100 protein-coding genes, 1 other RNA gene and 2 pseudogenes (2 of these 103 only partly in view) are annotated in these 113,315 nt (G+C 65.0%); 37 read left to right on the top strand and 66 right to left on the bottom strand.

Features of this window, described 5'->3' with window-relative positions; genetic code table 11:
* On the top strand, positions 1–1,304 hold the 3' portion of the coding sequence (locus VUG52_RS21945) for an inorganic phosphate transporter (RefSeq protein WP_028690222.1). 169 nt of this gene lie to the left of the window's left edge; the window shows 1,304 of its 1,473 coding nt (coding positions 170–1,473); its start codon lies beyond the left edge, outside the window; the stop codon is at positions 1,302–1,304.
* A 123-nt stretch (positions 1,305–1,427) separates the two neighbouring features.
* Here the strand turns inward: VUG52_RS21945 and VUG52_RS21950 are convergent, their stop codons facing one another.
* Positions 1,428–2,903, bottom strand: coding sequence for a helicase HerA-like domain-containing protein (locus VUG52_RS21950; RefSeq protein ID WP_050703905.1), 1,476 nt, complete (start codon positions 2,901–2,903; stop codon positions 1,428–1,430).
* Between the two features lie 172 nt (positions 2,904–3,075).
* On the opposite strand from VUG52_RS21950, the pseudogene VUG52_RS27330 reads away from it, so the two are divergent.
* The 5 genes and pseudogenes from VUG52_RS27330 to VUG52_RS21970 all read left to right on the top strand — a co-directional run.
* Positions 3,076–4,092: pseudogene (locus VUG52_RS27330) on the top strand (HAMP domain-containing protein); the annotation flags it as partial.
* Between the two features lie 261 nt (positions 4,093–4,353).
* A pseudogene (locus VUG52_RS27335) lies at positions 4,354–4,950 on the top strand (methyl-accepting chemotaxis protein); the annotation flags it as partial.
* 157 nt (positions 4,951–5,107) lie between these two features.
* Complete coding sequence (locus VUG52_RS21960) at positions 5,108–6,229, top strand: glycosyltransferase family 4 protein (protein WP_050703903.1); 1,122 nt, start codon at positions 5,108–5,110, stop codon at positions 6,227–6,229.
* The gene (locus tag VUG52_RS21965; protein ID WP_050703902.1) at positions 6,222–6,986 is read left to right on the top strand and encodes a DUF2334 domain-containing protein; all 765 of its coding nucleotides are present in this window, start codon (positions 6,222–6,224) and stop codon (positions 6,984–6,986) included. Before VUG52_RS21960 ends, VUG52_RS21965 begins: the two co-directional genes overlap by 8 nt.
* On the top strand, positions 6,983–7,972 hold the full coding sequence (locus tag VUG52_RS21970; protein WP_050703901.1) for a lysylphosphatidylglycerol synthase transmembrane domain-containing protein: 990 nt from the start codon (positions 6,983–6,985) through the stop codon (positions 7,970–7,972). Before VUG52_RS21965 ends, VUG52_RS21970 begins: the two co-directional genes overlap by 4 nt.
* 154 nt (positions 7,973–8,126) lie before the next feature.
* Here VUG52_RS21970 and purU read toward each other — a convergent pair whose 3' ends face one another.
* Positions 8,127–8,978: a formyltetrahydrofolate deformylase gene (gene purU / locus VUG52_RS21975; RefSeq protein WP_050703900.1), complete on the bottom strand. Its 852-nt coding sequence runs from the start codon at positions 8,976–8,978 to the stop codon at positions 8,127–8,129.
* 300 nt (positions 8,979–9,278) lie between these two features.
* Between purU and mvaT the strand changes: the two genes are divergently transcribed.
* Positions 9,279–9,656 (top strand): histone-like nucleoid-structuring protein MvaT, encoded by a 378-nt coding sequence (gene mvaT / locus VUG52_RS21980; RefSeq protein WP_050703899.1) that lies wholly within the window; start codon positions 9,279–9,281, stop codon positions 9,654–9,656.
* Between the two features lie 75 nt (positions 9,657–9,731).
* Here mvaT and sbcB read toward each other — a convergent pair whose 3' ends face one another.
* From sbcB to VUG52_RS21995, 3 genes are all read right to left on the bottom strand, one after another.
* Positions 9,732–11,162: an exodeoxyribonuclease I gene (gene sbcB / locus VUG52_RS21985; RefSeq protein WP_262950129.1), complete on the bottom strand. Its 1,431-nt coding sequence runs from the start codon at positions 11,160–11,162 to the stop codon at positions 9,732–9,734.
* 61 nt (positions 11,163–11,223) lie between these two features.
* Entirely contained in the window at positions 11,224–11,583 is a 360-nt protein-coding gene (locus tag VUG52_RS21990; RefSeq protein ID WP_023631126.1) for a PilZ domain-containing protein, read from the bottom strand.
* 123 nt (positions 11,584–11,706) lie between these two features.
* Entirely contained in the window at positions 11,707–12,093 is a 387-nt protein-coding gene (locus VUG52_RS21995) for a tetratricopeptide repeat protein (RefSeq protein WP_050703897.1), read from the bottom strand.
* 181 nt (positions 12,094–12,274) lie between these two features.
* Between VUG52_RS21995 and pyk the strand changes: the two genes are divergently transcribed.
* Positions 12,275–13,729: a pyruvate kinase gene (gene pyk / locus VUG52_RS22000; RefSeq protein WP_050703896.1), complete on the top strand. Its 1,455-nt coding sequence runs from the start codon at positions 12,275–12,277 to the stop codon at positions 13,727–13,729.
* A gap of 91 nt (positions 13,730–13,820) precedes the next feature.
* On the opposite strand, the gene VUG52_RS22005 is transcribed toward pyk, so the two are convergent.
* Entirely contained in the window at positions 13,821–14,741 is a 921-nt protein-coding gene (locus VUG52_RS22005) for an iron-sulfur-binding ferredoxin reductase (protein ID WP_331832073.1), read from the bottom strand.
* Between the two features lie 332 nt (positions 14,742–15,073).
* On the opposite strand from VUG52_RS22005, the gene VUG52_RS22010 reads away from it, so the two are divergent.
* Entirely contained in the window at positions 15,074–16,597 is a 1,524-nt protein-coding gene (locus tag VUG52_RS22010) for a fumarate hydratase (protein ID WP_011532463.1), read from the top strand.
* 113 nt (positions 16,598–16,710) lie between these two features.
* Here VUG52_RS22010 and VUG52_RS22015 read toward each other — a convergent pair whose 3' ends face one another.
* The 7 genes from VUG52_RS22015 to VUG52_RS22045 form a co-directional block, all read right to left on the bottom strand.
* Positions 16,711–17,301 (bottom strand): hypothetical protein, encoded by a 591-nt coding sequence (locus VUG52_RS22015; RefSeq protein ID WP_050703894.1) that lies wholly within the window; start codon positions 17,299–17,301, stop codon positions 16,711–16,713.
* A gap of 249 nt (positions 17,302–17,550) precedes the next feature.
* The gene (locus VUG52_RS22020) at positions 17,551–18,129 is read right to left on the bottom strand and encodes a DJ-1/PfpI family protein (RefSeq protein WP_028689706.1); all 579 of its coding nucleotides are present in this window, start codon (positions 18,127–18,129) and stop codon (positions 17,551–17,553) included.
* A 74-nt stretch (positions 18,130–18,203) separates the two neighbouring features.
* Positions 18,204–19,361, bottom strand: coding sequence for a phospholipase D-like domain-containing protein (locus VUG52_RS22025; RefSeq protein WP_050703893.1), 1,158 nt, complete (start codon positions 19,359–19,361; stop codon positions 18,204–18,206).
* Position 19,362: 1 nt separating this feature from the next.
* Complete coding sequence (locus VUG52_RS22030; RefSeq protein ID WP_050703892.1) at positions 19,363–19,944, bottom strand: YceI family protein; 582 nt, start codon at positions 19,942–19,944, stop codon at positions 19,363–19,365.
* A gap of 44 nt (positions 19,945–19,988) precedes the next feature.
* Complete coding sequence (locus VUG52_RS22035) at positions 19,989–20,285, bottom strand: amidase (protein WP_262950115.1); 297 nt, start codon at positions 20,283–20,285, stop codon at positions 19,989–19,991.
* Positions 20,282–21,358, bottom strand: a complete 1,077-nt coding sequence (locus VUG52_RS22040; protein WP_331832074.1) for a serine hydrolase domain-containing protein — start codon at positions 21,356–21,358, stop codon at positions 20,282–20,284. Before VUG52_RS22040 ends, VUG52_RS22035 begins: the two co-directional genes overlap by 4 nt.
* Before the next feature lie 118 nt (positions 21,359–21,476).
* Positions 21,477–22,364, bottom strand: coding sequence for an acyl-CoA dehydrogenase (locus VUG52_RS22045; protein WP_331832075.1), 888 nt, complete (start codon positions 22,362–22,364; stop codon positions 21,477–21,479).
* A 133-nt stretch (positions 22,365–22,497) separates the two neighbouring features.
* Here VUG52_RS22045 and olsB point away from each other — a divergent pair, with 133 nt between their 5' ends.
* Both olsB and VUG52_RS22055 read left to right on the top strand, forming a co-directional pair.
* A complete protein-coding gene (gene olsB / locus VUG52_RS22050) occupies positions 22,498–23,253 on the top strand; it encodes an L-ornithine N(alpha)-acyltransferase (protein ID WP_028689712.1) in 756 nt (251 codons plus the stop codon).
* The gene (locus tag VUG52_RS22055; protein WP_262950110.1) at positions 23,253–24,035 is read left to right on the top strand and encodes a lysophospholipid acyltransferase family protein; all 783 of its coding nucleotides are present in this window, start codon (positions 23,253–23,255) and stop codon (positions 24,033–24,035) included. The genes olsB and VUG52_RS22055 overlap by 1 nt, the downstream gene beginning before the upstream one ends.
* Positions 24,036–24,168: 133 nt before the next feature.
* Here the strand turns inward: VUG52_RS22055 and VUG52_RS22060 are convergent, their stop codons facing one another.
* Complete coding sequence (locus VUG52_RS22060) at positions 24,169–24,753, bottom strand: acyl carrier protein phosphodiesterase (RefSeq protein ID WP_050703887.1); 585 nt, start codon at positions 24,751–24,753, stop codon at positions 24,169–24,171.
* Between the two features lie 151 nt (positions 24,754–24,904).
* Here VUG52_RS22060 and VUG52_RS22065 point away from each other — a divergent pair, with 151 nt between their 5' ends.
* Together VUG52_RS22065 and VUG52_RS22070 are read left to right on the top strand one after the other, a co-directional pair.
* Positions 24,905–25,207 (top strand): ArsR/SmtB family transcription factor, encoded by a 303-nt coding sequence (locus VUG52_RS22065; protein WP_023628827.1) that lies wholly within the window; start codon positions 24,905–24,907, stop codon positions 25,205–25,207.
* A gap of 24 nt (positions 25,208–25,231) precedes the next feature.
* The gene (locus tag VUG52_RS22070) at positions 25,232–26,281 is read left to right on the top strand and encodes an alkene reductase (RefSeq protein ID WP_262950107.1); all 1,050 of its coding nucleotides are present in this window, start codon (positions 25,232–25,234) and stop codon (positions 26,279–26,281) included.
* 65 nt (positions 26,282–26,346) lie between these two features.
* Here VUG52_RS22070 and VUG52_RS22075 read toward each other — a convergent pair whose 3' ends face one another.
* The 3 genes from VUG52_RS22075 to VUG52_RS22085 form a co-directional block, all read right to left on the bottom strand.
* Entirely contained in the window at positions 26,347–27,171 is an 825-nt protein-coding gene (locus VUG52_RS22075; RefSeq protein ID WP_050703885.1) for an ATPase, read from the bottom strand.
* An 87-nt stretch (positions 27,172–27,258) separates the two neighbouring features.
* Positions 27,259–28,254: an NAD-dependent epimerase/dehydratase family protein gene (locus tag VUG52_RS22080; RefSeq protein ID WP_050703884.1), complete on the bottom strand. Its 996-nt coding sequence runs from the start codon at positions 28,252–28,254 to the stop codon at positions 27,259–27,261.
* Positions 28,255–28,303: 49 nt separating this feature from the next.
* Positions 28,304–29,194 carry a LysR family transcriptional regulator ArgP gene (locus VUG52_RS22085; protein WP_186713153.1) on the bottom strand — a complete coding sequence of 297 codons (891 nt, stop codon included), beginning with the start codon at positions 29,192–29,194 and terminating at the stop codon, positions 28,304–28,306.
* Between the two features lie 125 nt (positions 29,195–29,319).
* Here VUG52_RS22085 and VUG52_RS22090 point away from each other — a divergent pair, with 125 nt between their 5' ends.
* The 9 genes from VUG52_RS22090 to VUG52_RS22130 all read left to right on the top strand — a co-directional run bounded on the left by VUG52_RS22090 (position 29,320) and on the right by VUG52_RS22130 (position 43,047).
* Complete coding sequence (locus tag VUG52_RS22090; RefSeq protein ID WP_262950104.1) at positions 29,320–29,919, top strand: LysE/ArgO family amino acid transporter; 600 nt, start codon at positions 29,320–29,322, stop codon at positions 29,917–29,919.
* Between the two features lie 364 nt (positions 29,920–30,283).
* Positions 30,284–30,880, top strand: a complete 597-nt coding sequence (locus VUG52_RS22095) for a superoxide dismutase (protein ID WP_050703881.1) — start codon at positions 30,284–30,286, stop codon at positions 30,878–30,880.
* 321 nt (positions 30,881–31,201) lie between these two features.
* Positions 31,202–33,253, top strand: a complete 2,052-nt coding sequence (locus VUG52_RS22100; protein ID WP_050703880.1) for a putative bifunctional diguanylate cyclase/phosphodiesterase — start codon at positions 31,202–31,204, stop codon at positions 33,251–33,253.
* Positions 33,254–33,413: 160 nt separating this feature from the next.
* Positions 33,414–34,751 (top strand): imelysin family protein, encoded by a 1,338-nt coding sequence (locus VUG52_RS22105; protein WP_050703879.1) that lies wholly within the window; start codon positions 33,414–33,416, stop codon positions 34,749–34,751.
* A 302-nt stretch (positions 34,752–35,053) separates the two neighbouring features.
* Positions 35,054–36,475, top strand: coding sequence for a di-heme oxidoreductase family protein (locus VUG52_RS22110; protein WP_262950101.1), 1,422 nt, complete (start codon positions 35,054–35,056; stop codon positions 36,473–36,475).
* Positions 36,476–36,494: 19 nt separating this feature from the next.
* Positions 36,495–37,559, top strand: a complete 1,065-nt coding sequence (locus VUG52_RS22115) for an imelysin family protein (RefSeq protein WP_262950100.1) — start codon at positions 36,495–36,497, stop codon at positions 37,557–37,559.
* 2 nt (positions 37,560–37,561) lie between these two features.
* Positions 37,562–38,659: a DUF1513 domain-containing protein gene (locus VUG52_RS22120; protein ID WP_050703876.1), complete on the top strand. Its 1,098-nt coding sequence runs from the start codon at positions 37,562–37,564 to the stop codon at positions 38,657–38,659.
* Positions 38,660–38,852: 193 nt separating this feature from the next.
* Positions 38,853–39,995 carry an efflux RND transporter periplasmic adaptor subunit gene (locus VUG52_RS22125; RefSeq protein WP_050703875.1) on the top strand — a complete coding sequence of 381 codons (1,143 nt, stop codon included), beginning with the start codon at positions 38,853–38,855 and terminating at the stop codon, positions 39,993–39,995.
* A gap of 13 nt (positions 39,996–40,008) precedes the next feature.
* Positions 40,009–43,047: a multidrug efflux RND transporter permease subunit gene (locus VUG52_RS22130; protein ID WP_262974223.1), complete on the top strand. Its 3,039-nt coding sequence runs from the start codon at positions 40,009–40,011 to the stop codon at positions 43,045–43,047.
* 917 nt (positions 43,048–43,964) lie between these two features.
* Here the strand turns inward: VUG52_RS22130 and VUG52_RS22135 are convergent.
* The 5 genes from VUG52_RS22135 to colR form a co-directional block, all read right to left on the bottom strand.
* Positions 43,965–44,195, bottom strand: a complete 231-nt coding sequence (locus VUG52_RS22135; protein WP_050703873.1) for a hypothetical protein — start codon at positions 44,193–44,195, stop codon at positions 43,965–43,967.
* Positions 44,192–44,893, bottom strand: coding sequence for a lipopolysaccharide kinase InaA family protein (locus tag VUG52_RS22140; protein WP_186714041.1), 702 nt, complete (start codon positions 44,891–44,893; stop codon positions 44,192–44,194). The genes VUG52_RS22135 and VUG52_RS22140 overlap by 4 nt, the downstream gene beginning before the upstream one ends.
* 6 nt (positions 44,894–44,899) lie before the next feature.
* Positions 44,900–45,580 carry a class I SAM-dependent methyltransferase gene (locus tag VUG52_RS22145; protein WP_050703871.1) on the bottom strand — a complete coding sequence of 227 codons (681 nt, stop codon included), beginning with the start codon at positions 45,578–45,580 and terminating at the stop codon, positions 44,900–44,902.
* Between the two features lie 107 nt (positions 45,581–45,687).
* Positions 45,688–47,016, bottom strand: coding sequence for a sensor histidine kinase (locus VUG52_RS22150; RefSeq protein ID WP_186731955.1), 1,329 nt, complete (start codon positions 47,014–47,016; stop codon positions 45,688–45,690).
* Entirely contained in the window at positions 47,006–47,689 is a 684-nt protein-coding gene (colR, locus tag VUG52_RS22155) for a two-component system response regulator ColR (RefSeq protein WP_028689695.1), read from the bottom strand. Before colR ends, VUG52_RS22150 begins: the two co-directional genes overlap by 11 nt.
* Positions 47,690–47,868: 179 nt before the next feature.
* On the opposite strand from colR, the gene VUG52_RS22160 reads away from it, so the two are divergent.
* A complete protein-coding gene (locus VUG52_RS22160) occupies positions 47,869–48,597 on the top strand; it encodes a phosphatase PAP2 family protein (RefSeq protein WP_050703869.1) in 729 nt (242 codons plus the stop codon).
* Between the two features lie 112 nt (positions 48,598–48,709).
* Here the strand turns inward: VUG52_RS22160 and groL are convergent, their stop codons facing one another.
* From groL to VUG52_RS22185, 5 genes are all read right to left on the bottom strand, one after another.
* Positions 48,710–50,350: a chaperonin GroEL gene (gene groL / locus VUG52_RS22165; protein ID WP_050703868.1), complete on the bottom strand. Its 1,641-nt coding sequence runs from the start codon at positions 50,348–50,350 to the stop codon at positions 48,710–48,712.
* A 48-nt stretch (positions 50,351–50,398) separates the two neighbouring features.
* Positions 50,399–50,692, bottom strand: a complete 294-nt coding sequence (locus VUG52_RS22170; RefSeq protein WP_028689692.1) for a co-chaperone GroES — start codon at positions 50,690–50,692, stop codon at positions 50,399–50,401.
* 302 nt (positions 50,693–50,994) lie between these two features.
* Complete coding sequence (locus VUG52_RS22175) at positions 50,995–51,456, bottom strand: FxsA family protein (RefSeq protein ID WP_050703867.1); 462 nt, start codon at positions 51,454–51,456, stop codon at positions 50,995–50,997.
* Positions 51,457–51,522: 66 nt separating this feature from the next.
* Positions 51,523–52,248, bottom strand: a complete 726-nt coding sequence (locus VUG52_RS22180) for a HugZ family pyridoxamine 5'-phosphate oxidase (RefSeq protein WP_050703866.1) — start codon at positions 52,246–52,248, stop codon at positions 51,523–51,525.
* Positions 52,249–52,495: 247 nt separating this feature from the next.
* Positions 52,496–53,503 carry a DUF481 domain-containing protein gene (locus tag VUG52_RS22185; protein ID WP_050703865.1) on the bottom strand — a complete coding sequence of 336 codons (1,008 nt, stop codon included), beginning with the start codon at positions 53,501–53,503 and terminating at the stop codon, positions 52,496–52,498.
* 200 nt (positions 53,504–53,703) lie between these two features.
* Here VUG52_RS22185 and VUG52_RS22190 point away from each other — a divergent pair, with 200 nt between their 5' ends.
* Both VUG52_RS22190 and VUG52_RS22195 read left to right on the top strand, forming a co-directional pair.
* Positions 53,704–54,009, top strand: coding sequence for an MGMT family protein (locus VUG52_RS22190; protein WP_050703864.1), 306 nt, complete (start codon positions 53,704–53,706; stop codon positions 54,007–54,009).
* 44 nt (positions 54,010–54,053) lie between these two features.
* A complete protein-coding gene (locus VUG52_RS22195) occupies positions 54,054–55,601 on the top strand; it encodes an AmpG family muropeptide MFS transporter (RefSeq protein ID WP_050703863.1) in 1,548 nt (515 codons plus the stop codon).
* Positions 55,602–55,689: 88 nt separating this feature from the next.
* Here VUG52_RS22195 and VUG52_RS22200 read toward each other — a convergent pair whose 3' ends face one another.
* From VUG52_RS22200 to VUG52_RS22210, 3 genes are all read right to left on the bottom strand, one after another.
* Positions 55,690–56,934, bottom strand: coding sequence for an MFS transporter (locus VUG52_RS22200; protein WP_050703862.1), 1,245 nt, complete (start codon positions 56,932–56,934; stop codon positions 55,690–55,692).
* A 170-nt stretch (positions 56,935–57,104) separates the two neighbouring features.
* Positions 57,105–57,944: a mechanosensitive ion channel family protein gene (locus VUG52_RS22205; protein ID WP_050703861.1), complete on the bottom strand. Its 840-nt coding sequence runs from the start codon at positions 57,942–57,944 to the stop codon at positions 57,105–57,107.
* Between the two features lie 112 nt (positions 57,945–58,056).
* Positions 58,057–58,542 carry a YajQ family cyclic di-GMP-binding protein gene (locus VUG52_RS22210; protein ID WP_011535522.1) on the bottom strand — a complete coding sequence of 162 codons (486 nt, stop codon included), beginning with the start codon at positions 58,540–58,542 and terminating at the stop codon, positions 58,057–58,059.
* Between the two features lie 100 nt (positions 58,543–58,642).
* On the opposite strand from VUG52_RS22210, the gene VUG52_RS22215 reads away from it, so the two are divergent.
* From VUG52_RS22215 to VUG52_RS22225, 3 genes are read left to right on the top strand one after another with little or no spacing between them, the layout of a single operon-like run.
* A complete protein-coding gene (locus VUG52_RS22215) occupies positions 58,643–59,560 on the top strand; it encodes a putative 2-dehydropantoate 2-reductase (protein ID WP_050703860.1) in 918 nt (305 codons plus the stop codon).
* 36 nt (positions 59,561–59,596) lie between these two features.
* On the top strand, positions 59,597–61,624 hold the full coding sequence (locus tag VUG52_RS22220) for a sensor histidine kinase (RefSeq protein ID WP_050703859.1): 2,028 nt from the start codon (positions 59,597–59,599) through the stop codon (positions 61,622–61,624).
* 1 nt (position 61,625) lies between these two features.
* Positions 61,626–62,189: a cob(I)yrinic acid a,c-diamide adenosyltransferase gene (locus VUG52_RS22225; RefSeq protein WP_050703858.1), complete on the top strand. Its 564-nt coding sequence runs from the start codon at positions 61,626–61,628 to the stop codon at positions 62,187–62,189.
* A gap of 81 nt (positions 62,190–62,270) precedes the next feature.
* Here VUG52_RS22225 and VUG52_RS22230 read toward each other — a convergent pair whose 3' ends face one another.
* The 4 genes from VUG52_RS22230 to secA form a co-directional block, all read right to left on the bottom strand.
* Positions 62,271–63,215, bottom strand: coding sequence for a Nudix family hydrolase (locus VUG52_RS22230; protein ID WP_050703857.1), 945 nt, complete (start codon positions 63,213–63,215; stop codon positions 62,271–62,273).
* Positions 63,212–63,844 (bottom strand): glutathione S-transferase family protein, encoded by a 633-nt coding sequence (locus tag VUG52_RS22235; RefSeq protein WP_050703856.1) that lies wholly within the window; start codon positions 63,842–63,844, stop codon positions 63,212–63,214. Before VUG52_RS22235 ends, VUG52_RS22230 begins: the two co-directional genes overlap by 4 nt.
* A gap of 139 nt (positions 63,845–63,983) precedes the next feature.
* Entirely contained in the window at positions 63,984–65,201 is a 1,218-nt protein-coding gene (argJ, locus tag VUG52_RS22240) for a bifunctional glutamate N-acetyltransferase/amino-acid acetyltransferase ArgJ (RefSeq protein WP_262974260.1), read from the bottom strand.
* A gap of 162 nt (positions 65,202–65,363) precedes the next feature.
* Positions 65,364–68,099: a preprotein translocase subunit SecA gene (secA, locus tag VUG52_RS22245; protein WP_028689731.1), complete on the bottom strand. Its 2,736-nt coding sequence runs from the start codon at positions 68,097–68,099 to the stop codon at positions 65,364–65,366.
* A gap of 329 nt (positions 68,100–68,428) precedes the next feature.
* Here secA and VUG52_RS22250 point away from each other — a divergent pair, with 329 nt between their 5' ends.
* Positions 68,429–68,884 carry a DUF721 domain-containing protein gene (locus tag VUG52_RS22250; protein WP_050703854.1) on the top strand — a complete coding sequence of 152 codons (456 nt, stop codon included), beginning with the start codon at positions 68,429–68,431 and terminating at the stop codon, positions 68,882–68,884.
* Between the two features lie 229 nt (positions 68,885–69,113).
* On the opposite strand, the gene lpxC is transcribed toward VUG52_RS22250, so the two are convergent.
* The 18 genes from lpxC to rsmI form a co-directional block, all read right to left on the bottom strand.
* Positions 69,114–70,025: a UDP-3-O-acyl-N-acetylglucosamine deacetylase gene (lpxC, locus tag VUG52_RS22255; protein WP_028689733.1), complete on the bottom strand. Its 912-nt coding sequence runs from the start codon at positions 70,023–70,025 to the stop codon at positions 69,114–69,116.
* A gap of 112 nt (positions 70,026–70,137) precedes the next feature.
* Entirely contained in the window at positions 70,138–71,334 is a 1,197-nt protein-coding gene (ftsZ, locus tag VUG52_RS22260) for a cell division protein FtsZ (protein WP_028689734.1), read from the bottom strand.
* A gap of 55 nt (positions 71,335–71,389) precedes the next feature.
* Positions 71,390–72,658 (bottom strand): cell division protein FtsA, encoded by a 1,269-nt coding sequence (ftsA, locus tag VUG52_RS22265; RefSeq protein WP_028689735.1) that lies wholly within the window; start codon positions 72,656–72,658, stop codon positions 71,390–71,392.
* Between the two features lie 14 nt (positions 72,659–72,672).
* Positions 72,673–73,542 (bottom strand): cell division protein FtsQ/DivIB, encoded by an 870-nt coding sequence (locus tag VUG52_RS22270; RefSeq protein WP_062364074.1) that lies wholly within the window; start codon positions 73,540–73,542, stop codon positions 72,673–72,675.
* A gap of 6 nt (positions 73,543–73,548) precedes the next feature.
* Positions 73,549–74,505 carry a D-alanine--D-alanine ligase gene (locus VUG52_RS22275; RefSeq protein ID WP_050703852.1) on the bottom strand — a complete coding sequence of 319 codons (957 nt, stop codon included), beginning with the start codon at positions 74,503–74,505 and terminating at the stop codon, positions 73,549–73,551.
* Entirely contained in the window at positions 74,502–75,950 is a 1,449-nt protein-coding gene (murC, locus tag VUG52_RS22280) for a UDP-N-acetylmuramate--L-alanine ligase (RefSeq protein WP_331832084.1), read from the bottom strand. The genes VUG52_RS22275 and murC overlap by 4 nt, the downstream gene beginning before the upstream one ends.
* Positions 75,943–77,022 carry an undecaprenyldiphospho-muramoylpentapeptide beta-N-acetylglucosaminyltransferase gene (gene murG / locus VUG52_RS22285; protein WP_050703850.1) on the bottom strand — a complete coding sequence of 360 codons (1,080 nt, stop codon included), beginning with the start codon at positions 77,020–77,022 and terminating at the stop codon, positions 75,943–75,945. The genes murC and murG overlap by 8 nt, the downstream gene beginning before the upstream one ends.
* A complete protein-coding gene (gene ftsW / locus VUG52_RS22290) occupies positions 77,012–78,226 on the bottom strand; it encodes a putative lipid II flippase FtsW (protein ID WP_442964597.1) in 1,215 nt (404 codons plus the stop codon). The genes murG and ftsW overlap by 11 nt, the downstream gene beginning before the upstream one ends.
* Positions 78,223–79,569 (bottom strand): UDP-N-acetylmuramoyl-L-alanine--D-glutamate ligase, encoded by a 1,347-nt coding sequence (murD, locus tag VUG52_RS22295; protein WP_050703848.1) that lies wholly within the window; start codon positions 79,567–79,569, stop codon positions 78,223–78,225. Before murD ends, ftsW begins: the two co-directional genes overlap by 4 nt.
* Before the next feature lie 6 nt (positions 79,570–79,575).
* Positions 79,576–80,658: a phospho-N-acetylmuramoyl-pentapeptide-transferase gene (gene mraY / locus VUG52_RS22300; protein ID WP_028689742.1), complete on the bottom strand. Its 1,083-nt coding sequence runs from the start codon at positions 80,656–80,658 to the stop codon at positions 79,576–79,578.
* A complete protein-coding gene (locus VUG52_RS22305; RefSeq protein ID WP_050703847.1) occupies positions 80,658–82,025 on the bottom strand; it encodes a UDP-N-acetylmuramoyl-tripeptide--D-alanyl-D-alanine ligase in 1,368 nt (455 codons plus the stop codon). Before VUG52_RS22305 ends, mraY begins: the two co-directional genes overlap by 1 nt.
* A complete protein-coding gene (locus VUG52_RS22310) occupies positions 82,018–83,481 on the bottom strand; it encodes a UDP-N-acetylmuramoyl-L-alanyl-D-glutamate--2,6-diaminopimelate ligase (protein ID WP_331832085.1) in 1,464 nt (487 codons plus the stop codon). Before VUG52_RS22310 ends, VUG52_RS22305 begins: the two co-directional genes overlap by 8 nt.
* Complete coding sequence (locus VUG52_RS22315) at positions 83,481–85,208, bottom strand: peptidoglycan D,D-transpeptidase FtsI family protein (protein ID WP_162232950.1); 1,728 nt, start codon at positions 85,206–85,208, stop codon at positions 83,481–83,483. Before VUG52_RS22315 ends, VUG52_RS22310 begins: the two co-directional genes overlap by 1 nt.
* The gene (ftsL, locus tag VUG52_RS22320) at positions 85,208–85,501 is read right to left on the bottom strand and encodes a cell division protein FtsL (RefSeq protein WP_028689746.1); all 294 of its coding nucleotides are present in this window, start codon (positions 85,499–85,501) and stop codon (positions 85,208–85,210) included. The genes VUG52_RS22315 and ftsL overlap by 1 nt, the downstream gene beginning before the upstream one ends.
* Positions 85,498–86,445 carry a 16S rRNA (cytosine(1402)-N(4))-methyltransferase RsmH gene (gene rsmH, locus VUG52_RS22325; protein ID WP_050703844.1) on the bottom strand — a complete coding sequence of 316 codons (948 nt, stop codon included), beginning with the start codon at positions 86,443–86,445 and terminating at the stop codon, positions 85,498–85,500. The genes ftsL and rsmH overlap by 4 nt, the downstream gene beginning before the upstream one ends.
* A complete protein-coding gene (gene mraZ, locus VUG52_RS22330; RefSeq protein ID WP_011535546.1) occupies positions 86,442–86,897 on the bottom strand; it encodes a division/cell wall cluster transcriptional repressor MraZ in 456 nt (151 codons plus the stop codon). The genes rsmH and mraZ overlap by 4 nt, the downstream gene beginning before the upstream one ends.
* Before the next feature lie 309 nt (positions 86,898–87,206).
* Positions 87,207–87,566, bottom strand: an RNA gene (gene rnpB, locus VUG52_RS22335) — RNase P RNA component class A.
* 67 nt (positions 87,567–87,633) lie between these two features.
* Positions 87,634–88,509, bottom strand: a complete 876-nt coding sequence (gene rsmI, locus VUG52_RS22340; RefSeq protein ID WP_050703843.1) for a 16S rRNA (cytidine(1402)-2'-O)-methyltransferase — start codon at positions 88,507–88,509, stop codon at positions 87,634–87,636.
* Positions 88,510–88,697: 188 nt separating this feature from the next.
* On the opposite strand from rsmI, the gene VUG52_RS22345 reads away from it, so the two are divergent.
* From VUG52_RS22345 to VUG52_RS22365, 5 genes are all read left to right on the top strand, one after another.
* Positions 88,698–90,515, top strand: coding sequence for a penicillin-binding protein activator (locus tag VUG52_RS22345; RefSeq protein WP_050703842.1), 1,818 nt, complete (start codon positions 88,698–88,700; stop codon positions 90,513–90,515).
* Positions 90,515–90,886, top strand: a complete 372-nt coding sequence (locus tag VUG52_RS22350; RefSeq protein ID WP_050703841.1) for a YraN family protein — start codon at positions 90,515–90,517, stop codon at positions 90,884–90,886. Before VUG52_RS22345 ends, VUG52_RS22350 begins: the two co-directional genes overlap by 1 nt.
* A gap of 87 nt (positions 90,887–90,973) precedes the next feature.
* On the top strand, positions 90,974–91,567 hold the full coding sequence (locus VUG52_RS22355; RefSeq protein WP_050703840.1) for a phosphoheptose isomerase: 594 nt from the start codon (positions 90,974–90,976) through the stop codon (positions 91,565–91,567).
* Positions 91,564–92,142: a BON domain-containing protein gene (locus VUG52_RS22360; RefSeq protein ID WP_050703839.1), complete on the top strand. Its 579-nt coding sequence runs from the start codon at positions 91,564–91,566 to the stop codon at positions 92,140–92,142. Before VUG52_RS22355 ends, VUG52_RS22360 begins: the two co-directional genes overlap by 4 nt.
* Before the next feature lie 58 nt (positions 92,143–92,200).
* Complete coding sequence (locus VUG52_RS22365; protein ID WP_050703838.1) at positions 92,201–92,419, top strand: YgdI/YgdR family lipoprotein; 219 nt, start codon at positions 92,201–92,203, stop codon at positions 92,417–92,419.
* Positions 92,420–92,483: 64 nt separating this feature from the next.
* On the opposite strand, the gene VUG52_RS22370 is transcribed toward VUG52_RS22365, so the two are convergent.
* The 9 genes from VUG52_RS22370 to rplM all read right to left on the bottom strand — a co-directional run bounded on the left by VUG52_RS22370 (position 92,484) and on the right by rplM (position 103,801).
* Positions 92,484–95,498 carry an autotransporter domain-containing protein gene (locus VUG52_RS22370; protein ID WP_156329580.1) on the bottom strand — a complete coding sequence of 1,005 codons (3,015 nt, stop codon included), beginning with the start codon at positions 95,496–95,498 and terminating at the stop codon, positions 92,484–92,486.
* Between the two features lie 160 nt (positions 95,499–95,658).
* Complete coding sequence (eprS, locus tag VUG52_RS22375) at positions 95,659–98,658, bottom strand: autotransporter serine peptidase EprS (protein ID WP_331832088.1); 3,000 nt, start codon at positions 98,656–98,658, stop codon at positions 95,659–95,661.
* A 286-nt stretch (positions 98,659–98,944) separates the two neighbouring features.
* Positions 98,945–99,364, bottom strand: coding sequence for a ClpXP protease specificity-enhancing factor (locus VUG52_RS22380; protein ID WP_050703835.1), 420 nt, complete (start codon positions 99,362–99,364; stop codon positions 98,945–98,947).
* A 12-nt stretch (positions 99,365–99,376) separates the two neighbouring features.
* On the bottom strand, positions 99,377–100,000 hold the full coding sequence (locus tag VUG52_RS22385) for a glutathione S-transferase N-terminal domain-containing protein (protein WP_050703834.1): 624 nt from the start codon (positions 99,998–100,000) through the stop codon (positions 99,377–99,379).
* A 116-nt stretch (positions 100,001–100,116) separates the two neighbouring features.
* Positions 100,117–100,896 carry a cytochrome c1 gene (locus tag VUG52_RS22390; protein WP_050703833.1) on the bottom strand — a complete coding sequence of 260 codons (780 nt, stop codon included), beginning with the start codon at positions 100,894–100,896 and terminating at the stop codon, positions 100,117–100,119.
* Positions 100,896–102,107: a cytochrome b gene (locus VUG52_RS22395; RefSeq protein WP_046857021.1), complete on the bottom strand. Its 1,212-nt coding sequence runs from the start codon at positions 102,105–102,107 to the stop codon at positions 100,896–100,898. Before VUG52_RS22395 ends, VUG52_RS22390 begins: the two co-directional genes overlap by 1 nt.
* The gene (gene petA / locus VUG52_RS22400) at positions 102,107–102,700 is read right to left on the bottom strand and encodes a ubiquinol-cytochrome c reductase iron-sulfur subunit (protein WP_023628711.1); all 594 of its coding nucleotides are present in this window, start codon (positions 102,698–102,700) and stop codon (positions 102,107–102,109) included. Before petA ends, VUG52_RS22395 begins: the two co-directional genes overlap by 1 nt.
* A gap of 265 nt (positions 102,701–102,965) precedes the next feature.
* On the bottom strand, positions 102,966–103,358 hold the full coding sequence (rpsI, locus tag VUG52_RS22405; protein WP_003260797.1) for a 30S ribosomal protein S9: 393 nt from the start codon (positions 103,356–103,358) through the stop codon (positions 102,966–102,968).
* 14 nt (positions 103,359–103,372) lie between these two features.
* Entirely contained in the window at positions 103,373–103,801 is a 429-nt protein-coding gene (rplM, locus tag VUG52_RS22410) for a 50S ribosomal protein L13 (RefSeq protein ID WP_008097538.1), read from the bottom strand.
* A 257-nt stretch (positions 103,802–104,058) separates the two neighbouring features.
* Between rplM and VUG52_RS22415 the strand changes: the two genes are divergently transcribed.
* Both VUG52_RS22415 and VUG52_RS22420 read left to right on the top strand, forming a co-directional pair.
* On the top strand, positions 104,059–105,099 hold the full coding sequence (locus VUG52_RS22415) for an NADP(H)-dependent aldo-keto reductase (RefSeq protein WP_331832095.1): 1,041 nt from the start codon (positions 104,059–104,061) through the stop codon (positions 105,097–105,099).
* 243 nt (positions 105,100–105,342) lie between these two features.
* Positions 105,343–106,239: a GlxA family transcriptional regulator gene (locus tag VUG52_RS22420; protein WP_167388431.1), complete on the top strand. Its 897-nt coding sequence runs from the start codon at positions 105,343–105,345 to the stop codon at positions 106,237–106,239.
* A gap of 118 nt (positions 106,240–106,357) precedes the next feature.
* On the opposite strand, the gene zapE is transcribed toward VUG52_RS22420, so the two are convergent.
* The 3 genes from zapE to VUG52_RS22435 form a co-directional block, all read right to left on the bottom strand.
* The gene (gene zapE / locus VUG52_RS22425) at positions 106,358–107,452 is read right to left on the bottom strand and encodes a cell division protein ZapE (protein ID WP_050703831.1); all 1,095 of its coding nucleotides are present in this window, start codon (positions 107,450–107,452) and stop codon (positions 106,358–106,360) included.
* A gap of 224 nt (positions 107,453–107,676) precedes the next feature.
* Positions 107,677–109,026 carry a tryptophan--tRNA ligase gene (locus VUG52_RS22430; RefSeq protein WP_262951550.1) on the bottom strand — a complete coding sequence of 450 codons (1,350 nt, stop codon included), beginning with the start codon at positions 109,024–109,026 and terminating at the stop codon, positions 107,677–107,679.
* A gap of 25 nt (positions 109,027–109,051) precedes the next feature.
* On the bottom strand, positions 109,052–109,687 hold the full coding sequence (locus tag VUG52_RS22435; RefSeq protein ID WP_331832096.1) for an alpha/beta hydrolase: 636 nt from the start codon (positions 109,685–109,687) through the stop codon (positions 109,052–109,054).
* A gap of 135 nt (positions 109,688–109,822) precedes the next feature.
* On the opposite strand from VUG52_RS22435, the gene VUG52_RS22440 reads away from it, so the two are divergent.
* The gene (locus VUG52_RS22440; protein ID WP_028689766.1) at positions 109,823–110,260 is read left to right on the top strand and encodes a YhcB family protein; all 438 of its coding nucleotides are present in this window, start codon (positions 109,823–109,825) and stop codon (positions 110,258–110,260) included.
* A gap of 277 nt (positions 110,261–110,537) precedes the next feature.
* Here VUG52_RS22440 and mdeB read toward each other — a convergent pair whose 3' ends face one another.
* Complete coding sequence (gene mdeB / locus VUG52_RS22445; protein WP_331832098.1) at positions 110,538–113,228, bottom strand: alpha-ketoglutarate dehydrogenase; 2,691 nt, start codon at positions 113,226–113,228, stop codon at positions 110,538–110,540.
* Positions 113,229–113,252: 24 nt separating this feature from the next.
* Positions 113,253–113,315, bottom strand: partial view of a methionine gamma-lyase gene (locus VUG52_RS22450; protein WP_050703827.1) — the end only. 1,134 nt of this gene lie beyond the right edge of the window; only the last 63 of its 1,197 coding nucleotides appear in the window; its start codon lies off the right edge, out of view — the gene reads right to left on this strand; the stop codon is at positions 113,253–113,255.

Raw genomic sequence — 113,315 nt, forward strand, 5'->3', positions numbered from 1 at the left:
CCGGTGTGTTCAACTTCCTCGGGGTTCTGCTCGGTGGTGTCGGGGTGGCCTACGCCATCGTCCACTTGCTGCCGGTCGAACTGCTGATCAATGTGAACACCGGTCACGGCCTGGCCATGGTCTTCTCGCTGCTGGCCGCGGCCATCACCTGGAACCTCGGCACCTGGTACTTCGGTATCCCGGCCTCCAGCTCGCACACCCTGATCGGTTCGATCCTCGGCGTCGGCCTGGCCAATGCCCTGCTCAGCGACATTCCGCTGGGCGACGGCGTCAACTGGCAGAAGGCGATCGACATCGGCATGTCCCTGGTGCTCTCGCCCATGGCCGGCTTCGCTGTCGCCGCCCTGCTGCTGATCGGCCTGAAATGGTGGCGTCCGCTGTCGAAGATGCACAAGACCCCGGACCAGCGCCGCAAGCTCGACGACAAGAAGCACCCACCGTTCTGGAACCGCTTGGTGCTGGTGATCTCGGCCATGGGCGTAAGCTTCGTGCACGGCTCCAACGATGGCCAGAAAGGCATCGGCCTGATCATGCTGGTGCTGATCGGCATCGTCCCGGCCAAGTTCGTCCTCGACCTGAACAGCACCACCTACCAGATCGAACGCACCCGCGACGCCACCCTGCACCTGAGCCAGTTCTACCAGCGCAACGCCGCCACCCTGGGCGAGTTCCTGGCGCTGGGCAAGGCGCAGGCGAGCGACCTGCCGGAACAGTTCAGCTGCAACCCGCAGCAGACCGAGCCGACCATCGCCGCACTGCAATCGTCGCTGGCCGGGGTGACCGACTACCGCGCCCTGAGCGCCGAGAAGCGCGTCGAAGTGCGTCGCTACCTGCTGTGCCTGGACGACACGGCGAAGAAGGTCGGCAAGCTGCCGGGTCTGCAGGCCCGTGAAAAGGCTGACCTGGAGAAACTGCGCAAGGACCTGACCGCCACCACCGAGTACGCACCGTTCTGGGTGATCGTCGCCGTCGCCCTGGCCCTGGGCCTGGGCACCATGGTCGGCTGGAAGCGCGTGGTGCTGACCGTCGGCGAGAAGATCGGCAAGCAGGGCATGACCTACGCCCAGGGCATGTCGGCACAGATCACCGCGGCCTGCGCCATCGGCATGGCCAACGTGTTCAGCCTGCCGGTGTCCACCACCCACGTGCTGTCGTCGGGCGTCGCCGGTACCATGGTCGCCAACAAGAGCGGCCTGCAGGGCGGCACCGTGAAGACCATCCTGCTGGCCTGGGTGCTCACCCTGCCGGCAACGATGGGCCTGGCCGCCGGCCTGTTCTGGCTGGCCACCAAGGCCATCGGCTGAGTGCTGATGCAGTAACTGAAAAAGGCGCCCCTTGCGGGGCGCCTTTTTTGTATCCGTTGTCCCGTCCTGAATAAGGTTTACACGTGGGAGCGGGCTTGCCCCGCGACAGGGGCCAGGACGGGCCTAGCGTTTCTTTCCTCCCAACAACGACCCCATCAACCCACGCACCAACTGCCGCCCCAATTGATTGGCCGCCTGGCGCACCGCCGACTTGATGGCCTGCCCCGCCGCGCTCTGCAGGAACTCACCGGCCTTGTCGGCGAAGCTGTCCTCATCGGCCTTGGCCTGGGGCGCCGGCTCCACCGGTTCGCCCTTGCGCTGGGTAAGCATTTCATAGGCCGACTCACGGTCGACCGGCTTGTCATAGCGCCCGGCCAGCGGCGATGCCGCGATCAGGGCCTGCCGCTCGACTGCGCTCAACGGCCCGATCCGCGACTGCGGTGGCGCGATCAGCACCCGCTGGACCATGGCAGGCGTGCCTTTCTCTTCCAACGTCCCGACCAGAGCCTCACCAATGCCCAGCTCAGTCAGCACCGCCAGGCTGTCGAACGTCGGGTTGGGTCGGAAACCATCGGCCACCGCGCGCAGCGACTTCTGCTCCTTGGCGGTGAATGCCCGCAGGCCGTGCTGGATACGCAGCCCCAACTGAGCCAGTACCGCATCCGGCAGGTCGCCCGGCGACTGGGTGACGAAATACACCCCAACGCCCTTGGAGCGGATCAGCCGCACCACCTGCTCCAGACGATCCTGCAACGCCTTGGGCGTACCGTTGAACAGCAGGTGCGCCTCATCGAAGAACAGCGCCAGCACCGGCTTGTCGGCATCGCCGCGCTCCGGCAGCTGCTCGAACAGTTCAGCCAGCAGCCACAGCAGGAAGGTCGCATAGACCTTGGGCGCGTCATGTACAAGGCGGCTGGCGTCGAGCAGGTGGATACGCCCGCGACCGTCGCCTTGCGGGCGCAGCAGATCCTCCAGCTGCAGCGCCGGCTCGCCGAACAGCGCTTCAGCGCCCTGCTGTTCCAGGGTCGCCAGTCGGCGCAGCAAGGCCTGCGTGGAAGCGCTGGTCATCAAGGCGCTGTCTTCGCCCAGCAGCTGGGGGTTGTCCTTCAGGTGCGCGAGCAGGGCCTTGAGGTCCTTCAGGTCGAGCAGCAGCAGACCTTCGCGATCGGCCACCTTGAACGCCGCATACAAGGCAGCCTGCTGGCTGTCGGTGAGTTCCAGCAGGTTGCCCAGCAGCAACGGTCCCATTTCGCTCAGGGTGGTGCGCAACGGATGCCCCGATTGCCCGGCGATATCCCAAAGACTCACCGGATAAGCCTGGGGCTTGTGGTTCAGCCAGGGCATGCCGGCAATCCGCTCGGCCACCTTGCCCTGGGGCGCCCCGGCCGCGCCCAGGCCGCACAGGTCGCCCTTCACATCCGCGGCGAATACCGCGACCCCGGCATCGCTGAACAGCTCGGCCAGGTGTTGCAGGGTGACCGTCTTGCCAGTGCCGGTGGCGCCGGCCACCAGGCCGTGCCGGTTGGCCAGGCGCATGGACTGGGATACCGGCTGACCATCAGGACCTGCTCCTACTACCATTCGTAAGGAATCTGACATCTTCTTTCATCCCCTGCTCAAGTTCCGTCGCGTGACAGCCGATATTTCAAAATGATTCTACCCAGAAAGACAGTAACAACCCGAAAAGGACCCACGGGAATTGTTGCACTGTTTTCCAACCGTGCTTTGTGCGAACGACCCGATAAAAAACCTTAGCGGACACGATCACGTTATGAATAAAAGCCTTCGTTTCAGCCACAAGATTCTTCTGGCGGCATCACTGATCGTGATACTCGCCTTCAGCCTCTTCACCCTCTACAACGACTACCTCCAGCGTAACGCCATTCGCGAAGACCTGGAGAACTACCTGGCTGAGATGGGCGAGTCCACCTCCACCAATATCCGCAACCTGTTCGAAGGGCGTATCAAGCTGGTCGAAAACGTCGCCCAGAACATTGCCCAGTACCCACAGAACACCGGCACCCTGCTGGGCCAGAACGCGCTGACTTCGAGCTTCCAGACCATCTACCTGGGCCAGCCCGACGGCACCTTCACCGTGCGCCCGGACACCAAGATGCCCGACGGCTACGACCCGCGCGTGCGCCCCTGGTACAAGGACGGCCTCAACGCCAACGGCCCGATCCTCACCGAGCCCTATATCGACATGGCCACCAACGAGCTGGTCATCTCGATCATCAGCACCGCCTCGCGCTCGGTCGGCGTGGTCGGCGGCGACCTGGCCCTCGACGGCCTGGTGCAGATCATCAACTCGCTGGATTTCGGCGGCATGGGCTACGCCTTCCTGGTCAACGACCAGGGCAAGATCCTGGTGCACCCGGACAAGAACCTGGTAATGAAATCGCTGTCGGACCTGTTCCCGCAGAACACGCCCAGGCTGTCCGGCAACCTGACCGAAGTGACGCTCAACGGCGAAACCCGCCTGCTGACCTTCACTCCGGTCAAGGGCCTGCCTTCGGCCAACTGGTACATCGGCCTGTCGGTGGACAAGGACAAGGCCTTCTCGATGCTCAGCACCTTCCGCACTTCGGCGGTGATCGCCACGCTGGTGGCGGTGGTGATCATCATCGCCCTGCTCGGCCTGCTGATCCGCGTGCTGATGCAGCCGCTGCACACCATGACCCGCGCCATGTCGAACATCGCCGAGGGTGAAGGCGACCTGACCCGCCGCCTGGAAATCCACAACCACGACGAGTTCGGCATCCTCGGTACCGCCTTCAACCGCTTCGTCGAGCGCATCCACGGTTCGATCCGCGAAGTGTCCTCGGCCACCGAGCAGGTCAACGAAGTGGCTCTGCGGGTGATCAGCGCCTCGAACTCGTCGATGAGCAACTCCGACGAGCAGTCCAACCGCACCAACAGCGTCGCCGCCGCCATCAACCAGCTCGGCGCCGCCGCCCAGGAGATCGCCGGCAACGCCGCCCAGGCCTCGCAGCATGCCAGCTCGGCGCGGCTGCTGGCCGAGGAAGGCCAGCAGGTGGTGCAGCGCAACATCGATGCGATGAACCGCCTGTCGGACCTGATCGTCACCTCCAGCGAGCATATCGAGACGCTGAACAACAAGACCGTCAACATCGGCCAGATCCTCGAAGTGATCACCAGCATTTCCCAGCAGACCAACCTGCTCGCCCTCAACGCCGCCATCGAGGCTGCCCGCGCCGGCGAGGCCGGACGTGGTTTTGCCGTGGTCGCCGACGAAGTGCGCAACCTGGCGCACCGCACCCAGGAGTCGGCGCAGCAGGTTCAGACCATGATCGAGGAGCTGCAGGTCGGCGCCCGCGAGTCGGTCGACACCATGGGCCAGAGCCAGCGTCACAGCCAGGACAGCATGGACATCGCCAACCAGGCCGGCGAACGCCTGGGCAGCGTCACCCAGCGTATCGGCGAGATCGACGGCATGAACCAGTCGGTGGCCACCGCCACCGAAGAGCAGACCGCCGTGGTCGACTCGATCAACATGGACATCAACGAGATCAACATGCTCAACCAGGAAGGCGTCGAGAACCTGCAGGCCACCCTGCGCGCCTGCTCGGACCTCGAGCAACAGGCCGGCCGCCTCAAGCAGCTGGTCGGCAGCTTCCGCATCTGACCCGCCGCCCGCTCCCTTCATGGGAGCGGGCTTGCCCGGCACCGGCCCCCCGCCCAACCTCGATCGAACAAACTATCCTTCAAGTAGGTCAACCCTCAGGCGCGTCATCACCGGTTCATTACCGCCGGATGACACACCCGAGGACGATCCCGGAGGGATGCTGATCGTGCACATCGCCGACATCACCATGTTCTACGCCCCGGCCAGCGGCGGCGTGCGAACCTATCTTGATGCCAAACACCGCCACCTCGACGCCATGCCCGGCGTTCGCCACAGTCTGCTGATCCCCGGAGCCAATGCCAGCCAGGTCGATGGTGTCTACCACGTACCTGCTCCACCCCTGCCCTTCGGCAACGGCTACCGCTTCCCGGTGCGCCTGGCACCCTGGTGCAAGGAACTGCGCCGCCTGCGGCCCGACCTGATCGAGGTCGGCGACCCCTACCTCACCGCCTGGGCGGCCCTGGAGGCGCGGCGCAAGCTCGATGTGCCGGTGATCGGTTTCTATCACTCCGACCTGCCCCTGCTGGTGAGCAACCGCATGGGCAACTGGTTCACCCCCAATGTCGAGGCCTATGTCAGCAAGCTCTATGGGCATTTCGACCGGGTCCTGGCACCCAGCCAGGTGATGGCCGACAAGCTGCGCCGGCTGGGCGTGGAGAACGTGCACGTGCAGCGCCTGGGCGTGGACCTGGCGCTGTTCAACCCAGACCGGCACGACCCTGGCCTGCGCGCCGAGCTGGGCATCGCCGATACCAGCCGCCTGCTGGTGTTCGCCGGCCGCGGCTCGCGGGAAAAGAACCTGCCGGTGCTGCTCGACTGCATGCACGCGCTCGGCCAGCCCTACCACCTGCTGCTGGTGGGCTCGAACATGCCGGCCAGCGTGCCGGGCAATGTCAGCGTGATCGATCACTTCTGCCCGCCCACGCAGGTCGCCCGGCTGCTGGCCAGCGCAGACCTGCTGGTGCATGCCGGCGACCAGGAAACCTTCGGCCTGGTGATCCTCGAGGCCATGGCCAGCGCGACGCCCGTGGTGGCCGTGCGTGCCGGCGCCTTCAGCGAAATCATCGACGAACGCTGCGGCCGGCTGTGCCCACCCAACGATGGCCAAGCCATGGCCGCAGCCGTGCGCGAAGCGTTCGACAGCGGTGTGGACCAACTGGGCCGTCAGGCACGCCAACACGTGGAGCGCCATTACAGCTGGGACACCGTGGTCAACGGCCTGCTCCAGCATTACCAGGCGGTGCTCGGCCACCCGCTGCCGGTGCGCGCCCATGGCTGAGGGCCACGCCGACACGCGCAGCCTGATGCTGGTGCTGCACGATATCGCGCCGGAAACCTGGCCGGACTACCAACCCTTCGTCCAGGCCATCGACGCCCTGGGCGGGGTGCCCATGACCTGGCTGGTGGTGCCGGACTTCCACCACCGCAACCCGCTGATGCGCTCACCCACCTTCTGCCGCCTGCTCGAGCGTCGCCTGGCCCAGGGCGACGAGCTGGCCCTGCATGGCTACTACCACGCCGACGATGGCCCGCCACCGCGCGGACCGGGCGAATATTTCATGCGCCGGATCTATACCCACGAAGGCGAGTTCCATGGGCTGGACCAGGCAGATGCCCTGCAACGCCTGCAGGCCGGGTTGGCACTGTTCGAGAAACAGGGCTGGCCGGTGGCAGGCTTCGTCGCCCCCGCCTGGCTGATGAGCGAAGGCACGCGCCAGGCGTTGCGACAATTGCCACTGCGCTATACCAGTTCGCCGCGCCACCTGTACCGGCTGCCGGATTTCACTGCTTTCGATGCCCCGGGACTGGTGTGGAGTGCCCGCAGCGCCTGGCGCCGCGGCCTGTCGAGGGTGGTCAGCGACTGGCAATGCCGCCGCTGGCGCGAAGCCGACACCCTGCGCCTGGGCCTGCACCCGGTCGACATGCGCCACGCCAGCGCACGCAATTACTGGCTCGATACCCTGCACCAGCTGCTGGCCCAAGGCCGTGAGCCACTGACCAAGTCTGCCTGGCTGGCGCGCCAGGCCGACTCATGAAGCGCCTGGGCTGGCTGGCCCTGGCACTGCTGCTGGCAGTGCTGGTACCCGCCCTGCTCGGCGGCAGCGACCTGCTCCCGCGCCTGCGCGCCTTCGACCCCGGGTTGCTGCTGCTGTTGCTGGCGATGATCCTGCTGTGCTGGACCCTCAATGCCGCCCGGCTACGCCTGCTGCTGGGTGACCAGGGCGCGCAGGTGGGACGGATGCACAGCCTGGGCGTGGTGATGGCCACCGAGTTCGCCATCTGCACCACGCCCGGCGGCAGCGGTGGCCCGTTGACCCTGATGACACTGCTGGCGCGCAAGCACATCACGCCATCACGCAGTGGCGCGGTGTTCGCCATGGACCAGTTGAATGACCTGCTGTTCTTCTTCTGCGCAATGCTGGCGATTTCCGCCTATGCCCTGTTCCACCACCTCGGCCACAGCCAGGCACAGATGCTGCTGGGCAGCGCCCTGCTGCTGTGTGCGGTACTTGCGGGGATCTTCCTGCTGCTGCGCTATCGACGCGCGCTGATGCGTGGCAACGGCCGGTTGTTGCGTCGCCTGGGCATGGCGCCGGCACGCCGAAGGCGATGGGCGCGCAAGCTGCTGCGCTTTTTCCATGCCCTGGCCAAGACCTGGCGCATGCCTCGGCGCACGTTGGCGCTGGTGTTCACCCTCACCTGCGCGCACTGGTGCCTGCGCTACAGCGTGCTATATCTGGCATTGCGGGGTTTGGGGGTGGACCTGGCGTGGATTGCCAGTTTCCTGGTGCAGATGCTCTCGCTCAGTGCCGGGCAGTTCAGCCTGTTGCCGGGCGGCGCCGGCGCGGCGGAGCTGACCTCGGCGACCTTGCTGTCACCGCTGGTGGGCAGCTCGACGGCAGCCGCGGCGATCCTGATCTGGCGCGCGGTTACCTATTACTTCTATCTGCTGGCGGGTGGGCCGGTGTTCCTGTACCTGCTGGCGCGTCCACGACTGGAGCGTCGTCGCCAGACGGGTTGAGTCGCCCCCAGAGTTCGGCGGCACCGGGAAACTCGGTGCCGTCCTCATCGCTCAACGCCTCGGGGTCGAAGCGGGCCAGGCAGCCTTCGCCCAAGGTCGGTGGCGCCGAGGCGCCGGCCTTGTCACGCGGGTCTGCCATGCCATGGCCCTCGACTCAGTTGAACACCACGGTCTTGTTGCCATGCACCAGCACGCGGTCTTCCAGGTGGTAGCGCAGGCCACGGGCCAGGACCATCTTCTCCACGTCACGGCCGAAGCGCACCATGTCCTCGATGCTGTCGGCGTGGCTGACACGCACCACGTCCTGCTCGATGATCGGGCCGGCGTCCAGCTCTTCGGTCACGTAGTGGCAGGTCGCGCCGATCAACTTCACGCCGCGCAGTGCCGCCTGGTGGTACGGCTTGGCACCGACGAACGAGGGCAGGAAGCTGTGGTGGATGTTGATGACCTTTTCCGCGTATGCCTGGCACAGCTGCGGCGGCAGGATCTGCATGTAGCGCGCCAGCACCACGGCGTCGGCGTCGTATTCGGCGACCAGGCGCGAGACCTCGGCGAACGCCGGCTGCTTGTCCTTGGGATCGACCGGTACATGGTGGAATGGAATGCCGTGCCACTCGACCATGCTGCGCAGGTCATTGTGGTTGGAGATCACGCAAGGGATCTCGCAGTCCAGCTCGTCGGTGTGCCAGCGGTGCAGCAGGTCGGCCAGGCAGTGCGACTCACGGCTGGCCATCAGCACCACGCGCTTCTTCTGCGCCGAGTCGGTGATCCGCCAGGTCATGGAGAACTCTTCGGCGATCGGGGCGAACGCCTCGCGGAAAGCCTCGATACCGAACGGCAGGGACTCGGCGCGAATCTCATGGCGCATGAAGAACCAACCGCTCTGCTCGTCGGAGTGGTGGCTGGCTTCGTTGATCCAGCCATTGTAGAGGGCCAGGAAATTACTGACTTTTGCCACGATGCCGACGCGGTCGGGGCAGGCAATCACCAGTCGATAGGTGCGCATGAGGGAGACTCCAGAACTTCGCAAAGGCGCATATTCTAGCGGCCTGCCGGGAAAAACGCAGTAAGCATCTACACCCTCGCACCAGCAAGCTCAAGGACACAGTCGCACAGGCCTATTCCCTTCTTCCCAAGGGGAAATGGCCAGTGGCCCAGACAAATTGTAAATTTTTCTTAACCTAATGACTGCGCAGTCAGTGCCTACTATTAAATCAGTGATCAATATTAAATTGTTTACTTGAGAGTTTCGCCTGTCTATTATTGCCCCACTGTCTCTCTCTGAACATGCATTAAGGAACACACCATGTCCCTGATCAACGAATACCGCGCCACCGAAGAAGCCATCAAGGAACTTCAAGCCCGCCTGGCCAACCTGTCGCAAGACGGCAAGCTGCAAAAAGAGCTGGAGTTCGAAAAGAAACTGCGCGAGCTGATGGCCGAAAACGGCAAGTCGCTGCGTGACGTGATCGCCCTGCTCGATCCGGAAAGCAAACTGAGCAAAGCCCCGCGCGGCGCAGTCAAGGCCACCGGCACCAAGCGTGCGCGCAAGGTCAAGCAATACAAGAACCCGCACAACGGCGAGGTTATTGAAACCAAGGGTGGCAACCACAAGACCCTGAAAGAGTGGAAAGCCAAGTGGGGCGGCGACGTCGTCGAAAGCTGGGCTACCCTGCTGGACTGATTCGCCTGAAAGGCGCGTTGGTTTCAACATGAAAAACGCCGGCACTTGCCGGCGTTTTTTGTTTATCTGCACATTTCAAAGCTGGTACTGCACTTTCAGTTGCCGGACATGGGTTTGCCAGGCCTCCAGCACCTGCCGTCCCGCTTCGCTGGCGTCGCTCCAACTGCTCTGGCATGCCTGCTCGAAGTCCGCCAGGGTATTAGGCGCACCGTAAGAAGGATCAGTAAGCCGCTGCTGACAGAACGCATGCCAACGCGCGCGCTCTTGTTCATCAAGGGTGTCGGAAAAGTTTCGCGCGCGATAGCGGAACAACAGTTCCGGCAGTCGCGGGTCATCGAACATCCATTGTCCATGTGCCAATTGCGCCGGATCCACACGCCGCACTTGTTCGCTCAGGCGCTTGTCCCGGTCACCGAAAAAACCGTCATACAACTGTTGCTCCGGGTCTTCGCTGGGGGCAAAGCCTTCTTCCTGATAAATGATGTCCAGCTTGTCTGCCCAAATGGCCTGCTGATTGGCCAATTGCTCCGCCCGGCCCTGCAATGCCGACAACTCGAGCCCTAGGCGTTGTTGGTCGGCCGGGCGCAATACCGATAGTGGCGCCAATACCGGGCAGCGGTTGATATGCACCAACTTCAGCGGTACCGGTAGTTCGCCCTGGGCCATGTCTTCGTGCCGCGTATACAGGCGCTGGCGCAATGCTTCTGCACTTTCCTGGAGCAGCGGCGAAGCATCTTGTTGCAAGTCGCAGACAATCAGCGCGTTGCGGTTGCGCGGATGCCAGGCCAAAGGCAGTACCACGCCGATATAGTTGCGCTGGGCCGAGAAACGTCCGGATACATGTACCAGTGGCTGCAATAGCCGAACCTGTTCCATGACCTTGTGCTTGCTGCGCAACTGGAACAGCCAGTCATATAACCGCGGCTGCTTCTCGCGAATCAAGCGGGCCAGGGCAATGGTCGCCCGCACGTCGGAAAGCGCCTCGTGGGCATGGCCGTGGTCGATGCCATTAGCCTTGCTCAGCAGTTCAAGGCGCAGACTGGTGCGCCCATCCTGCTGTGGCCAGACGATCCCCTCGGGGCGCAGCGCATAGGCGGTGCGGACCACATCGATCAGGTCCCAGCGGCTGTTGCCGCCCTGCCATTCCCGGGCGTAGGGGTCGAAGAAGTTGCGGTAGAGGCTGTAGCGGGTGACCTCATCGTCGAAACGCAGGGTGTTGTAGCCCGCAGCGCAGGTGCCGGGACGGGCCAACTGATCGTGCACCCGGGTCATGAATTCGGCTTCGCACAGGCCCTGGTCGGCCAGTTGCCGGGGGGTAATGCCAGTCACCAGGCAGGCCGCCGGATGCGGCAGGATATCGTCGGAGGGGCGGCAGTAGAGGCTGATTGGCGCCTCGATCTCGTTGAGGTCGAGGTCGGTGCGCACACCGGCCACCTGCAGCGGGCGGTCGCTGCGCGGATTGATGCCGGTGGTTTCGTAGTCATGCCAGAAAATGCTGGAGCTCACGGGGTCTTCCTGTATCGAGGTCGACCAGAGTCTAACGGCACGTGGGAGGACTGGGCCAGCCTCAGGCGGAGGCGTTCATGGGGCGGAAGCTGAAGAAGTCACGCAGGGAGCGGACGAACTCATCGTATTCCTGCGGTGCCTGCAGCAGCATGAAGCCGGCATCGAAATGCCCCGGCGTCTCATCCTCGCGGCACCACAGGCAACTGGCCGTCAGGTTGATAAATTGCAGGCCGCCGCCGGCGAGGGGCACCCGTAGCTGCAGTTCGAAGTCCGGCCCCACCAGCACAGGCAACTGGCTGATCAGCATCAGGCCGTCTTCCGAGGCGTTGCCCAGATAGCCGATCTGCTGGTCGGTGCAGCGGTTGAACACCTTGAGCACGCAAGGCAGTTGATGACGTTGTATGTGTCGCTCGATAAACATGATCGCAGTGAAATCCTGTACCTGGGGCCAGGAAGACAAGGTACTGGCGATGATCGTGACAACTCTCTAACAGATTAGCCCAGTCCGACGGACGGACTACATGAAATCATCGACACATTAGGATTAACGCCAAGGTGTAGTGTTCACGGGACTCGCCACCGTCGCCTCGCTGCCGCGCAGGTGCCCGAGCTTTTCCAGCGTCTGCAGACGGGCCTGGGCACGGTAGGCGTACTCGTTGCGCGGGTACTGCTGGATCAGGTACTGGTAGGTCTGCGCCGCGTCGACGAAGAGCTTCTGCCGCTCCAGGCACTGGCCACGCAGCAGCGACACCTCCGGGTGGATGAACGGACGGGCGCGGCTGGTGCGGTCGACCTGCGACAGTTCCAGCATGACTTTCGCGCAATCGCCACGGTCGTAGGCGCGGTAGGCGTTGTTCAGGTGGTGGTCCATGGACCAGCGGGTGCAGCCGACGACACTGGCCGCCATGGTCAAAACGATCAGGGTGCGCATGGGAATTCTCCTTTGATGGGCAGTGTATCGGCCTTTCACGACAAATCTTCACCGCCATTTGCAAGCATACCCGTACCGTTCAAACGCAACCCTCCTTCGTGTGCGGGTAGTGCAACGGAACAATGACTACAGCGCAATTGAGGAGTAGCCTTTCGCTGCGCTTCACTATAGGAGTCTGTGCATGACCATCCGCCGTACCAAAATCGTCGCCACCCTTGGCCCCGCCAGCAATTCGCCGGAAGTGATCGAACAGCTGATCCTTGCCGGCCTGGACGTGGCACGCCTGAACTTCTCCCACGGCACCCCGGACGAGCACAAGGCCCGCGCCCGCCTGATCCGTGACATCGCCGCCAAGAACGGCCGCCATGTCGCGCTGCTGGGCGATCTGCAGGGTCCGAAGATCCGCATCGCCAAATTCGCCAACAAGCGCATCGAACTGAAAGTCGGTGACAAGTTCACCTTCTCCACCGCCCACCCGCTGACCGAAGGCAACCAGGATATCGTCGGCATCGACTACCCCGACCTGGTCAAGGACTGCGGCGTCGGTGACGAACTGCTGCTCGACGACGGCCGCGTGGTCATGCGTGTCGAAACCGCCACCGCCGATGCCCTGCACTGCGTGGTGATCATCGGTGGCCCGCTGTCCGACCACAAAGGCATCAACCGCAAAGGTGGCGGCCTGACCGCACCGGCCCTGACCGAAAAAGACAAGGCCGACATCAAGCTGGCTGCGGAAATGGACCTGGACTACCTGGCGGTGTCGTTCCCGCGTGACGCCAGCGACATGGAATACGCGCGCAAGCTGCGTGACGAAGCCGGCGGCAGCGCCTGGCTGGTGGCCAAGATCGAACGCGCCGAAGCGGTCGCCGACGACGAGACCCTCGACCAGCTGATCCTCGCTTCCGACGCCGTCATGGTTGCCCGTGGCGACCTGGGCGTGGAAATCGGCGACGCCGAGCTGATCGCCATCCAGAAGAAGATCATCCAGCACGCCCGCCGCAACAACAAGGCGGTGATCGTGGCGACCCAGATGATGGAGTCGATGATCCAGAACCCGATGCCGACCCGCGCCGAAGTGTCCGACGTGGCCAACGCCGTGCTCGACAACACCGACGCGGTGATGCTGTCGGCCGAAAGCGCCGCCGGTGCCTACCCGATCGAAGCCGTACAGGCCATGGCCCGTATCTGCTCGGGCGCCGAGAAGCACCCGACCAGCCAGAAGTCCAGCCACCGCCTGCACACCACCTTCGAGCGCTGCGACGAGTCCATCGCCCTGGCGGCCATGTACACCGCCAACCACTTCCCGGGCGTCAAGGCGATCATCGCCCTCACCGAAAGTGGCTACACCCCGCTGATCATGTCGCGCCTGCGTTCGCACGTGCCGATCTTCGCCCTGTCGCCGCACCGTGCCACCCAGGCCCGTGCCAACATGTTCCGCGGCGTCTACCCGATCGCCTTCGACCCGGCCTCGCTGCCGGCCGACAAGGTGAGCCAGGCGGCGGTCGACGAGCTGCTCAAGCGTGGCCTGGTCGAGCAGGGTGACTGGGTGATCCTGACCAAGGGCGACAGCTACCACACCATCGGTGGCACCAACGGCATGAAGATCCTGCATGTCGGTGATCCGCTGGTCGGCTGATCCCTCGGCAGTCCCTATCGCGGGGCAAGCCCGCTCCCACACCGGTGTCGGCATTGTGGGAGCGGGCTTGCCCCGCGATGCTTTTCAGCCCTCAAACATGCTCGGTAAATACGTCCGCAAATATCTGATTACGTGGCACCCCGGCAATGAACAGCCGTCGGGCAAAGCGCTCCACGCTCCCGGGCGACCCGCACACCAGCGCCATGGTCTGACGCGACATCAGCTTCAATCCAGCCAGCGCTTCATCCAGCTGCGCCGCCAACACCCATTCGACCGTCACTCCGTCCAGCGCCTGTAACGACTGCGCCAGATAGTGCCCCTCAGCGGTGTGTGCCACGTGCAGCACCCAGATTTCCCCCTGATGCCCCTGTCGCAACGCCTCGCGCAGGATGCCCCACAACGGCGCCAGCCCGGTGCCCGCCGCCAGCAGCCAGAGCGGCCGCGCCTGCCAGTCCGGGTCGTAGTGCAGCGCACCGCCTCGCAGTTCGCCGAGCCTTAGCACATCCCCCAGGCGAAGCTGCCTTGCCTGGTCGCAGAACGCGCCGGGACGGTGGCAATCCAGGTGAAATTCGAGGAAGTCGTCCTCGCCCGGCAGGCTCGCCAGCGAATAGGGCCGCGCAACGCCGCCGCTCCACAATACCAGGTGCTGCCCGGCCTGGTAGCGCAATGGCCGCTCCGTTCGCAGCCTCAGGCGCAGCACATCGGCGAACCAGTCCAGGCCGATCACCGTGGCCGGCAGGCCATCGCTTCGGGGGTCGAACAGCGCCACCCGCAAGTCACTGGCGACCGAGCACTGGCAAGCCAGGCGCCAGCCCTGCTCGCGCTTGTCCGCCGCCAGCACCTCGGGTTTCGCGTCGAGAGGGATACCGTCCAGGCAACGCACCAGGCAGGCGTGGCAGCTCCCGGCGCGGCAGCTGTAGGGCACACTAAGGCCTGCCTCGTTGAGGGCATCCAGTAGGTTGCTGCCGCCTGGCACTGTCCATTGGCGTTCGCCCACGCAAAGTTCGGGCATCCTCGATTTTTCTCCGCACGCATTGTGGACTCCGGGGGCGCTTCGCACCCCTTTCGCGGCACAAGGCCGCTCCTACAAGGGTACGCGATCTCATGCAGGAATGGCCTTGCGCCGTGAAAACGGCGAAGGCTTTGCAGCAAAAAGGATGCCCTTCCCCTGCCGACCTTGGTCCAGACCACGTGCAGGTGTTTCCAAAGGCCCGGCACGGTATACTGCCGCGCCTTTTTGTGCCGGCCCGACCAGCCGGCGCCTTGCCAGGCGTTCCTGACATACAGGTGTGCACTGTCGGAATGCCTTTTCGAATGTTCCCGTCTTTAAGAGGAGCGCGCTGCATGACCGTGATCAAGCAAGACGACCTGATTCAGAGCGTCGCCGACGCCCTGCAATTCATCTCGTACTACCACCCCGTCGACTTCATCCAGGCGATGCACGAAGCCTACCTGCGTGAAGAGTCGCCAGCCGCGCGTGACTCGATCGCCCAGATCCTGATCAACTCGCGCATGTGCGCCACCGGCCACCGCCCGATCTGCCAGGACACCGGTATCGTCACCGTGTTCATCCGCGTCGGCATGGACGTACGCTGGGACGGCGCCACCCTGAGCGTCGACGACATGATCAACGAAGGTGTGCGCCGCGCCTACAACCTGCCCGAGAACGTCCTGCGCGCCTCGATCCTGGCCGACCCGGCCGGTGCCCGCAAGAACACCAAGGACAACACCCCGGCCGTCATCCACTACTCCATCGTCCCCGGCGACAAGGTCGAGGTCGATGTCGCGGCCAAGGGCGGCGGCTCGGAGAACAAGTCGAAGATGGCCATGCTCAACCCGTCCGACTCGATCGTCGACTGGGTGCTGAAGACCGTCCCGACCATGGGCGCCGGCTGGTGCCCGCCTGGCATGCTCGGCATCGGCATCGGCGGCACCGCCGAGAAAGCCGCGGTGATGGCCAAGGAAGTGTTGATGGAATCCATCGACATCCATGAGCTGAAGGCCCGTGGCCCGCAGAACCGCCTCGAGGAAATCCGCCTGGAGCTGTTCGACAAGGTCAACCAGCTGGGTATCGGCGCCCAGGGCCTGGGCGGCCTGACCACCGTGCTCGACGTCAAGATCATGGACTACCCGACCCACGCCGCCTCGCTGCCGGTGTGCATGATCCCCAACTGCGCCGCCACCCGCCACGCCCACTTCGTGCTGGACGGTTCCGGCCCGGCCGAGCTGGAAGCGCCATCGCTGGACGCCTACCCGGAAATCGTCTGGGAAGCCGGCCCGAGCGCCCGTCGCGTCAACCTCGACGACATCACCCCTGAAGAAGTCGCCAGCTGGAAGCCGGGCGAGACCATCCTGCTCAACGGCAAGATGCTCACCGGCCGCGACGCCGCGCACAAGCGCATGGTCGAGATGCTCAATCGTGGCGAAGAACTGCCGGTCGACCTCAAGGGCCGCTTCATCTACTACGTCGGCCCGGTCGACCCGGTCGGTGACGAAGTGGTGGGCCCGGCCGGTCCGACCACCGCAACCCGCATGGACAAGTTCACCCGCCAGATCCTCGAGCAGACCGGTCTGCTGGGCATGATCGGCAAGTCCGAACGCGGCCCGACCGCCATCGAGGCGATCAAGGACAACAAGGCCGTGTACCTGATGGCCGTCGGCGGCGCCGCCTACCTGGTAGCCCAGGCCATCCGCAAGTCGAAGGTCCTGGCCTTCGCCGAGCTGGGCATGGAAGCGATCTACGAGTTCGAAGTGAAGGACATGCCGGTCACCGTCGCGGTGGACAGCAAGGGCGAGTCGGTGCACATCACCGGTCCCGCGCTGTGGCAAAGCAAGATCGCCGAGAGCCTGGCAGTGGAAGTGAAGTAAGCCTCCGCTGTAGCTGCGACGGCCCCATCGCGGGGCAAGCCCGCTCCCACGCTGAAGTCTGGGAGCGGGCTTGACCCGCGATGGGGCCGTCGTCGTTTCAAAGCCCTAGATTTCTAGACAGGCAGCGCCTTGAGCCAGAACGACATGATCTTCGCCGACTGCGCCTGCTCGTCGAGGTCCCGCCAACGGTAGGCGGTACGCAGCGACGGCTCGTGCAGAAAACCGCGATTGCGCCAGAAGCCCTGCAATGGCTTGTAGTCCGCCGGACGACGTGGGTGTCCGGAGGGACGCTCCACCGCACAGAACGCACAGCAATCGAACTCGGCCAGCTTGTGCGCATAGGACTCGCGCTCGATGAAAAAGCGCACGCCGAGTCCCTGTCCACGGTAAGCCGGCAGCAGCACCGACTCGCCGAAGTAGTAGACCGAGGCCGGATCACGCCCCTGGGCGAGGAACGGTTGCTGCAGCTCGGGATCGACATCCACCAGCGGCAGGCCGGTGGCGGCGCCCACCACCTGGCTGCCGTCCAGCGCCAGCACTACCAGGCTGCGTCCGGACTCGGCGTAGCTGGACAGGTAATCGGCCTGGTGGCTCAGGGAGCTGTCCAGGAGATAGGGAAACTCGCGAAACAGCGTCAGACGCAGATGTGCGAGGTCATCGATGTAAGGCGCGATGGCGGCGCCATGGAGCAGACGTATTTCCATGCGGGGCGGTCGTCCTGTCGATGGGCATGACTGAGACCCACCCTAGCATCCCCCCTGCCCCACGGCCTTTCCCCTGCGCGACAGGTATTTCTCCATGACCGCTACCAATGCTCGATCCCTGTAGGAGCGGCCTCGCGCCGCGAATGGGCCGCAACGCGGCCCCGGCGATCTTGCATGAATGCTGAAATCCTGGGGCCGCATTGCGGCCCATTCGCGGCACGAGGCCGCTCCTACAGTTCAGCGTATCAGTCAGGAGATCCGGGTGCCCAGCACTTTCAGGAACGCCGCCAGCCAAGCCGGATGCGCAGGCCAGGCCGGCGCGGTAACCAAGTTGCCATCCACATGAGCCTGGTCCACCGCGATATCGATGAACCGCCCGCCCGCCAGCCGCACCTCGGGCGCACAGGCGGGATAGGCGCTGCACTCACGCCCTTCGAGCACGCCTGCCGCCGCCAGCAACTGGGCCCCATGGCACACCGCCGCGATAGGCTTGCCAGCCTGGTCGAAAGCCTTGACCAGTTCCAGCACCCTCTCGTTCAGGCGCAGGTATTCCGGGGCGCGGCCACCGGGGATCAGCAACGCGTCATAGCTTTCGGCGCGCACCTGGACGAAGTCGTAGTTCAGGGCGAAGTTGTGCCCCGGCTTCTCGCTGTAGGTCTGCTCGCCCTCGAAATCGTGGATCGCCGTGCGCACCGTCTGCCCGGCAATCTTCTCCGGGCAGACGGCATGGACGGTATGGCCGACCATGGCCAGGGCCTGGAATGGCACCATGACCTCGTAGTCCTCGACGTAGTCGCCCACCAGCATGAGAATTTTCTTCGCCGTCATCGCATCCACTCCTTCGGTTGTCTGGGAACAATCCCTGCACGATAGTCCGCTTTGCCCGAGCGCGATATACGCGACTAGTCGCGTCGATCCAACAGGTTGGCCACCACCCGGTCGAGCCAGCCCCACAGGCGCTGCTGCACCCGCCGCCACAACGGCCGCGCATGCCAGCGCGCCAGATCGACTTCCAGGCTCTGGGCGAAATCACGTTCGAAACTGGCGGCCACCGCAGCGGTCAGCGGCGGGTCGAGGGCCTCGACGTTGGCTTCGAGGTTGAAGCGCAGGTTCCAGTGATCGAAGTTGCACGACCCCACGCTGACCCAGTCATCCACCAGCACCATCTTCAGGTGCAGGAAGCACGGCTGGTACTCGAAGATCCGCACCCCGGCACGCAGCAGTCGCGGATAGTAGCGGTGCCCGGCATAGCGCACCGCCGGGTGGTCGGTGCGCGGCCCGGTCAGCAGCAGGCGCACATCGATGCCCTTCTGCGCGGCGCGGCGCAGCGAGCGGCGCACGCTGAAGGTCGGCAGGAAGTACGGCGTGGCCAGCCAGATACGGCGCTGGCCGCTGTTCAGGGCGCGGACCAGCGCATGCAGGATGTCCTTGTGCTGGCGGGCGTCGGCGTAGGCCACCCGGCCCATGCCCTGGCCCTGGGCCGGGACCTGGGGCAGACGCGGCAGGCCGAAGCCCTCGGGTGGACGCCAGGCAGTGCGGCGCTGGTTGGCGTGCCACTGGCGATCGAACAACAGCTGCCAGTCGGTGACGATCGGCCCGTGCATGCGCACCATCACCTCGTGCCATTCGCTGGCCTCCTCGCCCGGCATCCAGAACTCATCGGTCACCCCGGTGCCGCCGACCACCGCCAACCGTTCATCCACCAGCAGCAGCTTGCGATGATCGCGATAGAGGTTGCGCAGGCCCCGGCGCCAGCGCAGGCGGTTGTACCAGCGCAGGTAGACACCCGCCGCCAGCAGACGCTCGCGCAGGGCCGCGGGGAAGGCCAGCGAACCGTAGTCGTCGAACAGGCAGCGCACCCGCACGCCGCGTCGCGCCGCCTGCTCCAGGGCCTCGACCACCGCCTCGGCGCAGGCGCCGCCCTCGACCAGATAAAGCTCCAGGTCGACCTGGAACTCGGCGCGCACGATCGCCAGCAGCATGCGCGGAAAGAACTCGGGGCCGTCGATCAGCAGTTCGAACTGGTTACCATCCCGCCAGGGGAAGACCGGCCCCGGCATGTCAGCGGGCGGTGAAGATCAGCACCGCGCTCACCGGCACCGAGGGGTTGATCGACTTGAGCCCGGCCAGCTTGCGCAGGTTTTCCAGGCCCGGCAGCAGGCCGAAGTCCGAGGCGCGCAGGATCAGCGGCTCGAGGGTCACCACCTGGAAACGTCGCTCGTCCAGGCGCGTGGCCAGCAGCAGTGTGTTGTAGCTGCGGGTCTGGCCGTGCAGGGTGACGCTGACCGGCAGGCGCAGCTCCAGCTGCGCGCCGTTGGCCAGGTCGTTGATCGGACGCAGGTCGATCTGCGCCTGTACCGTGGCCTCGGGGAACTGCTCGAAGGCGAACAGGTTGTCGCGCATGCGCTCGTCGCGCAGCGGGATACCGCTGCTGATCGAGTCCATCTCGATGCTCACCTCGGCCGCGCCCTTGCGGTCGACCTTGCCGTGCAGCACCAGGAATCGGTTGACCTCGGCGATATTGCCGTTCTTGCCGGTGACGAAGGACAGGCGCGAGGATTCACCGTCCAGGTGCCAGTTGGCGTGAGCGGGCAGGCACAGGGCGAGCAGGAGGGCGGGCAGCAGACGGGACGGCTTGAACATGTGAAATCCTGTAAATCAAGGCCGTCAACCTTACCCGCACGGTTTCACGGCAGCAAGCGGCAGCCCTCGCGCACGCCCTGCCAGGCGGCCTGGTTGCGCCGGCCCAGGCCCTCGGCGGTGACCAGGCGCCGGGTGCCGTCCTCCTCCAGCAGGCCCAGGGGCAGGTACTGTTGCACATAGCCTCGGCAGTAGGTTTCAGCGAAGCCCATGACGAAGCGGCACGAGCAGTACTCCTTCGCCGAATAGGCCGAGAGAATGCCCGGGAAGTCCGCCAGCGCCTGGCGCTCATGCCAGGCCCAGACCAACCCGGCCAGCAACAGCACGAGCACGACCCGCTTCATGCGCCCTCCCCGGCCACGGCGGCCAGCACCCGCCTGAGCAGTTCGTTGTGGCTGAAGCTGGCGTCGCGGTCATCGGCGTAGCGCACGATCACCAGCTTGCGCGAGGGCAGCACATAGAGCGCCTGGCCCCAATGGCCGAGCGCGGCGAAGGTGTCCGTTGGCGCATCCGGCCACGGCGCCGGCTGCCCGGGCAGCGGCTGGTTGAGCCACCAGTGACCACCGGGGTTGGCTTCGCCCGGCACCGGCTGGGCGGCGCTGATCAGGGTGCGGTTGAACGCCACCCACTCGGCCGGCAGCAATCGCCCCTCGCGCCAGCGACCGTCGCGCTGCATCAGCAGGCCGATGCGCGCCAGGTCGCGGGCGTCGAGATAGAGGTAGGAAGAGCCGACATAGGTACCCGCGCCATCCCGCTCCCAGACCGCGCTTTCTATACCCAGCGGAGTGAACAGGGCCTGCCAGGGGTAGTCGGCATAGCGCGCGGGGTCGAGCATGCCGCGCAGGCTGGCGGCGAGCAGGTTGCTGTCGCCGCTGGAATAGGCGAATTGCGTGCCGGGCGCACTGACGGCAGGCATTGCCGCCGTGTAGGCCGCCATGTCGGCGCGGCCGCGGGTATAGAGCATGGCCACCACCGACGACTTCAAGGGCGCGTATTCGTAGTCTTCCTGCCAGGCCAGGCCGCTGGCCCAGTGCAGCAGGTCAGCCAGCCGCAACCCGGGATATCGCTGCAGGGCCGGGTAGTAGCGGGCCGCCGGGTCATCGAGCTTGAAGCGCCCCTCGCCGTAGGCCACGCCCATGACCGTGGCCAGCACGCTCTTGCTCACCGACCAGGTCAGGTGCGGTGTGTCGGCGCGGGTTGGTTCGGTATAGCGCTCATGCACAATGCGACCATCGCGGATGATCAACAGCGCGTCGGTGCGAATGCCTCCGCGTTCGGCAGCGCGCGGCGCGAAGGCGTAGGTGTCGACGGCCTGCCAATCGATGACGGCGTTATCGACTGGCCACTGCGCCGAGGGCCAGTCTTCGGCCCAGGCGGGGCCTGCGGTCATGGCCAGGGCAAGCAATAGTGCCTTCATGGGGAGCAACCTGCAAAGGGCTGCTGTGCGCCCATCGCGGGGCAAGCCCGCTCCCACAGGTCCCGCGATGGGGCGCACAGCGGCCCAGGTTCAAAGGTGCCCCCAGTCTCTCAGGCTTTCATGACAGTCCGGCGGCACTCCAGGCCTTGGCCAGGCGTTTATCACGGGCCACGCCGGCCAGCGCCAGCAGGCCCTGATCGCGCTGCCACAATTGCGCCCAGTGCTCCGGCCCGGCGGCCAACGCCTGGTCGATCTCCCCTCGCAAACCCTGGAACTGGGCAAACAGGCCACCCAGCAACAAGTGGCAGGCCACGCTGTCCGGGCATTGCCGGCTGCCCTCGGCACAACCGGCCAGCAGCCCGATCAACCGCAGCCGCAAGTCCTGCGGCCAGGCGCATTCCTGGGCTACGCCGTGCAGCCAGGCCACCAGCGCGGCGAGCACATAAAGGTCTTCAAGGGAGCGGAACGGTTTGACGTAGGCGTCCCAGCCATCGCCGGCAAGCAACTCGCACGCAGCCTCCTTGAGCAGCAGCCGGCCATGGCCGACTTCGGGCATCAACGGCAGGGTCGGCAAGGCCTCGAGGCTGACACCGGGCTCCCCCGGATAGACCACCGCCAGTTGCAACCGCGGCGCCTCGCCCGGCCCTTCATGGCGCGCCGCCACCAACAGCCATTCAGCGTCCAGCCCGGCAGTGACGAAGTCCTTGCTGCCGCTCAGGCGCAAGCCCTCGAGGCGGGTGTGCATGTCCGCCGGGCGCACGCTGCGCCGCTCGGTGGCGCACAACGCCCCCAGGCTGGCGGGCGCGCTGGGCCAGAGCACGCGCAGCGCCGCCTGGTAACCGAGCAGGAAGGCCAGGCCCGGCGTGGCCATGGCGCGCCCGCCCAGTACCGCCAGCTCGAACGGCGCGACAGCGCCCAGGCGCTCGAGCACTGCCGCGTAGGTTTCCCCGAGGGTCGCCGCCAGCGGGTGGCGCAAGGGGTCGTTGAGTCGTTGCAACCAGGCCATCGCAAGCTCCTTGTAGGGGTGTCACGCAAGCATCACCAAAGATTCACAGGGGTGACACCGGGCGTACCTAGGCTGACTTTGCACAACAAAGCCGACCGGCCGCAACCCTTTGGCTGGCTTATGGAGACTCGCAATGACTCGGATCGCTCGCTCTGGCGACAACAGCACTGAACGCCGTCTGCAAGCCGAACGCCTGGTCGGCGCCGCGGCCCTGCAGGAAGCACAGGCCCTGCGTTTCAAGGTGTTCAGCGCCGAATTCAAGGCCAAGCTCAAGGGCGCCGAACACGGCCTGGACATGGACGACTACGACATCCACTGCCGCCACATCGGCGTGCGCGACCTGGCCACCGGCCAACTGGTTGCCACCACCCGCCTGCTCGACCACCAGGCCGCCAGCAGCCTGGGCCGCTTCTACAGTGAAGAAGAATTCAGCCTGCACGGGCTGTTGCAACTGCAGGGCCCGATCCTCGAACTGGGCCGTACCTGCGTCGACCCGGCCTACCGCAACGGCGGCACCATCGCCGTGCTCTGGAGCGAGCTGGCCGAAGTGCTCAACGAAGGCCGCTACAGCTACCTGATGGGTTGCGCCAGCATCCCCATGCAGGACGGCGGCGTGCAGGCCCACGCGATCATGCAACGCCTGCGCGAACGCTACCTGTGCACCGAGCACCTGCGCGCCGAACCGAAGAACCCACTACCGAGCCTGCCGCTGCCGAACAATGTCATTGCCGAGATGCCTCCACTGCTCAAGGCCTACATGCGCCTGGGCGCGAAGATCTGCGGCGAGCCTTGCTGGGACGAAGATTTCCAGGTCGCCGACGTGTTCATCCTGCTCAAGCGCGACGACCTCTGCCCGCGCTACGCCCGTCACTTCAAGGCGGCGGTCTGATGCCGCGCCTGCGGGCCAGTGCCCGCCTGCTGAGGTTGTTCCTGGTACTGGCGCTGGGGCTGGCAATGGCCAGCATCATCGCCCTTGGCGAACGCCTGGGCCTGAAGGCCTCGATCGAACGCCGCCAGCGCTGGACATGCCTGTTCATGGGCCGCCTGGTTGCCGCCCTGCCCTTCGAGGTAAAGGTCAGGGGTGAACTGCCACAACGACCAATGCTCTGGGTCTGCAATCATGTCTCGTGGACCGACATCCCGCTGCTCGGCATGCTCACGCCGCTGTCGTTCCTGTCCAAGGCCGAGGTGCGGCACTGGCCGGTGGCCGGCTGGCTGGCCGAGAAGGCCGGGACCCTGTTCATCCGCCGTGGCGGTGGCGATGCCCAGCGCCTGCGCCAGCAGATCAGCGATCAACTGGGCGAGCAATGTCCCCTGCTGATCTTCCCGGAGGGCACCACCACCGACGGTCGCACCCTGCGCACCTTCCATGGCCGCCTGCTGGCCGGTGCCATCGACAAGGGCACGCCGCTACAGCCGGTGGCGATCCAGTATCTGCGCGCAGGCCAACCCGATCCGATTGCGCCGTTCATAGGCGAGGATGACCTGGTGTCCCATCTGATGCGGCTGTTCACGCAAGATAGGGGCGAGGTGGTGATCCACCTGTTGCCGCCGATTGGCAGCGAAGGCCAGGAGCGCGCGGCGCTGGCGTTCCAGGCGCAACAGGCGGTGCGCCAGGCATTGTTCGGCATAGAAGAAGTCGAGCCGCGTCGTCAGGCCAAGGCGGCCTGAACCATTGACATCACCTGGGCCGGCCTCTTCGCGGGTAAACCCGCTCCCACAGGGGCACCGCCAACTTCAGGTAGTGCGCTGTACCTGTGGGAGCGGGTTTACCCGCGAAGAGGCCAGCACAGGCTAGCGAGAATCAGCTGCCCGCCACCCTTCGCGCTGCTGCAAATGCCTGCAACTGCGGATAGAACTCGCGAAAATCCGCCAGCAATGGTTCATACAGACGCTCCAGCTCCCCCATCACCCCATCCATCCCCTCGGGCCGCGACAAGCGCCGGGCAATACCGCCAAACACCTGCTCCAGGGTGGCGAAGTCGCCATAGGCGCCCAGCCAGTCATCCGCCGCCATGAACGGCGCGATCCGCGCCAGCCGGCCCGGCAGCTGCGGCTCGGCCAGCAGCACCTTGTAGAAGTCGCCGGTGAACTGCGTCAACGGCTGCTCCGCGTACTCCCCCCAGTGCCTGGCCAGGCAATGATCGAAGAACACATCCAGTACGATCCCGGCAAAACGCCGCCTCTCGCGCGGGAACCGCGCCAGCGCCGCCAGCACCAGCGGGTGGCTGTCGGTGTAGCTGTCGATGTGCCGGTGCAGCCGGATCGAAGCCTCCAGCGCCGGCGGAAAACGTCCCTCCAGCGTGCCTTTGACGAAGTCGCCATACAGGCTGCCAAGCAGTTGTTGCGGCGCGGGGCCGCCCAGGTGAAGGTGCGCGAGGTAGTTCATGGCGCCAGTCTAGCACCGCCCACCCCCATATCGTCATGAACCGATATAGCCAATGACGCTTGCCTCAGAACCCTTTCATATTTGTATATCGCGATGCAGCGATTTATATTTCGCCCCATCGCGATATACCGCTGCACACCACGAGCCAACCATGCCCCTCGATCTCGACGAAATCATAAAAGCCCTGGCCCACCCGGTCCGGCGAGACATCCTCAACTGGCTGAAAGATCCGGCCGCGCAGTTTCCCGAGCAGCACCACAGCACCGAGCACGGTGTGTGTGCCGGGCAGATCGACCAACGCTGCGGCCTGTCGCAGTCGACCGTATCCGCCCACCTGGCCACCCTGCAACGCGCTGGCCTGATCAGCAGCCAGAAGATAGGCCAGTGGCATTTCTTCAAACGCAACGAGGCGACCATCAAGGCGTTCCTCGAGCAAATGAGCCAAGAGCTCTGACCTGATCCACGCGAGGCTTTGCACATGACTACGCTGTTCGATCCGATCACCCTGGGCGACCTGGAACTGCCCAACCGCATCATCATGGCCCCGCTGACCCGCTGCCGCGCCGACGAAGGCCGCGTGCCCAACGCGCTGATGGCCGAGTACTACGTGCAACGCGCCAGCGCCGGCCTGATCCTCAGCGAGGCGACCTCGGTCACGCCGATGGGCGTCGGCTATCCGGACACCCCCGGGATCTGGAACGACCAGCAGGTACGTGGCTGGCATAACGTGACCAAGGCCATCCATGGCGCCGGCGGGCGGATCTTCCTGCAGTTGTGGCATGTCGGACGCATCTCCCACCCGTCGTACCTGAACGGCGAGCTGCCGGTGGCCCCCAGCGCGATCCAGCCCAAGGGCCATGTCAGCCTGGTGCGCCCACTGAGCGACTATCCGACGCCACGGGCCCTGGAAACCGAAGAGATCGCCGACATCGTCGAGGCCTACCGCAGCGGCGCCGAGAACGCCAAGGCCGCCGGCTTCGACGGCGTGGAGATCCACGGCGCCAACGGCTACCTGCTTGACCAGTTCCTGCAGAGCAGCACCAACCAGCGCACCGATCGCTATGGCGGCTCGTTGGAGAACCGCGCGCGGTTGCTGCTGGAGGTCACCGACGCCGCCATCGAGGTGTGGGGTCCGGGCCGAGTAGGCGTGCACCTGGCACCACGGGCCGATGCCCACGACATGGGCGACGCCGACCGTGCCGAGACCTTCACCTACGTGGCCCGGGAGCTGGGCAAGCGCGGCATCGCCTTTATCTGCTCACGGGAGAAAGAGGCCGACGACAGCATTGGCCCGCTGATCAAGGCGGCGTTCGCTGGCCCGTACATTGTCAACGAGCGCTTCGACAAGACCAGCGCCAACACGGCCCTGGCCAGCGGCAAGGCCGATGCGGTGGCCTTCGGCATTCCGTTCATCGCCAATCCCGACCTGCCCGCGCGCCTGGCCGCCGACGCTCCGCTCAATGCGCCGCGTCCGGAAACCTTCTATGCCAAGGGGCCCGTGGGCTACATCGACTATCCACGGATGTGAGTGAAACGAACGCAGGGCAGGTCCGTCGTCGTGAGAGCGGGCTTGCCCCGCGATCATCCAAGGACTCAGGGCCGGGCGTTGATCTGCTGCTGCAGGTTCTGGATCTGGCTCTGCAGGGTGCTGATATTGCGCGTCACCTGCCCGCGGAAGGCATCGAACTCCTGTACCGAGGCACCGCCGGCCGATGTGGCCGGACGGTTGTCCACCTGGCTCTTGAGCACCAGCACATCCTGCTCCAGGCTCTCGATGGCCGCGCTCGGGTTGCCCTGTTTCTTCAGCGCCGCCACTTCATTGCTCAGGCTCTTGAGCTGACCATCCAGCTTGCCGCCATCCACCTGGCCCGACTTGAGCGCCGCAAGCTCCGCGTTGACCGCCTTGAGCTGCGCCTGCAACTGGCCCTGCAACTCGGTCACCGCCTTCTGCTGTTCGCGGGTGTCGGCCAGCACCTGCTCCAGACGCTTGCCCAAGTCCCCGGCCTGCCCGGCGACGCCCTGCTGCTGCTTGCCCTGCTCCGCCAGCGAGGCCTGCAACTGGCGAATCTGCAGCTTCAACGCCTCGCTGCCGGTGCTGTTGCTGGACTCGCTGGCATCGACCTTGCCACTGATCGCCTGCAGGCGCCCGGCCGCTTCTTCGCTGATGCGGGCAAAGCTCTCCTGGGTCGCCACCAGTTGCTGCTCCATCAGGGTGATCTGCTGGAAGCTCCACCAGCCAAGCCCGCCCAGGGCGATGAACGAGGCGCCGAGCAAGGCCCACAGCGGGCCGTTATTGCGCGGACGTACCGCCTTCTGGCGACTGCGGGCCACATGGGCGGGCAGCAGTTCATCGTCATCGGGGGTGCCGGCACGCAGGGTGGGCACATCGTCAAAATCATCGTGGGCGTCATTACGCATGGGTGCATTCAACCGCGGTGGTAGCAAAGAGACATGAGTATAAACCGCCTGGGCGGCGCACTGATGACCATCATCCCGCCCACAGGTTCAGCGTTGCCCTGCCTGCGCCTGCCACCAGGCACAGAATTCATCCAGCGCGGACCACACATCGGCCTTGGGTCGATAGTCCAGGTACTGCCGGGCGCGACTGATATCGAGGGTGAAATCGGTGCTCATCACCCGTACCGCCGTGCGGCTCAGGGTCGGCTGCGGGCGCCCGGGCCAGAGCAGGCAGGCCGCCTCGTTGAGCGCCGCCAGGCCGTAGGCCAGGCTGGGGGAGCGGTAGCGGGTTACCTGCGGCAGTTGCATGCGACGCATCACGTAGTTGACCACATCCCACAGTGGCAGGGGCTGGCCGTTGCTGATGTTGTAGGCCTGGCCGAGCGCCTGCTCCTCGGCGAACAATGCGCCGAGCAATGCCTCGTTGAGGTTGTGCACGCTGGTGAAGTCGACCTTGTTCAGGCCATTGCCGATGATCGCCACGCGCCCCTTGGCCTGCATGCGCATCAGCCGTGGGAAAATGCTCGCGTCACCGGCGCCGGTGACGAAGCGCGGGCGCAGCGCCAGCACTTCCAGGCCGAACTCCTGGGCGCCGAACACTTTCTGCTCGGCCAGGTGCTTGGTCAGCGCGTAATGGTCATGGAAGCGGCGTGGTACCTGGTCCTCGCGGATATCCAGGCGCGAACGGCCAGTGAAGTAGATCGACGGCGACGACAGGTGCACCAGGCGCCGCACATGCTCCTTGATGCAGCCCTCGACCACGTTTTCGGTCAGCACCACATTGCCCTGGTGGAAATCCTGGTAGCGGCCCCAGGTGCCCACGGCGCCAGCGCAATGCACCACCGCATCCACGCCCTGGCACAGGCGCCGGGCCAATTCGGCGTCGCCCAGGTCGCCCGGGATGAACTGCGCCCCGCGCTTGACCAGGTGTTCCACGCCCTCCGCCCGCCGGCCGTTGACGCGCACCTCCAGGCCCTGCTCCAGGGCGAAACGCGCGAAGCGCCCGCCAATGAAGCCGCTCGCGCCGGTGACCAGAATTCGCATGTAAGACTCCGCCTTGCCAGATTTCGGATGCAACTGACGCCCGATGTGCCTACAAGGGCACCAGCCACTGCCGCGCCGAATGGCGCAGATGGTCGGTCAGCTGGGCGAGCAACTGCCCGCCGTTGCGCCAATGATGCCAGTACAGCGGCACATCGATGGGAGTATCCGCGCAGATTTCCACCAGCTCGCCACGGGCCAGTTGCTCGGCCACCTGCCGCTCCGGCACCAGCCCCCAGCCCAGGCCAGCCTCGGTCATGCGCAGGAAACCTTCGGACGAGGGACACAGGTGATGCAGGAAACCTTCCTGCACGCCCAGCGACGCCAGGTAGCGATGCTGGAGAAAGTCGTCCGGCCCGAACACGATCGCCGGAGCACGTGCCAACCGCTCGACCGCGAAACCCTGGGGGAAGTAGCGCGCCATGAATGCGGGGCTGGCCAGCGCCCGGTAGCGCATCGACCCCAGCGGCAGGCTGCGCGCTCCAGCCACGGGACGTTCGCTGCCGCACAGGCAGGCCGCGACCTCGCCGGCACGCATGCGCTTGAGGCCGACCTCCTGGTCCTCGACCACCAGGTCCAGCAAGACCTGCTGCTGCGCGCAGAAGGCCCCCACCGCACCGGCCCACCAGGTCGCCAGGCTGTCGGCGTTGAGGGCGATGCGCAGGCGCTCGGGCATGCCCTCCTCGTCCAGCGCTGGCACCTGACGCTGCAGGTCGCGCTCGAGCAGGCGCACCTGCTGCACATGGTTGAGCAACTGCCGGCCGACCTCGGTCGGGCTCGGTGGCGTGGCGCGCACCAGCACCGGCTGTCCGACCCGCGCTTCGAGCAGCTTGATGCGTTGCGAGATGGCCGATTGCGACAGCCCCAGCACCTGGGCGGCGCGCTCGAAACCGCCTTGTTCGATCACCGCGGCAAGGGCGGCGAGCAGCTTGTAGTCGAACATCGATTTCTCTAATGACTGATCAGCTCTATTTGTTTTTCTTATACCGCTGCAGCCGCCACAATGGCCACATCTTTCTTGTTGATCCGCGCCGATGCCCGCATCGGTGCCCGTGGAGTGTTCCCGCTATGTGGCAAAGCTATCTCAACGGCATGCTGGTGGCCTTCGGCCTGATCATGGCCATCGGCGCGCAGAACGCCTTCGTCCTGGCGCAGAGCCTGCGCCGGGAGCATCACCTGCCGGTGGCGGCGCTGTGCGTGGTCTGCGACGCGCTGCTGGTCGCCGCCGGGGTGTTCGGCCTGGCCACGGTGCTGGCGCACAACCCCACGCTGCTGGCCGTGGCGCGCTGGGGTGGCGCGGTGTTCCTGATCTGGTACGGCGCCAAGGCGCTGCGCAGCGCGTTTTCCAAGCAGAGCCTGCAGCACCGAGAAGACCAGGGCATGCGCTCACGCCGAGCGGTGCTGCTGAGCGCGCTGGCGGTGACCCTGCTCAACCCCCATGTGTACCTGGACACCGTGCTGCTGATCGGCTCCCTCGGCGCCCAGCAGACCGTGCCCGGCGCCTACGTGGCCGGCGCCGCCAGTGCCTCGCTGGTGTGGTTCTCGACCCTGGCGATCGGCGCCGCCTGGCTGGCGCCGTGGCTGGCACGCCCGGCGACCTGGCGCATGCTCGACCTGATGGTGGCGGTGATGATGTTCGCGGTGGCGGCGCAGTTGATTTTCAACTGAATACACCAGATCACCAGCGTGGGAGCGGGCTTGCCCCGCGATGCGGTGCCTGGCACCGGCTGTGCCGGTGTTCGCGGGGCAAGCCCGCTCCCACGCTGGTAATGCTTGCAACTCTACTTCCTGCTCGAATGTGTATCCCGATGGACTGATGACCGCCTGCGGCAATGCTCCTGGCTGACCACCGGTCGGCCCCCGCCAACCGCTCTGGAACCTCTATTCCCCACAGATGTTGCGTGGTTAAGCGCCCGGGCCGGTGCTATGATCCAGCCCTTGCGTCGCAAAGGGTACAAACTCGCCGACGCTCATCAGGCCACCCGTGAGGCCTGGCGCAAACCGCAAACAGACCTGAATCAGGAGATCCACCATGGCTTTTGAATTGCCGCCGCTGCCGTACGCCCACGATGCCCTGCAGCCGCACATCTCCAAGGAAACCCTGGAGTTCCACCACGACAAGCACCACAACACCTATGTCGTGAACCTGAACAACCTGGTCCCAGGCACCGAATTCGAAGGCAAGACCCTGGAAGAGATCGTCAAGAGCTCTTCGGGCGGCATCTTCAACAACGCAGCCCAAGTCTGGAACCACACCTTCTACTGGAACTGCCTGTCGCCAAACGGCGGCGGCCAGCCGACCGGCGCCCTGGCCGAGGCCATCACCGCCGCCTTCGGCTCGTTCGACAAGTTCAAGGAAGAGTTCACCAAGACTTCGGTCGGCACCTTCGGCTCCGGCTGGGGCTGGCTGGTGAAGAAGGCCGACGGCTCCCTGGCCCTGGCCAGCACCATCGGCGCCGGCTGCCCGCTGACCAGTGGCGACACCCCGCTGCTGACCTGCGACGTCTGGGAACACGCCTACTACATCGACTACCGCAACCTGCGTCCGAAGTACGTCGAGGCGTTCTGGAACCTGGTCAACTGGACCTTCGTTGCCGAGCAGTTCGAAGGCAAGACCTTCAAGGCCTGATTGTTCGCCTTGAATGCAAAAGACCCGGCCTGAGTGCCGGGTTTTTTGTTGCCTGGCATGACACCGTCGCATTCGGCAACGACATACCTGACAGAAATGTTTGCAACCGATCCACGCGCTCTTGCTCAGACCGCATAGCGCGCTAACATCAACCTTCTGGAAAGTTGACGCAGCGCACTCAAGTCGCATGACCGTTCGACCGATACAGAGCCAAGGGCAATTCCGTCGACGGACGGGTTGCCTGCCGGGGTATCAGGTCGATAGTCTCACGCCATGGTTGATGGCAAAATAATGGCATGCGCATGGATTAAGGAAACCCCATTGAAGCTGGAATTTCGAAACAGCTTATCGGTCAAGCTGCTGAGGGTCGTACTGCTCTCGGCGCTGGCTGTCGGCGTCGTACTCAGCTGTGCGCAGATCGTCTATGACGCCTACAAGACCCGCCAGTCCGTGAACAACGATGCCCAGCGCATCCTCGACATGTTCCGCGACCCATCGACCCAGGCGGTGTACAGCCTCGACCGGGAAATGGGCATGCAGGTGATGGAAGGCCTGTTCCAGGACGAGTCGGTGCGCATGGCCTCCATCGGCCACCCCAACGAAACCATGCTGGCGGAAAAATCCCGGCCGCTGCAGGACATGTCCATGCGCTGGCTGACCGACCTGATCCTCGGCCAGGAGCGTACCTACACCACGCAGCTGGTCGGCCGCGGCCCGTACAGCGAGTATTACGGCGACCTGAGCATCACCCTCGACACCTCCTCCTACGGCGAGGACTTCCTGATCAACGCCGTGATCATCTTCATCTCCGGCGTGCTCAGGGCGCTGGCCATGGGCCTGGTGCTGTACCTGGTGTACCACTGGCTGCTGACCAAGCCACTGTCGAAGATCATCGACCACCTGACCCAGATAAACCCAGACCGTCCCAGCCAGCACCAGATTCCGCAGCTCAAGGGCCACGAGCGCAACGAGCTGGGCCTCTGGGTCAACACCGCCAACCAGCTGCTGGCCTCCATCGAACGCAACACCCACCTGCGCCACGAGGCCGAGAACAGCCTGCAGCGCATGGCCCAGTACGACTTCCTCACCGGCCTGCCCAACCGCCAGCAGTTGCAGCAGCAACTGGACAAGATCCTGGACGACGGTGGCCGCCTGCAACGCCGCGTCGCCGTCTTGTGCGTGGGCCTGGACGATTTCAAGGGCATCAACGAGCAGTTCAGCTATCAGGTCGGCGACCAGTTGCTGCTGGCCCTGGCCGACCGCCTGCGCGCCCACAGCGGCCGCCTCGGCGCCCTGGCCCGGCTGGGCGGCGACCAGTTCGCCCTGGTCCAGGCCAACATCGAACAGCCCTACGAAGCCGCCGAACTGGCCCAGAGCATCCTCGACGACCTCGAGGCGCCCTTCGACCTCGACCACCAGCAGATCCGCCTGCGCGCCACCATCGGCATCACCCTGTTCCCCGAGGACGGCGACAGCACCGAAAAGCTGCTGCAGAAGGCCGAGCAGACCATGACCCTGGCCAAGGCCCGCTCGCGCAACCGCTACCAGTTCTACATCGCCAGCGTCGACAGCGAAATGCGCCGCCGCCGCGAGCTGGAAAAAGACCTGCGCGAAGCCCTGCCGCGCAACCAGCTGTACCTGGTGTACCAGCCGCAGATCAGCTACCGCGACCACCGCGTGGTCGGCGTCGAGGCGCTGCTGCGCTGGCAGCACCCGGAGCTGGGCATGGTCCCGCCCGACCAGTTCATCCCCCTGGCCGAACAGAACGGCAGCATCATCAGCATCGGCGAATGGGTGCTCGACCAGGCTTGCCGACAACTGCGCGAATGGCATGACCAGGGCTTCAGCGAACTGCGCATGGCAGTCAACCTGTCCACCGTGCAACTGCACCACAACGAGCTGCCGCGGGTGGTCAACAACCTGCTGCAGGCCTACCGCCTGCCGCCGCGCAGCCTGGAACTGGAAGTCACCGAGACTGGCCTGATGGAAGACATCAGCACCGCCGCCCAGCACCTGCTGAGCCTGCGCCGCTCCGGCGCCTTGATCGCCATCGACGACTTCGGCACCGGCTATTCCTCGCTCAGCTACCTGAAATCGCTGCCGCTGGACAAGATCAAGATCGACAAGAGCTTCGTCCAGGACCTGCTCGACGATGACGACGACGCCACCATCGTTCGCGCCATCATCCAGCTGGGCAAGAGCCTGGGCATGCAGGTGATCGCCGAAGGCGTCGAGACCGCCGAGCAGGAGAGCTACATCATCGCCCAGGGCTGCCACGAGGGTCAGGGCTACCACTACAGCAAGCCGTTGTCCGCGCGCGAACTGACCAGTTTCCTCAAGCAGGCGCAACGCAACCAGGTTTCCGCCCTGTAAGCCCCCGCCGATCTTGGCGATGCACCGCGAACGGGCGTTTGCATGAAATGCGCGCCCGACTCTTTACAGCAAATGCAAATCTTTCGCATGATGTGGCGGTTTCGCGTGCCACGGCGCACGGTCCACCCTTGGTCCAACCACACGACGCAGGAAACCAACAATGATTCGAATGCCTCTGGCCTCCGCCAGTCTGCTGGCCATCGCCATCGCTCTCGCCGGTTGCGGCGAAGGCAAGGACGACAAGGCCGCCGCACCGCAAGCCCAGGCACCTGCCGCCGCCAGCACCACCGCCGCAGCGCCGGGGGCTGTCGATGAAGCGGCCGCCAAGGCCGTGGTCAAGCACTACGCCGACATGGTCCATGCCGTGTACAGCGACTCGCTGAGCACCGCCAAGCAACTGCAGACCGCCGTCGACGCGTTCCTGGCCAAGCCCAACGACCAGACCCTGAAGGCCGCCCGTGACGCCTGGGTCGCCTCGCGCGTGCCGTACCTGCAGAGCGAAGTGTTCCGCTTCGGCAACACCATCATCGATGACTGGGAAGGCCAGGTGAACGCCTGGCCCCTGGACGAAGGCCTGATCGACTACGTCGACAAGAGCTACGAGCACGCCCTGGGCAACCCGGCGGCCAACGCCAACATCATCGCCAACACCGAGATCCAGGTCGGCGAAGACAAGATCGACGTCAAGGACATCACCCCCGAGAAGCTCGCCACCCTCAACGAGCTGGGCGGCTCGGAGGCCAACGTCGCCACCGGCTACCACGCCATCGAGTTCCTGCTCTGGGGCCAGGACCTCAATGGCACCGGCCCGGGCGCGGGCAACCGCCCGGCTTCCGACTACCTGGAGGGCAAGGGCGCCACGGGCGGCCACAACGACCGTCGCCGCGCCTACCTGAAAGCGGTCACCGACCTGCTGGTCAAGGACCTCGAAGAGATGGTCGGCAACTGGGCGCCGAACGTCGCCGACAACTACCGCGCCACCCTCGAAGGCGAGCCGGCCAACGACGGCCTGCGCAAGATGCTGTTCGGCATGGGCAGCCTGTCGCTGGGCGAACTGGCCGGCGAGCGCATGAAGGTCTCGCTGGAAGCCAACTCGCCGGAAGACGAGCACGACTGCTTCAGCGACAACACCCACTACTCGCACTTCTACGACGCCAAGGGCATCCGCAACGTCTACCTGGGCGAGTACACCCGTGTCGACGGCACCAAGCTGAGCGGCCCGAGCCTGTCGTCGCTGGTGGCCAAGGCCGACCCGGCCACCGACGCCACCCTCAAGGCCGACCTGGAAGCCACCGAGGCCAAGATCCAGGTGATCGTCGACCACGCCCTCAAGGGCGAGCACTACGACCAGCTGATCGCCGCCGACAACGCCGCCGGCAACCAGATCGTGCGTGACGCCATCGCCTCGCTGGTCAAGCAGACCGGCGCGATCGAGCAGGCCGCGGGCAAGCTGGGCATCGACAACCTGAACCCGGATACCGCCGATCACGAGTTCTGATCAGCGTCGCGGTTCAGCAGAGGCGGCCTTCGGGCCGCCTTTTTGTTTTCCAGCAACACCACCGCCCCCTTGTAGGAGCGGCCTTGTGCCGCGAAAGGGTCGCGAAGCGGCCCCAGGGTTTCGGTGTTGACGCAAAGATTGCTGGGGCCGCTTCGCGGCCCTTTCGCGGCACAAGGCCGCTCCTACAGGCACCGTGGCCAGCTGACATGGATTTCATCCAGCAATTGCAAATTGCTCTTATTCAAACACCCCCGGCCTGATAAGCTTGCACGCCGGTTTTTCGCCCATGCCCAGGATCCTCGATGTCCTTGCTCCGCCTAAGCCCCCTGCTGCTGGCCCTCGCCCTCGCCGCCTGTGACGACGCTCCGCGTTTCACCCAGGCCGAGCCCGGCGAAGCCCTCTCCGGCGGCAAGGCCACGGTGCAACGCAGCGACCGCAACGCCTATTCTCTGCCCTCGGCCAACCTCACCCCCGAGCGGCGCCTGGATTTCGCCGTGGGCAACAGCTTCTTTCGCAACCCCTGGGTGATCGCCCCCTCCACCACCACCGCCCGCGATGGCCTCGGCCCGTTGTTCAACACCAACGCCTGCCAGAACTGCCACGTGCGCGACGGTCGCGGCCATCCGCCGGAGCCGGACGACAGCAACGCGGTGTCGATGCTGGTGCGCCTGTCGATCCCCGACCAGCCCTACTACGCCCGCGAGATCGAGCGCCTGGGCGTGGTCCCCGAACCGGTCTACGGCACCCAGCTGCAGGACATGGCCATCCCCGGCGTGGCCCCGGAAGGCAAGGTGCGGGTGAGCTACGACAACCACAGCGTCACCTTCAAGGACGGCCACCAGGTCGAACTGCGCCGCCCGACCCTGCAGATCACCCAGCTCGGCTACGGCCCACTGCACCCGGACACCCGCTTCTCGGCTCGGGTCGCCCCGCCGATGATCGGCCTGGGCCTGCTCGAAGCCATCCCCGAGGCCGACCTGCTGGCCAAGGAGGACCCGGACGACCTCAACCGCGACGGTATTCGCGGCCGCGCCAACCGAGTTTGGGACGACGCCCAGGGCAAGACCGTGATCGGCCGCTTCGGCTGGAAGGCCGGGCAGCCCAACGTCAACCAGCAGAACGTGCACGCCTTCGCCGGCGACATGGGCCTGACCACCACCCTGCTGCCAAAGGACGACTGCACCGCGGCGCAGGTCGATTGCCTGGCCGCGCCCAACGGCGACGGCCAGGGTGGCGAGAAGGAAGTCAGCGACAACATCCTGCGTCTGGTCACTTTCTACACCCGCAACCTCGCCGTGCCGGCGCGGCGCAACGTCGATGCGCCGCAGGTGCTCGCGGGCAAGAACCTGTTCTACCAGGCGGGCTGCCAGGGTTGCCACACGCCGCAGTTCACCACCGCCGCCGATGCGTCCGAGCCGGAACTGGCCGGCCAGGTGATCCGCCCCTACAGCGACCTGCTGCTGCACGACATGGGCCCAGGCCTGAGCGACGAGCGCACCGAATTCGCCGCCAATGGCCAGGACTGGCGCACCCCACCGCTGTGGGGCATCGGCCTGAGCGAAACCGTCAGCGGCCACAGCCAGTTCCTCCACGACGGTCGCGCCCGCAACCTGCTCGAAGCCGTGCTCTGGCACGGTGGCGAGGCCCAGGCGGCGCGCGATCACGTACTGACCTTCAATGCCGAGCAGCGTGCCGCGCTGCTGGCGTTCCTGAATTCCCTTTAAACCGCACAAGGAGCCGGGCATGTTCCGACCCAAACTGTTGTTCACCAGCCTCGCCGCCCTCGCCCTCGGCGCCTGCTCGCCGCAAGATCCGCAGGCAGTGACCTCCGCGGCCATCGCCAAGCAGGTGATCCTGCCGACCTACAGCCGCTGGGTCGAGGCCGACCGGCAGCTGGCCGCCAGCGCCCTAGCCTACTGCGAAGGCAAACAGTCCCTGGAGACCGCCCGCGCCGACTTCCTCGACGCGCAGAAGGCCTGGGCCGAGCTGCAGCCGCTGCTGGTCGGCCCGCTGGCCGAGGGTAACCGCCCTTGGCAGGTACAGTTCTGGCCCGACAAGAAGAACCTGGTCGGTCGCCAGGTCGAGCAGCTGGTCAACGGCGAACAGGCGGTCACCGCCGAGTCGCTGGGCAAGGCCAGCGTGGTGGTGCGTGGCCTGTCGGCCTACGAATACATCCTGTTCGACAGCAAGCCGGACATCGCCAGCGCCGAGCAGAAGGCCCGCTACTGCCCGCTGCTGGTGGCCATCGGTGAACACCAGAAGGCCCTGGCCGAGGAGATCCTCAAGGGCTGGAACAGCACCGACGGCATGCTGTCGCAAATGACCAAGTTCCCCAACCAGCGCTACGCCGACTCCCACGAGGCGATCGCCGACCTGCTGCGGGCCCAGGTCACCGCCCTGGACACCCTGAAGAAGAAACTCGGCGCGCCGATGGGCCGGCAGAGCAAGGGGATCGCGCAGCCGCTGCAGGCCGAGGCCTGGCGCAGCCACTCGTCGATCAAGAGCCTGGAAGCCTCGCTCAAGGCCGCCCAGACCGTTTGGGTCGGGGTCGACAACCAGGGCTTGCGCGGCCTGCTGGGCAAGGATCAGGCGGCACTGGCGCAAAAGGTCGACGATGCCTACGCTGCGGCGATCAAGCTGCTGGCCGACAACCAGAAGACCCTGGGCGAGTTGCTTGCCGACGACACCGGCAAGCAGACCCTCAACCAGATCTACGACGCGCTCAACGTCGTCCACCGCCTGCACGAAGGCGAGCTGGCCAAGGCGTTGAACATCCAGCTGGGCTTCAATGCCAACGACGGTGACTGATCATGCTGCGACGCCAGGCCCTGAAACTCGGTAGCGTGTTGCTCAGCGCCCTGACCCTGGGCGGCTGGAGCCTGTTCCGCGGCAAGGGCAGCGAACCCTTGCTGCTGTCGGCGCGCGACGACGGCGACGGCAAGCACTATGCCGTCGGCTTCCGCCTGGACGGCACCCAGGTGTTCAGCACCCAGGTGGCCCAGCGTTGCCATGCGATCATCAACCACCCGACGCTGCCGATCGCCTTGTTCGTCGCGCGCCGGCCCGGTACCGAGAGCTACCTGGTCGACCTGCGCGACGGCCGGCTGCTGCAGACCCTCGCCTCGCAAGCGCAGCGGCACTTCTACGGCCATGCGGTGATCCACAAGGATGGCGAGTGGCTGTACACCACCGAGAACGACACCACCGATCCCGGCCGCGGCGTCCTGGGCGTCTATCGGTTCGAAGGCGAACGCCTGGTGCACAGCGGCGAGCTTTCCACCCACGGCATTGGCCCTCATGAGGTGGCCTGGCTGCCCGATGGCGAGACCCTGGTGGTGGCCAACGGCGGTATCCGCACCGAGGCCGAGAGTCGGGTGGAAATGAACCTCGACGCGATGGAGCCGAGCCTGGTACTGATGCAGCGCGACGGCACCCTGCTGAGCAAGGAGACCCTGGCCCAGCAGATGAACAGCGTGCGCCACCTGGCAGTGGGCGACGATGGCACCATCGCCGCCTGCCAGCAGTTCATGGGTGGCTCGGAAGAGACCGCCGAGCTGCTGGCGATCAAGCGTCCTGGCGAGCCGTTCAAGGCCTTCCCGGTGCCGGAGCGCCAGCTGCAGTCGATGGCCCAGTACACCGCCAGCGTCGCGATTCACAGCGACCTGCGCCTGGTGGCCTTGACCGCGCCACGGGCCAATCGCCTGTTCATCTGGGACCTGGACAGCGGCGCGGTGAAACTCGATGCGCCGATGCCCGATTGCGCCGGGGTCGGGGCAGTGAAGGATGGCTTCGTCGTCACCTCCGGGCAGGGGCGTTGCCGGTTCTACGATTGCCGCAAGGCGGAGCTGATCGGCCAGCCGATGAACCTGCCTTCGGGCTTCTGGGACAATCACCTGCATCTGGTCTGATTTGTCGTAAAAGCCATCGCGGGGCAAGCCCGCTCCCACGACGTGGGAGCGGGCTTGCCCCGCGATTTGGCCGGCACAAGTTTATCCCTCCCCTTTTCGCAAAAACCGACAATACTTTCCCCCACCGCACGTGGGCCAGATCGCCCGTGGTCGTGCCCAGTGAATAACAAACCCACATCCAGGGAACCGGACCATGTTGCGCCGCCGCATGCTGATCATGTTGGCCGTCGTCCTGCTGATCGTGTTGATCCTGGGGGGCATCAAGGCCTTTTCCATCTACCAGCAGGTGCAGATGTTCTCGCAGCCCCGGCCGCCGGTAAGCGTGGCCGCGGCCCAGGCCGAGCTGCGCCAGTGGCAGGAGCGCCTGCCGGCGGTCGGCAGCCTCAAGGCCTATCAAGGCGTGGAGCTGAGCCTGGAAGTCGCCGGCACGGTGAAGTCCCTGCACTTCGAGTCCGGGCAACAGGTGAAGGCCGGCCAGTTGTTGCTGCAACTGGACAGCGACCAGGAGACCGCCCTGCTCGGCACCGCCCAGGCCGACCTGGGGCTGGCCAAGGTCGACTTCGGTCGGGGCAGCCAGCTGGTCGGTGATTCAGCCATCTCCCGCGGCGAGTTCGACCGCCTCACCACCCAGTACCGGCGCAACCAGGCGGTGGTCGAACAGCTCAAGGCCTCGCTGGCGAAAAAGAGCATCAGTGCCCCGTTCAGCGGCACCATCGGCATCCGCCAGGTGGACGTCGGCGCCTACCTGGCCAGCGGCACGGTGATCGCCACCCTGCAGGACCTGTCCAGCCTCTACGTCGATTTCAATGTGCCCGAGCAGGCGCTGCCGCACCTGAGCCTCGGCCAGCGGGTGCTGGCACAGGTGGCCGCCTATCCCGAGCAGACCTTCCCCGCCAGCCTCAGCGCGATCAACCCCAAGGTCGAGGAAAGCACCCGCAACCTGCTGGTCCGTGCCACCCTGGCCAACCCCGATGGCAAGCTGCTGCCGGGCATGTTCGCCAGCCTGCAAGTGCTGTTGCCCGACCCGCAGCCGCAGGTGGTGGTGCCGGAGAACGCCATCACCTACACCCTCTATGGCAACTCGGTGTACCGGGTCAGCGAGAAAAAGGGCGAGGACGGCCAGCCCCAGCGTGACGCCAACGGCCAGCCGCAGCTGATCGCCGAGCAGCTCACCGTGCAGACCGGCGAGCGCCGCGAGGGCTGGGTCGTGGTGCTCAAAGGGCTGCAGGCTGGCGATCAGGTGGTCACCGCCGGCCAGCTCAAGCTGACGCCCGGCGCGGCGATCCGCATCAGCGCCGACACCGCCCTCAAGCCCGCCGCGCCCGGCGCGAAGTGAACGGGAGGCGGCCATGGCGTTCACCGACCCGTTCATCCGCCGCCCGGTGCTGGCCTGCGTGGTCAGCCTGCTGATCCTGCTGCTCGGCCTGCAGGCCTGGAGCAAGCTGCAGATCCGCCAGTACCCGCAGATGGAAAACGCCCTGATCACCGTGACCACCGCCTACCCCGGGGCCAATGCCGAGACCATCCAGGGCTACATCACCCAGCCCTTGCAGCAGAGCCTGGCCAGCGCCGACGGCATCGACTACATGACCTCGGTGAGCCGGCAGAACTTCTCGATCATTTCGGTCTACGCGCGGATCGGCGCCGACACCGACCGCCTGTTCACCCAGTTGCTGGCCAAGGCCAACGAGGTGCGCAACAAGCTGCCCCAGGACTCCGAGGACCCGGTGCTGAGCAAGGAGGCCGCCGATGCCTCGGCGCTGATGTACATCAGCTTCTACAGCAACGAGATGAGCAACCCGCAGATCACCGACTACCTGTCCCGGGTCATCCAGCCCAAGCTGGCCACCCTGCCGGGCATGGCCGAGGCCGAGATCCTCGGCAACCAGGTGTTCGCCATGCGCATCTGGATCGACCCGGTGAAGTTGGCCGGCTTCGGCCTGTCGGCGGTGGACGTGACCAACGCCGTGCGCCGCTACAACTTCCTCTCCGCCGCCGGCGAGGTGAAGGGCGAGTACGTGGTCACCAGCATCAACGCCACCACCGAGCTGAAATCCGCCGAGGCCTTCGCCGCCCTGCCGGTCAAGACCAGCGGCGACAGCCGGGTGTTGCTGGGCGACGTGGCACGGGTGGAAATGGGCGCGGAAAACTATGACACGGTCAGTTCGTTCGACGGCACGCCGTCGGTGTACATCGGCATCAAGGCGACGCCTGCGGCCAACCCGCTGGAGGTGATCAAGGAAGTGCGACGGATCATGCCGCAGCTGGAAGAGGAACTGCCTTCGAGCCTCAAGGTGTCCATCGCCTACGACGCCACCCTGTTCATCCAGGCGTCCATCGACGAGGTGATCAAGACCCTCGGCGAAGCAGTGCTGATCGTCATAGTCGTGGTGTTCCTGTTCCTCGGAGCCCTGCGCTCGGTGGTGATCCCGGTGGTGACCATCCCGCTGTCGATGATCGGCGTGCTGTTCTTCATGCAGATGATGGGCTACTCGCTGAACCTGCTGACGCTGCTGGCCATGGTGCTGGCCATCGGCCTGGTGGTGGACGACGCGATCGTCGTGGTGGAAAACATCCACCGTCATATCGAGGAGGGCAAGACGCCCTTCGACGCGGCCCTGGAAGGTGCCCGCGAGATCGCCCTGCCGGTGGTGTCGATGACCATCACCCTGGCCGCGGTGTACGCGCCCATCGGCTTTCTCACCGGGCTGACCGGTGCCTTGTTCAAGGAGTTCGCCCTGACCCTGGCCGGAGCGGTGGTCATCTCCGGCATCGTCGCCCTCACCCTGTCGCCGATGATGTGCGCCCTGCTGTTGCGCCACGAGCAGAACCCCAGTGGCCTGGCCCACCGCCTGGACCTGATTTTCGACGCGCTCAAGGTGCGCTACCAGCGCCTGCTGCACGGCACCCTGAACAGCCGCCCGGTGGTGCTGGTGTTCGCCGTGCTGATCCTGTGCCTGATTCCGGTCTTGCTGATGTTCACCCGCAACGAACTGGCGCCGGAGGAGGACCAGGGGGTGATCTTCATGATGAGCAGCTCGCCGCAGACCGCCAACCTGGACTACCTCAACGCCTACACCGACCAGTTCACGCCGATCTTCAAGCGCTTCCCCGAGTACTACTCGTCGTTCCAGATCAACGGTTTCAACGGTGTGCAGAGCGGGATCGGCGGCTTCCTGCTCAAGCCCTGGAACGAGCGCGAGCGTACGCAGATGCAGTTGTTGCCGCTGGTGCAGGCCGAGCTTGAGCAGATCGGCGGCCTGCAGATCTTCGGTTTCAACCTGCCGTCGCTGCCCGGCACCGGCGAGGGCCTGCCGTTCCAGCTGGTGATCAACACCGCCGGTGACTACCCGGCCCTGCTGGAGGTGGCCCAGCGGGTCAAGGAGCGCGCCCAGGCGTCGGGCAAGTTCGCCTTCCTCGACATCGATCTGGCCTTCGACAAGCCTGAGGTGGTGATCGACATCGACCGCGCCAAGGCGGCGCAGATGGGGGTGTCGATGGACACCCTGGGCAGCACCCTGGCGACCTTGCTGGGCGAGGCCGAGATCAACCGCTTCACCCTCGAAGGCCGCAGCTACAAGGTCATCGCCCAGGTCGAGCGCCCATACCGGGCCAACCCTGGCTGGCTAAATAACTACTACGTGAAGAACGAGCAGGGCCAGCTGCTGCCGCTCGCGACCCTGATCACCCTCAGCGACCGCGCCCGGCCGCGCCAGCTCAACCAGTTCCAGCAGTTGAACTCAGCGATCATCCAGGGGGTGCCGCTGGTGAGCATGGGCGAGGCCCTGGAAACCGTGCGCGCCATCGCTCGCGAGGAGGCGCCCGAGGGGTTCTCGCTGGACTATGCCGGGACGGCGCGGCAATTCGTCCAGGAGGGCAGCGCGTTGTGGGTGACCTTCGGCCTGGCGCTGGCGATCATCTTCCTGGTGCTGGCGGCGCAGTTCGAGAGTTTTCGGGATCCGCTGGTGATTCTGGTGACGGTGCCGTTGTCGATCTGCGGGGCGTTGTTGCCCTTGTTCCTGGGGGTATCGAGCATGAACATCTATACCCAGGTGGGGTTGGTGACCCTGATCGGGCTGATCACCAAGCATGGGATTCTCATTGTCGAGTTTGCCAATCAGCTACGGGATGAGCGGGGGCTTGGGGTACGGGAGGCGATCGAGGAAGCTGCCGCGATTCGCCTGCGGCCGGTGCTGATGACCACGGCGGCCATGGTGTTTGGCATGGTGCCCTTGATTTTGGCCTCTGGGGCCGGGGCGGTCAGCCGGTTTGATATCGGGATGGTGATTGCTACCGGGATGTCGGTTGGGACGTTGTTTACGTTGTTTGTTTTGCCTTGTATTTATAGTGTTTTGGCGCATAAGGGAGGGGTTGGTGTTCGTGGGTGATTGTTTTTGGTTTTGTATGCGCATTCATTGGCGATGGTGACGCATAGTCACCTTTCCGCCCTTACGGCGGGTCCCTTTTTGAAGGATCAAAAAGGAACCAAAAAATCCTCGCTCCATTCATCCGGCCCCTACGCTGCGCTCCGGGGTCCCCTCGCTCCGTTCTTGCTCCCGGGAGGACCGCGCTGAACGCCCCATCCTGGGGCGCAGCGCTTGACGGCCATCCATGGCCGTCACCTCCCTCCGCAAGAACTCCGCTCGGCCTCCTGAAGTCGCAATTGGTGTTGCCTGAACTACCGCGTGCTTAGAAGCAAGAGCAAGAGTAAGAGCAAGAGCAAGAGCAAGAGCAAGAGCAAGAGCAAGAAATTCAAAGTTATTTATTTGACAGTTAGTTATGTACTAATTGTTCCGACCCATTCGCGGGGCAAGCCCGCTCCTACAGGGTTTTATATCACGGCGACTATTGCGTGGGAGCGGGCTTGCCCCGCGATGCGATCGAGAGATGAATTAAGTTTAAACTAGCGACAGCTGCGCAAGTCCAGGCGCCGCTCGTAACTTCGCGACTTCAGGAGGCCGAACGCAGGACTTGCGGAGGGAGGTGACGGGCATGGATGCCCGTCAAGCGCTGGGGCCCAGGATGGGCCCTGCAGCGCGGTCCTCCCGGGAGCAAGGCCGGAGTGAGGGGACCCGGAGCGAAGCGTAGGGCCGGATGAATGGAGCGAGGATTTTTTGGTGACTTTTTGATCCTTCAAAAAGTTACCCGCCGTAAGGGCGGAAAGGTGAATAAGCGTCGACATCGCAAATGAATGCGCATACAACTTCAAAAACAAAACACCAACCAACCAACCAACTACGAACCCCAAATAAACAAACGCCAGAGATCCATAAACAAACCCCTGGCGCAAAACACATAACCCACGTCAACCAAACGGCCGCAACCCCTGCCTCATCCCAAACAAGAACAACAGAAGATCATGATCCGGCTCAGCCCGCCCCCGCTCTTCCCTGGCCACCCGTGGTAACGGACACACCCCACCGACCTCAGCCTTGCTGAAGACCGTAGGCCGCGGCTGCTCCCAGGCCGCCGCCGCCGCCGTGGTCACCGCCAACGCCGCGACCAGGAATAAAGCTCGAGCGATTTCTAGTTTCATTGCTCTAAACCTTTGACCGCGCTGCCAAACGCCATTTGGTAAAAATAGAGCAAGGTCTGCCATTCCGCCTCGTTGAACGACGAGTGGCGGCGCAACTGCCGCAGGTCGTTATAGGCCGCCCGCTGGCAACTGATCCGCCGCCGGCATTTCTCGAGGTCCAGCAACGCCACTTCCACACGCGCCTGCTCGCCCTCGCCCAGTACCTTGACGAACACATGCTTGCCGTACAGGCAGCCATGCTGCCAATGCCCCAGGTGCATGCGCGCCAGGTTGTCAGCGAGGTCCTTGAGCATGCGTTCGTGCACCGCCTGCGGGTAATGCTCGCGGGCCCCGGAGGCATGCCAGGCATCGAGGTCGACGAAGCCATCTAGCGCCTCGCTGACCAGCAACGCCCGCCACTGATGATCCGCATCGCGCTCGGCCCCGGCATAGACGATTCGCGGTACCCGCACGCCCAGTTGCTCGAAACTGTTCAGCGCATCGAGTTCGCGCAACACCGTGGGGCGCCCGAACGGATGCAGCAGGCTGCGGTAGATGTGCCCGACCTGACGTTTGGCATACAGCAGATGGCCATCACCGTCGCTCAGGCGCTGCACGCCACTTTCGCCACCACGCCGCTGGTTGGGCTCCTCGACCCACTCCCCCTGCTGCTGCCAGTAGTAGTCGAACTGCCTGGACTGATTCTGGGCTACCGCCATCACTCATTACCCCTTGCGCAATACGTACACTCGCCACATGGCATAGAACGGCAGAAAGTCGAGTCGTTCCTGAATTCTGAATCCCGCTGACACAAATTCTTCTTCAACTGTAGCCGCCGGTAACACGAAGCGGTTCTGGTAGCTGTCCTGCGCGGCCCGGGCACTGCGCCTGGCTTCGAGCTTGCGGCGGCGCCAGGCCTTGAAATTGCCATCCACCCACAGTGAAAGGATTACGCTGTCGCGGCTAACTCGTTGAAACTCCGAAAGAATTGTCTTCCGATGGGCCGGATCACCGATATGGTGGAACAGGCGCATGCAAAAGATGCTGTCGACCGCGTTGTCCGGCAGGTCGATGGCGAACGCGGAAGTCTGCAAGGGGCGTACCCGCGCAACCACCTCTGGCGGTTGTGACGCACAGGCTGTCTCGATCATCGCCGCCGAATTGTCGGCACCGATGATCACGCGGTTGGCCTTTTCGGCCAGCAGCGGCCAGAACCGTCCGGCGCCGCAGGGCAGGTCGAGCACCAGGCCAGGCTCACCGGCCAGCGCCAGGGCGCGGCGGGCCAGTTGCTCGTCACGCTGGTGGGAAAGGCGTCGAGCCAGGCCATCCTGATGCTTGAGGAAGTATTCCCGGGCGTGATTGCGGTCGTACTTGTCCGAGAATTCGAGTTTGATGGGGCTACGCATTGGACATCTCCTGACTCCAGTGCGCTCACCTTAGGTAGGCAAGCGTTGGAATCAGGTCATGTCGATGTGAAAAATCTGTCAGCGTCAAATGCAGGTGTTACAGGACGTTAATCAGGATCCAATAGCCCATCCCGGCCTTCACCGTCCTGCACCACTTTCGTGCCCTGGCTCAGGTCGACCTGGAAGCGGCAGCCATGGGGCAGCGTCGCGGTCAGGGTAACGCGCCAGCCCTGGTCGTCACAGATGCGTTGCACCAGCGACAAGCCCAGGCCCAGGCCCTCGCCACGGCGCTCATCGCCCCGCACGAACGGCCGGAACATCGCCTCGCGCTGCTCCTCCGGAATCCCCACGCCACTGTCCTCGACACTGAAGCCATTGGCTTCCAGGCTAAGGCGAATGTAACCGCTGTCGGTGTAGTGCGCCGCGTTACGCAGCAGGTTACCCATCACCGACTGCAGGAACGTGGCGTTGTACAGCACCGGGCTGGCACTGACTCGACCATCGTAGTAAAGCGCCAGCCCCTTCTGTTCGATGGTGTCACGCCATACCCCTATCAGATCGTCGCCCACCTCGCGCAAGCTTGCCCGTGAAGCGACGGCACCTTCATCGCGCTGGGCACGGGCAAGCATCAGGAAGGTCTTCACCAGTTCGCGCATTTCCTCGGTTGCCCGTGCAATGCGTTCGACCTGGCTGCGCGCCCGCCCATCGAGGCCGGGGTTTTCCATCAATAGCTCGCACGAGGTCGCCAGGACCATCAACGGCGTGCGCAGCTCATGACTGACATCGCTGGTGAACAGCCGCTCACGAGTCAGGGCATCACGCAGGCGCCCCAAGGTATCGTCGAAGGCGACAGCCAGCTGGCCGACCTCGTCCGCCGCGTAGTCCGGCGCCAACGGCGGCGCCAGGCCCAGCAACTGGTCACGGTGGCGCACCTGGCGCGCCAGGCGGATCACCGGCGCCATCACCCGCCGCGCCAGCAACCAGCCGAGGATCACCGCCAGGGCCAGGCTGAGCACGAAGCCGACCACCACCACGGCGAACAGCACCCGCTCGCGCTCCTCGAAATCGCTCTGGTCCTGCAGCAGCACATAGCGCCGCCCGTCGACGATCTCGACCATGGCATGGTACGAAAGCTGGTCGCGAAACACCTCGTGGAAGCCCGCATCCAGGTGACGCAGGTCCTTGGGCAACTCGAAGTCATCGCGCCCGCCACTGAAATAGAACAGCTGGTCGGGGCGTGGCCGGTGGCTCCAGTCGCTGACGCTGTCCATGCGCAGCAGGCGCTGCAGATCGCCACCGAGCACCGAGGAGATCAAGCGTTCCTCGACCAGGTGCACCGTGGCGACGATGCCGAAGGCGAAGGCCCCGGCCACCAGCGCGCTCATCAACGCGAATGCGATGATGATGCGCTGGGCAAGGCTCTGCTTAAACTCCATCGCGACCCTCGGCGAGGCGATAGCCGACGCCATGGACGGTATGCAGCAGGGGCTTGTCGAACGGCTTGTCGATCACCTGGCGCAACTGGTGGACGTGACTGCGCAGGCTGTCGCTGTCCGGGCAGTCGTCGCCCCACAGCGCTTCCTCGAGTACTTCCCGACGCAACACATGAGGGCTCTTCTGCATCAACACGGCCAGCAGCTTCAGGCCGACCGGGTTGAGCTTGAGCAGGCGCCCCTGGCGGGTCACCTCCAGGGTATCGAGGTCGTAGCTCAGGTCGGCGACCTGCAAGGTACGCCGCCCTCCACCCTGGGCGCGGCGCAGCACGGCCTCGATGCGCGCCGCCAGTTCGGATAGCGCGAACGGCTTGAGCAGGTAATCGTCCGCGCCCGAGCGGAAGCCCTGCAGACGGTCGTCCAGCTGGTCGCGGGCGGTGAGCATGATCACCGGCGTGTCGCGCCGAGCATCCTCGCGCAGACGCTTGCACAGCGTATAGCCATCGATGCCCGGCAACATGATGTCGAGCACGATCAGGTCGTAGTGTTCGGTCGCGGCCAGGTGCAGGCCGGACAGGCCATCCTGGGCACAGTCGACGGTGTAGCCCTTCATGCCGAGGTAGTCGGCCAGGTTGGCCAGAATATCGCGGTTGTCTTCAACCAAAAGAATGCGCATCGAGGTCTCCTGTGCGGCGCTTCGCCGGGCGCGGCAGGCGCAGCTTACGGCCAATGCCTGCATGGTGCCATGCCCTGGCTCGAAATCTCCGAACTTGACAGTTTTTTCACCGATCATTCACGCACTCAGGATAGCGGGCACCTGACAATGCACGGTCTTTTCCATCCTCTGGAGTCACCATGCAGGCATCCGTGCGCCCTCGCCCGATCAACCCGTGGCTGTACCTGGGCATCCCTTTCGTCACCGCCGTGGCCTTGATCCTGCTCGAATGGACATCGCTGGACATGGATGTGGCCAACCTGTTCTACGACCCGGTTGCCAGTCAGTTCATCGGTCGCCACAGCTACCTGCTGGAGACCATCCTGCATGACCGGGTCAAGCAGGGCGTGATCGTCTTCGGGCTGCTGGCCGTGGTCGGCTTCGCCCTGAGTTTTTTCTGGCAGCGGCTGCTGGGCTGGCGCCGCGAGCTGGGTTGCCTGGTGTTGGCGCTGGGGCTGTCGACCGCCTTCGTCACGCCGCTGAAGAAGGTGACCCAGGTGCAATGCCCTTGGAGCCTGACCCAGTTCGGCGGCAAGGAGACCTACAGCAAGCTGCTGGAGCCGCGCCCTGCCACCGACAAGCCCGGATTGTGCTGGCCGGGTGGGCATGCCGCGACCGGGTTCTGTCTGTTCGGCCTGTTCTTCATGCTGCGCGACCGCCGTCCGCGCCTGGCACGGGTGGCGCTGGGGGTGGCCTTCGTGGCCGGCTCGGTACTGTCGATCGGACGGATGATGCAGGGCGCGCATTTCCTGTCGCATAACGTGTGGACGGCGGTGTTCTGCTGGTTGATCGGGCTGGGGTCGTACTACCTGGTGCTGTATCGCAGAGGCGTTGCCAGGGCACCGGTGGCCGAACACCGCGCCGTCTGATGAGCAATCGCGGGGCAAGCCCGCTCCCACGCTTGCGACAACGCCAGAACTGGCAAACGAAAAAGCCCCGCACTAGGCGGGGCTTTTTCTTGGTGCAGGGGGTAAGGCTGGCTTACATCATGCCGCCCATGCCACCCATGCCGCCCATGTCAGGCATGCCAGCAGCTGGCTTGTCTTCCGGCAGGTCGGCAACCATGGCTTCGGTGGTGATCATCAGACCGCCGATCGAAGCTGCGGCTTGCAGGGCCGAACGGGTGACCTTGGCTGGGTCCAGGATGCCCATCTCGATCATGTCGCCGTATTCGCCGGTAGCGGCGTTGTAGCCGAAGTTGCCCGAACCTTGCTTGACCTTGTCAGCGACAACGCTTGGCTCGTCGCCGGCGTTGGCAGTGATCTGGCGCAGCGGGGCTTCGACGGCGCGACGCAGCAGGGCGATACCGACGTTCTGGTCTTCGTTGTCGCCTTTGAGGTTGACAATGGCAGCCAGGGAGCGAACCAGGGCAACGCCACCGCCAGGCACCACGCCTTCTTCGACGGCTGCACGGGTAGCGTGCAGGGCGTCTTCAACGCGGGCTTTCTTCTCTTTCATCTCGACTTCGGTGCCAGCACCGACCTTGATCACGGCAACACCGCCAGCCAGCTTGGCCAGACGCTCTTGCAGCTTCTCACGGTCGTAGTCCGAAGTGGTGTCGGCAACCTGGGCGCGGATCTGGGTGACGCGAGCCTGGATGTCGGCTTCTTCGCCAGCACCGTCGATGATGGTGGTGTTTTCCTTGGACAGGATCACGCGCTTGGCGTTACCCAGGTGCTCCAGGGTGGCGGTTTCCAGGGACAGGCCGATCTCTTCGGAGATCACGGTACCGCCGGTCAGGACGGCGATGTCCTGCAGCATGGCCTTGCGGCGGTCGCCGAAGCCCGGGGCCTTGACCGCGGCAACCTTGACGATGCCGCGCATGTTGTTGACCACCAGGGTGGCCAGGGCCTCGCCCTCGACGTCCTCGGCAACGATCAGCAGCGGACGGCCGGCCTTGGCAACGGCTTCCAGTACTGGCAGCAGCTCGCGGATGTTGGAGATCTTCTTGTCGACCAGCAGCAGCAGAGCGCCTTCCAGCTCGGCAACCATGGTGTCCGGCTTGTTGACGAAGTACGGCGACAGGTAGCCACGGTCGAACTGCATGCCTTCGACGACGGACAGTTCGTTTTCCAGGCCCGAGCCTTCTTCAACGGTGATCACGCCTTCTTTACCGACTTTTTCCATGGCTTCGGCGATGATTTCACCGATGGAGTTGTCGGAGTTGGCGGAGATGGTGCCGACCTGGGCGATGGCCTTGGAATCGGCGCATGGCTTGGACAGGTTTTTCAGTTCGGCAACAACGGCAGCAGTGGCCTTGTCGATACCGCGCTTGAGGTCCATCGGATTCATGCCGGCAGCGACGGCCTTCAGGCCTTCGTTGACGATGGCCTGGGCCAGGACGGTAGCGGTGGTGGTGCCGTCACCGGCAGCGTCGTTGGCCTTGGAAGCGACTTCCTTGACCAGCTGGGCGCCCATGTTCTCGAAGGCGTCTTTCAGTTCGATTTCTTTGGCGACGGAAACGCCGTCCTTGGTGATGGTCGGCGCGCCGAAGCTCTTGGCCAGGACCACGTTGCGGCCTTTCGGGCCCAGGGTCGCTTTTACCGCGTCAGCCAGAACGTTGACACCAACCAGCATTTTCTTACGGGCGGAATCGCCGAATTTTACGTCTTTAGCAGCCATGATCGTTTAATCCTTGGAATTCTTTGGAGTAACGGGAAGTCGGGGAAATCAGGCTTCGATAACGGCCAGGATTTCGTTCTCGGCCATGACCAGCAGGTCTTCGCCATCGACTTTCACGGTGTTGCTGCCCGAGTAAGGGCCGAAAACCACTTTGTCACCCACTTTCACGGCCAGCGCGCGTACTTCGCCGTTGTCCAGGATACGACCGGTGCCGACGGCAACGACTTCACCGCGGTTTGGTTTTTCAGCGGCCGAACCCGGCAGGACGATACCGCCAGCGGTTTTCGATTCTTCTTCGCTGCGACGGATGACGACGCGGTCATGCAGAGGACGAAGCTTCATTGTCGATCTCTCCCAAATTGTGGTTTTCATCGGCCGGTGTCGACACCGGCGGGTTGATTCGATCCGGCGTTGCCGGGCGTGGCCCGCACAGGGCGAACCACCTATGTCATGTCTGGTGTCGCCACCAGAAACCTTGCGGTGACACATACATGAGGCCGGGATATTCGATTACAAGGCTTGCTACAGAAAAATTTTCACAAGGTGTGAGAATCATCGTGGGAGCGGGCTTGCCCCGCGATCAGGGCGACCGGCCCCATCGCGGGGCAAGCCCGCTCCCACGCATTCCGAGACCTTTTCGCGGGTTACTTGTCGCGGCGCTCGTACTCGCCCTCGATCACGTTCGGACGATGGCCACCATCGCGGGGCTGGGCCTGGAATGGGTCATCCTGGAACGCGCGCTGGCGCAGGGCCTGTTCCTCGGCGCGACGACGCAGCTTTCCGGCAACCAGGCGGCGGGTGAACGGCAACAGGCAGAGCAGGCCCAGCACATCGCTGATGAAGCCTGGCAACAGCAACAGACCACCACCAACGGTGAGCATCAGGCCTTGGAACATGTCCTCAGCCGGCAGTTCGCCGCGCTGCAGGCTCTCACGGGCACGCAGGGCGGTGGCCAGACCGGCCACACGCATCACCAGCACACCCAGGGCGGAACCGGCGATGATCAGCAGCAGCGCCGGAAAGAAACCGATGGCCGCGCTGACCTTGACGAAGACGAACAGCTCCAGCACGGGAAAAAGCAATAACAGCAGTAGAAAAGCACGCATCAAGGGTTCCTCGACGGAAGAGAATCTTCCTGTAAGACCATCAGATGGATGCCTCGACGCCTGTTTTCAACCCTCTGCTTGCGTCGAATCCGGCCACTTGTCAGCGCGTGCCAGTAAAACCAAGGCCTCACGGACTTGTGTCGGCGTGTTGCAGGAAGCGGGGAAAGGCAACCAGTAAATACCCTGGCCAATACGCAGGTGCATACCCTCGCTGTCGATGCCGACCATGTGCGCCGAGCGTGGCAACCCTGCCAGTTTTACGTAGTGCTCAATGGCATTGGCATGGTCATCGTTCATATGCTCGATCATGCTTTTTTCAACCTCACCCGCGAAAGGGTTGGCCAGGGTCACCTGATCGAGCCAGTGGATTGCGCCGAAGCCGCCGATGTAGCGGTGACGTACCGGCTGGAGTACCCAGAAATCGAAGTCGTGGGCCTTGTGGTAATTGGCCGATTCAGGGAAGTACCGGTAGTAGCGGGCCGCGGCAGCCTCGATGGCCGCTTCGTCGGTCAGCTTGCGCGCCTCGGCCATCACCGTAAGGCGCCCGACTGCCTGGACGTCCTCGGCGTCGCGCTCTCCCACCAGCAGCGAACACTTGGGGTCTTTCTGCAGGTTGTGGGTGTGCTGGGCGATACGGCTGATGAGGATCAGCGGATGGCCCTCGGCGTCCAGGCAGTAAGGCACCACCGAACCGAAGGGATAGCCGGGCATGGACTTGGAGTGGGTCGAGAGAACGCCACGGTATTCCTTGAGCAGCAGTTCCCGGGCGGGGCGGAGGGCGTTGGTACTCACTGGAGAGGCTCCTGGCGGCGGACTGGATGGGTGACAAGATAAGCATTATCACCTGCGTCTGCCACTGGGTCTGCTGCCGTGTAGATCTACGCATACCCCTGTAGGAGCGGCCTTGTGCCGCGAAAGGGCTGCATAGCAGCCCCAGGATCTCAGCGATGAGGCAGACATCGCCGGGGCCGCCTTGCGGCCCTTTCGCGGCGCAAGGCCGCTCCTACAAAGAGCACGCACAGCGCTCTACCGGATCGACTCACCAGGTAACACCAAACCCGGCGGTATAGCGGGTCTTGTCCAGGTCGCTGTCGCGGGTGCCCTTGATCAGGTCCTTTTCCGCCTTCAGGTTGAGCGAGGCCCACTCGGTGACCTTGTAGCGCAGGCCCATCTCGGCATCCAGCGCGTACTCGGCCACCCCACCCAGCGGCTTGCCAACCTCGCCGTTGGTGAAGAACTCCACCTTCTTGCCGATCAGGTAGCGGTTGTAGTCCCACTTCACAGCGGCGGCATAGAAGTTGTCCTTGCCGCCATCGCGGTATTCGAAATCGGTGCGATTGATCAGCGAACCCAGCGAGAACGCGCCCAGTTCGTCATCCCAGAACTGGTAGCCCGGGCCGGTACCGACGGTACGCTGGCGCGCCAGGTCCTCGATATGGTCGCGCTTGTACTCCAGGCGCCCCTGCCAGAACCACTTCTCGGTGATGAAGCGGTCCAGGGCGTACTCGGCGCTCCAGTTGTTGGTGGTGGTGACGTCGTCCTTGGTCTCGCGGTTGTACTCGCCCTCTGCGTTGTGCCGCCAACGGCCATGGCGGGCGGTGGTCTTGAAGCTGACGTCGTAGTCGTCGGTGTTGTTCTCGGCGCGCTTGTAGTCCATGGCCACATCGACATTGCCCTTCCACAGGAAGTCCTCGACCACCGGCCGTGGCTTCATGATCTGCTCGATGCTGGCCAACTCGACGGTCTTCGGCGCATCGCCGTTGGCCAGGGTCACCTTGCCCGGTTCGGCGGCCTTGAGCGACTTGGCCTTCTCGCCGGAGTAGGCGTCCTGCTTGACCAGCAGTTCCTGGTCGCTCTCCAGCGTCTGCACCTGTTTCCAGTCCAGGGCGATCGAACCGCCATAGGGCGTCTCCAGCAGCAGCTTGCCGCCGTCGAATACCTTGATCTTGCCGCTCAGGCGGTCACCGTTCTTCATCCATACGGTGTCGGCGAGCACGGGGGTACAGAGGGACGCGGCGATGAGGCAAAGCAGGGTTCTAGAAGACATAAGCGCAATACGGGTTCGATTCGACGAAAAAGCCGGGCATTATCCAGATACCGACAACCTGAGCAAGGACAGACCCAGACCATGCCGATGAGTTCCACTCGCATTTGCCCGGACCGCCTGTCCGATTTCATTCACAGGCCAAATACCCCGTGACCTCGACGCCACCGCCCGCTGTGCCGGAGGATGCCGAGGCCCGACGAATGGCACTGTACTCGGTGCTGGGCCAGGTCCCCGCTGGCAAGGTGGTCAGCTATGGGCAATTGGCCGAACTGGCCGGCCTCGGCCGCGCGGCGCGCTGGGTCGGACGCACCCTAGGGCAGCTGCCGGCGGACACCCGCCTGCCCTGGCACCGGGTGCTGGGTGCCGGTGGCCGACTGAGCCTTGCCCTGGGCACTCCATCGGGCGACGAACAACGCGCCCGCTTGCGCGCAGAAGGCGTGAATGTGGCCAATAATCGTGTGGATATGGCACGCCATGGCTGGCGTCCAATGGAGCACAGCGGTTAGAGTGCGCGCTTTGTTTTCGCAAACCTTGAGGCAGATGTTGGCCCATGCCCCGTAAAACCTGGCGCGCTGCGCTCGCTGCCTATGCCAGCCCGTCAACTTTGGTGCTTTTGCTGCTCGGATTCGCCGCCGGCCTGCCGTACATGCTGGTGTTCTCGACGCTTTCGGTCTGGCTGCGCGAGGCGGGTGTGGCGCGTGAGACCATCGGCTATGCCAGCCTGATCGGCCTGGCCTACGCCTTCAAGTGGGTCTGGTCGCCGCTGCTCGACCAATGGCGCCTGCCGCTGCTCGGCGGCATGGGCCGTCGTCGTTCGTGGCTGCTGTTGTCCCAGGTGCTGGTGGTGCTCGGGCTGGTCGGCATGGGCTTCTGCGACCCGCAGAAGCATCTGTCGTGGCTGATCGCCCTGGCGGTGCTGGTGGCCTTCGCCTCCGCCACCCAGGACATCGCCGTCGACGCCTACCGCCTGGAGATCGCCGACGATCAGCGCCAGGCCGCCCTGGCCGCCAGCTACATGGCAGGCTACCGGGTCGCCGCCCTGCTCGCCACCGCCGGTGCGTTGTTCTTCGCCGAGTGGTTCGGCTCCACCGGTTTCAGCTACCTGCACCAGGCCTGGACCGGCACCTACGTGCTGTTCGGCGTGCTGATGCTGCCCGCGCTGTTCACCACCCTGGTGATGCGCGAACCGCCGGTGCCCCTGCGCACCCAGCTGTCGGCGGCCCGCTACGGGCTGATGCACCAGCTGGCGTCGGTGTTCGTGCTGATCATCCTGTTGGTCTCGGTGCCCGCCAGCTTCACCCAGCTGTTCAACACCGACTGGGCCAGCGTGGTGTTCGGCGACTCGACCATGCTCGACCTGCTGCTCGAGGACCGCGCCTTCCTGCGCCTGATCCTCTACGTGCTGCTGACCTGGGCCTGCCTGTCGTCCCTGGGCCGACGCGGCCTGGCGCCGGTGCTCACACCGGTCAACGACTTCATCGCGCGCTACCGCTGGCAGGCCCTGCTGCTGCTCGGGCTGATCGCCACCTACCGCATGTCCGACACGGTGATGGGCGTGATGGCCAACGTGTTCTACATCGACATGGGCTTCACCAAGGACCAGATCGCCAGCGTCAGCAAGATCTTCGGCCTGATCATGACCCTGGTCGGCGCTGGTGCCGGTGGCCTGCTGATCGTACGCTTCGGCATCCTGCCGATCCTGTTCATCGGCGGCGCGGCCTCGGCGGCGACCAACATCCTGTTCCTGATGCTGGCCGACATGGGCCCGAACCTGGAAATGCTGGTGGTGACCATTTCGCTGGACAACTTCAGTTCGGGGCTGGCCACGTCAGCCTTCGTCGCCTACCTGTCGAGCCTGACCAACCTGAAGTTCTCGGCCACCCAGTACGCGCTGCTGAGCTCGATCATGCTGTTGCTGCCGCGTTTGATCGGTGGCTATTCCGGGGTCATGGTGGAGAAGTTCGGCTACCACGACTTCTTCCTGATCACCGCGCTGCTCGGCGTGCCGACACTGGTGCTGATCGCCCTGCACTGGCGGCAGGAGGTTGGTCGGGGAAAGCCGGTGCCGGTGGAGAGTCCGGCGGCTGAACAGAACTAAGCCGTCACCGGCCTTATCGCGGGGCAAGCCCGCTCCCACGCTGACAAGTTGACCAGCTGCGTGGGAGCGGGCTTGCCCCGCGATGTTTCTACTGCACCACGGCCCCTTCCCCACGCCGACCGCCAACGACAAACCACAACGGCCAAAGCGCCAGCGCCCCTGCAATGCCTGCCGCCACGGCAAAGTGCATCAGGCTCGCGCCCGCGCCAAGCATCGCCAACACGGCGCCTCCCAGCCCCAGCAAGGCGATGGTGATCATTCCCAGCATCGCCGAGACCAGGCCCTTGCTCTGCTCGCTGGAGAACAGCGTCATGCGATACAGCACCGCGTTGGCCACTCCAAGCCCCAGCGCGTACAGCGACATGCCGGCCACCACGCTGGTCACCGTCGGCCAGCACCAGGTCGCCGCGACCATCAGCGACAGCCCCGCCAGATAAGGCCACAGGGCCCCACGCACCAATGCCGGCAGCGGATAGCGATCGGCAATGCGGTTGATGATCAGATTGCCCATGATCAGCCCACCGAACACCGGCAACTGCCACAATGCGTATTCCAGGGTGCTCAGGCCTTCGTCATGGATCAGCAGCACCGGCGACAGGCCGATCCAGCCGATCAACGGCAGCCCCACCAGCCCAAGTGCCGCACTGCCGGCCACGAAGCGCCGATTGCCCAGCAACTGGCCATAGCCTGCCAGCAACGGCAGCAGGTGGATGGGCGTGAACGGCAGGCGCGAACCGTCGCGACGCTCCACCCCCAGGGTTTCCGGCATCAGCCGGTAGAGCAGCAGCCAGCACAGCACCGCGCCCGCGGCAAACGCCACGAACAGCCAGCGCCAGTCCAGCCATTGCAGCATCAGGGTGCCCACCAGCGGGCCGAGCAGCGGCGACAGCAGGGCGATATTGGCCAGCAGGGCCATCATGCGCACCGCGTCGGCTTCGCTGAACGCTTCGTTGAGCGCCGGGTAGCTGACCGTGACCACGAAGCCCAGTCCGATGCCCTGCAACAGGCGCAGCAGGTTGAACAGGCCGATGTCCTGCACCCAGAAGGTCGCCAGGCAAGCCAGGCCGAAGAAGATGCAGCCGCCCAGCAGCAACGGGCGTCGGCCGTAGCGATCCGCCAGCGGGCCGATCAGCCACTGCAGCAGTACCCCGCCCAGCAGGTACAGGTTCAGGGCGTGGGGAATGTATTCGGGACTGGCCTGAAGATCGCCGACGACTACCGGCATGGCGGGCATGACCGCGTCGCTGGCGAGATAGGTCAGCAATTCGAACAGCGCCAGGGTCAGGCCGAACAGCAAGGCGCGCAAGGGAGTGATATACAGCAAAGGTTTCATGGCAGACATCGGGTTTGTAGGCAGGATCAAGGTATATGCCAGAAATGACAGTACCCGGCTGTGAACAAGTGTAAGGGTCCTGAAAAGCATCGCGGGGCAAGCACGCTCCCACAAGACCGGTACTGGCCATGTGGGAGCGTGCTTGCCCCGCGATGGGAAGCGACGCGGCGTTACTGGACCGCCGTCTCCTGCACCACGCGGATCACCCGCTGCGGAAACGGAATGTCGATCCCTTCGGCCTTGAGGCGGTCGCGGGCATGCTCGTTGAGCATGAACAGCACGTCCCAGTAGTCGGCAGTCTTGGTCCAGATACGCAGCGACACGGTGATCGAGCTGTCACCCAGGGTCGAGATCACCGCCTGCGGCGCCGGATCCTGCAGCACGCGCGGGTCCTGGGCCAGCTCCAGCAGCACGTTGCGCGCCTTCTGCAGGTCGGCGTCGTAGTCCACGCCCACGTCGAACACCACCTTGCGGGTCGGCTGGCGGTTGGTGTTGGTGATGATGCCGTTGGACAGGCTGCCGTTGGGCATGATCACCGTCTTGTTGTCGCCGGTGCGCAGCACGGTGTGGAAGATCTGGATGCTGTCCACGGTGCCCGCGACACCTTGCGCCTCGATCCAGTCACCGATGCGGAACGGACGGAACATCAGGATCAGCACGCCGCCGGCGAAGTTCGCCAGGCTGCCCTGCAAGGCCAGGCCGATGGCCAGGCCTGCGGCACCGATGGCGGCGACGAACGAGGTGGTCTCGATGCCGATCATCGACGCCACGCTGACCATCAGCAGCACCTTCAGCACGATGTTGGCCAGGGTGCTGATGAAACCCTGCAGCGCCGCGTCGGCACGCAGGCCGACCAGCTTGCCCAGGCGGGCGCTGAGTTTGTTGATGATCCACCAGCCAATGGCCAGTGTCAGCAGCGCCAGCAACAGGCGGCTGCCGTACTCCATGATCAAGGGGAGCCAGGTTTGCGATTGGCGGACCAGCTGATCGACTTCAGCGTTCAAATCCATGTTTATCTCCTGATGCCGAACGGCAAGTACACGATGAGGCGGGCAACGCAAAGCAAGCGGCCCGGACCCCGATGGACATCACTGCGCCATCAAGGTTCCGGGCCGCAGAGGATCAGTCGCGGAAGTTGTTGAACTGCAGCGGCATGTCGAATTCCTTGGTGCGCAGCAGGGCGATGGCTTCCTGCAGGTCGTCACGCTTCTTGCCGGTCACGCGAACCTGCTCGCCCTGGATGGCGGCCTGGACCTTGAGCTTGCCGTCCTTGATGGTGGCGACGATCTTCTTGGCCAGGTCCTTGTCGATGCCTTCGCGGAACTTGGCTTCCTGTTTCTTTTCCTTGCCGGATGCGTATGGGTCCTTGGTTTCCAGGCATTTGACGTCGATCTTGCGCTTGACCAGCGCCAGGCGCAGGATTTCCAGCATCGCCTCGAGCTGGAACTCCTCCTCGGCGGTCAGCAGCACGGTCTGCTCCTTGTCCTTGAACTCGAAGGTGCCCTTGCCCTTGAGGTCGTAACGGCGGTCGAGGTCCTTGATGGCGTTGTCGACGGCGTTCTGCACTTCGTGCTTGTCCAGTTCCGATACCACGTCGAACGAAGGCATGGATGATCTCCAGAAAAAAAAGCGCGCTCGGCCTGAAGATGGAGCGCGTCGGGTTTGATGGTTAAAATGCGGACTCATTATAACGGGTTGCGAAACGCAGATGAGCAGCACCTGGCATATTCTCGGCGCCGGCAGCCTCGGCAGCCTCTGGGCCTGTCGCCTGGCCCGCGCCGGCAAGGCGGTCCGCCTGATCCTGCGTGACCAACAGCGCCTGGCCGCCTATGAGCACGGCGGCGGGCTGACCCTGGTCGAACAGGACGGCGCCCACCACTACGCGATCCCCGCGGAGACTGCCGACGCCCCCGGCCCGATCCATCGCCTGCTGGTCGCCTGCAAGGCCTACGACGCCGCGCCCGCCGTGGCCCGCCTGGCCCCGCGGCTGGCCAACGGCGCCGAGCTGGTGCTGTTGCAGAACGGCCTGGGCAGCCAGGACGAAGTCGCCGACCAGGTGCCCCACGCCCGCTGCATCTTCGCCTCCAGCACCGAGGGCGCGTTCCGCGAGGCCGACTGGCAGGTACGCTTCGCCGGCCACGGCTTCAACTGGCTGGGTGATCCGGCCAATCCCAACGTCCCATCCTGGTTCGAGGATCTGCACGACGCCGGCATCCCGGCCCAGTGGGCGCTCGATATCCCCACCCGTCTGTGGCGCAAGCTGGCGCTCAACTGCGCGATCAACCCGCTCACCGTGCTGCACGACTGCCAGAACGGCGGCCTGCTCGGCCACCTGGCCGAGGTCGACCAGCTGTGCGACGAACTGGCCGGCCTGCTGCGCCGCTGTGGCCAGCCCGAGGCCGCCAACGACCTGCACGAGGAAGTGCAGCGGGTGATCCTCGCCACCGCGGCCAACTACTCTTCCATGTACCAGGACGTCCGCCATGGCCGGCGCACCGAGGTTCACTACCTGCTCGGCCACGCCTGCCGCGCCGCCGCACGGCACGGCGCCAGCGTGCCGCATCTGGAAAAGTTGCGCCGGCGCCTGGCGGTAAACCTCGAGGCACGCGGCTTGCGCAGCGACTGACGGCATTCATCCACAGGACAGGACACCTCTTCACCCATGACCCTGCGCCAACGCCTGGAAAACCTCCCGGTCGGGCAGAAACTGCTGGCAGCCTTGCTGGTGCTGCTGGTGACCATCCTGCTGGTGGCCAACCTCGCCTTCATCAGCGCCGCCTACTGGATCACCCAGGAAAGCATGGCGCCCCAGGCCCTGCAGACCATCGGTCGGCTGGTCTCCAACCCGCAGCTGTCCGCGCGCGCCGGCGACTCGACGGAGAACGCCACGGCGCTGCTCAAGGAGCTCGACAGCTACTCGCCGTTGCGCGCCGCCGCGATCTATGGCGGCGACGGGCAGATGCTGGCCCAGCTGCAGCACGGCGACCCGCTGACCCTGCCCAAGCGCTACCGCAACATCGACGGCTGGCGCCTGATGGAGTTTCGCAGCACCCAGCTGATCCGCCTGCCGCGTAGCGCCGCCCCGCCCGCGCACCTGCTGCTGGTAGCCAGCAGCGAGCTGCCCACCGCGTTCTACACCGGCACCCTCTCCGCCAGCCTGGCCATCCTGGTGTTCAGCATACTGCTGTGGCTGGTCATCGCCCGGCAGATCAAGCGCCTGATCACCGTGCCGATCAATCGCCTCGAAGAGCTGACCCGCCAGGTCACCCGCGAGGAGAGCTATGCCCTGCGCGCCCAGCGCGGCAACGACGACGAGATCGGCAGCCTGGCCGAGGCGTTCAACACCATGCTGTCGCGCATCGAGGCCCGCGAGCAGCAGCTCAAGCGCACCCGCGACGAGTTCCAGGACGCCTACGACCAGGCCCAGGGCCTGGCCGAGGAAACCCGCCACACCAACCGCAAGCTGGAACTTGAAGTCCAGGTGCGCAGCAAGATCGAGAAAAAACTCACGGGCTTTCAGAACTACCTGAACAGCATCATCGACTCCATGCCCTCGGCACTGATTGCCCTCGACGAGCAGCTCTACGTCACCCAGTGGAACCACGAGGCCACGGTGCTCTCCGGCACACCGCTGGACGAGGCACTGAACCAGCCGGTGTTCCTCGCCTTCGAGCCGCTCAAGCCCTTCCTGCCGCAGCTCAAGGAGAGCGTGGAGAAACACCGGGTGGCCAAGATCGAACGGGTCACCTGGCCCAAGGGCGAAGACCTGCGCCACTACGCCCTGACCTTCTACCCGCTGATGGGTGGCGCTGGCCGTGGCGTGGTGATCCGCATCGACGACATCACCCAGCGCCTGTCCCTGGAAGAGATGATGGTGCAATCGGAGAAGATGCTCTCGGTCGGCGGCCTGGCCGCGGGCATGGCCCACGAGATCAACAACCCGTTGGGCGCCATCCTGCACAACGTGCAGAACATTCGCCGACGCCTGTCGCCGGACCTGCCGCGCAACCAGGAGCAGGCCGGCGAACTGGGCATCGACCTGCCGGCCGTCAACCGCTACCTGGAAAGCCGCGAGGTGCCGCAACTGCTCGACGGCATCCAGCAGGCCGGCGCCCGGGCGGCCAAGATCGTCACCCACATGCTCAGCTTCAGCCGCCGCAGCAATCGCCAGTTGGCCCCTTGCGAGCTGCCGGCGCTGATCGACCAGGCCGTGGAGATCGCCGGCAACGACTTCGACCTGGCCATCGGCTTCGACTTCAAGGGCCAGGCCATCGTCCGCCAGTTCGACCCGCAACTGGGCCCGGTGCCCTGCACCGCCAACGAACTCGAACAGGTGCTGTTGAACCTGCTGAAAAACGCCGCCCAGGCCATCCACCAGCGCCCGCAGCCCAGCGAACCAGGGCGCATCACCCTGCGCACCCGACTCAACCCGCCGTGGGCGGAAATCCAGGTCGAGGACAATGGCGTCGGCATGCCCGAGACGGTGCGCAAGCGCACCTTCGAGCCGTTCTTCACCACCAAGGAAATCGGCCAGGGCACCGGCCTGGGCCTGTCGGTGTCGTACTTCATCATCACCAACAACCACAAGGGACAGATGGAAGTGCAGTCCACCCCCGGCCAGGGCACCTGCTTCACCCTGCGCCTGCCCCTGAACCCGGCCCAGCCGACCACCATCCAGACGGAGACATGACATGGGCTATCGCCTGTCGAAGATCTACACCCGCACCGGCGACAAAGGCGAAACCGGCCTGGGCGACGGGCGCCGGGTGCCCAAGGACCATCCGCGGATCGAGGCGATCGGTGAGGTGGACAGCCTCAACAGCCAGTTGGGCGTGCTGCTTGCCGGGCTGGCCGAGGCTGGCCTTGGCGAATTGATCGAGGTGCTGGCGCCATGTCAGCACCGATTGTTCGACCTCGGTGGGGAGCTGGCGATGCCCAGCTACCAAGCGTTGAACATTGCCGAGGTGGAACGCCTGGAGGCGGCCATCGACCGCTGGAACGAAGAGTTGGGGCCGCTGAAGAATTTCATCCTGCCCGGGGGCTCGATGCTGGTGGCCCAGGCCCATGTCTGCCGCAGCGCGGCGCGGGCGGCGGAACGGCGTTGCCAGCAGCTGAATGCGCTGGAACCGCTGGAGGGAGTGGGGCTGGCCTATATCAACCGGGTGTCGGACCTGCTGTTCGTCGCGGCCCGGATCATTGGGCGGCGACAGGGAGTGAATGAAGTGCTGTGGCAAGCAGCCGAGAAGCCGGCCTGAACGTATCGCGGGGCAAGCCCGCTCCCACGCCAGATTGTGGACTGGCGTGGGAGCGGGCTTGCCCCGCGATGGCCTGATGTATCAGATCTCAGGCCAGAACGCCCGGATCCCTGCAACACCCTGCGCCCCAACCTCCCAGGCCCGCTCCCGCTCACCAGGCCCGACCCCGCCGAGCAGAAACACCGGATGGCTGATCCCGCCGATCAACCGCTGCGCCTCATCCCACCCCAACGGCACCGCCTCCGGGTGAGTCTGGGTCGCCTGCACCGGTGACAGGGTGACGAAATCCACCCCCATCTGCTCAGCCAGCGCCAGTTCCTCGACACTGTGGCAGGACGCCGCCAGCCAGCGATCCTTCGGGAATGGACGCCCCTTGGCCGCGTACTTGCGCAACTGCGCGGCGGTCAGGTGCCAGCCGGCCGACGGGAAGTCGCCCAACCATTCCAACGGCCCCTTGAGCATCAATTGGGCCTTGCCCGCGCACAGGCCGACCGCATCCACCGCCACATCGCGGTACTTGGGGTCGTACATGTCCGGCGCGCGCAGCTGGATCAGCTTGATGCCGCTAGCCACGGCTTTCTGGATGCCCTTGAGCAGCTCTGGCACTTCCAGCCCGTCCGGAGTGATCAGGTACTGGTCTGGCAGGCGCGCCGCGGCAACGATCGGCTTGTTGGCCTCGGGGAACTCATATTGGCCAAGGTCACGCGGTGCTACCCAGGCCAAGGGCTGCCCCTCGGCGCCGTGGGGCTCGCCGGTAAAGGCGTGCACTTCACGCACATCCAGCAGCACCTGCTTGTCCGGATAGTCGTGGCTGACCTTGATCAACGGCCGCGAAGCCGCGACCTCGATCCCCAACTCCTCGCGCAGCTCGCGAGCCAGCGCCGCCTCGACGCCCTCGCCCTCCTCCACCTTGCCGCCGGGGAACTCCCACAGGCCGCCCTGGTGCTGGGTATCGGCGCGGCGAGCGATCAGGATCCGCCCGTCGGCACCACGAATGACCGCTGCGACTACATGAATCCGCTTCACCCTTTACGCTCCGCCAGGCCAGCTTGTTGCCAGGCCTGGAAGGCCGGCCATTGGTAGATGGTCTCGATGTAGGCGGCCGCCTCGGCCGGCACCGCGACGCGGTAGCTGCGCAGGCGCACGGCCACCGGGGCGAAGAAGGCGTCGGCCAGGGTCGGCCGGCCGAACAGGAACGGACCGCTGTCCTTGGCGACCACGCGGCATTCGCTCCACAGGGCGACGATGCGGTCGATATCGACCTGCACGTCCAGCGGCACCTCGGCCAGTGCTTCGTCACGGGACATATCGAACGGCATGGCGCCGCGCAGGGCGAAGAAGCCGCTGTGCATCTGCGCGCAGGCCGAACGGGCCTGGGCACGGGCGGCGATGTCCTCAGGCCACAGGCGGGCCTCGGGGTGGCGTTCGTTGAGGTATTCGGCGATGGCCAGGGAGTCGGCGATCACGCCGTGCTCGCTCTGCAGCAGCGGCACCTTGGCGGTGGCCGAGAAGGCCAGCAGGCGCTGGCGGGTGTCAGGCTGGTTGAGCTTGACCAGGGTTTCTTCGTAGGGGACGCCGGCCAGCTCGAGGGCCAGGGCGCCACGTAGCGACCAGGAGGAATACAGCTTGTCGCCGATGATCAGGTGATAGCTCATGATTGGGCTCCAGCGGATTCGGGATATTGGGGCCGCTTTGCAGCCCTTTCGCGGCACAAGGCCGCTCCTACAGGAGATCGCATTCCCTTGTAGGAGCGGCCTCGTGCCGCGAAAGGGCCGCAAAGCGGCCCCCTATGCATCAAGTCCGGTATTCGGCGTTGATCTTCACGTACTCGTGGGACAGGTCAGTGGTCCAGATGGTTTCGCTGCACTGGCCACGGCCCAGCTCGATACGGATGGTGATCTCCTCCTGGGCCATCACCTTGGCGCCCTGGTCCTCGGTGTAGCTCGGGCTGCGTCCGCCCTTGCTGGCGATGCACACGCTGTCCAGGTACACATCGATCAGGCTGACATCCAGAGCCGGCACGCCGGCCCGACCGACCGCGGCGAGGATACGGCCCCAGTTGGGGTCGGAGGCGAACAGCGCGGTCTTGATCAGCGGCGAGTGGGCCACGGCGTAACCGACGTCCAGGCACTCCTGATGGTTGCCACCACCGTTGACCTGCACGGTGACGAACTTGGTGGCGCCTTCGCCGTCACGGACGATGGCCTGGGCCACCTCCATGCACACCTCGAACACCGCCTTCTTCAGCGCCTCGAACAATGCGCCGCTGGCCTCGGTGACTTCCGGCACATCGGCCTTGCCGGTGGCGATCAGCATGCAGCAGTCGTTGGTCGAAGTGTCGCCGTCGATGGTGATGCGGTTGAACGACTTGTTGGCGCCGTCGAGCATCAGGTCCTTGAGCACCGCCGGGGCGACCTTGGCGTCGGTGGCGATGTAGCCGAGCATGGTGGCCATGTTCGGGCGGATCATGCCGGCGCCCTTGCTGATGCCGGTAACGGTGATGGTCTTGCCGTCGTACTGGAACTGGCGGCTGGCGCCCTTGGGCAGGGTGTCGGTGGTCATGATGCCGGTGGCGGCTTCGGCCCAGTTGTTTTCCGACAGGTTGTCCAGGGCGGCCTGCAGCGCGCCTTCGATCTTCTCGACCGGCAGCGGCTCGCCGATCACGCCGGTGGAGAACGGCAGCACGGATTCAGCCGGCACGCCAGCAAGCTCGGCCAACTTGGCGCAGGTGCGCTCGGCGGCGGCCAGGCCCGGTGCGCCGGTACCGGCGTTGGCGTTGCCGGTGTTGGTCAGCAGGTAACGCACGGTGCCCTGCACGCGCTGCTTGGAAAGGATCACCGGGGCCGCGCAGAAGGCGTTGAGGGTGAACACGCCGGCGACGCTGGAGCCTTCGACGCAGCGCATCACCACCACATCCTTGCGCCCTGGGCGCTTGATGCCCGCCGAGGCGATACCGAGTTCGAAACCGGGAACCGGGTGCAGGGTGGGCAGGGGACCAAGACCAACAGCCATTAGAGCGCTCCTAGAAAATTGTGGGGAATTAGGGGGCGCTTTGCGCCCCTTTCGCGGCACAAGGCCGCTCCTACAGGGTTGTTACGCTTCCTGTAGGAGCGGCCTTGTGCCGCGATGGGCTGCAAGGCAGCCCCGGGATCTCAAGCCAGTGGCGAATTCAGATCATTCAATCTGACCGTGGCAATGCTTGAATTTCTTGCCCGAACCACACCAGCACGGCTCGTTGCGGCCCAGCTTCATGTCGTTGCGAACCGGCGCGGAGGCCACGGCGACTTCAGCGCCCTCCTCGGCCAATTGCTCGCCTTCCAGGCCCGGCGCGGCGGCATGCTGGAATTGCATGCGGCTGGCCAGTTCCTCGGCCTCGCGGCGCAGACGCGCCTCTTCCTCGGCCGGATCTTCGCGGCGCACCTGGACGTGCGAGAGCACGCGGATGGTGTCGCGCTTGATCGACTCCAGCAGTTCCTGGAACAGGGTGAACGACTCGCGCTTGTACTCCTGCTTCGGGTTCTTCTGCGCATAGCCGCGCAGGTGGATACCGTGGCGCAGGTGGTCCATGGTCGACAGGTGGTCTTTCCACAGGTCGTCCAGCACGCGCAGCAGGATCTGCTTCTCGAAGGTGCGCAGGGCGTCGATGCCGGCCTGGTCTTCCTTCTCGTTGTAGGCGTCGGTGATTTCCTTGATCAGCCGCTCGCGCAGGGTCTCCTCGTAGAGGTGATCGTCCTCGTCGAGCCACTGCTGGATCGGCAGCTTGATGGCGAAATCGCTGGCCAGCGAAGCTTCCAGGCCGGCCACGTCCCACTGCTCGGGCAGCGATTGCGGCGGGATGTGCTGGCTGATGGTGGCATCAAGCACTTCCTGGCGGAACTCGGCGATGGTGTCGCCGATGTTCTCGGCGGCCAGCAGGCTGTTGCGCATGTGGTAGATCACCTTGCGCTGCTCGTTGGCCACGTCGTCGTATTCGAGCAGCTGCTTGCGGATGTCGAAGTTGCGGCCTTCGACCTTGCGCTGCGCCTTCTCGATGGCGTTGGTCACCATGCGATGCTCGATGGCCTCGCCGGACTGCATCCCCAGGGCCTTCATGAAGTTCTTCACCCGGTCGGAGGCGAAGATGCGCATCAGGCTGTCTTCCAGCGACAGGTAGAAGCGGCTGGAACCGGCATCGCCCTGACGGCCGGCACGGCCACGCAGCTGGTTGTCGATACGGCGCGACTCGTGGCGCTCGGAGGCGATCACGTGCAGGCCACCAGCCTCCAGCACCTGCTGGTGACGCTTCTGCCAGTCGGCCTTGATCTGGGCGATCTGCTCGGCGGTCGGGTTGTCCAGGGCGGCCACTTCGGCCTCCCAGTTACCGCCCAGCAGGATGTCGGTACCACGGCCGGCCATGTTGGTGGCGATGGTCAGTGCACCTGGAGCACCGGCTTGGGCGATGATCTCGGCTTCTTTCTCGTGGTACTTGGCGTTCAGGACCTTGTGGTCGATACCTTCCTTCTTGAGCAGGTTGGACATGTGCTCGGAGGTTTCGATGGTCGCGGTACCGACCAGGACCGGACGGCCGTGGGCCATGCTTTCCTTGATGTCGGCGATGATCGCGGCGTACTTCTCGTCGGCGGTCAGGTACACCAGGTCGTTGAAGTCCTTGCGGGCCAACGGCTTGTTCGGTGGGATGACCATCACGTTGAGGTTGTAGATCTGGGCGAACTCGAACGCCTCGGTGTCGGCGGTACCGGTCATGCCGGACAGCTTGGTGTAGAGACGGAAGTAGTTCTGGAAGGTGGTCGAGGCCAGGGTCTGGCTCTCGGCCTGGATGTTCAGGTTTTCCTTGGCCTCGATGGCCTGGTGCAGGCCTTCGGACAGGCGGCGGCCCGGCATGGTGCGGCCAGTGTGCTCGTCGATCAGGAGGATCTGGCCTTCCTGGACGATGTACTCGACGTTGCGGTGGAACAGCTTGTGCGCGCGCAGGCCGGCGTAGACGTGGGTCAGCAGGCTAAGGTTGTGCGCCGAGTACAGGCTCTCGCCCTCGGCCAGCAGGCCGGATTGGGTCAGCATGTCCTCGATGAACTGGTGGCCGGCCTCGTTCAGTTCGACCTGGCGGCTCTTCTCGTCGATGGTGTAGTGGCCCTCTTGGGTCACCTGGCCTTCGACTTCCTCGATATGCTGGGTCAGGCGCGGGATCAGGCGGTTGATCTCGATGTACAGCTTGGAGCTGTCCTCGGCCTGGCCGGAGATGATCAGCGGGGTGCGCGCTTCGTCGATGAGGATCGAGTCGACTTCGTCGATCACGGCGAAGTTCAGCTCACGCTGGAACTTCTCGTCCTGGCTGAACGCCATGTTGTCGCGCAGGTAGTCGAAACCGAATTCGTTGTTGGTGCCGTAGGTGATGTCGGCGGCATAGGCGGCGCGCTTTTCTTCCGGCGGTTGGAAGGCCGAGACGATGCCGACGTTGAGGCCGAGGAACTCGTACAGCGGACGCATCCAGTTGGCATCGCGGCGGGCCAGGTAGTCGTTGACGGTGACCACGTGCACGCCCTTGCCGGACAATGCGTTGAGGTACACGGCCAGGGTACCGACCAAGGTCTTGCCTTCACCGGTGCGCATTTCTGCGATCATGCCTTCGTGCAAGGTCATGCCGCCGATCAGCTGGACATCGAAGTGACGCATGCCCATCACGCGCTTGCCGGCCTCGCGGGCCACGGCGAAGGCTTCGGGCAGCAGCTGGTCTAGAGTCTCGCCTTTGGCCAGACGCTCCTTGAACTCTGCGGTCTTGCCCCGCAGCTGCTCGTCGGAGAGGGCCACCATCTTCTCTTCGAAGGCATTGACGGTGCTCACCGTCTTGAGCATGCGTTTGATTTCACGCTCGTTCTTGCTTCCAAAAAGTTTTTTTAACAAAGGCGCAAACATATCGGCAGGATCTTCCACACGTAGGGATGGAGGGCGGCCCCGTGAGTCGCCCGTGCAGCCCTGAGGCCGCATGCGAACGAGCATTCTACCCGGAAACGATGGTGAGGAAAGTGGTGGATTTCCACGATGCTGGCACAGCGCTTTTAGGGGGCCTGACTAACATAGGGGCTTTTTGCGCAAGTTCAAGGTGCGCGAAGATGAAACGTATCGCGAATGACTTGCATCAAGATCCGGTGACCGCTCGCCACACGCCGGCGTGGGAGCGGGCTTGCCCCGCGATGAATGTCCAACTGGTAGACTGTCGATCCTGTAACCCACTGCAGACCTCCATGGCCTACAAACCCACCCCTGCCCGCCCCCCCGCCGACCTGTTGCGCAAGGCCCGGCCACTGCGCCTGCTGCTCAACCAGGCCGAGCGCCTCGAGCACCTGCAGCGCCTGCTGGAAAGCCAGCTGCAACCGGCCGCCCGCGAGCACTGCCACGTGGCCTCCTGGAAGGAAGGGACTTTGTTGCTGGTGGTTACCGACGGCCATTGGGCCACCCGCCTGCGCTACCAGCAAAAGCGCCTGCAACGCCAGCTGCAAGCCATGGAGGCGTTCGCCAACCTGAGCCGCATCCAGTTCAAGGTACAGCCGCCGCTGGTGGCGGCAAAACATGAAGGTCACGGGCCTGAGCTTTCGGAATCTGCCGCAGACAGCATCCTAGGTTCGGCCGAAGGCATCAGCGATCCGAAGTTGCGCGCAGCGCTGGAGCGCCTGGCGGCGCATGCGCAGAGCAAGAATTGATCACCCAGAATATCATTCTGTAGGAGCGGCCTTGTGCCGCGAAAGGGCCGCCAGGCGGCCCCGGCGATTTTGAAAAAATACTGAAATCCTAGGGCCACCTGGCGGCCCTTTCGCGGCACAAGGCCGCTCCTACAGGGATCGCGCAGTACTAACGAGTGACGGGCAATCAGCGGCCATAAAAAAGGCCACCCGAAGGTGGCCTTAATCACACTAGAGAGGGTGTTCGAACTTACACGGCCGCAACAGGGCGCATGTACGAGATCGGTGCCGTGCTGGCATCTTCGAAGGTGACCACTTCCCAAGCGTCCGTTTCAGCGATCAGCTTGCGCAGCAGCTGGTTGTTCAGCGCGTGCCCGGACTTGTAGCCCTTGAACTCGCCGATCAGGCTGTTGCCCAGCAGATAAAGGTCGCCGATGGCGTCGAGGATCTTGTGCTTGACGAATTCGTCATCGGAACGAAGGCCGTCTTCGTTAAGCACGCCGGTCTCGTCGACCACGATGGCGTTCTCCACGCTGCCGCCCAGCGCAAGGTTGTGCTTGCGCAGGTACTCGATGTCACGCATGAAGCCGAACGTGCGGGCACGGCTGACTTCCTTGACGAACGAGGTGCTGGAGAAATCGACGACCGCGCTCTGGGTCTGGCCCTTGAGGACCGGGTGATCGAAGTCGATCTCGAAGCTCACCTTGAACCCGTCGAAAGGCAGGAAAGTGGCGCGCTTGTCGCCCTCTTCCACCGTTACTTCGCGCAGGATGCGGATGAACTTCTTGGCTGCGTCCTGTTCTTCCAGGCCGGCCGATTGGATCAGGAATACGAAGGGTCCGGCGCTGCCATCCATGATCGGCACTTCCGAGGCGGAGAGCTCGACGTAGGCGTTATCGATGCCCAGGCCCGCCATGGCGGAGAGCAGGTGCTCGACCGTATCGACTTTGACGTCACCGTTGACCAATGTCGTGGACATGGTGGTCTCACCGACGTTGGCCGCGCGCGCCGGGATTTCGACCACAGGGTCGAGGTCGGCGCGACGGAAGACGATGCCGGTGTCGACAGGCGCAGGCTTGAGGGTCAGGTAGACCTTCTCCCCGGAGTGCAGGCCGACACCTGTGGCACGGATGGTATTCTTCAGGGTGCGTTGTCTAATCATGGCATTGGCCGCTTCAGCGCAAATTGCGAACAGGTATCAACAAAGGCTGGGGATGATAACAGACCCGGCCTTTGCTGAACACCAATCACCCTAATACCCCTGATAAATTCCATTAATCGGCCTGACGACGCAGAAACGCCGGGATATCCAGGTAGTCCAGATCATCCTGAGGGTTGAGTTTAGCTGCAGCCGCAGCACCCGCGTGGGCCTGGTTGCGCATCACGGTCGGACGCTCCAGGTCACGGTAGTTGACCGCGGACTGCTCCTGGCGAACCGGCGCCGGGTTGGAAGCCTCGTACGCCTGCTGGGCGGTCTGCAGGGTGTTGTCGACCACCTTGACCGGCTTCTCGATGCGCGCGCCCAGGCCAGTGGCCACCACGGTCACGTGCAGCTCGTCACGCATGTCCGGGTCGATCACGGTGCCGACCTTGACCATCGCGTGGTCGGAGGCGAAGGCCTCGATGATGCTACCCACGTCGGAGTACTCGCCCAGCGACAGGTCGGGACCTGCGGTGATGTTCACCAGGATGCCGCGGGCGCCCTGCAGGTTGACGTCCTCGAGCAGCGGGTTGCGGATCGCCGCCTCGGTGGCTTCGCGCGCACGGTTCGGGCCGCTGGCGCAACCGGTCCCCATCATCGCCATGCCCATCTCGCCCATCACGGTGCGCACGTCGGCGAAGTCGACGTTGATCATGCCCGGACGCTTGATGATGTCGGAGATACCGCGAACGGCACCGGCCAGCACGTCGTCGGCCTTGGCGAAGGCGGACAAGAGGCTTGCATCCTTGCCCAGGATGGTCAGCAGCTTCTCGTTGGGGATGGTGATCAGCGAGTCGACGCTCTCAGCCAGCATGCGGATGCCTTCGTCGGCGATCTGCATGCGCTTGCGGCCCTCGAACGGGAACGGACGGGTCACCACCGCAACGGTGAGGATGCCCATTTCCTTGGCCACTTCGGCGATGATCGGCGCCGCGCCGGTACCGGTACCGCCACCCATGCCGGTGGTGATGAACACCATGTTGGTGCCCTGCAGCACCTCGGCGATGCGCTCACGGTCTTCCAGCGCGGCCTGACGGCCGACTTCCGGATTGGCGCCGGCACCCAGGCCCTTGGTCACGCCGGTGCCCAGTTGCAGGATGGTGCGCGCGCCGATGTTCTTCAGCGCCTGGGCATCGGTGTTGGCGCAGATGAACTCGACGCCTTCGATGTTGCTTTTGACCATGTGGTTGACGGCGTTGCCGCCACCACCGCCAACGCCGATCACCTTGATGACCGGACTCTGCGGGACGTTGTCTACGAGCTCGAACATTTTCCCTCTCCTTACAGTTCTCTAGTTGTCGCGCCTACCACTACTGCTTTGAAACTTAGAAGTTGCTCTGGACCCAACGCTTGAGTCGTTCAAGCACAGGGCCCTTCGGTTCATCGCCATAGCTGTTGTTGCTGCTGTTGCTGTTGCTGATACCGGTCAGGGACGGGTCCTCGGACTGCTTCTGCAGGCCGTAGGTGAGCAGGCCCACGCCGGTGGAATAGATCGGGTTGCGCACCACGTCGCTCAGGCCCCGAACGCTGTGCGGCACGCCCAGGCGTACCGGCATGTGGAAGATCTCCTCGGCCAGTTCCACGGCGCCTTCCATCTTCGCGGTGCCGCCGGTGAGGACGATGCCGGCCGGCACCAGGTCCTCGAAACCGCTGCGTCGCAGTTCGGCCTGGATCAGGGTGAACAGCTCGTCGTAACGCGGCTCCACCACTTCGGCCAGGGCCTGGCGCGACAGCTCGCGCGGCGGGCGGTCGCCGACGCTCGGCACCTTGATGGTCTCGCCGGCACCGGCCAGCTTGGCCAGGGCGCAGGCATAGCGGATCTTGATTTCCTCGGCGTACTGCGTGGGGGTACGCAGGGCCATGGCGATGTCGTTGGTGACCTGATCACCGGCGATCGGGATCACCGCGGTGTGACGGATCGCGCCTTCGGTGAAGATGGCGATGTCGGTGGTGCCGCCGCCGATGTCCACCAGGCACACGCCCAGCTCTTTCTCGTCGTCGGTCAGCACCGAGTAGGCCGAGGCCAGCTGCTCGAGGATGATGTCGTCGATTTCCAGGCCGCAGCGGCGCACGCACTTTTCGATGTTCTGCGCCGCGTTGACCGCGCAGGTGACCACGTGGACCTTGGCTTCCAGGCGCACGCCCGACATGCCCAGGGGCTCGCGCACGCCTTCCTGGTTGTCGATCACGTAGTCCTGCGGCAGGGTGTGCAGCACCCGCTGGTCGGCCGGAATGGCCACGGCCTGGGCGGCGTCGAGCACGCGCTCGAGGTCGGCGGTGCTGACTTCGCGGTCGCGGATGGCGACGATGCCGTGGGAGTTCAGGCTGCGGATGTGGTTGCCGGCCACGCCGACGAACGCCGAGTGGATGCGGCAGCCGGCCATCAGCTGGGCCTCTTCGACGGCGCGCTGGATCGACTGCACGGTCGATTCGATGTTCACCACCACGCCCTTCTTCAGGCCGCGGGACGGATGGGTGCCGATCCCGACGATCTCCAGGGTGCCGTCCTCGCCGACCTCACCCACCAGCGCCACCACCTTGGAGGTGCCGATGTCCAGCCCGACGATCATTTTGCCGCTATGCGCGTTTGCCATGGTCCTGCCTCTCTCTAATTCTTCGCAACGGCGGGTTGGGCCGTCGTCGGTGCATTCGGTTCCCGCCAACCAACGGCAAGTCCGTTGGAATAACGCAGATCGATGCGGGCGATATTGGTGATCTGGTCTTTAAGCGATTTGTCGTAAATGGCAATGAAACGGCGCATCTTCTCCACCAGATGGTCGCGCCCCAGCAGCAGCTCGACGCCCGCACCGGCGCTGCCCGCGCCGGTGGTCAGGAACCAGCTGCCTCGCTCGCGCAGCTCCAGGCGAGCGATGGAAAAGCCCATGGGGCGCAGCATCTGGCTCAATACCTGATACTGCTGCATGACTTGTTGCTGAGCGCGCTGCGGCCCGAACAGCTGCGGCAGGTGCTCGTAGTTGGCCAGCTCGCGCGGGGTAAAGGCCTGGCCCTGGTTGTTGAGCAAGGCCTCGTCGCCCCAGCGCGCCACCGGCAACTGTTCTTCCAGGCGGATCACCACCTCGTCCGGCCACACCCGGCGCACTTCGGCGTGGGCGATCCAGGGCATCTGCTCCAGTTCCACGCGCATCGCCGCCAGGTCGACGGTGAAGAAGCTCGCCGCCACATAGGGGGCGATCCGCTGCTGCACCGACTGCTGGCTGATGTAGCTGAGGTCGCCCTGCACGTCGATCTTGGTGATCGGCCGGTCGGCGTAGGGCATCAGGCGGATGGCGCCCTCATAGGCGCCAAAGCCCGCGGCCACCAGCAGCACCGGCCACAGCAGGCGCTTGAGGCCGCCGAAGCTCGGCCGAGGCAGGCGCGCCGATACGGGCTCGTCGGCCACCAGTCGGCTGGCGCCACGCGGCACCGGCTTGCTGCGGCCGGTAACGGGTGGTTGCTGACGTATCATCGCGCCTTGCATGGCTGGTTAACCTCGCTTCGCTACGCTGTCGGCCAGGATCGCCAGCACCAGTTGCTGGAAGTCCAGGCCGGCGGCGCGGGCCGCCATGGGCACCAGGCTATGGTCGGTCATGCCCGGTGCGGTGTTGACCTCGAGCAGCCAGAACCGGCCCTGCTCGTCCTGCATCACGTCCAGACGGCCCCAGCCCTCGATGCCAACGGCATCGCAGGCACGCGCGGTCAGGTCGATAAGCTCTTGTTCCTTGGCACTGTCCAGGCCACACGGGATGCGGTACTGGGTGTCATTGGCGATGTACTTGGCGTCGTAGTCGTAGAACACATGCGGGGTGCCCAGCGCGATCGGCGGCAGTACCTGGCCGCGCAGCACGGCGACGGTGAACTCCGGACCGTGGATCCACTGCTCGACCAGTACTTGCGAATCGTATTTGGCGGCGTCTTTCCAGGCAGCGACCAGCTCCTGCTCGCTGTTCACCTTTGCCATGCCGATGCTCGAACCTTCATGGGCAGGTTTGACGATCAACGGGAAGCCCAGTTCCGCACTGGCGGCAACACAATCCTGCTCGCTGCCCAGCACCGCGTGACGCGGGGTCGGGATGCCCAGGCTCTGCCACACCTGCTTGGTGCGTAGCTTGTCCATGGCCAGCGCCGAGGCGAGGATGCCACTGCCGGTGTAGGGAATCCCCAGGCACTCGAGCAGGCCCTGCATGCTGCCGTCCTCGCCGCCACGGCCGTGGAGGATGATGAAGGCACGGTCGATCTTCTCGCGCTGCAGGCGATCCAGCAAGTCGTCACCGACGTCGATGGCGACCACGTCGACACCGGCGCTGGTCAGCGCCTCGATCACGGCCTTGCCCGACTTGAGCGAGACCTCGCGCTCGGCGCTCTTGCCACCGTACAACACGGCGACGCGGCCGAAGGCCTTGACGTCGAGGGTGGAATGCAGCGTGTCGTAGGCGCTGGTCATTTCGACTTCTCCTGCTTGGCGCCAGCGAACAGCGGGCTTTTCATCAGTTGCGGGGCCAGGCCGCCGACATCACCGGCACCCTGGCAGATCAGGATGTCGCCGGCACGCAGCAGCGGCTTGACCAGCGGCGCGAGCTCGGCGCCGCGTTCGATGTAGATCGGGTCGAGCTTGCCGCGCTGACGGATGCTGTGGCACAGCTGGCGGCTGTCGGCGCCGGGGATCGGCTCTTCGCCGGCCGGGTAGACCTCCATCAGCAGCAGCACGTTGGCATCGCCCAGTACCTGGACGAAATCGTCGTACAGGTCGCGGGTGCGGCTGTAGCGGTGCGGCTGGTAGACGATCACCAGGCGCCGGCTCGGCCAGCCGCCACGCACGGCCTTGATCACCGCGGCGACTTCGGTCGGGTGGTGGCCGTAGTCGTCGACCAGCATCACGCTGCCGCCGTCGACCGGCAGCTCGCCGTACACCTGGAAGCGCCGACCGACACCCTGGAAGCCCGACAGGCCCTGGACGATGGCCTCGTCGCTGATGCCTTCGTCAGAGGCGATGGCGATGGTGGCCAGGGCGTTGAGCACGTTGTGGTTGCCCGGCATGTTCACCGACACCTCGAGCGGCTCGCAGTCACGGCGCAGCACGGTGAAGTGGGTCTGCATGCCCTGCTGGCGCACGTTGATGGCGCGGATGTCGGCCTCTTCGCTGAAGCCGTAGGTGACGGTCGGACGCTTGACCTGCGGCAGGATCTCGCGCACCACCGGGTCGTCCAGGCACATCACCGCCAGCCCGTAGAACGGCAGGTTGTGCAGGAACTCGACGAAGGTCTTCTTCAGCTTGTTGAAGTCGCCCTCGTAGGTGGCCATGTGGTCGGCGTCGATGTTGGTGACCACGGCGACCATCGGCTGCAGGTGCAGGAAACTGGCGTCGCTCTCGTCGGCCTCGGCGATCAGGTAGCGGCTGGTGCCCAGCTGCGCGTTGGTGCCGGCCGCGGTCAGGCGGCCACCGATGACGAAAGTCGGGTCCAGGCCACCGGCGGCGAACACCGAGGCCAGCAGGCTGGTGGTGGTGGTCTTGCCGTGGGTGCCGGCAACGGCCACGCCATGGCGATAGCGCATCAGCTCGGCGAGCATCTCGGCGCGCGGCACCACGGGAATACGCCGCTCAAGGGCGGTGGCGACTTCCGGGTTGGCCGGGTTGATCGCACTGGACACCACCAGCACATCGGCGTTGGCGGCGTTCTCGGCGCGGTGGCCGACGAAGATCTGCGCGCCGAACGACTGCAGGCGCTCGGTCACCGGCGACTCTTTCAGGTCGGAACCGGACACTTCATAGCCCAGGTTCAGCAGCACTTCGGCGATGCCGCACATGCCCACGCCGCCGATACCGACGAAGTGGATGCGGCGAATACGGCCCATCTTCGGTTGAGGCATGGCTTTCTGACTCTCAACCATGGGCCACCTCCAGGCAGATATCGACCACGGTGCTGGTTGCGCCAGGTTTGGCCAGGCGGCGGGCGGTACCGGCCATGGCGTTGAGTTTCTCGGGTTGCATCAGCACCTCGTTCAGGCGTTCAGCGAGCTGCGCTGCGCCAGTAGTCGCTTGTGGCATCAGGAAGGCGGCGCCTTCACGAGCCAGGTATTGGGCGTTGTGGGTCTGGTGGTCGTCGATGGCATGGGGCAAGGGCACCAGCATCGAGGGCAGGCCCGCCGCCGCGAGTTCGCTGACGGTCAGGGCGCCGGCCCGGCACACCACCATATCGGCCCAGCCATAGGCATGGGCCATGTCCTTGATGAACGGTTCGACCTGGGCCTCGACACCTGCCTCGTGATAACGCTCGGCGGTGACGGGGGCGTGGTTTTTCCCGGCCTGGTGGAACACCTCGGGGCGCAGGTTTTCCGGCACTTCGGACAGGGCCTTAGGCAACAATTTGTTCAATGGTTCCGCACCCAGGCTGCCGCCCATGACCAGCAGGCGCGCACGGCGCTCGGCCAGGGGCGCGCGCGCCGCGTCCATGAACAGCTCCGGGCGCACCGGATTGCCGGTGGTGCGCAGCTTGTCGCTGGCGGCGAAGGTGTCCGGGAAGGCTTCGCAGACACGCGCGGCCAACGGCAGCAGCAGGCGATTGGTGGTGCCGGCGCGGGCATTCTGCTCGTGGATCACCAGCGGTACCCCGCACAACCGGGCGGCAACACCGCCGGGGCCGGTCACATAGCCACCGAAGCCGACCACGCAGACCGGCTTGAGCTCACGCACGATGCGCCGCGCCTGCAGCACGGCCTTGATCAGGGTGAACGGCGCCTTGAGCAGCGACAGCTTGCCCTTGCCGCGCAGGCCGGTGACCTGGATCAGATGCAACGGCAGGCCGGCCTGGGGTACCAGTTCGTTCTCGATGCCACGCGGGGTGCCCAACCAGTGCACCTTGTAGCCACGGGCCTGGAACTCGCGGGCGCAGGCCAGGGCCGGGAACACGTGGCCCCCGGTACCGCCGGCCATGATCAGGATGTTCTTGCCGTCAGCGGCCATGACTGGTCTCCTCGGCAAAATCGCTCTCCTTGAATTCGTGCTCCTCGCTGCCCAGGTGCGTGCGGCTCTCCCACTCGATCCGCAGCAACAGCCCGACGCAGGCGCAGCAGATCACCAGCGAGCTGCCGCCGTAGCTGAGGAACGGCAGGGTCAGGCCCTTGGTCGGCAGCAGGCCGACGTTCACGCCGATGTTGATCAGGAACTGGCCGATCCACAGGAACGACAGGCCAAAGGCCATGTAGGCGGCGAAGAACTGCTTGGCCTTCTCGGCCCACAGGCCGATGTACAGCGCGCGCACGGTAATGAAGACGAACAGCGCGATGGTCAGCAGCGAGCCGATCACGCCGAGCTCTTCGGCCAGCACCGAGAACACGAAGTCGGTATGCGCCTCGGGCAGGTAGAACTGCTTCTGCACGCTGTTGCCCAGGCCCACGCCCAGCCACTCGCCGCGGCCGAAGGCGATCAGCGCCTGGGTCAGCTGGTAGCCGGAACCGAACTGGTCGGACCAGGGGTCGGTGAAGGTGATCAGTCGCGCCATGCGGTACGGCTGGGCCTGGACCAGCACCACCACCGAAATGACCGCCAGCACCACCATCAGCGAGAAGCGGAACAACCCCACCCCGCCAAGGAACAGCATGGCCGCCGCAGCGCCCATCATCACCACCGTGGCGCCGAAGTCCGGTTCCATCAGCAGCAGGCCGGCCATCGGCAGCAGCACGATGAACGGCTTGAAGAAGCCCATCCAGCTCTCGCGCACCTCGGTCTGCCGGCGCACCAGGTAGCCGGCGAGGTAGATGACCACGAAGACCTTGGCGATCTCCGACGGCTGCACGTTGAAGAAGCTGAAGCCGATCCAGCGCATCGAACCGTTCACTTCGCGGCCAATACCCGGTACCAGTACCAGCACCAGCAGGCCGAAGGCACCGATCAGCATGAGGAAGCCCATGCGCTGCCAGGTGGCGATCGGCACCAGCATGGTCAGCACCCCGGCACCCAGGCCGAGGGTGACGTACACCAGGTGGCGGAACATGTGGTACAGCGGGTTGCCCGACTGCACCGCGGCCACTTCCGAGGACGCCGAGGTGATCATCACCAGGCCCAGGCCGAGCAGTGCCAGGCAACCGGCCAGCAGCGGGAAGTCGAGGTCGATGCCACGGCCGCTGATCAGCGGCGACGGATACGGCTTGAAGATGCCGAAGATCATGCCAGCCCCTCCGTCGCCTGGGCGAACAGGCGCCCGCGTTCTTCGAAGTTCTTGAACATGTCGAGGCTGGCGCAGGCAGGCGACAGCAGCACCGCGTCACCCGGCTGGGCCAGCTCGGCGCAACGCTGCACGGCTTCGTCGAGGGTCGTGACCCGGACTTGCGCCACGGCATCGCCCAGGGTTTCGGCCAGACGCTCGGCGTCACGGCCGAGCAGCACCACGGCACGGCAGTGTTGAGCCACCGGCTCGCGCAGGGCGGCGAAGTCAGCGCCCTTGCCATCGCCACCGGCGATCAGCACCAGCTTGCCTTCGATATCGGCGCCCAGGCCTTCGATGGCAGCCAGGGCGGCACCGACGTTGGTGGCCTTGGAATCGTCGTACCAGTTCACCCCGTTGCGCTCGCGCACCCACTGGCAGCGATGGGCCAGGCCCTTGAACTCACGCAGCGCCTCGAGCATCGGCTCGAATGACAGGCCGGCGGCATGGCCGAGGGCCAGCGCGGCCAGGGCGTTGCTGTGGTTGTGGGCACCACGGATCTTCAGCTCACGCACCGGCATGAGGGTCTGGAATTCGAACGCCAGGTACTTCTCGCCCTCGACCTCGCGCAGGCCAAAGGCCTTGAAGTCCGGCGCGTTGAGACCGAAGCTCCAGCTCGGCCGGCCTTCGACCGGCAACGGACGGCTCAGGGCATCCTGGCGGTTCACCACCACCTGGCGGGCCCCGCGGAAGATCCGGTGCTTGGCCAGGTGATAGGCCGGCAGGCCGCTGTAGCGGTCCATGTGGTCTTCGCTGATGTTCAGCACGGTGGCCACTTCGGCGTTGAGCTGGTCGGTGGTCTCCAGCTGGAAGCTCGACAGCTCCAGCACGTACAGCTCGACGTCGTCGGCCAGCAAGTCGAGGGCCGGAGTACCAAGGTTGCCGCCGACGGCCACACGTTTGCCTGCCTTGGCGGCCATCTCGCCGACCAGGGTGGTGACGGTGCTCTTGGCGTTGGAGCCGCTGATGGCGACGATCGGTGCCTTGGCGTGGCGGGCGAACAGCTCGATGTCGCCGGACAGCTTCACGCCGCGCGCGGCGGCCTGCTGCAGGGCAGGCGTGGCCAGGGCCAGGCCGGGGCTCACGTAGAGCTCGTTGGCCCGGCACAGGAAGTCCACGTCCAGCTCGCCACAGCGCACTTCCACCTGCGGGTATTCACGGCGCAGGGTGTCCAGTTCCGGCGGTTGCTCACGGGTGTCGGCGACCGCAAAGGCAATGCCCCGGTTCGCCAGGAAGCGAACCAGGGACATGCCGCTCTTGCCGAGGCCGACAACGATGCGGAATTGGTCGGAAGCGATCAGTGACACGCTCGTTTACCTCAGTTTCAGGGTGGCAAGGCCAATCAGCACCAGAATCACGGTGATGATCCAGAAGCGGACGATCACCCGTGGTTCAGGCCAACCCTTGAGTTCAAAGTGGTGGTGGATCGGCGCCATGCGGAACACGCGCTTGCCGGTGAGCTTGAACGAAGCCACCTGGATGACCACCGACAGGGTTTCCATCACGAACACGCCGCCCATGATGAACAGGACGATTTCCTGGCGGACGATCACCGCGATGGTGCCCAGGGCCGCGCCCAGCGCCAGGGCGCCGACGTCGCCCATGAACACCTGGGCCGGATAGGTGTTGAACCACAGGAAGCCCAGGCCGGCGCCGATCAGCGCGCCGCAGAACACGATCAGCTCGCCTGCACCCGGCACGTAAGGGATGAGCAGGTACTCGGCGAACTTCACGTTGCCCGACAGGTAGCAGAAGATACCCAGGGCACCGCCGACCATCACCGTCGGCATGATCGCCAGGCCATCGAGGCCGTCGGTCAGGTTGACCGCGTTGCTCGAACCGACGATGACGAAATAGGTCAGCACGATGAACCCGGCACCCAGCGGAATCGCCAGGTCCTTGAGCATCGGGATGATCAGCGTGGTCTCGACGCTGGTCGGCGCGGTCTTGTACAGGAAGATCGCCGCGGCCAGGCCGAACACCGACTGCCAGAAATACTTCCAGCGGCTCGGCAGGCCGCGGGAGTTCTTCTCGATCACCTTGCGGTAGTCGTCGACCCAGCCGATGGCGCCGAACGCCAGGGTGACGATCAGCACCACCCATACGTAGCGGTTGGTCAGGTCGGCCCACAGCAGGGTGCTGATGGCAATGGCCGACAGGATCAGCGCGCCGCCCATGGTCGGGGTGCCGGATTTGGACAGGTGCGATTGCGGGCCGTCGTTGCGCACGGCCTGACCGATCTGGCGGATCTGCAGGGTACGGATCATCCACGGGCCCAACCACAGGGCCAGGGACAACGCGGTCAGCACACCCAGGATCCCGCGCAGGGTCAGGTATTGAAAGACCGCGAAGCCCTTGTGGAACTGTTGCAGATACTCAGCCAACAGCAGCAGCATTAATGTTTCTCCCCGCTGGCACCACACAGTGCGGCCACGACGTTTTCCATCGCAGCGCTGCGCGAGCCCTTGATCAAGATAGTGGTATCGCTGGTATTCTCGGCGCCAACGGCAGCGATTAGCTCAGCTTGAGTAGCGAAATGGCGGCCATTGGCGCCGAACGCCTTGACCGCATGGGCCATGTTGGTACCCACCGCGTACAGCGCGTCGACCTTGCCGCGGGCATAGTCGCCCACCTGGCGGTGGCCTTCCTCGGCCCATTGTCCCAGTTCGCCGATATCCCCGAGCACCAGAACGGTGCGTCCGGAAAAGCCGGCGAGTATATCAATGGCGGCGCACATCGAGGTGGGATTTGCGTTGTAGCTGTCGTCGATGACCCGCACGCCGCTGGGCGCGATCTGCGCCACGGTGCGGCCCTTGACCGGTTGCACGGCAGCGAGGCCGGCGGCGATGCCGCTCAGGCTCAGACCAACGGCATGGGCGGCGGCGGCGGCGGCCAGGGCGTTGCTGACGTTGTGGGTGCCGAGCAGGTTCAACTGCACCGGGACGCTGCCGCTCGGACCGTGCAGGGTGAACGACGGGCAGCCACGGGCATCGCGCCCGATATCACTGGCGTGGAAGTCCGCCTGCGGATTGTCCAGGGCGAAACTGAAGATGCGATGAGCGCCCGCCCGTTTGCGCCAGATCTCGAACGCCTTGTCGGCCAGGTTGAGGATGGCCGTGCCGCCCTCGCCCAGGCCTTCGAGGATCTCGCCCTTGGCTTCGACGATCTTCTCCGGGCCACCGAACTCGCCGACGTGGGCGGTACCGGCGTTGTTGATGATCACCACCTGCGGCCGGGTCAGGCCGACGGTGTAGCGGATCTCGCCGATGCGCGAGGCGCCCAGCTCGATCACCGCGGCGCTGTGCTCCGGAGCGATCTCCAGCAGGGTCAGCGGTGCGCCGAGGTCGTTGTTCAGGTTACCCCGGGTGGCATGCACCGGCCCGCGGGTGCGCAGGATCGCGGCGAGCATTTCCTTGACCGTGGTCTTGCCGCTGGAACCGGTGATGGCCACCACCGGCTTGTCGAAGGCGGCACGGTTCAGCGCGCCGAGCTGACCGAGGGCGACGCGGCAGTCGGCGACCAGCAGCTGCGGCAGGTCGACACCGGCGACTTCGCGCTCGACCAGCGCGGCGACCGCGCCCTTGGCTTTCACGTCGGCCAGGTAGTCGTGGCCATCGAAGCGCGGGCCGGTCAGGGCGACGAACAGTTGGCCGGCAGCGACGGTGCGGCTGTCGATGCTCACACCGGTGAAGCTGGCGTCGGCGCCTGCCAGGCGCGCACCCAGGGCACCGGTCAGCTGGCTGAGAATCATTGGCTTAAGCATGTGGCGCCTCCCAGGCTGCAAGTGCCTTGTCGGCTTCGACCAGGTCGGAGAAGTCATGGCGCTGGCCATTGATCTCCTGGTAATCCTCGTGCCCCTTGCCTGCCAAGACGATCACGTCGTCGACACTCGCACTGGCGATCAGCTGGGCAATGGCCGCGCCACGGCCAGCGACGAACGCGACGGCCGCAGGCTTGGCGAAACCGGGGCGAATATCGTCGAAGATCCGCAGCGGGTCTTCGCTACGCGGGTTGTCGTCGGTGACCAGCACACGGTCGGCCAGGCGCTCGGCCACTTCGGCCATCAGCGGACGCTTGCCGGCGTCACGATCGCCACCACAGCCGAACAGGCACAGCAGCTTGCCATGAGCGTGCGGACGTAGCGCTTCAAGTACTTTTTCCAAGGCATCCGGGGTGTGGGCGTAATCGACCACCACCAACGGCTTGTCACCGCCACCCAGGCGCTGCATGCGGCCGACCGGCCCGTGCAGTTGCGGGGTGACCTTGAGAATTTCGTCCAGCGGATAATCCAGCGCCATCAGCGTGGCTACCGCCGCCAGCATGTTGCTCAGGTTGAAACGCCCCAGCAGGCGGCTGCGCAGGACATGCTCGCCCTGCGGGGTGACGATCACGGCGCGCACGCCATCATCGTTGAAAACAGCCTCTTTGCAGTACAGCGTCGCTGCCGAATCCTGCAGGCTGTAGCTGATCAGGCGCGATGTGGCAGGAGCGTCTGCCAGGCGACGCCCAAAGTCATCATCCAGGTTGACCACCCGGGCGCGCAGGCTTGGCCAGGCGAACAACTTGGCCTTGGCGGCCTCGTAGGCCTCCATGCTGCCGTGGTAGTCCAGGTGATCACGGGACAGGTTGGTCATCACCGCGATATCGAAGTCCAGCGCGGCCACCCGACCCTGTTCGAGGGCATGGGAGGAAACCTCCATGGCCACGGCCTTGGCGCCGCCCTTTTTCAGGTCGTTCAAGGTCGATTGCACGGCGATCGGGTCCGGCGTGGTCAGGCGGCCACTCTGCAACTCGCCGTAGAAGCCGGTGCCGAGGGTGCCGATCAGGCCACAGCGCTTGCCCAGGGCGTCGAGCGCCTGGCCCAGCAGCTGGGTCACACTGGTCTTGCCGTTGGTACCGGTCACGCCGACCAGGTCGAGCTGACGGCTCGGCTCGCCATAGAAGCGCCCGGCGATCTGCGACAACTGACCGATCAGGCCCTTGACCGGAATCAGCGGCGCATCGGTGAGCGGCAGCACGCTGGCGCCCTGCTCTTCATAGGCCACCGCGGCGGCGCCACGGGCCAGGGCATCGGCGATGTGCGCGCGGCCATCGACCTTGGCCCCCGGCACGGCCAGGAACAGGTCGCCCGGACGCACGGCGCGGCTGTCCAGGGTCAGTTCGCGGATCAACGGATCGCGGCTGGCATGGGCGAACAGTTTGCTCAATGGCATCGTCATCAACCTCGCCCTCCCTTGGCGGGTACTGCGCTGGCTTGCTGCGTCGAAGGCGGCAGGTTGTCCGGCGGTACATTCATCAGGCGCAAGGTGCCCGACATTACTTTGCTGAATACGGGGGCCGAGACCAGGCCGCCGAAGTAGCCGCCCTTGCTCGGCTCGTCGATGACCACGACGATGGCGTAGCGCGGGTCGCTCATCGGGCCGAAGCCGGCGAACAGCGAGCGGTAGGCGTTCTCGGTGTAGCCCTTGGAGCCGACGGTGGCCTTGCGCGCGGTACCCGACTTGCCACCCACGTGATAGAACGGCACCTGGGCGCGGAACACCCCGCGCGGCGCCTCGATCACCTGCTGCAGCATGGCCTGCACGGTCTCGGCGGTTTCCTTGGGGATCGCCTGCACGGCTTCCGGCGCCTTGTCGACCTTGAGGATCGACAGCGGCACCATCTTTCCGTCGTTGGCCAGCGCGGCGTAGGCATGCACCAGTTGCAGGGCGGTCACCGACACGCCGTAGCCGTACGACAGGGTCGCGGTCTCGGCCTTGCGCCACTCGCGGTGGTTGGGCAGGTTGCCGACGCGTTCACCTGGGAAGCCCAGGCCGGTGTACTGGCCCAGACCGACCTGGGACATCACCCGGTAGATGGCTTCGCCACCGATATCGAAGGCGATCTTGCTCATGCCGACGTTGGACGAGTTGATCAGGATACCCGTCAGGTCGAGGATCGGGCCCTCGCTCCTGGACACGTCCTTGATGGTGTAGCGGCCGATCTGCAGGCTGCCCGGATACACCTCGACCTTGTCGGTGGGTTTCCAGCGGCCGCTCTGCAGCGCGGCGCTCATGGAGATCGGCTTGACCGTCGAGCCCGGTTCGAAGACGTCGATGATCGCCCGGTTGCGCATGGCCGCCGGGAACATGCTGCGGCGGTTGTTCGGGTTGTAGGTCGGCTGGTTGACCATGGCCAGGACCTCGCCGGTCTTGACGTCCATGATCACCAGGCTGCCGGCCTTGGCTTCCTGTTCGGCGATGGCGTTGCGCAGTTCGCGGGTGGCCAGGTATTGCAGACGCAGGTCTATCGACAACGCCAAGGTCTTGCCGGCCTTGGCGTTCTTGGTTACCTGGATGTCCTTGATCAGCCGGCCGCGCCGGTCCTTGATCACCTGCCGCTTGCCGGGCACCCCGGCGAGCCATTCGTCGTAGGCCAGCTCGACGCCTTCACGGCCATGGTCGTCCAGGTCGGTGAAGCCGACCATGTGCGCGGTGACATCGCCTGCCGGATAGAAGCGGCGGAACTCTTCCAGGCCGTAGACGCCCGGCACCTTCAGGTCGAGCACGTGCTGGCCCTGCTCCGGGGTCAGGCCGCGGACCAGGTAGATGAATTCCTTGCTGGCCTGCTGGGTGAGGCGTTCGGTCAGCTGCTGCGGGTTCTGCCCGAGCGCGGCGGCCAGTTGCGGCCAGCGTTCCTTGGCCGCCTGCATTTCCTTGGGGTTGGCCCACAAGGTAGTGACCGGGGTACTGACGGCCAGCGGCTCGCCGTTGCGGTCGGTGATCAGGCCGCGGTGCGCGGGAATGGGAATATGGCGCAGGCTGCGGGCATCGCCCTGGCCCTTGAGGAAGTCACGGTCGACCACCTGCAGGTCGATGATGCGCCAGCAGATGGCACCGACCATCAGCGCCAGCAAGCCGATCACCACCCTGAACCGCCAGGGGTAGAGTGCACCCTCGAGTTTCATCATGGCGCCACCATCCGCACTTCGTCAGCGGCGGGCACGCGCATCTTGAGCTGCTCGGAGGCCAGGCTCTCGATACGGCTGGAGGCGGTCCAGGTGCTTTGCTCGAGGATCAGCCGGCCCCACTCGGCCTGGGCCTTGTCGCGCTCGCTCAGTTCACCGTACAGGGTGTTGAGCAGCTGGCGGTTCCAGTGGGCGCTATAGGAGACGGCAATGGCCGAAATCAGGACGGCGACGAACAGCAGAAGCATCAGGAAGCTTCCGCCTGGCAAAGGTTTGGCAAACAGCCGGCTCACCGCAACTTCTCCGCCACCCGCATCACGGCGCTGCGCGATCGCGGGTTGGCCTTGAGCTCGGCTTCGGAGGCGAACTGCGCCTTGCCGATAAGCTTGATCTTCGGCTCGAAGGTCTTGTGCTGCACCGGCAGGTTGCGCGGCAGGTTGTCCGCCTCGCCCTTGACCAGCTTGCGCATGAACAGTTTGACGATACGGTCTTCCAGCGAGTGGAAGCTGATCACCGCCAGGCGGCCGCCCACTTCGAGGGCATCGAGCGCGGCTTCAAGGCCCGTCTCAAGGTCACCCAGTTCGTTGTTGACGTGAATACGCAGGCCCTGGAAGGCGCGGGTTGCCGGATTCTTGCCCTTCTCCCAGGCCGGGTTGGCGACCTTGAGCACTTCGGCCAGGTCGGCGGTACGGGTGAACGGCTGCTTCTCGCGACGCTCGACCACGGCACGCGCCATGCGCCCGGCGAAACGCTCCTCGCCATATTCCTTGAACACACGGGCGATTTCCTCGACCGGCGCAGTGGCGATGAACTCGGCGGCGCTGATGCCCTGGTTCGGGTTCATGCGCATGTCCAACGGGCCGTCGTTGAGGAAACTGAAGCCACGCTCCGGGTCATCGAGCTGCGGCGAAGACACGCCCAGGTCGAGCAGGATGCCGCTGACCTTGCCTGCCAGGCCGCGCTCGGCCACTTCGGCGCCCAGCTCGGCAAAGCTGCGCTGCACAATGACAAAGCGGCCGTCTTCGGCCGCCAGCGCTTGCCCGGTGGCAATCGCCTGTGGATCCTTGTCGAACCCCAGCAGCCGCCCTTGCGGCCCGAGCTTGCTGAGGATCAGGCGGCTGTGGCCGCCGCGCCCGAAGGTGCCGTCCAGATAGCAACCGTCGGCGCGCAGGGCCAAGGCCTCGACGGCTTCGTCGAGGAGGACGGTGATGTGGTTGAAGCCGCTATCTATGGTCACAGGATCAGGTCACGCAAATCATCGGGCATGGCGCCCGGTTGTTGAATAGCTGCAAGGTCGGCTGCCGAAACCGCGTTCCAGGCATCCTCATCCCACAGCTGGAATTTGTTCAGCTGCCCCACCAGCATCGCCTTCTTGTCCAGCTTGGCGTACTCACGCAGGCGCGGCGGCACCAGGAAACGTCCGCTGCCATCGAGCTCCAGGTCAACCGCGTTACCGATCAGCAAACGCTGCAGGCGACGGTTTTCCTCACGCAACGACGGCAAGGCGCGCAACTTGGCTTCTATCTGTTCCCACTCATCGAGGGGATAAACACACAAGCAGGGGTCAACGGCGTCGATGGTCACGATCAGTTGACCATTGCAACGCGAATCGAGCTCGTCACGGTACCGGCTCGGCATGGCGAGACGGCCCTTGGCATCGAGGCTGACGGCGTTGGCTCCGCGGAACACGGCTGCGATTCCCCACAATGTTAGCTTTTTTGTGTCAGAAAACCCACTTCATCCCACTTTCTGCCACTTGCGCACACTATAGGAATCCGCCCGCCACACCGTCAAGGCACGTTCATAAGGAAATCCCTTACAGGACGGCGATTTAGCTCAACAAAGGAAGGTGGAAGGATTGCCGGAGAAGAAAACTGACGGGAAAAATCAAACACACTCAAGCGGATAGAGTGCGAAGTTAAAGTGATTTATTAAGAGTAAGAATTTTTCGGTATTACCAGGACGCTTCTGCTATCGATTCAAGCAGGGAGGGAAGAGGTGGAGAGTCGATCTGTAAGCCGGGTTTTGTCGAGGACAGTCATTCCTCTACGACGGCCATCACTGGACGCCTCTAGCAACCTACCCGGTTCCGACGCGGGCCACGCCGTATGGAACCCTATTTGGTCTTGCTCCGAGTGGGGTTTACCTAGCCACGGACTGTTGCCAGCCGTGCGGTGCGCTCTTACCGCACCTTTTCACCCTTACCGGCACCGAAGTGCTTAGGCGGTTGTTTTCTGTGGCACTTTCCGTAGGCTCGCGCCTCCCAGGCGTTACCTGGCACTCTGCCCTATGGAGCCCGGACTTTCCTCCCCCGCCTCTTGCGGAACAAAAGACGGCAGCGACTGTCCGATCGACTCTCCGCCGCCAAGGTTACCGGTAGGCGCGCCCAAGAACAAGCGATGTGACAAATAATACCATTACGCCATTAATGGGATTTCTGTTTCTCCAGCGCCAACTGGTAGAGCAGGTTCTTGCGTACTCCGGTAATCTCGGCCGCCAATGCTGCGGCCTTCTTCAACGGCAGCTCGGCCAGCAGCAAGTCCAGCACGCGCTGGGCCTCGGCGCTGATCGCCTGCTCGCCCTCCGGCGCGCTCCAGCCAGCCACCAATACCACGCACTCGCCACGCTGCTGGTTGCTGTCGTCCTGCACGAACGCGCGCAGCTCGGCCAGGGGCAAACCCTTCAGGGTCTCGAAGGTCTTGGTGATCTCACGGGCCAATAGCGCCGGACGCTCGCCGCCGAACACCGCCTCCATGTCTTGCAGGCATTCGAGGATGCGATGCGGCGCCTCATAGAAGATCAGCGTGCGCGGCTCTTCCCTGACCTGCTCCAGGCGCGCCTTGCGCCCGGCGGCCTTGGCCGGCAGGAACCCCTCGAAGATGAAGCGGTCCGACGCCAGCCCCGCCGCCGACAGCGCGGCGATCAGCGCGCAGGCGCCAGGCACCGGCACCACCTGCACCCCGGCGGCCCGCGCCTGGCGCACCAGGTGATAGCCCGGGTCGGAAATCAGCGGCGTGCCGGCATCGGACACCAGCGCCACATCGTCGCCGGCCAGCAGGCGGGTGATGAAGCGCCCGCCTTCGTCGCGCTCGTTGTGCTCATGGCAGGCCGCCAGCGGCGTGTCGATGCCGAAATGCTGCAGCAGGCGCACCGAGTGACGGGTGTCCTCGGCGGCGATCAGGCTCACGTCGGCCAGCACCTTGAGCGCCCGGGCGCTCATGTCGTCGAGGTTGCCGATGGGCGTGGCGACGACGTACAGCTTGCCCAACGTGGATTTCGAAACCCCTGCAACATCAGTCACTGCGCACACCTGCTTTCCGGATCAAAGGTCGCATTGTAGCCCGAGCGCCGGTAACAGGGCGCAAAGAACTTCACCCCCGGCGCAGCCGGCGGCCACCTATAGTGAAGGATCAGTGTCGACGAGATCGCGCCCCGCCCCCCGCTTGGGTACAATTGCCGGCCAACTTGATCGAGTAACAGGACCTTTACATGATCGCTTGTCTGCGGCTGCTCACAGCCCTCTGCCTCGCTGCCCTGCTGGCAGCCTGCGCCAGCTCGCCCTCATCCAGCCTGGGCGAACTGCCGCGCACCCCGGACGCCAGCATCGAGCAACTGCTCGAGAAGGCGGCCTCCAGCAAGTCCGCCGAGGACGCGGCCCTGCTGCGCCTGAGCGCCGCGGACCTGGCATACAAGCAGAAGGACTTCCCGCGCGCGGCCCGGATCCTCGAGCAGGTCCAGCTGGAACCGCTCAAGCCCGCCCAGCAGGTGTTCGCCTCGACCCTGGCCGCGGAACTGGCGATGAGCCGCAACCAGCCCAAGGCCGCCCTGACCGCCCTCGGCCACCCGAGCCTGCAGCGCGTCGGCGAACTGCCGGCCGAGCAGCAGGCACGCACCTACAGCGTCCATGCCGCCGCCCTCGAGGCCGACGGCCAGGCCCTGGCCGCCGCCCAGCAGCGCGTGCTGCTGGCGCCGCTGCTCAGCGAGCAGGCCGCCGCCGCCAACAACGACGCGACCTGGGCCCTAGTCGCCTCGCTGCCCGCCGAACAGCTGCAGCAGCCCGCCGCCAACGAGACCCTGGCCGGCTGGACCAGCCTGGCCCTCGCCGTGAAGCGCGCCGGCACCCTGGAACAGCAACAGGCCGCCATCGACAGCTGGCGCCAACAACACCCGGAGCACCCGGCGGCCAAGCAACTGCCGACCGCCCTGGTCAAGCTCAAGGAACTGGCCAGCCAGCCACTGACCAAGATCGCCCTGCTGCTGCCTCAAGAGGGTCCGCTGGCCGGTGTCGCCCGCGCCCTGCGCGACGGCTTCATGGCCGCCCACTTCCAGGCCCAGCAAGGTGGCCAGCCGGCCCCGGCCGTGCAAGTGTTCGACAGCTCGCGCATCACCTCCCTCGATGACTTCTACCGCCAGGCCCAGGCCGCAGGCGTGCAACTGGTGGTCGGCCCGCTGGAAAAACCGCTGGTCAAGAAACTCGCCGCCTACCCGCAACTGCCCATCACCACCCTGGCCCTGAACTACGCTGACGCCGGCCAGAAAGCCCCGCCGCAACTGTTCCAGTTCGGCCTGGCCGCCGAGGACGAAGCCCGCGAAGTCGCCCGCCGCGCCCGCGCCGACGGCATGGTCCGCGCCGTGGCCCTGGTGCCGAGCGGTGAATGGGGCGACCGCGTGCTCGCCGCCTTCCGCCAGGATTGGGAAGGCAATGGCGGCACCCTGATCAGCGCCCAGCGCATCGCCCAGCCGGTCGCCCTCGCCCAGCAGATCGCCGACCTGTTCCAGCTGCGCCAGAGCGAAGGCCGCGCCAAGAGCCTGCAGAGCACCGTCGGCGGCAACATCGCCGCCCAGCCTTCGCGTCGCCAGGACATCGACTTCATCTTCCTCGCCTCGACGCCGCAACAGGCCCAGCAGATCAAGCCGACGCTGAACTTCCAGTACGCCGGTGACGTGCCGGTGTACGCCACCTCCAACCTGTACAGCGCCAGCGGCGACGTGAACCAGTACAACGACATGAACGGCATCCGCTTCTGCGAAACGCCGTGGCTGCTGGACAGCAGCAACAGCCTGCGCCAGCAGGTCGTGCAGCAGTGGCCGCAGGCCGCCGGCAGCCTCGGCCGCCTGTACGCCATGGGCGTCGACGCCTACAGCCTGGCGCCACGCCTGGGCCAGCTCAAGGCACTGCCGGACAACCGCGTCGAAGGCCTGTCGGGCAGCCTGAGCATGAACGCCAGCCAGCGCGTCGAGCGCCAGCTGCCGTGGGCCGAGTTCGCCGGCGGCCAGGTCAAGCGCCTGCCGGACACGCCGCGCTGATGCCCGGCGCATCGCCCAGCCATGCCGGCCAGGCCGCCGAAGACCACGCCCTTGAGTACCTTCAGGGGCAAGGCCTTCGGCTGCTGGCGCGCAACTGGCGATGCAAGCGGGGCGAGCTCGATCTGGTCATGCTCGATGCCGATACAGTAGTATTCGTCGAAGTCCGCTACCGGTTGCATGCGGAGTTCGGCGGAGCGCTCGCCAGTATCGATGGGCGCAAGCAGCAGCGACTGGCGCTGGCCGCCAACCTCTTCCTGCAGCAAGCACCCCGCTTAGCCACCCACCCCTGCCGTTTCGACGTGGTCGCCCTGCAGGGCCAGGGGCATGCGGGGCAACCGCTTCAATGGCTGAAAAATGCCTTCGAATGCTGAACCCAATTCGATTTTCTAGCTCTATGTTTCGCGGGCTGGTCACTGTTGCGCGTAGCAAAGGCCACCGCCCCTCTTAAGGTCACCCAGATGGACATGCAATCCCGAATCCGCCGACTGTTCCAGAACAGCATCGACACCAAGCAACAGGCAATGGACATCCTGGCACCCTACATCGAGCAGGCCAGCCTGGTCATGGTCAACACCCTGCTCAACGACGGCAAGATGCTCGCCTGCGGCAACGGCGGCTCGGCCGGCGACGCCCAGCATTTCTCGTCGGAGCTGCTCAACCGCTTCGAGCGCGAGCGCCCGAGCCTGCCGGCCATCGCCCTGACCACCGACAGCTCCACGCTCACCTCGATCGCCAACGACTACAGCTACAACGAAGTCTTCTCCAAGCAGATCCGCGCCCTGGGCCAGCCCGGCGACGTTCTGCTGGCGATCTCCACCAGCGGCAACTCGGCCAACGTGATCCAGGCGATCCAGGCCGCCCATGACCGCGAAATGATCGTCGTTGCCCTGACCGGGCGCGATGGCGGCGGCATGGCCTCGCTGCTGCTGCCCGAGGACGTGGAAATCCGCGTACCCTCGACCGTGACCGCACGCATTCAGGAAGTCCACCTGCTGGCGATCCACTGTCTGTGCGACCTGATCGACAGCCAACTGTTCGGGAGTGAAGAATGATCTCCAAGCGTCTCGGCCTGATGGCCCTAACCCTGTGCCTGGGTGTCTCCGGGTGCAGTTCCGTGCTGACCTCGACCCGCAATTCGCCGATCGAGGACGACCGCGGCACCCGCACCATCGGCAGCAAGATCGACGATTCGCTGATCGAGACCAAGGTCTCGGTCAACATCGCCAAGGCCAACCCTGAGCTGGACAAGGGCTCGCACATCGTCGTCAGCAGCTACAACGGCGTGGTGCTGCTCGCCGGCCAGACCCCGCGCGCCGACCTCAAGTCCCTTGCCGAGCAGACCGCCGGCCAGGTGCAGCGGGTCAAGAAGGTGCATAACGAGCTGCAGGTGATACAACCGTCGTCGATCCTGGCGCGCAACAACGACGCCTGGCTGACCACCAAGATCAAGACCCAGATGCTGACCGACGAAAGCGTCCCCAGCTCGCGCATCAAGGTGATCACCGAGAACGGTATTGTCTACCTGCTCGGCCTGGTCCGGCAGCAGGAGGCCAACGCCGCCACCAACGTGGTGCAGGGTGTGTCGGGCGTGCAGAAGATCGTCAAATTGTTCGAATACATCGACTGACAACCCTTCGGCGGGCGTCATGACGCTCGCCTTTTCCCTCTGATCCAGGAAGTCCCCCATGAACAAGCTGCTGCTGCCCGCCCTGCTGATCGGCGCCTTCGCCACCCTGGCCGGCTGCTCCACCCCGAGCGTGATCACCCTCAACGATGGTCGCGAACTGCAGACTACCGACACGCCGCACTTCGACCGCAACTCCGGTTTCTACGAGTTCAAGCAACTGGACGGCAAGCCGACCCGCATCAACAAGGACCAGGTGCAGAGCATCAAGGACCTGTAATTGCGAATGGCTGTTCAAGCAAAACGCCCGATGCACAGCATCGGGCGTTTTGCTTTTCAGGGCCTCAGAACGCCCAGTCCAGGGTCAGGCCGACCCCGTGGCTCTTGTCGCGGCTACCCAGCAGTCCATTGTAGTCGAGGTTGACCCGGGCCTGACGCCCCAGGCTGATCCCCGCGCGTGCGCCGACCACCGCCGCATCACGGTCCAGGGACAGCGCCTGGACCTTGTAGGTATCGCCCTGGCCGGCAAAGGCCAGGTGCTGGTCGGACCCGGTGGAACTCAGGTTGTGCTGCCAGCCCAGGGTGGCGGAAAGCTCCACCGCCTGGCCGCCGGACAATTGCAGCTGCTTGCCGGCGCGCATGCCCAGGGTCGAGAGCCAGGCATCACGGTTATCCCGCCCACCCTTGAGCGCGGCGGCGCCGCCATGTTCCTTGAAGCTGTCAGTGGCGATATGCACATAGGCCAGGTTGGCGAACGGCTCCAGGGCCATGCCCGGCACCGCGACCTTCCAGGCGGCCTCGCCGAACACCTGGGTGCTCTGCGCATCACGCTTGTTCTTCTGGCGATCGCTGACCTCGTTGTACTGCAGCTCGCGCTTGGTCTCGATGCGGTGCCAGCTGTGGCTGCCGCCCAGGCTCAGGCGCACCTGCTCAAGTTCCTTGCCGGCATAGGCACCCAGGTGGTAGCTGTCGACGCTGGCCGAAGAATGACGACCATCGCCCATGCTCAGCGAGCTGTCGCTGTAGCCGGTGAAGACGCCTAGGCGGGTGTCCTCGCTCATCTGCCCATCGACACCCAGCAGCATGCCGCCGATCGAACTGCTGTAGCGCGCATGCCCGGAGTCACCGTCGGCCTTGCCCCAGGCCCCCAGGGCCTTGACCCACAGGCCGTTGCCCTGACCGTCCAAGGCCGGTGCAGCGGCGACGCCCTGCTGGCGGGTACGCTCGCCCACGGCGTCGCGCAACTGGCGACTGTCGTTGAGCAGCAGGTTGCCCACCGCCGGGTGGATTTCACCGGACAGTTGGTCGAACGCCTGCCGGGCGCTCCCGGCATCAGCCGACAACAGCAGGCTCTCATAGACCGGGTTGCCCGCGCCGAGCTGATCGGCGGCTGCGGCCACCGAACGCTGGTTGGCGGTCAAGCCGACACTGGCGAAGCTGGCACTACGTTGCACCGCCAGCTGCACCCCGGTGCCGGTATAGGCCAGGCCACCCCCAAGGAACAGCAGGTTGGACTGCACAGCGGCGAAACCGCCCTGCACGCCGCCTGCGGCCTGCAGGATGTCGAACTGACGCCCCACCAGGCTGGTTGCCTGCTGCGACTGCAGTGAAACCCCAGGGTTCTGCAGATCCAGGGCCAGGTTCGCGCCGTTTACCGAAACCGTGCCATCACTGACCAGACGGTCGGCGCCAGTGGCATCCACTTCCACGGCATAGGTCGAGCCCGGCTGGAAGGTCACGTCGGAGCCCACGCGCAAGGTACCGATGGAGTTGCCTGGCGCCACCACGCCACCACGGTTGACCACCAGCGCGCCGATCCGGCCATTGCCACCCAGCACGCCGCCGTCATTGACCGTCACCGTCGATTGCAGCGAGCCATTGACCGCCAGCCGCCCCTGGTTGACCAGGGTCGGCCCGGCATAGGTGTTGTTGCCGCTGAGCACCAGGGTACCGATACCCTGCTTGGTCAGGCCGCCATGGCCGGAAATATCGTTGCTCCACAGGTCCAGCACGCAGCTAAGGTCGTTGCAGACTCGCTGGGTCGGCCTGCCAGCATCCACCACGGCGCCTACACCCGGCAGATCGACCACGAACTGGCTCGGGCCGTAGCCACCGGCGATGCGGAACTCCTCGGGGATATCCTGTTCGGTGACCAACATGCCCGGACCGCGGATCCCCTTGTCCAGGTTGATCATGCCCCAACCGTACAAGGCGTCGATGCCAGGCGCGCCCATGTCGGTGGCGGTGGTGCGCAGCACGCTGGCGATCTGTGCGCCGCTCATGTAGGGGAAGCGCTCCATCAATACCGCCGCCGCACCGGCGGCATGGGGCGCGGCCATGGATGTGCCGTTCTTGTTGGCGTAGCCCTGGGTCAGATCTTCCAGGCTGGTGCCGCCGATCACCGCGCTGTAGATGCGGGTGCCGGGGGCCGATACGCAGAAGCTCGCGGTATAGCCGCAACGGGAAGAGAACGTGCTGGCCAGGTACGGGTTGGCGCTGCTGGTGTCGGGGTTCTGCTGCAACGCCGCCACGGTCATCCAGTTCGGGGCGATGTCCGGGACGAAATAGGCCAGACCGGCAATCGCATCGGGGTTGTTCAGGTTGTAGTCGTTGCCGGCGGCGAAGATCGTCAGGACCCCGCTGCGGGCGGCGGCGATAGCCCCGTCATAGGCACCGCCGGGCAAGGTGCCCAGCAGCGGCTGGATCTGCGCGAACTGTGCCCGGGCATCGTCCACGGTGAAATGCGGGAAGTCCGGATTGCGCCCCCCCTTGGCGAAGCGGTCGGTGATGCCGATGCCCCAGCTGTTGTTGATGATCCGCGCGCCGCTGGCCACCAGGCTGTCCCAGCCGGCCTTGTATACCGCGCCATCGTTGCCCAGGACGATGCCGTCCTCGGGACCGGGGTCACCGTTGTCGGCGCTGATGATCTGCGCATCGTAGGCCACGCCGTGCATCGACTCGCCATCCCGGTTGCCGGCGGCGATCCCGCCGACGTGGGTGCCGTGGGAGCCGAGCTTGCCGTCCGAGCCCACCGATGGGCTGCCGTCATAACGGAACGCATCGCCGGCCTTCACCGGGATATAGGGGTCGGTGTACTGGCGGATGCCGCTGGTGACCAGGGTCACGATCTTGTCCTTGCCGGCAAACTCGGGGTGCTTGGCGTAGACCGGCTGGTCGAAGATCCCCAGCTTCACCCCCTTGCCGCTGTAGCCGGCGGCATAGGCGCTGTCGGCGTGGATCGCCCCCAGCCCCCAGTCGGCCTTGAACTCGCTGCTGCGCCAGCTGCTGGCGTCGCCCAGCCGGCCACTTTCCACATAGGGCGCGGCTTGGGCCGTGCCCATCAACGCCGCCCAACCCATCAATGCCCGCCCCAACGGGGCCAGGGCCCAGCCCTGCGCGAGTGCGCTGTCATCCTTTCTGACTTGCTTCACTACAACCTTCCTTAGTTTTGTTTTGGTTTAGTACCGCGTTGGTCACACTCCGTGTTGCAACGCCTGGCCCAACCCGCGCCAGGGCGTTTCAGAACCGCCATTGCAGGTTGAGCCCCGCGCCATGCTGTTGTTCACGACTGGCCAGGCGCCCCTGGTAGTCCAGGCTCAGGTCCAGGTCGCGGGTCAGCCCTACCCGTGCCTGCAGTCCCACCAGCGCGGCATCGCGCAAGGCCGGCGCAGTCTCCACCCGAAACGGCAGGTCGCTGCCGGCGAAGGCCAGGTGCTCGCGATCCTGGGTGCCGCTCAGGCGGTGCTGCCAGCCCAGGCTTGCCGCCAACTGCAGGTCTTGTTGCGGGCCCAGTTGCCATTGCTGGCGCCCACGCAGGCCCAAGGTGCTGAGCCAGGCATCACGCTGTTCGTCACCGGCATGCAGCGCCGCGGCATCGCCTTTCTCGTGGAAGCCGTCGCGGTCCAGGTGCTGGTAGGTCAGGTTGGCGAAAGGCTCCAGCTGCACCGCCGGTAACGCCAGGCGATAGGCCGCCTCGGCAAACAGCTGCTGGCTGCGGGCATCGATCCGTGCGCGCTGGCGGCCGGACACCTCGCCATAGGTCAGGTCGCGCCGAACCTCGGCACGGTGCCAGCTGTGACTGGCACCCAGGCTCAGGCGCAACGGGTCCAGGTCATGGCGGACATAGGCGCCCAGGTGGTAGCTGTCGACCGTGGCCCGGGAGTGGCTGCCGCCCATGCCCAGGGAGCTGTCACTGTAGCCTGCGGCCAGGCCGGCCCGGGTCTGATCGTCAAGGTCATGGTCCACGCCCAGCAGCACACCGCCCAGGGAGCTGGTATAGGACTCGCTGCCCTCCACGCCCTCGATGCGCCCCCAACTGCCCAGGCCCTTGAGCCAGAGCTGGGTCGAACCTGGCTCGCTGGCACTCGTTCCAGAAACGCTGGCATTCAGTGCAGGACCTTGCATGCGCTCGCCCAAGGTGTCGCGCAAGACCGAGCCCTGGCTGAGCAGCATCGAGTCCAGCGCCGGGTAGATCTCCCCGGCCAGCTGACGCAGGCCTTCCCGGGCCTGGTCCGCCGAGGTCGAAAGCAGCAGGCTTTCATACACGGGATTGCCCGGCCCCAACCGCTCGACGGCACCGCCACTGGCGCGCTGGTTGGGCGTGGCGCCGACGCTGGCGAACGTCGTGGCGCTGCGCGTCACGTCCAGTTGCACGCCGTTGGCCGAATAATCGAGGAAGGTCCCCAGGAACAGATAGTCGGGCTCGACCTGGGCGAAGCGCCCGTTGACGCCACCCGCGGCCTGCAGGATGTCGAACTGGCGCCCCACCAGACTGGATACCGGGCCGCCGGCCAACAGGTTGGGCCGCGCCTGGGGCTCCAGGCTGAGATTGGCGCCGCCGACACTGGCCTGGCCAGCAACGACGAGCCGGTCGCTGGCCGTGGGCGACAGTTCCAACCGGTAGGTCGAGCCCGGCTGCAAGTCCAGGTTGCCAGCGACATTCAAGGTGCCGATGGAATTACCCGGGGCCACCACGCCCCCGGCGCTGGCGGTCAGGGCGCCGATTCGCCCGTTGCCGCCCAGGGTACCGCCGGCGTTGACCGTCACCGCCGATTGCAGGCTGCCGTTGACCGCCAGCAGACCGCCATCGACGCGGGTCGGGCCGCGGTAGCTGCTGTCCCCCGTGAGCTCGAGCCAGCCAGCCCCGGACTTGACCAGGCTGCCCTGGTAGACCCGCTGCGCGGCAGCCGCGTCGCGGGCCATGCCCAAGGCATAGTCGCTGCGATCCTGCTGGCTGGCCCCCGCTGCCAGGCCATGCTCCCAGCCGCGATCCTTGAGGGTCTGCTGCCAGGCCTGGCGTTCCGCGGCGTCCTCGCTTTGACGCTGCACCAAGGCCTGGTCGGAGATGCCGTTGCTCCAGGTATCGCCCTGCCCGCGCCCCAGGTTGACGTCGAATTCACCCAGCAACTGCCCGGGGCCGTGCAACGCCCGGCCCAGGTCCGGGACGCCCCAGCCCACCCGCTCGCTGGGCCCCTGGGTAGGCGAGCCGTCGAGCTGGCGCGAGGTGGTCAGCAGCACTTGCAGGGCCTGCTGGTTGTTCAGGTAGGGATAGCGCTGCATGACCAGGGCCAAGGCCCCAGTGGCGTGGGGCGCGGCCATCGAGGTGCCGTTGTAGGTGGCGTAGCCGCCACCGGGCACGGTACTGCTGATCGCCGCGCCCGGGGTCGCCAGGCACCAGTACTTGGCGATGCCGCACTGGTTGTATTTCTGCTGGTTGTTCTTGTCCAGGCCCGACACCGCCAGCCAGTGACCTTCCAGCTCCGGCTGGAAGTACGGCAGCGCCGAGCGCACGCTGGCGTTGGCATAGCCGCTGTTGCCGGCGCTGAATACGTTGATCACGCCGCGGCGCGCCACGTCGCCGGCGGCGTCGAGCCAGGTGTCCTGCTGAAAATGCTGGGCGTAGGCCGCGCGCAAGCCGTCCAGGGTCTGGTAGCTGACATCCTTGGGCTGGCTGCCCCAGCTGTTGTTGATGGCCCGCACACCGGCGTCCACCAGGGCATCGTAGACCGCCTTGAAATACTTGGGGTCAGGGCCGGGACCGAACAAAAACTTGTCGTCGTGGTTGGTATTGCCCACGTAGACCTGGGCATTGAAGGCCACGCCATGCATGCCAGTGCCATCACGGGCCGCACCCAGGGTGCCGGTGACATGGGTGCCATGGCTATCGTTGGCGCCATTGAGCACCCCGGACACGCTGAACGGAGTGCCGTCCAGATACTGGCCGGTGGCGGTAACCGAGTGAAAACGTCCGGGACTGGCTTCGGGATGGGCGGCATCGAACCCCGAGTCCAGGGCGCCGATGCTGACCCCGGCGCCGGTGATGCCGGCGGCATAGGCTTGGCTCGCCTGCATGCGCTCCAGGCCCCAGTCCTGCTGGTACTCGGCCGACCGCCAGCTGGCGGGGTCGCCCGGGCGACCGGTTTCCTGGTAGGCCGCCGCAGCAGACAGCGGCAGTCCGGTGGCGAACGCCAGGCACAGGGTGCCCGTCAGCGCCTTGAGCTGATCACATCTCACATCCATGTCGATGACTTCTCTTGTTTTTGTTGTCGGGTCGCCCGTCCTGGGTCGACCGGTGTGTCGCTGCATTGCCTGGCCGCAAGGCCCCATCGAGCCAGAGGCGGTTTCCCGCCCCTGGCCAGGTTACTTCGGCCTCAGGCCTGGAGGCAGCCTTCGGCTGCAAGTCGTGAGCTTCTGAAATTGATTACGATATGTCAATCGGCGTTAATAAATAGCCAACAGCTGTCACAAAACACAGGCATGCGCTCCATGAGGCTCGCGCAGCGGCCGGGATCTTCTGACGGCGCAGTTACTTGACCACCTTCAGGCTTGGACGGCCACTCGGGCGCGGCGGCTCGGGCGGCCCCTGGTCATCCGGCTCCACGGCATCGTCTTCAAGGTCATCCTCGTCCTCGAGCGGCGGCTCCAGCTCGAAGACCATGCCCTGGCCGTTCTCCCGGGCGTAGATCCCGAGGATGGCGCCGACCGGCACATAGAGCGAGTGTGCCACGCCGCCGAAGCGGCCTTCGAAGCTCACCGCCTCGTTGTCCATGTGCAGGCTGCGCACGGCACTGGGGGAGATGTTCAGGACGATCTGGCCATCGCTGGCGAAACCCTGGGGTACCTGGACCGCCGGATACTCGGCATTGACCAGCATATGCGGCGTGCAATCGTTGTCGACGATCCACTCGTATAGCGCACGAACCAGATAGGGGCGACTGGAGTTCATCAACGGTTCCTCTTAAACCTTGCGCATTTCACGTTCGGCAGCGGACAGGCTCGCCTGGAAAGGCTCGCGGGCGAACTGTCGCTCCATGTAGTCCAGCAGCGGCTTGGCCTGCCGCGGCAATTCGATCCCCATCACCGGCAAACGCCAGAGAATGGGCAGTAGACAGCAATCGACCAGGCTTTGCTCCTCGCTCATGAAGCAGGCCATCTCGCCGAACAGCGGGGCCACGCCGGTCAGGCTCTCGCGCAGTTCCTTGCGCGCCTGGGTGCGTGCCGCATCGCTGCTGCGCGCATCGAGCACGGTGTCGGCCAGGGCGCACCAGTCACGCTGGATGCGGTGCATCAGCAGGCGGCTGTTGCCCCGGGCCACCGGGTAGACCGGCATCAGCGGCGGGTGCGGATAACGCTCCTCGAGGTACTCCATCACCACGGTCGACTCGTACAGCGCCAGGTCGCGATCGACCAGGGTCGGCAAGCTGCCGTAAGGGTTCACTTCAATCAGCTTGGGCGGCAGGCGATTGGCGTCGACATCGATGATCTGCACCGTGACGCCTTTCTCCGCGAGCACCAGGCGGACCCGATGAGAGTAATGATCAGCGGGGTCGGAATAGCAGGCTAACCTGTTGGTTGCGCCCATGTAGCGCCTCCTCGCACGGGATGCTTGTAAAACTTAAATGAAAACGCGCCCGGGGCGCCCCAGCACTATCGCTGGAGCCCCCCGGGCGCGTTCAACTACCAGAAACTACTGCGTGATCAGTGCACGTCCTTCCAGTATTCGCGCTTGAGCAAGTAGGCGAACACGAAGAAGAAAGCCAGGTACAGCAACACGTAGGTACCGATGCGCTGGCTTTCCAGTTTGACCGGGTTGGCCGAATAGGCCAGGAAGGTCACCAGGTTCTTGACCTTCTCGTCGAACTGCTCGGCCGTCAGGGTACCGGATTTCTCCTCCACGGTCAGCTGGTCGCACGCCTCATGGGTCAGCGGGCTGCCGGTCAGCGGGTCGAACTGCTTCTTGCCATCGACCTCGGTCTGCACCTGCTTGCAACCGATCACCTGGTTGCCCTGCAGGCCCACCAGCACGTTGGGCATGCCGACGTTGGGGAAGACCTTGTTGTTCACCCCGTATGGCCGCGACTTGTCCTCGTAGAAGCTGCGCAGGTAGGTGTACAGCCAGTCGTTGCCACGCACCCGGGCGACCAGGGTCAGGTCGGGCGGCGCGGCGCCGAACCAGGTCTTGGCATCGTTCGGCTGCATGCCGATCTTCATGTGGTCGCCGATCTTGGCGCCGGTGAACACCAGGTTCTCGAGCATCAGCTCATGCGGGATCCCCAGGTCGTCGGCGACGCGCTCGTAACGCTGGAACTTGGCACTGTGGCAACCCATGCAATAGTTGGCGAAGGTGCGCGCGCCATCCTGCATCGCGGCCTTGTCGGTCAGGTCAATATCGACCTTGTCCAGCTCCAGGCCATGTTCGGCGGCAAACGAAAGGCTAGGCATCAGTGCCAGCAAGCATACTGCAATCAACTTTTTCATCAGCCAGTCACCCTTTCCGGAACCGGTTTGGTCTTCTCGAGCCTTGTGTAGAACGGCATCAGCAGGAAGTAGGCGAAGTACAACACCGTGCACACCTGCGACAACAAGGTACGCCCCGGGGTTGGCGCCAGTACGCCCAGCACGCCAAGGATGACGAAGGACACGCAGAACACCAGCAACCAGATCTTGCTCAGCCAGCCCTTGTAGCGCATGGAGCGCACGGGACTGCGGTCAAGCCAGGGCAACACGAACAGCACGGCGATGGCGGCGCCCATGGCGATGACCCCGAACAGTTTGTCGGGCACCGCACGCAGGATCGCGTAGAACGGCGTGAAGTACCACACCGGTGCGATGTGCTCAGGCGTCTTGAAGGCGTTGGCCTGTTCGAAGTTCGGTTTTTCCAGGAAGTAGCCACCCATTTCCGGGAAGAAGAACACCACCGCACAGAACACGAAGAGGAACACCACCACGCCGGCGATATCCTTGACGGTGTAGTACGGGTGGAACGGGATACCATCCAGCGGGATGCCGTTCTCGTCCTTTTTCTTCTTGATGTCCACGCCATCGGGGTTGTTCGACCCCACTTCGTGCAACGCCAGGATGTGCAGCACCACCAGGCCGAGGATCACGATCGGCAGGGCCACCACATGCAGGGCGAAGAAGCGGTTAAGGGTGATGCCGGAGATCAGGTAGTCACCGCGGATCCACTGGGTCAGGTCGTCACCGATGACCGGGATCGCGCCGAACAGCGAGATGATCACCTGGGCGCCCCAATAGGACATCTGACCCCATGGCAGCAGGTAGCCCATGAACGCCTCGGCCATCAGCGCCAGGTAGATCAGCATGCCGAACAGCCAGACCAGTTCGCGTGGCTTCTGGTAGGAGCCGTAGAGCAACCCGCGGAACATGTGCAGGTAGACCACGATGAAGAACGCCGAGGCGCCGGTGGAGTGCAGGTAGCGCAGGATCCAGCCGTACTCGACGTCGCGCATGATGTACTCGACCGAGGCGAAGGCCTCTTCCGCCGAGGGGGTGAAACTCATGGTCAGCCACACGCCGGTGACGATCTGGTTGACCAGCACCAGCAGCGCCAGGGAGCCGAAGAAGTACAGGAAGTTGAAGTTCTTGGGCGCGTAATACTTGCTCAGATGGTCTTCCCACATCTTCGTCGCGGGGAAGCGCGCATCGATCCACTCCATGAACTTGCTCATCATGCGTTCTCCTGATCGACGCCGATGACGATGATTTCGTCCGACTCGTACGAGTGCGGTGGCACTGGCAGGTTGAGAGGCGCCGGCTGGGACTTGTAGACGCGCCCGGCGAGGTCGTAGTGCGAACCGTGGCACGGGCAGAAATAGCCACCGACCCATTTCGGGCCGAGGTCGGCGGGAGCGACTTCAGGACGGAACGTCGGCGAGCAGCCCAGGTGCGTGCACAGGCCGACCAGGATGAGGATCTCGGGCTTGATCGAGCGAACTTGCGGATCGACGTAGGTCGGCTGCACCGACGCCTTGGATTCGGGGTCGGACAGCTCACCGGTGATCTTTTTCAGATTGCCGAGGATCTCTTCCGTTCGCCGCACGATGAATACAGGTTGACCGCGCCACTCGGCCACCATCTGCTGGCCGGGCTCGACCTTGGCGATATTGACCTTCACCGGTGCCCCTGCGGCTTTCGCCTTGGCACTGGGAAACCATGACCCCACGAACGGTACCGCAGCCCCCACTGCCCCCGCTGCCCCGACCACGGATGTCGCGGCTACGAGGAAGCGGCGCCGGCCTGCGTTGACGCCGTCATTGCTCATTCAGTCCTCTCCCATCAGCTTGCTTGGCCTGCTCTAACAGGCATCTACTTAGGTATGTCTGTGGCACTAAAAATTGGCCGCAATGGTAAGGAACAAACCCACACGCTGACAAGGTGATTACCCGCTCGTCGGGCTACAACCCTCGCTTTGCTTGATCTGTGTCTATGCGACAAACGGCCACGGACTGACAGAGAGGTTAGTTCAAGACATAAAAAAAGCCCGGTTCCAAAAAGGAACCGGGCTTTTTTCGACTGCCGAAGCGGTATTAACGCTTGGAGTACTGAGGACGCTTACGCGCTTTACGCAGACCCACTTTCTTACGCTCGACTTCACGAGCGTCGCGGGTGACGTAGCCAGCACGACGCAGGGCGCCACGCAGGGTTTCGTCGTATTCCATCAGGGCGCGGGTGATGCCGTGGCGGATTGCACCGGCTTGACCGCTGACACCACCACCGGAAACGGTGACGTAGATGTCGAACTTCTCAACGGTCTCGGTCAGTTCCAGCGGCTGGCGAACAACCATGCGAGCGGTTTCGCGGCCGAAGAACACGTCCAGAGAACGGTTGTTGATGGAAATGTTGCCAGTGCCCGGACGCAGGAATACACGTGCGGTTGCGGTCTTGCGACGGCCAGTGCCGTAGTTTTGAGTCGCCGACATAATGAACTATCCCGTTAGATCTTCAGTTCTTGAGGCTGCTGAGCAGTGTGTGGGTGAGCTGCACCCGCGTACACTTTCAGCTTGCGGTACATGTCGCGACCCAGCGGATTCTTCGGCAGCATGCCTTTGACCGCGGTTTCGATAACACGCTCAGGGGCCTTGGCGATCAACTTCTCGAAGTTGATTTCCTTGATACCGCCCGGGAAGCCGGAGTGGGAGTAGTACATCTTGTCGGAAGACTTGGCACCAGTCACACGGATTTGCTCGGCGTTGATGACGACGATGTAGTCGCCGGTGTCAACGTGAGGGGTGTATTCTGGCTTGTGCTTGCCACGCAGGCGGCTAGCGATTTCGGTAGCCAGACGACCCAGGGTCTGACCAGCGGCGTCGACTACGAACCACTCGCGCTTTACTGTTTCCGGTTTAGCAGTAAAAGTTTTCATTCTCTAAAGCCTCAGAGGCCGCCCAGCGAAAAATAGACGGCGAATCTTACTGGATAGTGCACAGCTTGCCAAGGGCAAGCGCGCAGCCGAACGCTGACGCTTTTGGGGGCTCGGGTCGGGCACGCCAATGTTCGACAAGGGTTCCCCTGCATGGTGGTGCATCACTTCCGCCACACGGAGAGGGGCCGAATTATCCAGATTGCAGGAAAAATTTCAACCTGCTTTTATGGGCCTCTTTGCCATGGAGCGTCTTCACGATGCAATACCGCAAGCTCGGCCGTACCGACCTCAACGTCAGCGCCCTGTGCCTGGGCACCATGACCTGGGGCGAGCAGAACACCCAGGACCAGGCCTTCGCCCAGATCGCCCTGGCCAAGGCCCGGGGCATCAATTTCATCGACACCGCCGAGATGTACCCGGTGCCACCGCGCCCGGAAACCTACGCCGCCACCGAGCGCATCATCGGCAACTGGTTCGCCGCCAACGGCGACCGTGACGACTGGATCCTGGCCAGCAAGGTCGCCGGCCCCGGCAATGGCATCAGCCACATCCGCGACGGCCAGCTCAAACACAACCGCCAGCACATCGTCGCCGCCCTGGACGCGAGCCTGAAGCGCCTGCGGACCGACCGCATCGACCTGTACCAGCTGCACTGGCCCGAGCGCAGCACCAACTTCTTCGGCAAGCTCGGCTACCAGCACCTGCCCCAGGATATCTTCACCCCGCTGGAGGAAACCCTGGAGGTGCTCGACGACCAGGTCCGCGCCGGCAAGATCCGCCACATCGGCCTGTCCAACGAAACCCCGTGGGGCACCCTGAAGTTCCTGCACCTGGCCGAGACCCGCGGCTGGCCACGGGCGGTGTCGATCCAGAACCCCTACAACCTGCTCAACCGCAGCTTCGAGGTGGGCCTGGCGGAGGTGGCGATCCGCGAGCAGTGCGGCCTGCTGGCCTATTCGCCGCTGGCCTTCGGCATGCTCTCGGGCAAGTATGAAAACGGCGCCCGCCCGGCAAATGCCCGCCTGACCCTGTTCAGCCGCTTCGCCCGCTACTCCAACCCACAGACCGTGGCTGCCTGCAGCCGCTACGTGCAGCTGGCCCGTGAACACGGGCTGGACCCGGCGCAGATGGCGCTGGCCTTCGTGACGCGCCAGCCGTTCGTGACCAGCAACATCATCGGCGCCACCAGCCTCGAGCAGTTGCGCAGCAATATCGACAGCCAGGCGCTGAACCTGGGCGATGAGCTGCTGGCGGCGATCGAGGCGGTGCATCAGGAGCAACCGAACCCGGCGCCTTGAGCCAATAACCCATCGCGGGGCAGGCGTGGGAGCGGGCTTGCCCCGCGATGGAGATCGTACTTTGGCGGGGTAGACACAATCGCCAAAAAATAAGACGATCCAGCCGGTGATTGACCACTCTACCCTATAAGAACAATGACAATGATGTTTACCCAACCCTCCGCGTCCTTGCGGCGCGTCAGCATCCTGGCCGTGGACAAAGTGTTCGCTTCGACACTGATGCAGGCCAAGGATTTCTTCCACCTGGCCAGCCTGCGCTACAGCAAGCAGTTGGGCCTGGGCCTGCAGCCGATGTTCGAGATCGGCCTGGTGAGCCCGGACGGCTTGCCCGTGGACAGCTTCAGCAACGTGCAGCTGCCGGTCGACAGCGGCCTGAACGACGCCGACGTGATCATCCTGCCGGCCTTCTGGGACGACTTCGACAACCTGCTGCAACGCTACCCCCAGGTCCTGCCCTGGCTGCGCGAGCAGCATGCCCGCGGCGCGGTGCTGTGCGCCGAGGCCAGCGGCGTGTTCTGGTTGGCCGAATCCGGGCTGCTCGATGGCAAGGAGGCAACCACCTACTGGCGCTTCTTCGCCAGCTTCGCCGAGCGCTTCCCGAAGATCCGCCTGAACCAGGACAAGCACCTGACCGACGCCGACAACCTGTACTGCGCCGGCGGCACCACCTCGGCCTGCGACCTGTACATCTACCTGATCGAGCGTTTCTGCGGCGCCAACGTGGCCCGCGCCGTGGCCCGCGACATCCTCTACGAGGTGCAGCGCAGCTACACGCCGGGGCGCATGGGCTTCGGCGGCCAGAAGCTGCACCAGGACCTGATCATCCTGCAGATCCAGCACTGGCTCGAGGAGCACTTCGCCGACAAGTTCCGCTTCGAGGACGTGGCCCGCAACCACGGCATGAGCATCCGCAACTTCATGCGCCGCTTCCAGAGCGCCACCGGCGACAAGCCGCTGCACTATCTGCAGCGGCTACGCATCGAGACCGCCAAGGGCCTGCTGTCGAGCACGCGCAAGAGCATCAAGACCATCAGCTACGAGGTGGGGTACGACGACGCGAGCTTCTTCGCCCGGCTGTTCCGCCAGCACACCGAGCTGTCGCCGAACCAGTATCGGCAGCAGTTCATGCAGGAAGCCTGAAAATCGCCGGGGCTGCTTTGCAGCCCTTTCGCGGCACAAGGCCGCTCCTACAGGGATCGCGTGACTCCTGTAGGAGCGGCCTTGTGCCGCGAAAGGGCCGCAAAGCGGCCCCAGATTCTTACGGCTTGTGCGCCCGCGACAGGAACTCGTGGGACTGCATCTCCAGCAACCGGCTCAGGGTACGCTGGAACTCGAAGCTCAGGCGTCCACCGGTATACAGGTCCTTCAGCTCCACTTCCGCCGAGATGATCAGCTTCACGTTACGGTCGTAGAACTCGTCGACCATGTTGATGAAGCGCCGGGCGATGTCGTCGGTGGTCACGCCCATCTGCTCGACATTGCTCAGCAGCACAGCGTGGAAGATCTTGCCCAGTTCGATGTAGTCGTTCTGGCTGCGCGGCCCATCGCACAGGGCGCGGAAGTCGAACCAGGCGACGTCGTCACAGGTGCGCAGGGCGTGGATCTCGCGGTTTTCGATTATCAGCACATCGTTCTCGACGGCCTGGGTGCACTCCGGAGTCAGCGCCTTGAAGCTCGCCCGCAAGCTCTCGTGGGCTGCGGCGTCGAGCGGGAAGTGGAACAGTTCGGCCTGCTCCAGATGGCGCAACCGGTAGTCCACGCCGCTGTCGACGTTCACCACGTCGGTGTACTGCTTGATCATGGCGATGGCCGGCAGGAAGCGCGCGCGCTGCAGGCCGTCCTTGTACAGGCCGTCGGGGACGATGTTGGAGGTGGCCACCAGCGACACGCCGTTCTTGAACAGCTCTTCCATCAGGGTGCCGAGGATCATCGCATCGGTGATGTCGGAGACGAAGAACTCGTCGAAGCAAATCACCTTGGCCTCTTCGCTGAAGCGCTTGGCGATGATGGTCAGCGGGTTCTTCTCGCCCTTGAGGGTCTTCATCTCCTCGTGGACGCGCTTCATGAAGCGGTGGAAGTGCGTGCGCATCTTCTGCTTGAACGGCAGCGCTTCATAGAAGGTGTCGACCAGGTAGGTCTTGCCTCGCCCTACCCCGCCCCAGAAATACAGGCCCTTGACCGGCGTCTGCTCCTTCTTGCCGAACAGCTTGCCGAACATGCCCGGCTTGTTGTTCTGCGCGCGCACCAGGTCGTCATACAGGCGCTGCAGGTGACGCACCGCAGTTTCCTGCGCCGCGTCATGGAAGAAGTCGGGACGTTTCAGATCTGCTTGATATCGTTCTAGGGGCGTCATGATTTCGTTAGCGAGGCAACAAAAAACGGGCCGTCACTGTAGCGACCGGCCCGCCTGATGGCAATGATACATGCGACCACTTGACTCATTACCTGCACCTGTAGGAGCGGCCTTGTGCCGCGAAAGGGCCGCGCAGCGGCCCCGGGATCTCCGCTTCATGCAGAATTGCCGGGGCCGCTTTGCGGCCCTTTCGCGGCACAAGGCCGCTCCTACAGGGTGGGCGCTCAGTCCTGCTGTGGCGCCAGGGCCTCGCGCAGGCTTGCGATGGCCGCATCACGGGCCTCGGCGGCCTCGAACTGCGGCCCGTCGGCAACCTGCTCGCCCTCCAGCCACAAGCTGAAGCTCAAGCCCTCGACCCGTACATCGGCCTCGCCACCTTGCTGCAGTTGCTTGCTCACCGCACCGGCGCTCTTGCCATCGGCGAAGCTGCGCGACAGCAGCAGTTGCTCGCCATCGGCGGCCAGCAGGCGGAAGCGGAAGCTGCCGTCCTCGTCGCGGAAGCTGACGAAGCGGGCAGTCTTGGCAGCCTTCTTCTTCACTTCAGTGGTGGCTTGCACGGTGGTGCGGAACGAACGCAGGCCAACCGCCTCGCGCAGCTGCTCGAGGAACGGCGTGGCGATCTTACGGGCCTTGGCGGCACCGGCCAGGAGAATGTCCTCCAGGTCCGACGGGCGCGAGATCAGCTGGTGATAGTGCTCGCGCTTCTCGGCCAGCTGGCCGTCGAGCAGCTGGAACAGGCGCTGCTTGGCCTCGCCCCAGCCCAGGCCCTGCACCAGCTCTTCGCGGAACGCGGCGCACTGCGCCGGCGTGGAGAAGGCCTGGAACAGGGTGAACAGGTGCGCGTTGTCCGGATCCTTGGCCTCGCCCGGCGCCTTGGAGTCGGTGACGATGCGCGAGATGGCGTCCTTCATGTCCTTGGCGCTGGTGAACAGCGGGATGGTGTTGTCGTAGCTCTTGGACATCTTGCGCCCGTCCAGGCCCGGCAGGGTGGCGACGCTCTCCTCGATCACCGCTTCCGGCAGGGCGAAGAAGTCCTTGCCCTGGCCGAACAGGTGGTTGAAGCGCTGGCCGATGTCGCGGGCCATTTCCACGTGCTGGATCTGGTCGCGGCCGACCGGCACCTTGTTGGCGTTGAACATCAGGATGTCGGCGGCCATCAGCACCGGATAGCTGAACAGGCCCATGGTCACGCCGGCGTCCGGGTCTTCACCGGCCTCGACGTTCTTGTCCACCGAGGCCTTGTAGGCATGGGCGCGGTTGAGCAGACCCTTGGCGGCGACGCAGGTCAGCAGCCAGGTCAGCTCGGGGATCTCGGGGATGTCCGACTGGCGGTAGAAGGTCACCTTGTTCGGATCCAGGCCACCGGCCAGCCAGGTGGCGGCGATTTCCAGGCGCGAGCGCTGGATGCGCTGCGGGTCGTCGCACTTGATCAGGGCGTGGTAGTCGGCCAGGAAGTAGAACGAGTCGACGCCGGGCTGCTGGCTGGCGAGGATGGCCGGGCGGATGGCGCCGGCGTAGTTGCCCAGGTGCGGGGTGCCGGTGGTGGTGATACCGGTGAGGATGCGCGTGGTCATGGGTGTTCGCTTATTCAGGCTTGGCTCAGTTCGAAAGGCGCGGCAGCAGCAGATCCTTCAGATCGGTCAGCTTGCCATGGAAGAAGTGTCCGCATTCTGCCACTTTCAGCAGCTCATGGGGGCGCGACAGGTCATTCGACCAGTCGTAGACCAGCTGCGGATCGACCACTTCGTCGGTGTCCGGCTGCACCACCGTGAGGGTGACGCGTTCGGGCAGCGGGAACTGCTCGGTCAGGCGCATCACCGCCGGGGCGATCATGAACAGGTGCTGCAGTGCCACGCCCTCGGCCTCCAGACGCCCGGCCAGGCTGGCGGCGACGAAACCACCGAAGGAGAAGCCCATCAGCACCAGCGGCAGCTCGGGATGCTGCGTGCGCAGCCAGGCGGCGGCGGCCTCGGCGTCGGCCACTTCACCAGCGCCCATGTCATGGCTGCCGGCGCTCTGGCCGACACCCCGATAGTTGAAGCGCAACGTGATGTAACCGGCGTCGCGGGCAGTGCGTTGCAGGGTCGACACCACCTTGTTGAGCATGGTGCCGCCCTGGACCGGGTTGGGGTGGCAGATCAGCACCGCGCCACGGGCGTCGGCCACGTCCAGGTACAAGGCTTCCAGCTGGCCGCTCGGGCCATCGATGAACAAGGGTGTTTCGCGGATAAGCAAGGCACTACTCCGTGACCTCGAGGAGGGTCGACTCGTCTAGCTGAGGAATTCTGTTCTGATTTGCGATCGCTCGCGGTATACAGCGCAGGTCTGAGCCGTTAACGTAAAGCAAAGCCGTTTATAGAGGAAGGACTCGTGGAACACTCGCTCCTTGTTTGGTTGCTGCCGACCCTGGCCCTGGTTGTCGGCGTCGTCGTCGGTTTCGCGCTGGCCCGCCTGCTGCCCAACGCGGCACCGAGCAACACCCAACGCCAGCTGGATGACATCCAGCAGCGCTTCGACAATTACCAGAATGAAGTGGTGACCCACTTCAACAGCACTGCCTCGCTGGTCAAGAAACTGACCCAGAGCTACCAGGACGTCCAGGACCACCTGGCCGACGGCGCCAACCGCCTGGCCCTGGACGAGTTGACCCGCCAGCGCCTGCTGGCCGCGCTGCACTCGGAAGCCGCGCAAGGCCCGCGTGATCGCCTGACGCCGCCGAAGGACACCGCCGAGGTGCCACGCGACTATGCACCAAAGGCCCCGAACTCGCCGGGCATGCTCGACGAGAGCTACGGGCTCAAGCGCTAAGTCGATGACATGAAGAAGGCCTCGAAAGAGGCCTTTTTTGTGGGCAGGATCTACCCGCCATATCACTCAATACCTGTAGAAGATCTCTCAGCGGCGCTGGCGTGCAGGGAAACGTCGCAAATTGCACCAGCGGGGGAGCGGGCTTGCTGTGGTGTATGGCACCGGCTTCGCCGGTGATCGCGGGGCAAGCCCGCTCCCACGCTGTTCCATCTAACTCACAGAGTCATGTTTTCCGTGGGAGCGGGCTTGCCCCGCGACAGGGCCGGCCCAGATCAGCTCACCGATACCAGGCTGCCCCCTCCTCACCAATCCCATACCGCGCCCTCGCCTGTCCCAGCACATCCGCCGGCAACACGCCCTGGCACACCAGCCCGTACAACGCCGCCAGCACCACCGCGTGCCGATCCACCTCAAAGAACCGCCGCAGTTGCTGACGCGTATCGCTGCGCCCGAAACCATCAGTGCCCAGGGTGATGTAGGGCGCCTGCACATACTCGGCAATCAGCTGCGGCCAGGCACGCACATAGTCGCTGGCCGCAACCACCGGGGCATCACCAGGCAGGCAACGACGCACGTGGCAATCCCCCTGTTCCCCGGCCATCGCCAGGCGCTGCGCATCCCTTGCCCCACGCGCCAGCTCGCTGAAACTGGTAACGCTGAACACTTCGCTGTCGATCTGCCAATCACTGGCCAGCAACTCACCGGCGGCGATCACCTCGCGCAGGATGGTGCCCGAGCCCAGCAAGCGCACCTGGCCACGAGGCGCTGCCGACGCATGCCGGACAAACCGGTACATGCCTCGCAACACATCCTCGTGCACGTCCTCGGGCAACGACGGCTGCGGGTAGTTTTCATTCATCACCGCCACGTAGTGGAACTCATCCTGCTGCTCCACCAGCATCCGCCGTGCGGCATGGTCGAGGATCACCGCCAGCTCGCCGGCAAAGCACGGGTCCCAGGCGCGGCAGTTGGGCACCATGGAGGCCATGACCAGGCTCGAGCCGTCCTGGTGCTGCAGCCCCTCGCCACCCAGCGTGGTACGCCCCGCGGTGGCGCCGAGCAACAGGCCGCGGGCGCGCTGGTCGGCGGCGGCCCAGATCAGGTCGCCGACCCGCTGGAAACCGAACATCGAGTAATAGATATACACCGGCAGCATCGCCTCGCCATGCACCGCATAGGCAGTCGCCGCCGCGATCCACGAAGAGATCGCCCCGGCCTCGGTGATGCCCTCCTCCAGCAACTGGCCGTCGCGCGCTTCCTTGTAGACCAGCAGCGAGCCGGCGTCCTCCGGCTCGTAGCGTTGCCCCTGGGGCGAGTAGATGCCGATCTGGCGGAACAGACTGGCCATGCCGAAGGTCCGCGCCTCGTCGGCGACGATCGGCACCACCCGCGGCCCCAGCCCAGGCACCTTGAGCCAGTTGCCGAGCAGGCGCACGGCGGCCATGGTGGTGGACATCTCCTTGCCCTCGGCGCGCAGGGCGAAGCCGGCGAAGCTGTCCAGGTCTGGCACGGGCAGGCCGGCGCAATCGCTGCGCCGCACCGGCAGCGGCCCGCCCAGGGCCTCGCGGCGCTGGCGCAGGTAGATCATCTCCGGGCTGTCGGCGGGCGGACGGTAGAAGCGCAGCTGCTCCACTTCCTCGTCCGACAGCGGCAGGTGGAAGCGGTCGCGGAAGGCCAGCAGCGCCTGCACATCGAGCTTCTTGGCTTGGTGCGCGGTCATCCGCGACTCACCGGCACTGCTCATGCCGTAGCCTTTCTTGGTCTTGGCCAGGATCACCGTCGGCCGGCCCTTGCAGGCCTTGGCCGCGGCATAGGCGGCATGCAGCTTGCGAAAATCGTGGCCACCACGCTTGAGGGCGTTGATCTCGTCGGCGCTCATGTGCGCCACCAGGCGCTGCAGCGCCGGGTTCTGCTTGAAGAAGTGCTCGAGGTTGTAGCTGCCGTCCTTGGCGCCGAGGGTCTGGAACTGCCCGTCGGGTGTCGCCGCCAGCTGGCGCAGCAACGCATGCTCATGATCCCGGGCGAACAGCGTGTCCCACTCCGAGCCCCAGAGCACCTTGATCACGTTCCAGCCGGCGCCGCTGAACAGCGCTTCGAGTTCCTGGATGATCTGGCCGTTGCCACGCACCGGGCCGTCCAGGCGCTGCAGGTTGCAGTTGACGATGAAGGTCAGGTTGTCCAGGCCTTCGCGGGCGGCCAGGGTCAGGCCGGCAATCGACTCCGGCTCGTCCATCTCGCCATCGCCGAACACGCCCCACACATGCCGCGCCGAGGTGTCGAGCAGGCCACGGTGCTGCAGGTAGCGCATGAACCGGGCCTGGTAGATGGCATTGAGCGGGCCGATGCCCATGGAGCCGGTGGGGAACTGCCAGAATTCGGGCATCAGCCAGGGATGCGGATAGGAGCACAGGCCGTTGCCCGCGACCTCCTGGCGATAGTTGGCCAGTTGCGCCTCGCTCAGGCGCCCCTCGAGGAAGGCGCGGGCATAGATGCCCGGCGCCGAGTGCGGCTGGAAGAACACCAGATCGCCACTGCGCTGCGCGCCGCCGCCCTCGCCACGGAAGAAATGCTGGAAACCGACCTCGAAGATTTCCGCCGCCGAGGCATAGCTGGCGATATGCCCGCCCAGCTCGCCGTAGGCATGATTGGCCCGCACCACCATGGCCAGGGCATTCCAACGCAGGATGCCGGTGATTCGCTCGTCCAGTTCCAGGTCGCCCGGATAGTTGCCCTGCTGCTCCACCGGCAAGGTGTTGCGGTAGGCCGAGAAGGCCTGGGCCTCACGCTCCAGGCCCAGCTCCAGGGCATGGGCCTGCAGGCGCTGCAGCAGGTAGCGCGCCCGCGCCGGGCCGCAATGGGCCAAGGTCGAGGACAGGGCCTCGCACCACTCGGCGGTTTCCCCGGGGTCACTGTCCAGGGCGGCTTCCAGGGCCGTCAACGGCTCGTTCGGGTTCATCATCGCTACCATCGCGCAGGCCTCGTCCGTGGCGGTTCAGGCGCAGGCCTTCAGGGCCTGGGCAATGTCGGCGAGCAGGTCGTCGATGTCTTCCAGCCC

It is taken from the genome of Pseudomonas sp. LH21 (assembly GCF_036549575.1).
GTDB lineage: Bacteria > Pseudomonadota > Gammaproteobacteria > Pseudomonadales > Pseudomonadaceae > Aquipseudomonas > Aquipseudomonas peradeniyensis.

Excerpts from the sequence above, each read along its gene's own strand:
- purU (WP_050703900.1), bottom strand. The coding sequence starts at position 8,978 with ATGCGCACCTATCGACTGGTGATTGCCTGCCCCGACCGCGTCGGCATC.
- VUG52_RS22095 (WP_050703881.1), top strand. The coding sequence starts at position 30,284 with ATGGCTTTTGAATTGCCGCCGCTGCCGTACGCCCACGATGCCCTGCAG.
- VUG52_RS22270 (WP_062364074.1), bottom strand. The coding sequence starts at position 73,542 with ATGCAAGGCGCGATGATACGTCAGCAACCACCCGTTACCGGCCGCAGC.
- VUG52_RS22160 (WP_050703869.1), top strand. The coding sequence starts at position 47,869 with ATGCAGGCATCCGTGCGCCCTCGCCCGATCAACCCGTGGCTGTACCTG.
- VUG52_RS22150 (WP_186731955.1), bottom strand. The coding sequence starts at position 47,016 with ATGGAGTTTAAGCAGAGCCTTGCCCAGCGCATCATCATCGCATTCGCG.
- groL (WP_050703868.1), bottom strand. The coding sequence starts at position 50,350 with ATGGCTGCTAAAGACGTAAAATTCGGCGATTCCGCCCGTAAGAAAATG.
- lpxC (WP_028689733.1), bottom strand. The coding sequence starts at position 70,025 with ATGATTAGACAACGCACCCTGAAGAATACCATCCGTGCCACAGGTGTC.
- ftsW (WP_442964597.1), bottom strand. The coding sequence starts at position 78,226 with ATGATCTTCGGCATCTTCAAGCCGTATCCGTCGCCGCTGATCAGCGGC.
- ftsZ (WP_028689734.1), bottom strand. The coding sequence starts at position 71,334 with ATGTTCGAGCTCGTAGACAACGTCCCGCAGAGTCCGGTCATCAAGGTG.
- VUG52_RS22365 (WP_050703838.1), top strand. The coding sequence starts at position 92,201 with ATGAACAAGCTGCTGCTGCCCGCCCTGCTGATCGGCGCCTTCGCCACC.
- VUG52_RS22415 (WP_331832095.1), top strand. The coding sequence starts at position 104,059 with ATGCAATACCGCAAGCTCGGCCGTACCGACCTCAACGTCAGCGCCCTG.
- VUG52_RS22315 (WP_162232950.1), bottom strand. The coding sequence starts at position 85,208 with ATGAAACTCGAGGGTGCACTCTACCCCTGGCGGTTCAGGGTGGTGATC.
- secA (WP_028689731.1), bottom strand. The coding sequence starts at position 68,099 with ATGTTTGCGCCTTTGTTAAAAAAACTTTTTGGAAGCAAGAACGAGCGT.
- zapE (WP_050703831.1), bottom strand. The coding sequence starts at position 107,452 with ATGACGCCCCTAGAACGATATCAAGCAGATCTGAAACGTCCCGACTTC.
- VUG52_RS21995 (WP_050703897.1), bottom strand. The coding sequence starts at position 12,093 with ATGCGCACCCTGATCGTTTTGACCATGGCGGCCAGTGTCGTCGGCTGC.
- VUG52_RS22120 (WP_050703876.1), top strand. The coding sequence starts at position 37,562 with ATGCTGCGACGCCAGGCCCTGAAACTCGGTAGCGTGTTGCTCAGCGCC.
- VUG52_RS22210 (WP_011535522.1), bottom strand. The coding sequence starts at position 58,542 with ATGCCTTCGTTCGACGTGGTATCGGAACTGGACAAGCACGAAGTGCAG.
- VUG52_RS22310 (WP_331832085.1), bottom strand. The coding sequence starts at position 83,481 with ATGACGATGCCATTGAGCAAACTGTTCGCCCATGCCAGCCGCGATCCG.
- VUG52_RS22395 (WP_046857021.1), bottom strand. The coding sequence starts at position 102,107 with ATGAGCAAGTTCATGGAGTGGATCGATGCGCGCTTCCCCGCGACGAAG.
- VUG52_RS22110 (WP_262950101.1), top strand. The coding sequence starts at position 35,054 with ATGTCCTTGCTCCGCCTAAGCCCCCTGCTGCTGGCCCTCGCCCTCGCC.
- VUG52_RS22025 (WP_050703893.1), bottom strand. The coding sequence starts at position 19,361 with ATGCCGGGGCCGGTCTTCCCCTGGCGGGATGGTAACCAGTTCGAACTG.
- VUG52_RS22065 (WP_023628827.1), top strand. The coding sequence starts at position 24,905 with ATGCCCCTCGATCTCGACGAAATCATAAAAGCCCTGGCCCACCCGGTC.
- VUG52_RS21970 (WP_050703901.1), top strand. The coding sequence starts at position 6,983 with ATGAAGCGCCTGGGCTGGCTGGCCCTGGCACTGCTGCTGGCAGTGCTG.
- VUG52_RS22345 (WP_050703842.1), top strand. The coding sequence starts at position 88,698 with ATGATCGCTTGTCTGCGGCTGCTCACAGCCCTCTGCCTCGCTGCCCTG.
- rplM (WP_008097538.1), bottom strand. The coding sequence starts at position 103,801 with ATGAAAACTTTTACTGCTAAACCGGAAACAGTAAAGCGCGAGTGGTTC.
- VUG52_RS22190 (WP_050703864.1), top strand. The coding sequence starts at position 53,704 with ATGGCACTGTACTCGGTGCTGGGCCAGGTCCCCGCTGGCAAGGTGGTC.
- VUG52_RS22105 (WP_050703879.1), top strand. The coding sequence starts at position 33,414 with ATGATTCGAATGCCTCTGGCCTCCGCCAGTCTGCTGGCCATCGCCATC.
- VUG52_RS22355 (WP_050703840.1), top strand. The coding sequence starts at position 90,974 with ATGGACATGCAATCCCGAATCCGCCGACTGTTCCAGAACAGCATCGAC.
- mdeB (WP_331832098.1), bottom strand. The coding sequence starts at position 113,228 with ATGGTAGCGATGATGAACCCGAACGAGCCGTTGACGGCCCTGGAAGCC.
- VUG52_RS22010 (WP_011532463.1), top strand. The coding sequence starts at position 15,074 with ATGACCGTGATCAAGCAAGACGACCTGATTCAGAGCGTCGCCGACGCC.
- ftsA (WP_028689735.1), bottom strand. The coding sequence starts at position 72,658 with ATGGCAAACGCGCATAGCGGCAAAATGATCGTCGGGCTGGACATCGGC.
- murG (WP_050703850.1), bottom strand. The coding sequence starts at position 77,022 with ATGGCCGCTGACGGCAAGAACATCCTGATCATGGCCGGCGGTACCGGG.
- VUG52_RS22080 (WP_050703884.1), bottom strand. The coding sequence starts at position 28,254 with ATGCGAATTCTGGTCACCGGCGCGAGCGGCTTCATTGGCGGGCGCTTC.
- murC (WP_331832084.1), bottom strand. The coding sequence starts at position 75,950 with ATGGTTGAGAGTCAGAAAGCCATGCCTCAACCGAAGATGGGCCGTATT.
- olsB (WP_028689712.1), top strand. The coding sequence starts at position 22,498 with ATGACTCGGATCGCTCGCTCTGGCGACAACAGCACTGAACGCCGTCTG.
- VUG52_RS22145 (WP_050703871.1), bottom strand. The coding sequence starts at position 45,580 with ATGCGTAGCCCCATCAAACTCGAATTCTCGGACAAGTACGACCGCAAT.
- eprS (WP_331832088.1), bottom strand. The coding sequence starts at position 98,658 with ATGGATGTGAGATGTGATCAGCTCAAGGCGCTGACGGGCACCCTGTGC.
- VUG52_RS22035 (WP_262950115.1), bottom strand. The coding sequence starts at position 20,285 with ATGAAGCGGGTCGTGCTCGTGCTGTTGCTGGCCGGGTTGGTCTGGGCC.
- VUG52_RS22170 (WP_028689692.1), bottom strand. The coding sequence starts at position 50,692 with ATGAAGCTTCGTCCTCTGCATGACCGCGTCGTCATCCGTCGCAGCGAA.
- VUG52_RS22115 (WP_262950100.1), top strand. The coding sequence starts at position 36,495 with ATGTTCCGACCCAAACTGTTGTTCACCAGCCTCGCCGCCCTCGCCCTC.
- VUG52_RS22075 (WP_050703885.1), bottom strand. The coding sequence starts at position 27,171 with ATGCGTAATGACGCCCACGATGATTTTGACGATGTGCCCACCCTGCGT.
- mraY (WP_028689742.1), bottom strand. The coding sequence starts at position 80,658 with ATGCTGCTGCTGTTGGCTGAGTATCTGCAACAGTTCCACAAGGGCTTC.
- VUG52_RS22250 (WP_050703854.1), top strand. The coding sequence starts at position 68,429 with ATGGCCTACAAACCCACCCCTGCCCGCCCCCCCGCCGACCTGTTGCGC.
- VUG52_RS22045 (WP_331832075.1), bottom strand. The coding sequence starts at position 22,364 with ATGGCCTGGTTGCAACGACTCAACGACCCCTTGCGCCACCCGCTGGCG.
- VUG52_RS22200 (WP_050703862.1), bottom strand. The coding sequence starts at position 56,934 with ATGAAACCTTTGCTGTATATCACTCCCTTGCGCGCCTTGCTGTTCGGC.
- colR (WP_028689695.1), bottom strand. The coding sequence starts at position 47,689 with ATGCGCATTCTTTTGGTTGAAGACAACCGCGATATTCTGGCCAACCTG.
- VUG52_RS22055 (WP_262950110.1), top strand. The coding sequence starts at position 23,253 with ATGCCGCGCCTGCGGGCCAGTGCCCGCCTGCTGAGGTTGTTCCTGGTA.
- VUG52_RS22090 (WP_262950104.1), top strand. The coding sequence starts at position 29,320 with ATGTGGCAAAGCTATCTCAACGGCATGCTGGTGGCCTTCGGCCTGATC.
- VUG52_RS22360 (WP_050703839.1), top strand. The coding sequence starts at position 91,564 with ATGATCTCCAAGCGTCTCGGCCTGATGGCCCTAACCCTGTGCCTGGGT.
- VUG52_RS22040 (WP_331832074.1), bottom strand. The coding sequence starts at position 21,358 with ATGAAGGCACTATTGCTTGCCCTGGCCATGACCGCAGGCCCCGCCTGG.
- VUG52_RS22195 (WP_050703863.1), top strand. The coding sequence starts at position 54,054 with ATGCCCCGTAAAACCTGGCGCGCTGCGCTCGCTGCCTATGCCAGCCCG.
- VUG52_RS22215 (WP_050703860.1), top strand. The coding sequence starts at position 58,643 with ATGAGCAGCACCTGGCATATTCTCGGCGCCGGCAGCCTCGGCAGCCTC.
- pyk (WP_050703896.1), top strand. The coding sequence starts at position 12,275 with ATGACCATCCGCCGTACCAAAATCGTCGCCACCCTTGGCCCCGCCAGC.
- VUG52_RS22015 (WP_050703894.1), bottom strand. The coding sequence starts at position 17,301 with ATGGAAATACGTCTGCTCCATGGCGCCGCCATCGCGCCTTACATCGAT.
- mvaT (WP_050703899.1), top strand. The coding sequence starts at position 9,279 with ATGTCCCTGATCAACGAATACCGCGCCACCGAAGAAGCCATCAAGGAA.
- VUG52_RS22175 (WP_050703867.1), bottom strand. The coding sequence starts at position 51,456 with ATGCGTGCTTTTCTACTGCTGTTATTGCTTTTTCCCGTGCTGGAGCTG.
- VUG52_RS22185 (WP_050703865.1), bottom strand. The coding sequence starts at position 53,503 with ATGTCTTCTAGAACCCTGCTTTGCCTCATCGCCGCGTCCCTCTGTACC.
- VUG52_RS21990 (WP_023631126.1), bottom strand. The coding sequence starts at position 11,583 with ATGTTTATCGAGCGACACATACAACGTCATCAACTGCCTTGCGTGCTC.
- VUG52_RS22005 (WP_331832073.1), bottom strand. The coding sequence starts at position 14,741 with ATGCCCGAACTTTGCGTGGGCGAACGCCAATGGACAGTGCCAGGCGGC.
- petA (WP_023628711.1), bottom strand. The coding sequence starts at position 102,700 with ATGAGCAATGACGGCGTCAACGCAGGCCGGCGCCGCTTCCTCGTAGCC.
- VUG52_RS22220 (WP_050703859.1), top strand. The coding sequence starts at position 59,597 with ATGACCCTGCGCCAACGCCTGGAAAACCTCCCGGTCGGGCAGAAACTG.
- VUG52_RS22030 (WP_050703892.1), bottom strand. The coding sequence starts at position 19,944 with ATGTTCAAGCCGTCCCGTCTGCTGCCCGCCCTCCTGCTCGCCCTGTGC.
- VUG52_RS22020 (WP_028689706.1), bottom strand. The coding sequence starts at position 18,129 with ATGACGGCGAAGAAAATTCTCATGCTGGTGGGCGACTACGTCGAGGAC.
- VUG52_RS22390 (WP_050703833.1), bottom strand. The coding sequence starts at position 100,896 with ATGAAAAAGTTGATTGCAGTATGCTTGCTGGCACTGATGCCTAGCCTT.
- VUG52_RS22305 (WP_050703847.1), bottom strand. The coding sequence starts at position 82,025 with ATGCTTAAGCCAATGATTCTCAGCCAGCTGACCGGTGCCCTGGGTGCG.
- VUG52_RS22060 (WP_050703887.1), bottom strand. The coding sequence starts at position 24,753 with ATGAACTACCTCGCGCACCTTCACCTGGGCGGCCCCGCGCCGCAACAA.
- VUG52_RS22430 (WP_262951550.1), bottom strand. The coding sequence starts at position 109,026 with ATGACCACGCGCATCCTCACCGGTATCACCACCACCGGCACCCCGCAC.
- VUG52_RS22350 (WP_050703841.1), top strand. The coding sequence starts at position 90,515 with ATGCCCGGCGCATCGCCCAGCCATGCCGGCCAGGCCGCCGAAGACCAC.
- VUG52_RS22140 (WP_186714041.1), bottom strand. The coding sequence starts at position 44,893 with ATGGCGGTAGCCCAGAATCAGTCCAGGCAGTTCGACTACTACTGGCAG.
- VUG52_RS22205 (WP_050703861.1), bottom strand. The coding sequence starts at position 57,944 with ATGGATTTGAACGCTGAAGTCGATCAGCTGGTCCGCCAATCGCAAACC.
- VUG52_RS21960 (WP_050703903.1), top strand. The coding sequence starts at position 5,108 with ATGCTGATCGTGCACATCGCCGACATCACCATGTTCTACGCCCCGGCC.
- rpsI (WP_003260797.1), bottom strand. The coding sequence starts at position 103,358 with ATGTCGGCGACTCAAAACTACGGCACTGGCCGTCGCAAGACCGCAACC.
- VUG52_RS22385 (WP_050703834.1), bottom strand. The coding sequence starts at position 100,000 with ATGGGCGCAACCAACAGGTTAGCCTGCTATTCCGACCCCGCTGATCAT.
- argJ (WP_262974260.1), bottom strand. The coding sequence starts at position 65,201 with ATGGCTGTTGGTCTTGGTCCCCTGCCCACCCTGCACCCGGTTCCCGGT.
- VUG52_RS22070 (WP_262950107.1), top strand. The coding sequence starts at position 25,232 with ATGACTACGCTGTTCGATCCGATCACCCTGGGCGACCTGGAACTGCCC.
- VUG52_RS22225 (WP_050703858.1), top strand. The coding sequence starts at position 61,626 with ATGGGCTATCGCCTGTCGAAGATCTACACCCGCACCGGCGACAAAGGC.
- VUG52_RS22380 (WP_050703835.1), bottom strand. The coding sequence starts at position 99,364 with ATGAACTCCAGTCGCCCCTATCTGGTTCGTGCGCTATACGAGTGGATC.
- VUG52_RS22135 (WP_050703873.1), bottom strand. The coding sequence starts at position 44,195 with ATGAAACTAGAAATCGCTCGAGCTTTATTCCTGGTCGCGGCGTTGGCG.
- VUG52_RS22130 (WP_262974223.1), top strand. The coding sequence starts at position 40,009 with ATGGCGTTCACCGACCCGTTCATCCGCCGCCCGGTGCTGGCCTGCGTG.
- VUG52_RS22235 (WP_050703856.1), bottom strand. The coding sequence starts at position 63,844 with ATGAGCTATCACCTGATCATCGGCGACAAGCTGTATTCCTCCTGGTCG.
- VUG52_RS22275 (WP_050703852.1), bottom strand. The coding sequence starts at position 74,505 with ATGACCAGCGCCTACGACACGCTGCATTCCACCCTCGACGTCAAGGCC.
- VUG52_RS21965 (WP_050703902.1), top strand. The coding sequence starts at position 6,222 with ATGGCTGAGGGCCACGCCGACACGCGCAGCCTGATGCTGGTGCTGCAC.
- VUG52_RS22125 (WP_050703875.1), top strand. The coding sequence starts at position 38,853 with ATGTTGCGCCGCCGCATGCTGATCATGTTGGCCGTCGTCCTGCTGATC.
- VUG52_RS22370 (WP_156329580.1), bottom strand. The coding sequence starts at position 95,498 with ATGGGTTGGGCGGCGTTGATGGGCACGGCCCAAGCCGCGCCCTATGTG.
- VUG52_RS21950 (WP_050703905.1), bottom strand. The coding sequence starts at position 2,903 with ATGTCAGATTCCTTACGAATGGTAGTAGGAGCAGGTCCTGATGGTCAG.
- VUG52_RS22085 (WP_186713153.1), bottom strand. The coding sequence starts at position 29,194 with ATGTTCGACTACAAGCTGCTCGCCGCCCTTGCCGCGGTGATCGAACAA.